Annotated in this window: 110 protein-coding genes, 5 tRNA genes, 1 pseudogene and 1 riboswitch (2 of these 117 cut by a window edge); of the genes and pseudogenes, 77 read left to right on the top strand and 39 right to left on the bottom strand. The window is 70.6% G+C overall.

All coding sequences use genetic code 11. The annotated features are described in order from the left end of the window. Window positions 1-218: the final stretch of an AAA family ATPase gene (locus AAEP80_RS16040; protein ID WP_420365105.1), read on the top strand. The gene continues 1285 nt to the left of window position 1, outside the view; 218 of the gene's 1503 nt are visible here — the last part of the coding sequence; its start codon lies off the left edge, out of view; it ends in the stop codon at window positions 216-218. 104 nt (window positions 219-322) lie between these two features. After that, the gene (locus AAEP80_RS16035; protein ID WP_420365104.1) at window positions 323-1033 is read left to right on the top strand and encodes a hypothetical protein; all 711 of its coding nucleotides are present in this window, start codon (window positions 323-325) and stop codon (window positions 1031-1033) included. A 22-nt stretch (window positions 1034-1055) separates the two neighbouring features. Here AAEP80_RS16035 and AAEP80_RS16030 read toward each other — a convergent pair whose 3' ends face one another. Together AAEP80_RS16030 and AAEP80_RS16025 are read right to left on the bottom strand one after the other, a co-directional pair. Further along, window positions 1056-1526 (bottom strand): GNAT family N-acetyltransferase, encoded by a 471-nt coding sequence (locus tag AAEP80_RS16030; protein ID WP_420365103.1) that lies wholly within the window; start codon window positions 1524-1526, stop codon window positions 1056-1058. After that, a complete protein-coding gene (locus tag AAEP80_RS16025) occupies window positions 1523-2299 on the bottom strand; it encodes a LysR family transcriptional regulator substrate-binding protein (protein WP_420365102.1) in 777 nt (258 codons plus the stop codon). Before AAEP80_RS16025 ends, AAEP80_RS16030 begins: the two co-directional genes overlap by 4 nt. Before the next feature lie 33 nt (window positions 2300-2332). On the opposite strand from AAEP80_RS16025, the gene AAEP80_RS16020 reads away from it, so the two are divergent. From AAEP80_RS16020 to AAEP80_RS16010, 3 genes are all read left to right on the top strand, one after another. After that, on the top strand, window positions 2333-2719 hold the full coding sequence (locus tag AAEP80_RS16020) for a DUF5997 family protein (protein WP_281265193.1): 387 nt from the start codon (window positions 2333-2335) through the stop codon (window positions 2717-2719). Between the two features lie 19 nt (window positions 2720-2738). Next, a complete protein-coding gene (locus AAEP80_RS16015) occupies window positions 2739-3245 on the top strand; it encodes a hypothetical protein (RefSeq protein ID WP_281265192.1) in 507 nt (168 codons plus the stop codon). 67 nt (window positions 3246-3312) lie between these two features. Continuing rightward, complete coding sequence (locus AAEP80_RS16010) at window positions 3313-3840, top strand: Lrp/AsnC family transcriptional regulator (RefSeq protein WP_281265191.1); 528 nt, start codon at window positions 3313-3315, stop codon at window positions 3838-3840. A 29-nt stretch (window positions 3841-3869) separates the two neighbouring features. On the opposite strand, the gene AAEP80_RS16005 is transcribed toward AAEP80_RS16010, so the two are convergent. Next, a complete protein-coding gene (locus tag AAEP80_RS16005; protein ID WP_281265190.1) occupies window positions 3870-4301 on the bottom strand; it encodes a GNAT family N-acetyltransferase in 432 nt (143 codons plus the stop codon). Between the two features lie 110 nt (window positions 4302-4411). Here AAEP80_RS16005 and AAEP80_RS16000 point away from each other — a divergent pair, with 110 nt between their 5' ends. The 7 genes and pseudogenes from AAEP80_RS16000 to ribH all read left to right on the top strand — a co-directional run bounded on the left by AAEP80_RS16000 (window position 4412) and on the right by ribH (window position 13823). Continuing rightward, window positions 4412-5740 (top strand): hypothetical protein, encoded by a 1329-nt coding sequence (locus AAEP80_RS16000; protein WP_420365101.1) that lies wholly within the window; start codon window positions 4412-4414, stop codon window positions 5738-5740. An 83-nt stretch (window positions 5741-5823) separates the two neighbouring features. Beyond that, window positions 5824-7695 (top strand): beta strand repeat-containing protein, encoded by a 1872-nt coding sequence (locus AAEP80_RS15995; RefSeq protein ID WP_420365100.1) that lies wholly within the window; start codon window positions 5824-5826, stop codon window positions 7693-7695. Between the two features lie 175 nt (window positions 7696-7870). Next, window positions 7871-9214 (top strand): alpha/beta hydrolase, encoded by a 1344-nt coding sequence (locus AAEP80_RS15990; protein WP_420365099.1) that lies wholly within the window; start codon window positions 7871-7873, stop codon window positions 9212-9214. Further along, window positions 9211-11679, top strand: a complete 2469-nt coding sequence (locus tag AAEP80_RS15985; protein ID WP_420365098.1) for a bifunctional lysylphosphatidylglycerol flippase/synthetase MprF — start codon at window positions 9211-9213, stop codon at window positions 11677-11679. Before AAEP80_RS15990 ends, AAEP80_RS15985 begins: the two co-directional genes overlap by 4 nt. 85 nt (window positions 11680-11764) lie before the next feature. Beyond that, a riboswitch (FMN riboswitch) is annotated at window positions 11765-11899 on the top strand. A 90-nt stretch (window positions 11900-11989) separates the two neighbouring features. Further along, on the top strand, window positions 11990-12634 hold the full coding sequence (locus AAEP80_RS15980) for a riboflavin synthase (RefSeq protein ID WP_413601441.1): 645 nt from the start codon (window positions 11990-11992) through the stop codon (window positions 12632-12634). Continuing rightward, window positions 12634-13317, top strand: a pseudogene (gene ribB / locus AAEP80_RS15975) (3,4-dihydroxy-2-butanone-4-phosphate synthase); the annotation flags it as partial. The gene AAEP80_RS15980 and the pseudogene ribB, both read left to right, overlap by 1 nt. A gap of 17 nt (window positions 13318-13334) precedes the next feature. Continuing rightward, window positions 13335-13823 (top strand): 6,7-dimethyl-8-ribityllumazine synthase, encoded by a 489-nt coding sequence (ribH, locus tag AAEP80_RS15970; protein ID WP_413601442.1) that lies wholly within the window; start codon window positions 13335-13337, stop codon window positions 13821-13823. A gap of 85 nt (window positions 13824-13908) precedes the next feature. On the opposite strand, the gene AAEP80_RS15965 is transcribed toward ribH, so the two are convergent. The 5 genes from AAEP80_RS15965 to AAEP80_RS15945 all read right to left on the bottom strand — a co-directional run bounded on the left by AAEP80_RS15965 (window position 13909) and on the right by AAEP80_RS15945 (window position 18060). Next, window positions 13909-14079, bottom strand: a complete 171-nt coding sequence (locus AAEP80_RS15965; protein ID WP_281265183.1) for a hypothetical protein — start codon at window positions 14077-14079, stop codon at window positions 13909-13911. A 66-nt stretch (window positions 14080-14145) separates the two neighbouring features. After that, complete coding sequence (locus tag AAEP80_RS15960) at window positions 14146-14694, bottom strand: TetR/AcrR family transcriptional regulator (RefSeq protein WP_281265182.1); 549 nt, start codon at window positions 14692-14694, stop codon at window positions 14146-14148. Between the two features lie 119 nt (window positions 14695-14813). Then, complete coding sequence (locus AAEP80_RS15955) at window positions 14814-15725, bottom strand: carbohydrate ABC transporter permease (protein WP_420365097.1); 912 nt, start codon at window positions 15723-15725, stop codon at window positions 14814-14816. After that, the gene (locus AAEP80_RS15950; protein WP_420365096.1) at window positions 15722-16762 is read right to left on the bottom strand and encodes a carbohydrate ABC transporter permease; all 1041 of its coding nucleotides are present in this window, start codon (window positions 16760-16762) and stop codon (window positions 15722-15724) included. The genes AAEP80_RS15955 and AAEP80_RS15950 overlap by 4 nt, the downstream gene beginning before the upstream one ends. After that, window positions 16759-18060: an extracellular solute-binding protein gene (locus tag AAEP80_RS15945; protein WP_420365095.1), complete on the bottom strand. Its 1302-nt coding sequence runs from the start codon at window positions 18058-18060 to the stop codon at window positions 16759-16761. The genes AAEP80_RS15950 and AAEP80_RS15945 overlap by 4 nt, the downstream gene beginning before the upstream one ends. A gap of 185 nt (window positions 18061-18245) precedes the next feature. On the opposite strand from AAEP80_RS15945, the gene AAEP80_RS15940 reads away from it, so the two are divergent. The 5 genes from AAEP80_RS15940 (at window position 18246) to AAEP80_RS15920 (ending at window position 24369) form a co-directional block, all read left to right on the top strand. Next, a complete protein-coding gene (locus AAEP80_RS15940) occupies window positions 18246-20288 on the top strand; it encodes an aldo/keto reductase (protein WP_420365094.1) in 2043 nt (680 codons plus the stop codon). Beyond that, complete coding sequence (locus AAEP80_RS15935; protein ID WP_420365093.1) at window positions 20267-21298, top strand: LacI family DNA-binding transcriptional regulator; 1032 nt, start codon at window positions 20267-20269, stop codon at window positions 21296-21298. Before AAEP80_RS15940 ends, AAEP80_RS15935 begins: the two co-directional genes overlap by 22 nt. A 179-nt stretch (window positions 21299-21477) precedes the next feature. Beyond that, window positions 21478-23001: an MFS transporter gene (locus AAEP80_RS15930; RefSeq protein WP_413601447.1), complete on the top strand. Its 1524-nt coding sequence runs from the start codon at window positions 21478-21480 to the stop codon at window positions 22999-23001. A gap of 183 nt (window positions 23002-23184) precedes the next feature. Continuing rightward, complete coding sequence (locus AAEP80_RS15925; protein ID WP_281265175.1) at window positions 23185-23709, top strand: flavin reductase family protein; 525 nt, start codon at window positions 23185-23187, stop codon at window positions 23707-23709. 45 nt (window positions 23710-23754) lie between these two features. Next, entirely contained in the window at window positions 23755-24369 is a 615-nt protein-coding gene (locus tag AAEP80_RS15920) for a superoxide dismutase (RefSeq protein WP_281265174.1), read from the top strand. 69 nt (window positions 24370-24438) lie between these two features. Here the strand turns inward: AAEP80_RS15920 and AAEP80_RS15915 are convergent, their stop codons facing one another. Then, window positions 24439-25014 (bottom strand): hypothetical protein, encoded by a 576-nt coding sequence (locus AAEP80_RS15915; protein WP_420365092.1) that lies wholly within the window; start codon window positions 25012-25014, stop codon window positions 24439-24441. A gap of 154 nt (window positions 25015-25168) precedes the next feature. On the opposite strand from AAEP80_RS15915, the gene AAEP80_RS15910 reads away from it, so the two are divergent. Further along, complete coding sequence (locus tag AAEP80_RS15910; protein WP_420365091.1) at window positions 25169-26143, top strand: carbohydrate kinase family protein; 975 nt, start codon at window positions 25169-25171, stop codon at window positions 26141-26143. 70 nt (window positions 26144-26213) lie between these two features. Here the strand turns inward: AAEP80_RS15910 and AAEP80_RS15905 are convergent, their stop codons facing one another. The 5 genes from AAEP80_RS15905 to upp all read right to left on the bottom strand — a co-directional run bounded on the left by AAEP80_RS15905 (window position 26214) and on the right by upp (window position 31668). Then, window positions 26214-27671, bottom strand: a complete 1458-nt coding sequence (locus AAEP80_RS15905; RefSeq protein ID WP_420365090.1) for a serine hydrolase domain-containing protein — start codon at window positions 27669-27671, stop codon at window positions 26214-26216. Continuing rightward, window positions 27668-29017 carry a cryptochrome/photolyase family protein gene (locus AAEP80_RS15900; RefSeq protein WP_420365089.1) on the bottom strand — a complete coding sequence of 450 codons (1350 nt, stop codon included), beginning with the start codon at window positions 29015-29017 and terminating at the stop codon, window positions 27668-27670. The genes AAEP80_RS15905 and AAEP80_RS15900 overlap by 4 nt, the downstream gene beginning before the upstream one ends. Next, window positions 29014-29529 carry a MarR family winged helix-turn-helix transcriptional regulator gene (locus tag AAEP80_RS15895; protein ID WP_420365088.1) on the bottom strand — a complete coding sequence of 172 codons (516 nt, stop codon included), beginning with the start codon at window positions 29527-29529 and terminating at the stop codon, window positions 29014-29016. The genes AAEP80_RS15900 and AAEP80_RS15895 overlap by 4 nt, the downstream gene beginning before the upstream one ends. A gap of 318 nt (window positions 29530-29847) precedes the next feature. Further along, window positions 29848-30615, bottom strand: coding sequence for a winged helix-turn-helix domain-containing protein (locus tag AAEP80_RS15890; RefSeq protein ID WP_281265168.1), 768 nt, complete (start codon window positions 30613-30615; stop codon window positions 29848-29850). A gap of 417 nt (window positions 30616-31032) precedes the next feature. Next, the gene (gene upp / locus AAEP80_RS15885) at window positions 31033-31668 is read right to left on the bottom strand and encodes a uracil phosphoribosyltransferase (protein ID WP_402729541.1); all 636 of its coding nucleotides are present in this window, start codon (window positions 31666-31668) and stop codon (window positions 31033-31035) included. Between the two features lie 76 nt (window positions 31669-31744). Here upp and AAEP80_RS15880 point away from each other — a divergent pair, with 76 nt between their 5' ends. Then, window positions 31745-32176, top strand: a complete 432-nt coding sequence (locus AAEP80_RS15880) for a nucleoside deaminase (protein ID WP_402729715.1) — start codon at window positions 31745-31747, stop codon at window positions 32174-32176. A 4-nt stretch (window positions 32177-32180) separates the two neighbouring features. Here AAEP80_RS15880 and AAEP80_RS15875 read toward each other — a convergent pair whose 3' ends face one another. After that, window positions 32181-32558, bottom strand: a complete 378-nt coding sequence (locus AAEP80_RS15875; protein WP_420365087.1) for a hypothetical protein — start codon at window positions 32556-32558, stop codon at window positions 32181-32183. Window positions 32559-32606: 48 nt separating this feature from the next. Next, the gene (locus AAEP80_RS15870) at window positions 32607-33563 is read right to left on the bottom strand and encodes a cation diffusion facilitator family transporter (protein ID WP_402729543.1); all 957 of its coding nucleotides are present in this window, start codon (window positions 33561-33563) and stop codon (window positions 32607-32609) included. A 65-nt stretch (window positions 33564-33628) separates the two neighbouring features. Here AAEP80_RS15870 and proC point away from each other — a divergent pair, with 65 nt between their 5' ends. Continuing rightward, window positions 33629-34459, top strand: a complete 831-nt coding sequence (gene proC / locus AAEP80_RS15865; protein ID WP_420365086.1) for a pyrroline-5-carboxylate reductase — start codon at window positions 33629-33631, stop codon at window positions 34457-34459. Window positions 34460-34525: 66 nt separating this feature from the next. On the opposite strand, the gene AAEP80_RS15860 is transcribed toward proC, so the two are convergent. Both AAEP80_RS15860 and AAEP80_RS15855 read right to left on the bottom strand, forming a co-directional pair. Continuing rightward, entirely contained in the window at window positions 34526-35221 is a 696-nt protein-coding gene (locus AAEP80_RS15860) for a potassium channel family protein (protein WP_413601457.1), read from the bottom strand. Beyond that, window positions 35214-36647, bottom strand: coding sequence for a TrkH family potassium uptake protein (locus AAEP80_RS15855; RefSeq protein WP_420365085.1), 1434 nt, complete (start codon window positions 36645-36647; stop codon window positions 35214-35216). Before AAEP80_RS15855 ends, AAEP80_RS15860 begins: the two co-directional genes overlap by 8 nt. A 71-nt stretch (window positions 36648-36718) precedes the next feature. On the opposite strand from AAEP80_RS15855, the gene AAEP80_RS15850 reads away from it, so the two are divergent. The 5 genes from AAEP80_RS15850 (at window position 36719) to AAEP80_RS15830 (ending at window position 38481) form a co-directional block, all read left to right on the top strand. Next, window positions 36719-37234 carry an ArsR/SmtB family transcription factor gene (locus AAEP80_RS15850; RefSeq protein ID WP_402729546.1) on the top strand — a complete coding sequence of 172 codons (516 nt, stop codon included), beginning with the start codon at window positions 36719-36721 and terminating at the stop codon, window positions 37232-37234. 180 nt (window positions 37235-37414) lie between these two features. Beyond that, window positions 37415-37609 (top strand): helix-turn-helix domain-containing protein, encoded by a 195-nt coding sequence (locus AAEP80_RS15845; protein ID WP_281265160.1) that lies wholly within the window; start codon window positions 37415-37417, stop codon window positions 37607-37609. Window positions 37610-37739: 130 nt separating this feature from the next. Further along, window positions 37740-37838, top strand: a complete 99-nt coding sequence (locus tag AAEP80_RS15840; protein WP_003792170.1) for a 30S ribosomal protein bS22 — start codon at window positions 37740-37742, stop codon at window positions 37836-37838. Between the two features lie 98 nt (window positions 37839-37936). Beyond that, window positions 37937-38191 carry a glutaredoxin family protein gene (locus AAEP80_RS15835; protein WP_281265159.1) on the top strand — a complete coding sequence of 85 codons (255 nt, stop codon included), beginning with the start codon at window positions 37937-37939 and terminating at the stop codon, window positions 38189-38191. Beyond that, a complete protein-coding gene (locus tag AAEP80_RS15830; protein WP_281265158.1) occupies window positions 38188-38481 on the top strand; it encodes a Dabb family protein in 294 nt (97 codons plus the stop codon). Before AAEP80_RS15835 ends, AAEP80_RS15830 begins: the two co-directional genes overlap by 4 nt. A gap of 144 nt (window positions 38482-38625) precedes the next feature. On the opposite strand, the gene aspS is transcribed toward AAEP80_RS15830, so the two are convergent. Beyond that, the gene (gene aspS / locus AAEP80_RS15825) at window positions 38626-39966 is read right to left on the bottom strand and encodes an aspartate--tRNA(Asn) ligase (protein WP_420365084.1); all 1341 of its coding nucleotides are present in this window, start codon (window positions 39964-39966) and stop codon (window positions 38626-38628) included. 147 nt (window positions 39967-40113) lie between these two features. Here aspS and AAEP80_RS15820 point away from each other — a divergent pair, with 147 nt between their 5' ends. Then, complete coding sequence (locus tag AAEP80_RS15820; RefSeq protein ID WP_420365083.1) at window positions 40114-40584, top strand: hypothetical protein; 471 nt, start codon at window positions 40114-40116, stop codon at window positions 40582-40584. 68 nt (window positions 40585-40652) lie between these two features. On the opposite strand, the gene AAEP80_RS15815 is transcribed toward AAEP80_RS15820, so the two are convergent. Continuing rightward, window positions 40653-41063: a MerR family transcriptional regulator gene (locus tag AAEP80_RS15815; protein ID WP_413601461.1), complete on the bottom strand. Its 411-nt coding sequence runs from the start codon at window positions 41061-41063 to the stop codon at window positions 40653-40655. 42 nt (window positions 41064-41105) lie between these two features. Here AAEP80_RS15815 and AAEP80_RS15810 point away from each other — a divergent pair, with 42 nt between their 5' ends. The 6 genes from AAEP80_RS15810 to ccsB all read left to right on the top strand — a co-directional run bounded on the left by AAEP80_RS15810 (window position 41106) and on the right by ccsB (window position 47408). Beyond that, complete coding sequence (locus AAEP80_RS15810; protein ID WP_420365082.1) at window positions 41106-42596, top strand: SulP family inorganic anion transporter; 1491 nt, start codon at window positions 41106-41108, stop codon at window positions 42594-42596. Between the two features lie 67 nt (window positions 42597-42663). Further along, window positions 42664-43320 carry a histidine phosphatase family protein gene (locus tag AAEP80_RS15805; RefSeq protein WP_281265153.1) on the top strand — a complete coding sequence of 219 codons (657 nt, stop codon included), beginning with the start codon at window positions 42664-42666 and terminating at the stop codon, window positions 43318-43320. Then, on the top strand, window positions 43317-43940 hold the full coding sequence (locus AAEP80_RS15800) for a TlpA family protein disulfide reductase (RefSeq protein ID WP_420365081.1): 624 nt from the start codon (window positions 43317-43319) through the stop codon (window positions 43938-43940). Before AAEP80_RS15805 ends, AAEP80_RS15800 begins: the two co-directional genes overlap by 4 nt. A 45-nt stretch (window positions 43941-43985) precedes the next feature. Further along, window positions 43986-44684 (top strand): cytochrome c biogenesis CcdA family protein, encoded by a 699-nt coding sequence (locus AAEP80_RS15795; protein ID WP_281267612.1) that lies wholly within the window; start codon window positions 43986-43988, stop codon window positions 44682-44684. Further along, window positions 44668-46407 (top strand): cytochrome c biogenesis protein ResB, encoded by a 1740-nt coding sequence (gene resB, locus AAEP80_RS15790; RefSeq protein WP_420365080.1) that lies wholly within the window; start codon window positions 44668-44670, stop codon window positions 46405-46407. The genes AAEP80_RS15795 and resB overlap by 17 nt, the downstream gene beginning before the upstream one ends. 2 nt (window positions 46408-46409) lie before the next feature. After that, on the top strand, window positions 46410-47408 hold the full coding sequence (gene ccsB / locus AAEP80_RS15785; RefSeq protein WP_281267611.1) for a c-type cytochrome biogenesis protein CcsB: 999 nt from the start codon (window positions 46410-46412) through the stop codon (window positions 47406-47408). A 369-nt stretch (window positions 47409-47777) separates the two neighbouring features. Here the strand turns inward: ccsB and AAEP80_RS15780 are convergent, their stop codons facing one another. Further along, window positions 47778-48770: an o-succinylbenzoate synthase gene (locus AAEP80_RS15780; protein WP_420365079.1), complete on the bottom strand. Its 993-nt coding sequence runs from the start codon at window positions 48768-48770 to the stop codon at window positions 47778-47780. Between the two features lie 119 nt (window positions 48771-48889). On the opposite strand from AAEP80_RS15780, the gene AAEP80_RS15775 reads away from it, so the two are divergent. The 4 genes from AAEP80_RS15775 to AAEP80_RS15760 are packed head-to-tail and all read left to right on the top strand — an operon-like array spanning window position 48890 to window position 52456. Further along, entirely contained in the window at window positions 48890-49309 is a 420-nt protein-coding gene (locus AAEP80_RS15775) for a hypothetical protein (protein WP_281265149.1), read from the top strand. Between the two features lie 50 nt (window positions 49310-49359). Further along, the gene (locus AAEP80_RS15770; protein ID WP_420365078.1) at window positions 49360-50289 is read left to right on the top strand and encodes a 1,4-dihydroxy-2-naphthoyl-CoA synthase; all 930 of its coding nucleotides are present in this window, start codon (window positions 49360-49362) and stop codon (window positions 50287-50289) included. A gap of 13 nt (window positions 50290-50302) precedes the next feature. Further along, complete coding sequence (locus tag AAEP80_RS15765) at window positions 50303-51436, top strand: AMP-binding protein (protein ID WP_420365077.1); 1134 nt, start codon at window positions 50303-50305, stop codon at window positions 51434-51436. A 24-nt stretch (window positions 51437-51460) separates the two neighbouring features. Beyond that, window positions 51461-52456 (top strand): 1,4-dihydroxy-2-naphthoate polyprenyltransferase, encoded by a 996-nt coding sequence (locus AAEP80_RS15760; protein WP_420365076.1) that lies wholly within the window; start codon window positions 51461-51463, stop codon window positions 52454-52456. Between the two features lie 22 nt (window positions 52457-52478). On the opposite strand, the gene AAEP80_RS15755 is transcribed toward AAEP80_RS15760, so the two are convergent. Further along, window positions 52479-52796, bottom strand: a complete 318-nt coding sequence (locus AAEP80_RS15755) for a DUF4229 domain-containing protein (protein ID WP_281265145.1) — start codon at window positions 52794-52796, stop codon at window positions 52479-52481. A gap of 65 nt (window positions 52797-52861) precedes the next feature. Here AAEP80_RS15755 and AAEP80_RS15750 point away from each other — a divergent pair, with 65 nt between their 5' ends. After that, a complete protein-coding gene (locus AAEP80_RS15750) occupies window positions 52862-53215 on the top strand; it encodes a PLD nuclease N-terminal domain-containing protein (RefSeq protein WP_420365075.1) in 354 nt (117 codons plus the stop codon). 4 nt (window positions 53216-53219) lie between these two features. After that, window positions 53220-54935, top strand: coding sequence for a 2-succinyl-5-enolpyruvyl-6-hydroxy-3-cyclohexene-1-carboxylic-acid synthase (gene menD / locus AAEP80_RS15745; protein WP_420365074.1), 1716 nt, complete (start codon window positions 53220-53222; stop codon window positions 54933-54935). 181 nt (window positions 54936-55116) lie between these two features. Here menD and AAEP80_RS15740 read toward each other — a convergent pair whose 3' ends face one another. Further along, window positions 55117-56376 carry an isochorismate synthase gene (locus AAEP80_RS15740; protein WP_420365073.1) on the bottom strand — a complete coding sequence of 420 codons (1260 nt, stop codon included), beginning with the start codon at window positions 56374-56376 and terminating at the stop codon, window positions 55117-55119. An 86-nt stretch (window positions 56377-56462) separates the two neighbouring features. Between AAEP80_RS15740 and AAEP80_RS15735 the strand changes: the two genes are divergently transcribed. The 4 genes from AAEP80_RS15735 to AAEP80_RS15720 are packed head-to-tail and all read left to right on the top strand — an operon-like array spanning window position 56463 to window position 60917. Further along, window positions 56463-57254 (top strand): demethylmenaquinone methyltransferase, encoded by a 792-nt coding sequence (locus tag AAEP80_RS15735; protein WP_281265142.1) that lies wholly within the window; start codon window positions 56463-56465, stop codon window positions 57252-57254. Window positions 57255-57298: 44 nt separating this feature from the next. After that, window positions 57299-58375 (top strand): polyprenyl synthetase family protein, encoded by a 1077-nt coding sequence (locus tag AAEP80_RS15730; protein ID WP_413601471.1) that lies wholly within the window; start codon window positions 57299-57301, stop codon window positions 58373-58375. 57 nt (window positions 58376-58432) lie between these two features. After that, a complete protein-coding gene (locus AAEP80_RS15725) occupies window positions 58433-59815 on the top strand; it encodes an FAD-dependent oxidoreductase (protein WP_420365072.1) in 1383 nt (460 codons plus the stop codon). A 4-nt stretch (window positions 59816-59819) separates the two neighbouring features. Further along, window positions 59820-60917: a heparan-alpha-glucosaminide N-acetyltransferase domain-containing protein gene (locus AAEP80_RS15720; RefSeq protein ID WP_420365071.1), complete on the top strand. Its 1098-nt coding sequence runs from the start codon at window positions 59820-59822 to the stop codon at window positions 60915-60917. Between the two features lie 85 nt (window positions 60918-61002). Here the strand turns inward: AAEP80_RS15720 and cls are convergent, their stop codons facing one another. Both cls and AAEP80_RS15710 read right to left on the bottom strand, forming a co-directional pair. Continuing rightward, window positions 61003-62463 carry a cardiolipin synthase gene (gene cls, locus AAEP80_RS15715; RefSeq protein WP_420365070.1) on the bottom strand — a complete coding sequence of 487 codons (1461 nt, stop codon included), beginning with the start codon at window positions 62461-62463 and terminating at the stop codon, window positions 61003-61005. 37 nt (window positions 62464-62500) lie between these two features. Then, entirely contained in the window at window positions 62501-62989 is a 489-nt protein-coding gene (locus tag AAEP80_RS15710) for a YajQ family cyclic di-GMP-binding protein (RefSeq protein ID WP_281265137.1), read from the bottom strand. Window positions 62990-63113: 124 nt separating this feature from the next. On the opposite strand from AAEP80_RS15710, the gene AAEP80_RS15705 reads away from it, so the two are divergent. From AAEP80_RS15705 to AAEP80_RS15685, 5 genes are all read left to right on the top strand, one after another. Then, window positions 63114-63195 (top strand) — tRNA-Tyr (locus tag AAEP80_RS15705). Between the two features lie 120 nt (window positions 63196-63315). Further along, window positions 63316-64137 carry an inositol monophosphatase family protein gene (locus tag AAEP80_RS15700; protein ID WP_413601476.1) on the top strand — a complete coding sequence of 274 codons (822 nt, stop codon included), beginning with the start codon at window positions 63316-63318 and terminating at the stop codon, window positions 64135-64137. A 226-nt stretch (window positions 64138-64363) separates the two neighbouring features. Next, window positions 64364-65470, top strand: a complete 1107-nt coding sequence (locus AAEP80_RS15695) for a peptidoglycan DD-metalloendopeptidase family protein (protein ID WP_420365069.1) — start codon at window positions 64364-64366, stop codon at window positions 65468-65470. Window positions 65471-65560: 90 nt separating this feature from the next. After that, a tRNA-Thr gene (locus AAEP80_RS15690) sits at window positions 65561-65632 on the top strand. A gap of 32 nt (window positions 65633-65664) precedes the next feature. After that, window positions 65665-65738 (top strand) — tRNA-Met (locus tag AAEP80_RS15685). A gap of 176 nt (window positions 65739-65914) precedes the next feature. Here the strand turns inward: AAEP80_RS15685 and AAEP80_RS15680 are convergent. Then, window positions 65915-66304 (bottom strand): hypothetical protein, encoded by a 390-nt coding sequence (locus AAEP80_RS15680; RefSeq protein WP_420365068.1) that lies wholly within the window; start codon window positions 66302-66304, stop codon window positions 65915-65917. 108 nt (window positions 66305-66412) lie between these two features. Between AAEP80_RS15680 and AAEP80_RS15675 the strand changes: the two genes are divergently transcribed. Genes AAEP80_RS15675 through AAEP80_RS15665 form a run of 3 tightly spaced genes read left to right on the top strand, consistent with a single transcriptional unit; the run spans window position 66413 to window position 68312 of the window. Further along, a complete protein-coding gene (locus tag AAEP80_RS15675) occupies window positions 66413-66862 on the top strand; it encodes an FAS1-like dehydratase domain-containing protein (RefSeq protein WP_420365067.1) in 450 nt (149 codons plus the stop codon). Continuing rightward, entirely contained in the window at window positions 66859-67281 is a 423-nt protein-coding gene (locus tag AAEP80_RS15670; RefSeq protein ID WP_413601480.1) for a MaoC/PaaZ C-terminal domain-containing protein, read from the top strand. The genes AAEP80_RS15675 and AAEP80_RS15670 overlap by 4 nt, the downstream gene beginning before the upstream one ends. Next, the gene (locus tag AAEP80_RS15665; protein WP_420366882.1) at window positions 67278-68312 is read left to right on the top strand and encodes a UDP-N-acetylmuramate dehydrogenase; all 1035 of its coding nucleotides are present in this window, start codon (window positions 67278-67280) and stop codon (window positions 68310-68312) included. The genes AAEP80_RS15670 and AAEP80_RS15665 overlap by 4 nt, the downstream gene beginning before the upstream one ends. A 99-nt stretch (window positions 68313-68411) precedes the next feature. On the opposite strand, the gene AAEP80_RS15660 is transcribed toward AAEP80_RS15665, so the two are convergent. Continuing rightward, entirely contained in the window at window positions 68412-69644 is a 1233-nt protein-coding gene (locus AAEP80_RS15660; protein ID WP_420365066.1) for a pyridoxal phosphate-dependent aminotransferase, read from the bottom strand. Between the two features lie 138 nt (window positions 69645-69782). Here AAEP80_RS15660 and AAEP80_RS15655 point away from each other — a divergent pair. The 6 genes from AAEP80_RS15655 (at window position 69783) to AAEP80_RS15630 (ending at window position 73363) form a co-directional block, all read left to right on the top strand. After that, window positions 69783-69855: transfer RNA gene (locus AAEP80_RS15655), tRNA-Trp, on the top strand. Between the two features lie 35 nt (window positions 69856-69890). Continuing rightward, on the top strand, window positions 69891-70154 hold the full coding sequence (gene secE, locus AAEP80_RS15650) for a preprotein translocase subunit SecE (RefSeq protein ID WP_402729718.1): 264 nt from the start codon (window positions 69891-69893) through the stop codon (window positions 70152-70154). Between the two features lie 173 nt (window positions 70155-70327). Beyond that, window positions 70328-71335 (top strand): transcription termination/antitermination protein NusG, encoded by a 1008-nt coding sequence (gene nusG / locus AAEP80_RS15645; protein WP_420365065.1) that lies wholly within the window; start codon window positions 70328-70330, stop codon window positions 71333-71335. 128 nt (window positions 71336-71463) lie between these two features. Then, entirely contained in the window at window positions 71464-71895 is a 432-nt protein-coding gene (rplK, locus tag AAEP80_RS15640) for a 50S ribosomal protein L11 (protein ID WP_281265127.1), read from the top strand. Window positions 71896-71984: 89 nt separating this feature from the next. Beyond that, window positions 71985-72674, top strand: coding sequence for a 50S ribosomal protein L1 (gene rplA / locus AAEP80_RS15635; RefSeq protein ID WP_281265126.1), 690 nt, complete (start codon window positions 71985-71987; stop codon window positions 72672-72674). Window positions 72675-72748: 74 nt separating this feature from the next. Beyond that, window positions 72749-73363 (top strand): Pr6Pr family membrane protein, encoded by a 615-nt coding sequence (locus AAEP80_RS15630; protein WP_402729573.1) that lies wholly within the window; start codon window positions 72749-72751, stop codon window positions 73361-73363. A gap of 8 nt (window positions 73364-73371) precedes the next feature. On the opposite strand, the gene AAEP80_RS15625 is transcribed toward AAEP80_RS15630, so the two are convergent. Together AAEP80_RS15625 and AAEP80_RS15620 are read right to left on the bottom strand one after the other, a co-directional pair. Then, window positions 73372-74040 carry a YqaJ viral recombinase family protein gene (locus AAEP80_RS15625; protein WP_402729574.1) on the bottom strand — a complete coding sequence of 223 codons (669 nt, stop codon included), beginning with the start codon at window positions 74038-74040 and terminating at the stop codon, window positions 73372-73374. A 66-nt stretch (window positions 74041-74106) separates the two neighbouring features. Then, entirely contained in the window at window positions 74107-75318 is a 1212-nt protein-coding gene (locus AAEP80_RS15620) for an ROK family protein (RefSeq protein WP_420365064.1), read from the bottom strand. A gap of 141 nt (window positions 75319-75459) precedes the next feature. On the opposite strand from AAEP80_RS15620, the gene AAEP80_RS15615 reads away from it, so the two are divergent. The 6 genes from AAEP80_RS15615 (at window position 75460) to AAEP80_RS15590 (ending at window position 81835) form a co-directional block, all read left to right on the top strand. Continuing rightward, window positions 75460-76206: a sugar phosphate isomerase/epimerase family protein gene (locus AAEP80_RS15615; RefSeq protein ID WP_402729576.1), complete on the top strand. Its 747-nt coding sequence runs from the start codon at window positions 75460-75462 to the stop codon at window positions 76204-76206. Beyond that, window positions 76203-77348 (top strand): Gfo/Idh/MocA family protein, encoded by a 1146-nt coding sequence (locus AAEP80_RS15610; protein ID WP_420365063.1) that lies wholly within the window; start codon window positions 76203-76205, stop codon window positions 77346-77348. The genes AAEP80_RS15615 and AAEP80_RS15610 overlap by 4 nt, the downstream gene beginning before the upstream one ends. A gap of 134 nt (window positions 77349-77482) precedes the next feature. Beyond that, window positions 77483-78784 (top strand): ABC transporter substrate-binding protein, encoded by a 1302-nt coding sequence (locus AAEP80_RS15605; protein ID WP_420365062.1) that lies wholly within the window; start codon window positions 77483-77485, stop codon window positions 78782-78784. Between the two features lie 121 nt (window positions 78785-78905). Beyond that, window positions 78906-79904 (top strand): carbohydrate ABC transporter permease, encoded by a 999-nt coding sequence (locus AAEP80_RS15600; RefSeq protein ID WP_413601484.1) that lies wholly within the window; start codon window positions 78906-78908, stop codon window positions 79902-79904. Beyond that, window positions 79897-80736, top strand: coding sequence for a carbohydrate ABC transporter permease (locus AAEP80_RS15595; RefSeq protein ID WP_281265119.1), 840 nt, complete (start codon window positions 79897-79899; stop codon window positions 80734-80736). Before AAEP80_RS15600 ends, AAEP80_RS15595 begins: the two co-directional genes overlap by 8 nt. 154 nt (window positions 80737-80890) lie before the next feature. Next, window positions 80891-81835 carry a TolB family protein gene (locus tag AAEP80_RS15590; RefSeq protein ID WP_420365061.1) on the top strand — a complete coding sequence of 315 codons (945 nt, stop codon included), beginning with the start codon at window positions 80891-80893 and terminating at the stop codon, window positions 81833-81835. 96 nt (window positions 81836-81931) lie between these two features. Here AAEP80_RS15590 and AAEP80_RS15585 read toward each other — a convergent pair whose 3' ends face one another. The 5 genes from AAEP80_RS15585 to AAEP80_RS15565 all read right to left on the bottom strand — a co-directional run bounded on the left by AAEP80_RS15585 (window position 81932) and on the right by AAEP80_RS15565 (window position 87433). Next, a complete protein-coding gene (locus AAEP80_RS15585; RefSeq protein ID WP_420366881.1) occupies window positions 81932-82606 on the bottom strand; it encodes an ABC transporter ATP-binding protein in 675 nt (224 codons plus the stop codon). Window positions 82607-82731: 125 nt separating this feature from the next. Then, a complete protein-coding gene (locus AAEP80_RS15580; RefSeq protein ID WP_420365060.1) occupies window positions 82732-84261 on the bottom strand; it encodes an ABC transporter permease in 1530 nt (509 codons plus the stop codon). 108 nt (window positions 84262-84369) lie between these two features. Continuing rightward, window positions 84370-85068: a glycosyltransferase gene (locus AAEP80_RS15575; protein WP_420365059.1), complete on the bottom strand. Its 699-nt coding sequence runs from the start codon at window positions 85066-85068 to the stop codon at window positions 84370-84372. After that, window positions 85065-86429 (bottom strand): PIG-L family deacetylase, encoded by a 1365-nt coding sequence (locus AAEP80_RS15570; protein ID WP_420365058.1) that lies wholly within the window; start codon window positions 86427-86429, stop codon window positions 85065-85067. Before AAEP80_RS15570 ends, AAEP80_RS15575 begins: the two co-directional genes overlap by 4 nt. After that, complete coding sequence (locus tag AAEP80_RS15565) at window positions 86423-87433, bottom strand: acyl-CoA dehydrogenase (protein WP_420365057.1); 1011 nt, start codon at window positions 87431-87433, stop codon at window positions 86423-86425. Before AAEP80_RS15565 ends, AAEP80_RS15570 begins: the two co-directional genes overlap by 7 nt. A gap of 105 nt (window positions 87434-87538) precedes the next feature. Here AAEP80_RS15565 and AAEP80_RS15560 point away from each other — a divergent pair, with 105 nt between their 5' ends. The 4 genes from AAEP80_RS15560 to rplL all read left to right on the top strand — a co-directional run bounded on the left by AAEP80_RS15560 (window position 87539) and on the right by rplL (window position 91124). Continuing rightward, on the top strand, window positions 87539-88279 hold the full coding sequence (locus AAEP80_RS15560) for a response regulator transcription factor (RefSeq protein ID WP_281265113.1): 741 nt from the start codon (window positions 87539-87541) through the stop codon (window positions 88277-88279). Between the two features lie 7 nt (window positions 88280-88286). Continuing rightward, window positions 88287-89768 carry a sensor histidine kinase gene (locus AAEP80_RS15555; protein WP_420365056.1) on the top strand — a complete coding sequence of 494 codons (1482 nt, stop codon included), beginning with the start codon at window positions 88287-88289 and terminating at the stop codon, window positions 89766-89768. 402 nt (window positions 89769-90170) lie between these two features. After that, window positions 90171-90686: a 50S ribosomal protein L10 gene (gene rplJ, locus AAEP80_RS15550; RefSeq protein WP_123655473.1), complete on the top strand. Its 516-nt coding sequence runs from the start codon at window positions 90171-90173 to the stop codon at window positions 90684-90686. Between the two features lie 54 nt (window positions 90687-90740). Further along, entirely contained in the window at window positions 90741-91124 is a 384-nt protein-coding gene (rplL, locus tag AAEP80_RS15545) for a 50S ribosomal protein L7/L12 (RefSeq protein WP_413601492.1), read from the top strand. A gap of 178 nt (window positions 91125-91302) precedes the next feature. Here the strand turns inward: rplL and AAEP80_RS15540 are convergent, their stop codons facing one another. Beyond that, window positions 91303-92223: a hypothetical protein gene (locus AAEP80_RS15540; RefSeq protein WP_420365055.1), complete on the bottom strand. Its 921-nt coding sequence runs from the start codon at window positions 92221-92223 to the stop codon at window positions 91303-91305. Between the two features lie 241 nt (window positions 92224-92464). After that, window positions 92465-93892, bottom strand: coding sequence for an amino acid permease (locus AAEP80_RS15535; RefSeq protein ID WP_420365054.1), 1428 nt, complete (start codon window positions 93890-93892; stop codon window positions 92465-92467). A 169-nt stretch (window positions 93893-94061) separates the two neighbouring features. Between AAEP80_RS15535 and AAEP80_RS15530 the strand changes: the two genes are divergently transcribed. The 7 genes from AAEP80_RS15530 (at window position 94062) to AAEP80_RS15500 (ending at window position 104555) form a co-directional block, all read left to right on the top strand. Next, window positions 94062-95948: an ABC transporter ATP-binding protein gene (locus AAEP80_RS15530; protein ID WP_420366880.1), complete on the top strand. Its 1887-nt coding sequence runs from the start codon at window positions 94062-94064 to the stop codon at window positions 95946-95948. 142 nt (window positions 95949-96090) lie between these two features. After that, the gene (locus AAEP80_RS15525) at window positions 96091-98322 is read left to right on the top strand and encodes an adenylate/guanylate cyclase domain-containing protein (protein ID WP_420365053.1); all 2232 of its coding nucleotides are present in this window, start codon (window positions 96091-96093) and stop codon (window positions 98320-98322) included. Next, window positions 98319-99746 carry a mechanosensitive ion channel domain-containing protein gene (locus AAEP80_RS15520; RefSeq protein WP_413601496.1) on the top strand — a complete coding sequence of 476 codons (1428 nt, stop codon included), beginning with the start codon at window positions 98319-98321 and terminating at the stop codon, window positions 99744-99746. Before AAEP80_RS15525 ends, AAEP80_RS15520 begins: the two co-directional genes overlap by 4 nt. A 186-nt stretch (window positions 99747-99932) precedes the next feature. Beyond that, window positions 99933-101297, top strand: coding sequence for a cystathionine beta-synthase (locus AAEP80_RS15515; RefSeq protein ID WP_420365052.1), 1365 nt, complete (start codon window positions 99933-99935; stop codon window positions 101295-101297). Between the two features lie 74 nt (window positions 101298-101371). After that, window positions 101372-102517: a cystathionine gamma-synthase gene (locus tag AAEP80_RS15510; protein WP_402729590.1), complete on the top strand. Its 1146-nt coding sequence runs from the start codon at window positions 101372-101374 to the stop codon at window positions 102515-102517. A 57-nt stretch (window positions 102518-102574) separates the two neighbouring features. Beyond that, on the top strand, window positions 102575-103963 hold the full coding sequence (locus AAEP80_RS15505; protein ID WP_420365051.1) for an MFS transporter: 1389 nt from the start codon (window positions 102575-102577) through the stop codon (window positions 103961-103963). 28 nt (window positions 103964-103991) lie between these two features. After that, window positions 103992-104555 carry a substrate-binding domain-containing protein gene (locus tag AAEP80_RS15500; RefSeq protein ID WP_420365050.1) on the top strand — a complete coding sequence of 188 codons (564 nt, stop codon included), beginning with the start codon at window positions 103992-103994 and terminating at the stop codon, window positions 104553-104555. Between the two features lie 223 nt (window positions 104556-104778). Here the strand turns inward: AAEP80_RS15500 and AAEP80_RS15495 are convergent, their stop codons facing one another. Next, complete coding sequence (locus AAEP80_RS15495) at window positions 104779-105360, bottom strand: TetR/AcrR family transcriptional regulator (RefSeq protein ID WP_420365049.1); 582 nt, start codon at window positions 105358-105360, stop codon at window positions 104779-104781. A 229-nt stretch (window positions 105361-105589) separates the two neighbouring features. On the opposite strand from AAEP80_RS15495, the gene AAEP80_RS15490 reads away from it, so the two are divergent. Further along, window positions 105590-106846, top strand: coding sequence for a multidrug effflux MFS transporter (locus AAEP80_RS15490; RefSeq protein WP_281265101.1), 1257 nt, complete (start codon window positions 105590-105592; stop codon window positions 106844-106846). Window positions 106847-106905: 59 nt separating this feature from the next. Beyond that, window positions 106906-108933 carry a helicase HerA-like domain-containing protein gene (locus tag AAEP80_RS15485; RefSeq protein ID WP_420365048.1) on the top strand — a complete coding sequence of 676 codons (2028 nt, stop codon included), beginning with the start codon at window positions 106906-106908 and terminating at the stop codon, window positions 108931-108933. A 50-nt stretch (window positions 108934-108983) separates the two neighbouring features. Here AAEP80_RS15485 and AAEP80_RS15480 read toward each other — a convergent pair whose 3' ends face one another. Both AAEP80_RS15480 and AAEP80_RS15475 read right to left on the bottom strand, forming a co-directional pair. Further along, on the bottom strand, window positions 108984-109538 hold the full coding sequence (locus AAEP80_RS15480; RefSeq protein ID WP_413601502.1) for a hypothetical protein: 555 nt from the start codon (window positions 109536-109538) through the stop codon (window positions 108984-108986). Between the two features lie 232 nt (window positions 109539-109770). Next, window positions 109771-109858: transfer RNA gene (locus AAEP80_RS15475), tRNA-Ser, on the bottom strand. A gap of 123 nt (window positions 109859-109981) precedes the next feature. Here AAEP80_RS15475 and pta point away from each other — a divergent pair. After that, window positions 109982-112108, top strand: a complete 2127-nt coding sequence (gene pta, locus AAEP80_RS15470) for a phosphate acetyltransferase (protein ID WP_420365047.1) — start codon at window positions 109982-109984, stop codon at window positions 112106-112108. A gap of 64 nt (window positions 112109-112172) precedes the next feature. Further along, a protein-coding gene (locus AAEP80_RS15465) for an acetate/propionate family kinase (protein ID WP_420365046.1) crosses the window boundary here: on the top strand, window positions 112173-113222 show its 5' portion. The gene runs 147 nt beyond the window's last position; 1050 of the gene's 1197 nt are visible here — the first part of the coding sequence; it begins with the start codon at window positions 112173-112175; its stop codon lies beyond the right edge, outside the window.

The following is a 113222-nucleotide window of genomic DNA, read 5'->3' as shown; positions in this document are numbered from 1 at the left end:
GGAACCCCTCTGTCCAAACGTTGGGAGAGAATGTGGGCTTGCTGACTCGAGAAGTATTCGGCCTCGAAATTGCACAGTCGGGATATCACAAAAAGATATCTGAAATCGCGGCGCGCGCCGAAAGTTACGAAGAGGCTGTGGGCAAGTATGGAGGGTTCTTGGGGGACGAGGCGAAGCTTATTCTTCGTTCGATCATGTTGGGTGCAAAAGGCCGTTGAGAAGAATTTCGCCCCCTTCTCTTACCGGCGCTGATGTCCGCTCGGCTATTGTTCCAGGGGTTGAAGATTTGGAGCGGCGGCGTCGTATCGATGAAGATGAAAAGGTGATAGCGACCGAGGAAAATTCTTTCCGAGCCGCAATTGCTGCCGGACGACGCCACGCCGCAATTGGTTTCACGCAAGAAGTTCGTGATGATATGACATGGCTCTATGAAAAGCGGCTTAACGATAGCGTGGCAGGCAAGACAATACGTGGCCGTCTTTTGGCGCAAGCGGAAAGCAGGTGCCCGCTTTGTAACATCGGTATCGTTAAAACTCTCGAGCACTCTTTCCCCAAGTCTGAGTTTCCGAGACTCGCGGTTGATCCGATGAATCTGATTCCAAGTTGCAGAGATTGCAACTTCGAGCGTGGTGTGGGAGCTAAAGACGGCGGGATGAATCCGTATGCCGACATCTGGGCGTTCGATCACAACTGGCTGGGCGCAGAAATCATATCGCCGGATGCTCCGTTCCTGCTCAAATTCAGTCCGATTTGGCATCCGGACATCTCACCCGCTCAGCTCGAAAGACTGCGGCAACACTTCGATGACTGTGGTTTGGCTGAACGGTATGCGCTACGAAGCGTTGATGAATTTGAACTCTTTCGAAATCAACTTGTTCGGCACTTATCGGGCCGGCCGGGTGTGTCGGTATTCGAAATACTGTACGAGCGGTTGCGGACATTAGTCGAGGTGAGAGGGGTCAACTACTGGCAAACGGCCGCCTACGCAGAATGGTTAGTGTGCTGTGATGCCATCGACTGGTTGGGGTCGTGAGTGAGCCCTGTTCTGCAAGGAATCAGGTGAGCGGTAGCTTCATCTGCATCGCGGTGACGCCGTACCCGAGCCGCTCGTACAGCTCCTTGGCGCCCGCGTTGTAGCCGAACACGTTCAGCCCGATGCTCGTCGCACCCTCGTCCTTCGCGACGACGTGCCCGAGTTCGAGCGCCCGGCGGGCATGGCCCTTCCGTCGGTGTGCCTCGTCGATCTCCACGTTGAACACCCACCAGTCGGCACTGCCCGGCTCGAACGGCCCGATCCACAGGTACCCGACGACGGTGTCGTCGCCGTCGAGCACGTCCCACACGTGGTGCCCGGCGAGCGGCTGGCCCCCGGGGAACCACTGGTCGAGCGACTTCTGCTTGTTGGCCTCGGCCTGCTCGCGGGTCTCGCCGGCCTGCATGCGCGATTCGACGTACTCCGCCATCGTCGCGTCCAGCCAGGCCGGGAGGCTCATGGCCGGCATCGTCTGCAGGCGCGTGTCCGTCATCGGTTGCCCTTCGAGCCTCGGCTGGGTTTGCCCCGCATCCGCCCACGACCGGGCTTCGGGGCCTTGCCGCTGTTCGAGCCCTTGCCGCTGCCGGACTTGGCGCCGCCTGGTGACTTCGCCTTGGCCTTGCCGCCGGCGGCGTCCTTGCCACCCGCGGTGGCCCTGGAGCCGCCACGGGACGGACGTGCGTCGGCGTCGCCGGCGCGATCCGGGCCTCCCGGCTGGTCCGGCTGGCTCCGGGAACTGTTGGCGGTCCGCCCGCGGACCACGCCGATGAACTCCTCGGTGAGCTCCGAGGCGTCCTCGTCCCGCCACACGAGCGCGATCCGCGTGCCGGGAGAGTCGACGAGTGCGCGCGCGACGAGGTCCTTGCGGCTGGCCTTGCGGAAGAGGGACTGTGGGAGGACGACGACGCCGACGTTCGCCTCGACGAGGTCGAGCGCGCCGTCGACGTCGGCCGGCACCGGACCGGCGTCGATGACGTGCAGGGCGTCGAGGTCGGCCTGGGTGATCTCGGACGAGTCCGCGAGCGTGGAGTCCTTCGGTGTCGCGACGACCGCGGTCTCGGTCCAGAGCGGGATCGCGTTGTGGACGTCCGAGACGGGCATCCTGGCGAAGACCATGTCGACGTCGTCGGCCAGGGCCGCGTCGACGTCGGACGAGCCGATCGGACGGAGCCGGAGCTCCACGGACGGGAAGCGATCACGCCACACGCGTGCCCACTTGGCCGGGGACACCCCTGGCACGAAGGCGATGGTGAGTGCCGCGGTCATGCAACCGAGCATAGGGGCCGTACCCTTGACACCATGGCGCAGGAACAGACGATGAAGCCCGAGACGGCTGCGAAGAAGCTCGGCATCCTGCTGTCGGCCGCTCCGGAGTCCTTCCGCGACGCGCCCGTCACGCGGACCGCCTTCGAGGAACTCCGGACCGAGCCGCCGACCTGGCTCGAGGAACTCCGTCGCGACGGCCCGCACCCGCGTCCCGTCGTCGCGCAGAAGCTCGGCGTGTCGATCTCCGGTCTCGGCCGCTCCGGCATCGACGAGCCGCTGACGACCGCGCAGATCAAGGACCTCCTCGTCGAGAAGCCCGAGTGGCTCGTGCAGGAGCGTGCGACGCAGGCCGCCGTGCACGCCGAGAACGCCCGGGTGAAGCAGGACCGCGCCGCGCGCGCAGCTGCGAAGCAGGACTGACCTCCAGCGGGGACCACCAGTGCACGAGACCGTCGCCGACGCCATGCTCGTCGTGCCGCAGTTCGCCTCGGTGTGCTGCATCGTCGGGGACCGGTACCGTCCGCGGCCCGGCGTGATCGTGCCCGCCGCGGTCATGCTCGTCGCGATGGTGATGCCCGTCGTGCACGCCGGTGCGGTGTGGACGCTGCTCGCGGCGACGCTGCTGCTGCTCCTCGCGCCGCTGCCCGTGATGCGTCGTCGCCGGGCGGACGGGCGCCGGGCGGAGCCGATGGACGTGCACCGGGCACTGTCGTCGGTCGTGATGGCGGGGATGCTCCTGATGGGTCACGCGACCGGGATCGCGGACGCGCACGCCGGACACGGGATCGCGCTGTCGGCGGTCCTCGGCGGCGGCGTGATCGGGTACTGCGCGTTCAGCGGCTGGCTCCTGCGGTACGAGTGGGCGCGCGACGACCGTCGGGCGGTGCGCAGCGGCGAGGTGTTCGCGATGACGGTCGCCGTGATCGGCATGACGCTGGCGATGTAGCGCGCCGCGCGCCGTATCCCCCGCGCCTCTTCCCTCGATCGCTGCGAGCCCGCGTTACGGTGGTCCCGTGTCCGATCGCCCAGTCCGCCGACCCGACCCGGCCCCGCGCCTCGACGAGGTCGACGAGCGCATCCTCTGGACCCTCGCCGCCGATGCGCGGATCCCGAACAACCGGCTCGCCGCCGCGGTGGGCATCGCGCCGTCGACGTGTCTCGCGCGGGTCCGCGCCCTCGAGGACGCCGGGGTCATCCGCGGCTACCGGGCGGACGTCGACGTGGCGCGGCTCGGGTTCTCGATCGAGGCGATGGTCTCGGTCCGGGTGCACGCGGCAGCACGGCACGAGCTCCGGGACTTCGCGAAGCGCCTGCTCCGGGTGCCCGTCGTGCTCGACGTGTCGTTCCTCGCCGGGGACAAGGACTTCCTCGTGCACATCGCGTGCACGTCGACCGAACAGCTGCGGGACTTCGTCGCGGACGAGCTGAGCGGGGACCCGTCCGTCGCGACGACGCAGACGAACATCGTGTTCGAGCGTCTGGTCGCGGACCGGGAGCGCCAGGGACGTTCGTACGACGAGCTCCGTCGCTGGCACGCCTGAGCCGGGGAGCGCGAACCTCGCGGCACGAGCTACCGCGTGCGGGTCATCGGGATGTGCGGGATGCCGTCCTCGTGGAACCGGTCCCCGGAGCGGACGAACCCGAACCGGCCGTACCACTGTTCGAGGTGCTCCTGCGCGTCGATCGACACGACGGGGGAGCGTGTCTCGGCGATCGCCGCCTCCATGAGCTCCGCGCCGAGGCCCTTGCCCCGAGCGGCCGCCGCGGTCGCCACACGACCGATGCGCTCGGTTCCGTCGGGCTCGCGCAGCAGGCGCAGCGTGGCGTCGACCGAGCCCTCGCCCGCCCAGAACTGGATCGTGCCCGGCTCGAGGTCGCGGCCGTCGATGTCCGGGTAGGCAGCGGCCTGCTCGACGACGAAGACGTCCTGCCGCAGCCGGAGGATCTCGTGCAGCGTGACGATGTCGAGGTTACGGGTGGGGGCGCTGAAGATCGAGGTCATGCCGAGCTGTTCCTGACGGTTCCTTGGGAAAGGGGGTGCGCGATCGCCCGATCAGGCGTACCGTGCCGGTCAACCACTCTACGTGCGCAGCCAGACCAGGAGGTGAGCGCATGGACAAGCCGTTGCGTGCACCCTGGCACGCTGCGATCCGGTACGCCCTCGTGGGCACCGGCGTGAGCGCCGCCGCCGTGCTGCTCTCGCTGACGTTCGGCGCGCACTCCGCCTCTGCCTCCACGGCGCCGCCCGCCCAGACGCAGTCGCAGTCGGGTCTCGTCGGCGGCCTCGTGCAGGGCCTCGGCGACACCGTGCACGGCGTCGCTGGTGGCGTCGGGCAGGTCCTCGGTGACGTCGTGGAACCCGTGCACCAGGCCGTCGCCCCCGCAGCCCCGGCTGCGCCGGCCTCCGCAGCCCCGGTCCCGGCCGCGCCAGCCCCCGCAGCACCGGCACCCGCGCCAGCCCCGGCCGCTGCGCCAGCACCGGCCGCAGCACCCGCTCCGGCAGCACCGCCGTCGAGCACCCCCGTGCAGCCGTCCGCGCCGCAGCCAGCCGCCACACCGACGGCTCCCGGACCGGCGACTCCGGTCCAGCCGACCGCACCGCAGCCGGCCGAGCCGGCCACCACGACGGCGCCGGCCACGTCGACTCCGCCGGCCGACCCTGCGGAGGCGACCGGCGCCTCCCGTCCGCTCACCGGCACCGTCGCCACCGTGCTCCGTCCCGTCACCGGGACCGTGCAGACACTCACCGATGCACGCCCGGTCACGACGGTGGTCAGCACCCTCGACCACGTCGTCGGCGCCGTCCCGATCATCGGCACGCTGCTCGGCGACGACACGCTCGGCACGGTGACCGCACCGGTCAGCGGGCTGGTCGATGACACCCTCGGCGGCGTCGGGACCGCCGTGGGAACGGTCCCGGACGTGCTTCCGGGCACGCCCGGGACCGGTGGGGGCACCCTGCCTGGAGGCTCGGTGCCTGAACCACAGACCCCCTCGCCTCCGGCAGGTGATGGTGTCCCCGCCGTGGGCGGCTCCGCGACGTCGGTGGCCGACCTGTCGGAGGAGGCACCTGCTCGGGCCGCTGCGGCATCCGAGGTCGTCGCCGCGCAGGCCATCCCGGTCGCGGACGACGTCACCGTGCTCGCGCCCGTCGCCACCTCCGCGTCTGCCGGCGCGCAGGACGCTCCCTCGTCCGCGTCGATCGGCGGTGGCGCGCTGTTCGTCCCCGACGGACACGGCCACCAGGACTCGCCGCTCGGCGGTTCCGGATCAGGACTCGCCGGCAGCACCACGACCGTCGGCTCGGCCGGCGCCGGTGTCGTCGGCACGGTCGGCGCCGACGCCGACCAGGACCCCCTCGCCGCGGGGACACGCGGCACCATCGCCGACGACGCCGTTCCCGCGTCGCTCACCGGCGACCACGACGTCGCCCCTGATTGAGATCGGCGCACCTGCCCGTCAGGCAGGACGCGCCACCGACCGCGACCGCGGTCGGGAACACATCTCGATCAGGAGTGATGACCATGAACAAGTACGTCTCGAGAGGGCTGTGGTTCGCCCTCTTCGTCGGCGGGCTGACGGTCGGAGGGGCCACCGCGGCGAACGCGGCGACGACCTCCGGCACGGACGGCACCGTCTCAGGAACACAGGTGGCGCCGTCGATCGACGCGCCCGTCTCCGCCGTCGGCAACGCCCTCGGGGTGCTCGGCGACGCGGTGTCCTCGGCCGTCCCGGTTCCGGCCGCTCCGGCCGCTCCGGCTGCTCCCGCCGCACCGGCCGTCGACCCTGCGTCGGCGGCGGTGCCGGACCCGGCTCCCGCGGCGCCGTCGACCTCCGGGTCGGACGGCGTCGGCTCGGGGACGCAGGTCGTACCGGACGTGAGCGCGCCCGTCGACGTGACGGGCAACGCGATCTCGGTCGGCGGCGACGCAGCGTCGACCGCCGTGCCGACCGCCCCTGCCCCCGCCCCTGCCCCCGCTGCAGCGGCACCCGCGCCGGCGACTCCCGCGGCACCGTCGACCTCCGGGTCGGACGGGATCGCGTCGGGGACGCAGGTCGCGGGTGACGTGACCGCGCCGGTCGACGTGACCGGCAACGCGATCTCGGTCGGTGGCGACGCCGCGTCGACCTCGGCGACGGCGACACCCGCGGCTCCGGTTCCGGCTCCGGCCCCCGCTCCGGCTGCGGCGACCACGTCGGGCTCGGACGGCATCGCCTCGGGGACGCAGGTCGCCCCCGCGGTGGAGCTGCCGATCACGGTGTCCGGGAACGGCATCGGTCTGCTCGGTGACGGGACCTCCACCGGCTCGACGACGGGCACGGCGGCTCCGGCCGGCGCGACCTCCGGCGGATCGACCGGGGGCTCGACCTCCGGCGCCGACGGGACCGTCTCCGGGACCCAGGTGGCACCGTTGATCTCGATCCCGGTGACGGTCTCCGGCAACGGGATCGCCGTCGTGGGAGACGGAACCTCCGCCGGATCGGGGACCACCCCGGCCTCGGGGACTCCGGCTGCCGGGACTCCGGCTGCCGGTACTCCGGCTTCCGGCTCGATCGGCACGACGGGCGCCCCGACGACCTCCGGGTCCGACGGCATCGCGTCGGGGACGCAGGTGACACCGGCCGTTTCCCTGCCGGTGACCATCGCGGGCAACGGCATCGGTCTCCTCGGTGACGGCACCAGCACGGCCGGCACCACGACCGGCACCGCGCCGACCAGCGGAACGGGCACGGCTGACGGCAGCGCCACGGCCGGTCCGGTCACCGACGGCACGGACGGCACCGCCTCGGGTACGCAGGTCACCCCGGTGGTCTCGCTCCCGATCACCATCGGCGGGAACGGCATCGGTCTCGTCGGCGACGGCACCAGCACCGGAGCCACGACGACCGTGCCGGCTGGCGGCACCGCGACCGGCACGACCGGTGGCACAGCCGGATCCACGTCGGGTTCGGACGGCGTCCTGTCCGGGACGCAGATCGCACCGGTGATCTCGCTCCCGATCACCATCGGCGGGAACGGCATCGGTCTCGTCGGCGACGGCACCAGCACCGGGACCACGACGGTCCCCGGTGACGGCGGCACGACGCCCGGCGACGGCACGGATCCTGGTGACGGCGGCTCGACGCCCGGCGGCGTCACGACCCCGATCGGCGATGACGGCTCGGGCACCACGGCCGATGCCGTGACCACCGTGTCGCCGAGCGGTTCGGGCGCCGCGGTCTCCACCGCCGGTGTCGCGACGGTCGCCACCACGGCAGCCCGCGCAGCGACCTCCTGGGCGACCCAGTCCGGGCTCGCGTACACGGGAGCGTCCTCGCAGCTCGTGCCAGCGGGGATCGCGCTGATGCTGCTCCTCGGGGGCGCCGGGACACTCGTCCTCCGACGCCGCCACTGATCACCATCCGCGTTGCGGGGTACCGGTTCGCCGGTACCCCGCACCACCACGCCGACCTCAAGGAGATGTCCTGGGAACGAGCCGGGTGCTTCCTGCAAGCGCATGATGCCGATGCTGTGAGGAGCGGAAGCGGTTCGGCAGCATCGGGTGAGTCACCGAGCGGGACGATGAACGCGTGTTCAACGAACTGCTGCGCGTGCCGATCGTCCGGCCCGACGTCCTCATCCCGGTCGACGTCGCGGCAGCGCTGCTGACGATCTGGGCGCTGCTCGGCCCGTTCCGTCGCAGCTCGCGCGCGGGCGGTCGAGGACGTCGGCTGCTCGTCCGTGCCGCGGCGCTCGTGGTGGGTGCTGCGGTCGGGCTCGTCCTCGTGTGGTGGCTCGGTGACGTGCAGGACGAGTTCGGCGTCGCGTTCACGCCGGTCACCCGGATGTGGATCGCGTTCGCGTGCGCTGCCGTCGTGATGTGCCTCGTCGTCCTGGTGCAGGGCGGCTGGGGGCGTCGCACCGTCGCGGTCGCCGCAGCTGCCGCCGTCCTCCTGGCGTCCGGGCTCGGCGTGAACGTCGACTTCGGCGCCTACCGGACGATCCAGCAGGCGATCACCACCAACCCCTACCCGTCGGGTTCGCTCGGCCACCAGCACGCGGTGGCTGCCGGGACCCCGGTCGTCGACGCAGCACGGTGGACCGCCCCCACGAACATGCCGAAGTCCGGACGGACGCTGTCGGTGCGGATCCCCGCGACGGTCTCGCACTTCCGGGCACGGAAGGCGGTCGTCTGGCTCCCGCCAGCTGCGCAGACGGCGGACCCGCCGACCCTGCCGGTCCTGATCGCGCTGTCCGGGCAACCGGGTCAGCCGTCCGACATGTTCCAGACCGGGAACCTCGGTGGGTACCTCGACCGCTACGCGGCGGCGCACCACGGTCTGGCACCGATCGTCGTGTCGCCGGACCAGCTCGGGGCGCCGAACCGGAACCCGATGTGCGTCGACTCGCGCCGCCTCGGGCGGAGCGCGACGTACGTGATGACCGACACGGTCCGCTGGATCACGGACCACCTGGACGTGGCGTCGACACCCGACGCGTGGGGCATCACCGGTTTCTCCCAGGGCGCGACCTGCGCGATGCAGTTCTCCACCGAACACCCCGGGGTGTTCGGCACGGCGCTGGCCATCTCGAGCGAGCTCACCGTGAAGAACGGGTCGCTCGCGAACACGGTCCGCGTCGGCTTCGGGGGTTCCCGGGCGGCCTACGAGGCGGCAGCGCCGATCGCCACCATGCGTCGGGATGCTCCGTACCACGACCACCTCACCGTCTTCGGGTTCGGGCAGGACGACGCTCCGTACCGTGCGTCGACCACCGCGCTCCGCGACGCCGCGGTGCAGGCGGGCATGCAGACGTCGGTCATCGTCTCGCCCGGATCGGCGCACGACTGGAACACCGTGCGGTACGTCCTCGCGAACGGGCTGCCGGCAGTGGTCGCCCACCTCGGGCTGCCGTCGATGCGAGGGGCGCTGTGACCGGCGGGGGGCGCGTCCTCGACGAGGAGCGTGTCGCGCCCGTGCGCGCCCGGCTGACCCGCGCGGGGCGCGCCGTCGTCGGCCGTGTCCGGCGGTACCCGGTCACGAGTGTCGTCGTGCTGCTCGTCGTGCTGACCTCCGCCATCGGCGTCGCGATGCGCGTCCACCACGCAGCGTCGGGCGCCGCTGCGCTCGGGCCGCTCCGCGTGTTCGCCGCGTCGACCGGGTTCGTCGCCCTGGTCCTGACCATCGCCGGCGTGGTCGTCCTCGTCGGCGCCTCGGAGCGGCTGATGGGCTCGTGGCGGACCGCCGTCGCGTTCGTCGTGACGACGGTGGTCGGAACCGGGGTCGGCGCACTCAGCGCCTTCGTCGACCTCGACGGCCGTGGGGCCGGTCCGCTCCTCCTCGGGCGCGCGACCGCGTTCGACCCGTGGACCGCCGTCGTCGGCACGATCGTCACCGCGAGCGCGTTCGCCGGTCCGCTGTGGCGCCGACGGATCCGCGTCAACGCCCTCGCGGTCGTCGCGGCCCTGTTCCTCTACGCCGGGCATGCCTCCGACCTGTACGCGGTGCTGGCAGCTGCAGCCGGTTGGATGCTCGGCGAGCTGCTCCGGAACACGCCGAAGCGCACCGGGTGGGTGCGGAGTTCGCACCGGGAGACGCGCGTCCTGCTCGGGACCGTCGTCCTCGTGTCCGCGGTGGGGCCGGTCATCGCGCTCGTCTCGCGCGCCCGGGTCGGGATCCTCGCGCCGATCGCCGCCGTCGTCGGGGCCGGCCCGGTCACACCGGTGTCCGGGTGCCGAACGGACGGCGTCGCGGGGGAGTGCCTCCGGCGGCTCCTGGCGTACCACGCGGCTGATCCGTGGACGGTGCTGCTCGCGGTGCCGCCGCTCCTCGTCCTGGTCGTCGGCGGCCTCGGGCTGTTCCGCGGCAGCCGCTTCGCGGTGTGGCTCGTGGTGGCGGTCGACGTGGTGACCGCGCTCGCTGCGGCCGTGACGTACGGCGCGGTCCCCGGTCGGGTGGAGCGCCTGCACGGCACGGAGGACCAGTTCGTCGTGACGCTCTCGATCCTCGCCTCCATCGCGGTCCCGCTGGCGACAGCGGTCGTGCTCGTCGTGCTCCGCCGGTCGTTCACCGTGCTGCCGTCTCGTCGCCGCACCGTCGGGTTCGCCGCGGCCGTGCTCGTCGCCGCGGCGGTGATCGTCACGGTGCTGCTGGTCGTCACCGACGCGTCGCCGAACCGGGTCCCCGACCCCCTGCGCGTGGTCGTGGCGGCGCTCGGTCCGATCGCCCCGACCACGTTCTGGGACCACCTGCCGGCCCTCGACCCGGCGCTCCGCCTGTCGCTCGGCCTCGCCGGACCGACGCTCTGGCTCGTCGTCGCCATCGCGGCGATCGGCCCGACCGGTGCCGCACGACCCGACGCGGACTCCGACGAGGTCCACCGCGACCGGGAGCGCGCCCGCGCGCTGCTCGTCGCGGGCGGCGGCGACACGTTCGGGTGGATGACGACCTGGCGCGGCAACGCGTACTGGTTCGCGGCGGACGGCCGGGCCGGTGTCGCGTTCCGGCGCAACGGCGGCGTCGCGGTCACCGTCGGCGGACCGTTCGGATACCCGGACGCCCGGCCGGCCGCGCTGACCGACTTCGCCCGGTACTGCGACGACAACGGGTGGACGCCGGTGTTCTACGGCGTGGACGTGGAGGTCGCCGGGGCGCTGACCGCCGTCGGCTGGGCGACGCTGCCCGTCGCCGAGGACGCCGACTTCGACCCGCGGACCTGGACGACGAGCGGCAAGCGGAAGCAGGACGTCAGGACCTCGGTGAACAAGGCCGCCCGCGAGGGCGTGACGGCCACGTGGGCGAGCTGGGACGAGCTCCCCACGACCACGACCCGCCAGATCGAGGCGATCTCGGAAGAGTGGGTCGCGGAGCGCGAGCTCCCGGAGATGGGCTTCACGCTCGGAGGGATCGACGAGATGCGCGACCCCGCCGTCCGCACGCTCGTCGCGCAGGACGCCGAGGGGACGGTCCTCGCCGTCACCAGCTGGCTGCCGTCGTTCCGCGAAGGGCGCGTCGTGGGATGGACCCTCGACGTGATGCGCCGCACCGCAGCCGCCCCGAACGGCGTGATGGAGTTCCTGGTCGCGAGCGCGGCCGAACGGATGCGCGAGGACGGCGCCGAACGGCTCAGCCTCTCCGCCGCGCCGCTCGCCAGCGCCGGCAGCCCTGCCCCCGAGGGCGGACAGAACCTGCTCGAACTCGTCGGCGGTGTCCTGGAACCCGTCTACGGCTTCCGGTCGCTCCTGCGGTTCAAGCAGAAGTTCGGCCCGGACCTGCACCCGCTCGCGCTCGCGTACCCGGACCCGGTGGCACTGCCGGCCATCGGGGTCGCGGTGGTCCGCGCGTACCTGCCCGACCTCTCGCTCCGACAGGCCGTCGCACTCGCGCGCGGCCGCGGCTGACGAGCCACGAGCCCCATGACGACGTGACGGCGTGTGACCGGTGTCGATGCGACGCCCACACGGCTGGGGTATCGTTCGGGGTACGCAAGCGCTCCGGGGTCGGTGTAATTCCGAACCGGTGGTGACAGTCCACGAACTGACGACGGGTGTGAACCCGCCTGATGTTGACTCGGTGAAACTCCGGGACCGACGGTGAGAGTCCGGATGGGAGGCGCGCTGGCGGACACGACGCGACCACCTGCGTGGGCGCACGGGTCCGTCGTTGCCGACGATCGTCGAACGCCCCCGGAGTCCCGTTGAGAGGACACCAGTGTTCACCGGCATCATCGAGGAACTCGGCACCGTCACCGCCGTCGACCCCCAGGGCGACTCCGTCGCGCTCACGATCCGTGGCCCGCTCGTGGTCACGGATGCGAAGCACGGCGACTCCATCGCGACGAGCGGCGTCTGCCTGACCGTCGTCGAGCAGACCCCGGAGACGTTCACCGCCTTCGTCATGAAGCAGACGCTCGACATGAGCGCACACGGGTCGCTGCGGGTGGGTGACCCGGTGAACCTCGAGCGCGCGGCCTCCGTCGGCGACCGGCTCGGCGGCCACATCGTGCAGGGCCACGTCGACGGCACCGCGACGGTGCTCGAGACCGCGGACGGCGACGGATGGCGCCGCGTCCGGTTCGCCCTGACGCCGGAGCTCAGCCCGCTCGTCGTCGACAAGGGCTCGATCGCGCTCGACGGCGTCTCACTCACCGTCAGCGCCGTCTCCCCGGAGACGACCGACCCGGCTGATGCCTGGTTCGAGGTCAGCCTGATCCCCGAGACCCTCACCGCCACGACGCTCGGTGACCGGGTCCCCGGCGACCGGGTCAACGTCGAGACCGACGTCCTCGCCCGGCACGTCCGGCGCATGCTGCGGCTCGACGCCGCCGCGCAGGTCCTCGAACTGGAGGCGCAGTGATGGTCGCCGACGCCCCGCACGTCGTCGACGTGGCAGCACCAGGGCACGTGGCCGGGTTGTCGACGATCGAGGACGCCGTCGCCGCCATCGCGGCCGGCCGGCCGGTGATCGTCGCGGACGACGAGTCCCGCGAGAACGAGGGCGACGTCATCCTGGCCGCCGAGCTCGCGTCGCCGGAGTGGATCGCCTGGACCGTGGCGCACTCGTCCGGGTTCATCTGCGCGCCGGTCAGCGCCGCGATCGCGGACACGCTCGACCTGCCGCCGATGGTGGCCCACAATGAGGACGTCCGCGGGACCGCGTACACCGTGACGGTCGACGCTGCCGTCGGGGTCACGACCGGGATCAGCGCCCACGACCGTGCCCGGACACTCCGGGTGCTCGCCGACCCGGCATCGGTCCGCGGCGACCTGCACCGTCCAGGGCACGTCGTTCCGTTGCGTGCGCGACCCGGCGGGGTGCGGGAGCGCGCCGGGCACACCGAGGCAGCGATCGACCTGGTCACCGCGGCGGGCTTGCGGCCCGCGGCGGCGATCTGCGAGATCGTCGACGAGGACGGCAGCATGATGCGGCTGCCGCGCCTCGTCGAACTGGGGGCGCGCGAGGGCGTGCCCGTCATCACCATCGCCGCACTCGCCGAGTGGCTGGACGCGGCAGACCGGGCAGCGGCGGACGCCGCGCCCACGGAAGGAACGACACGATGAGCGGAGCAGGCGCGGCGGACCGCGACCAGGTCGACGGCAGCGGCATCCGGGTGGCGATCGTCGCCGGGCAGTGGCACGACACGATCGCGGCGGGACTCCTCGCCGGGGCCCAGCGCGAGGTCGAGCGCCTCGGCGCCGACGCCACTGTGCTGCCCGTCCCCGGGAGCTTCGAGCTGCCCGTCGTCGCGAAGGCGGCACTCGAGAACGGGTTCGACGCGGCGGTCGCCCTCGGCGTGATCATCCGCGGGGGCACGCCGCACTTCGAGTACGTGTCCGACGCGGCGACGAGCGGCCTCACCCGGGTCGCGATCGAGACCGGCAAGCCCGTCGGCTTCGGCGTGCTCACCCTTGACGACGAGCAGCAGGGCATCGACCGAGCCGGGCTGCCCGGCTCGAAGGAGGACAAGGGTGCCGAGGCGGCGCACGCCGCGATCGCGACGGCCGTGGTGCTGCGGAGCCTGCGCGCCGCGACCGTCTCCGCCTGACCCGCACCGAGCCTCCGGTCCGGACCGGACGCGAAACGGGCCCCGCACCGATGTGGTGCGGGGCCCGTTGCCGTGCGGTGTGTGACTACCGCTTGCCGAACACGTGGATCGGCAGGAAGAAGGAGATGCACATGAGCAGGATGCCGCCCATGAACACGAATGCCTGACCCGAGCTCACCTGGAACGCGACGCCGAACAGGTACATCGACACCAGCAGGAGCAGGATCGAGAAAACAGCGGCGATGACGCGGCCCACAGTGGTACCTCCGGAATCAGGCGGGTGGATCGGCCCCAGTCTATCCCCAGGTCGGGGTGTGCTGGTTCACGCCACGGGCTTTGTGGACACCAGACGGTCGACGACGACGAGCAGCGGCTCCATCTCGACCGAGGCACGGTCGGGGCGACCGTCGCTCGCGGCACCGAGGGACGCAGCGTGGTACAGCCCGTCGCCCATGAGCTTGATCGCCTGCGCGGTCGGGACGTCCCCGAGCGCGTCCACGAGCGTCGCGAGCCAGGCGTTCTCGGTCTCGTCGAGGGTGCGGCCGGCCTCTTCGTAGCCGGCCTGCTGCAGTCGGCTCGCGGCGAGCAGGGCGAGGTCGAGCTCGCTGCCGACGTACTGGCAGTTGCGGACGAAGTAGCGCGCAGGGCCGTCCTCGGCCTCGCGCATGCGGTCGACGTCGACGGCGGAGAGGTCGGCGAGCCGGTCGCAGAGGCCCTCGACCAGCGCGGCCTTCGAGCCGAAGTGGTACAGCAGTCCGCCCTTCGAGACGCCGGCGCGGGCGGCGACGGCGTCGAGGGTCGCAGTGCGCTCGCCTTCCTCGCACACGATGGCGACGAAGCTGTCGAGGACACGGTCGCGAGCACTTGCCATACGGGTGAGTCTAGGAGGCCTCGAGGACACGGTGCAGCGCGCATCGGGGTGCACTTGCCATAGGGGTGAGTCTAGGAGTGTGCGGACGGCGACGCGGAACCCGCGCCGCCGTCCGCGTCTCAGCCCTTCAACGCACCGGCCGCGATGTTCGCGATGAAGTGCCGCGACCCGATGATGAACACGCCGATCAGCGGGAACACGCTGATCACCGCGCCGGCCATCACGGCGCCGAGGTCGGTCGCGTTCACCGAGCTCAGGCCGGCGAGGGCGACCTGCAGGGTCTGCCCCTTCGGGTCGATCAGCACGATGAGCGGCCAGACGTAGTCGTTCCAGGCGGTGATGAACGTGAAGATCCCGAGGAACGCCAGCCCGCCGCGGAGCATCGGCACACCGACCGACCACCACGTCCGGAAGAACCCGGCACCGTCGACGCGGGCCGAGTCGATGAGCTCGTTCGGGATCGACGTCGTCGCGAACTGCCGCAGCAGGAAGATGCCGAACGCGTTCGCGGCGCCCGGGATGATGAGCGCCTGCAGTCCACCGATCCACCCGAGCTTCGCCATGAGCACGAAGCTCGGGACGAGGGACAGGCTCCCGGGCACCAGGAAGGTGGCGAGCATCACCGTGAACAGCGCGCGCTTGAACGGGAACTCGTACTTCGCGAACGCGAACGCCGCCAGCGAGTCGAACAGCATGACGAGGACCGCCGTGCCGCCGGCCACGATCACCGTGTTGAGCAGTGCCCGGAGCATGTCGACGCTGCCGAACACGCTCGCGATGTTCGCGAACGCGTTGTCGCCGAACCACAGCGACGGCGGGTACCCGAAGATCTCCGCGTTCGTCGACGTCGACATCACGAGCAGCCAGTAGAACGGGAAGATCGACAGCAGGACCCCGACGACCAGGCACACGTGCGTGACGAGCGTCCCGATCCAGCCTCGGCGGAACCCGTGGCGGTAGTCGGACTCGGCGGCACCGGGACGACCGAGCGCAGCGGCGGTGTTCGTGGTCGTGGTCTCGGTGGCGGTCATGCGTCGACGCCCTTCTTCGCGGTGCTGACGGTGACGGTGCGCGCCGTGCGCAGCCGCCTGGGTGTCTTGAGGCCGTCGCGTTCACTGAGCAGGCGCCAGTTGATGATCGCGAACACCACGGAGAAGATGAACAGCACCCAGGCGATCGCCGAGCCGTACCCGAAGTCGAACTGGTTGAACGCCTGCTCGTACTGGTAGAGCACGATCGTCATGCCTGCCTCGTCCGGACCACCGACCGCGCCGCCGTTGAACAGGATCTGCGGCTCCGTGAAGAGCCCGAGCCCGCCGATGGTCGACGTGATCAGGGTGAAGAGGATGACCGGCCGGAGCATCGGGACCGTGATCCTCGAAAAGATCTGCCACGTGTTCGCACCGTCGACCTTGGCGGCGTCGTACAGCTCGGTGGGGATCGACTGCAACCCGGCGAGGTAGATGATCGCGTTGTACCCGGTCCAGCGCCAGATCACCATGACGGAGATCGTGACCTTGATGCCCCAGTACGACGACAACCACCCGACCGGGTCGGCGCCGAGTGCCCGCATCGCGGCGTTCACGAGTCCGAACCCGTCCGAGAAGACGGAGCCGAACACGATCGCCATCGCGACCATGCTCGTGACGTTCGGGATGAAGAACGCCACCCGGTAGAAGCCCTTGGCCCGGATGTTGCCGTGCAGCAGGAACGCGAGCACGAGCGCGAGGAAGAGCATCGGGAGCGTCGACATGATCCAGATGAGGAACGTGTTCCCGACGGCGTTCCAGAACCGCGGGTCGCCGAGCAAGTACTGGTACTGCGCGAAGCCGACCCACGTCGGGCTGCCGATGCCGTCCCAGTCGGTGAAGGACAGCACGATCGAGAACACGATCGGGAACAGCCCGAACACCAGGAACAGAACGTAGAAGGGCGCGATCGCGACGTACTGCGGCCAGAACCGACGGAGGCCGAAGCGCTTGCCGGTGGCCGCGGTCGTGATCGACGCGGTGGGCGTCCCGACGACGGCGGGGATGCTCGTCGTGGGCGGTGCCTGCTTGGTGCTCATGCCGTGACCCCGCGCTTCTCGAGGACCCGGTTCGTCTGGTCGACAGCGTCCTGCCAGGCCCGGTCCGGGTCCTTGCCCGCTGCCTCGACGTTGGTGATCTCGGTCGCGAAGGCGCCGATGAAGCGCTCGTTGTTCGAGATGTAGGTGACCGGGACGTCCATCGCGGTGTCGCTGAAGAACGACAGCGGGTCCTGGTCGCCGAAGAAGTCACCCGGCTTCCGCATCAGGCCGTTGTCGAACGAACCGGGCGTGGACGGGAAGAGCTGGATGTCGTTGTAGGTGTGCGACTGCACCTCGGGGGAGGTGATCCACTGCGCGAAGGCCACCGCGGCCGCCGGGTCCTTCGACGTCTTCGGGACGGCGAGGAACGAGCCGCCGCTGTTGCCGGGGCGTTCGGGCTGCCTGGCCATCCGCCACTGCCCGGAGGAGTCCGGTGCGGTGTCGTGGATCACCTGGGTCCACCACGCGCCCTCGATCTGCCCCGCCACGCGGCCGGACACCCATCCGGCGTTCTGGTCGGTGCCGGACTGCAGGTTCCCGGTCACGCCGGACTTCGCGCACGCGACGGCGTTCTCCCACGCCTTCCGGATGCTGCTGTCGTCCTGCTCGAAGACGGGCCGGTCGTCACGGTCGAAGTACCGCGTGGGGCTGGCGGAGATGTACTGGTTGAAGAGCTGGTTCGCGGTGATGACCGTCGCGGCATCGGCCTTCTTCCGGAGGGTCGACCCGAACGTCCGGAAGTCGTCCCAGGTGCTGATCGACGCCGACACCTCGTCCGGGTCGGTCGGCAGCCCGGCCTTCGCGAGGACGTCCTGCCGGTAGAAGAACGCCGTCGGTCCGGTGTCGACGGGCCAGAAGCACTGCCGTCCACTCGGGGTGGTGCCGAGTGCGCGCTTCCAGTCGTAGTACTCGGACTTCTTCGCCTCGCCGCCGTGGTCGTCGAAGTCCGTGAAGAGGTCCTCGTCGGGGAAGTACAACCAGCAGTTCGAGTTCACCATGAGGACGTCGGGGATGAACGCGTTGCCCGCCAGCGCCGTCCGGAACTTCGTGTCGTAGGACGCACCGCCGATGAGGTCGGGGCGGAGGCGCATCGGGCGGTGCCCGTCGATACCAGCGGCCGCCTGCTTCAGGAACTTCGGGTCGAGCGACCGGTTCCAGTACCAGAGGACGAGTTCGTCGGGGTCCTTCGAGATGGAGGTGCCGGTGGAGCACCCGGCAAGGAGCGCTGCGGCGCCGAGCGCGCCGGCGCCGGCGAGGAATCCCCGCCGGCTGAGACTGATCGATGGTGCTGCTGTCACGGGGATGCCTGCTCTCGTCGTTGAGATCGGGGAGTCCGTGAGCGATCGACCGTGAACGCTCACGAATTGGCTCAGAGCATGCTCTGCCCGACACGCCGTGTCAAGCATCATCTGCATTGCGGCGACGGGCTGAGCGCGTTAGCGTCGACGCGACCGTGAAGGTTCACGAGACGAACAGGATCCGCATGTCAGCGCAGACCGCGACCACCACCGGCACCCCGACCGCAGCGACGAACGACACCCCCGGCTGGGCGGTCCTCGGCCCTGGTGGCATCGCCCGCCGATTCCTCTCCCAGCTGTCGGCGAGCGCAGCGGGCGGCACACTCGTCGCGGCCGGCAGCTCCGCTGTCGAGCGGGCGCAGGCGTTCGCGGACGAGGCCGTCGAGCACGGCTTCGCGGACGTCACCGCGGCGACGTACGACGAGGTCCTCGCCGACCCGCGCGTGGACGCCGTCTACGTCTCCACCGTGCACACCGGGCACGCAAGGCTCGTCCTCGCGGCGCTCGCCGCGGGCAAGGCCGTCCTCTGCGAGAAGCCTCTCGCGCCGAACCACGGCACCGCGATGGCACTCGCCGACGCCGCCCGTCAGGCCGGGTTGCCGCTGGTGGAGGCGTACATGTACCGCTTCCACCCGCAGACCGCTGCACTCCTCGAGCTGGTTCGTCAGAAGGCGATCGGCGACGTCACGCACATCGACGCGTCGTTCGCGTTCCGTGCGGGGTCCCGCAGCGGCCGGCTGTTCGACGTCGACACCGCCGGTGGCGGCATCCTCGACGTCGGCGGCTACCCGGTGACGATGGCCGCCGCGATCGTGCAGGCCGCGACCGGTGTGGCCGTCGCCGAGCCGACCGAGCTCACCGCGACGGGGACGCTCGGCCCGACCGGGGTCGACGAGTGGACCACCGCGCAGCTCACCTACCGCGGCGGCATCACCGCCGACGTCCGCACCGGCGTCCGCGTGCAGGACGACAACGCGGTGACGATCCACGGCACGAGCGGGAAGATCACGCTGACCGACCCGTGGACCCTCGGCGAGGACCCGACGATCGAGATCCGCACCGTCGACGAGGACCCCAGGACCCTGTCGTTCGGCGGCGCGAAGCCGTACGCGCTCGAGGCCGACGCGACCACCGCTGCCCTGGCCGCCGGACGCGTCGATGCCCCCGAGTACACGCTCGACGAGTCCCTCGCCACCGCCAGGACCCTGGACAAGTGGCGCGCGGCGATCGGCCTGCGCTACCCGTTCGAGGCCGAGACCGCCGACATCCCCACCGTGAGCGGCCGCCCGCTGACCGTGCAGGCGGACAACCCGATGCAGTACGGCGAGATCCCCGGCGTCGGCAAGCGCCTGTCGCGCCTGGTGATGGGCGTCGACAACCAGCCGGACCTGGCACACGCCAGCGCGATCTTCGACCTCTTCGTCGAGCAGGGCGGCAACGTCTTCGACACCGGGTACATCTACGGCGGGGGCGTGCTCGAGGGCCGACTCGGCAAGTGGATCCAGAACCGGGGGATCCGCGAGGACGTGGTCGTCATCACGAAGGGCGCGCACACGCCGTACTGCGACCCCGAGTCCCTCAGCCGACAGCTGCTCGAGAGCCTCGAGCGCCAGGGCACCGACTACGCCGACATCTACATGATGCACCGCGACAACGAGGACATCCCCGTCGGGGAGTTCGTGGACGTCCTCGACGAGCACCGTCGCGCCGGCCGCATCCGCGTGTACGGCGGCTCGAACTGGAGCCTCGCCCGCTTCGACGAGGCGAACGCCTACGCCCGCGCGAACGGCAAGCACGAGTTCGAGGTGCTCAGCAACCACTTCGGGCTCGCCGAGGCGTACGACGTGCCGTGGGCCGGCTGCCGCCACGCGACCGATGCCGCGTCGAAGGAGTGGCTGGCGGAGCGCCAGGTGCCCCTGCTGCCGTGGTCGTCCCAGGCCCGTGGGTTCTTCACCGGACGCGCGACGCCCGAGGACACCAGTGATGCCGAGCTCGTGCGCTGCTACTACTCGGACGAGAACTTCGAGCGACTGCGTCGCGCCCGCGAGCTCGGCGAGCAGTTCGGGGTACCCGCGACCGCGATCGCGCTCGCGTACGTCCTGAACCAGCCGTTCCCGACGTTCCCGCTCTTCGGACCGCGTACGATCGCGGAAGCCCGGTCGTCCATGACCGGCCTCTCCGTCGACCTCACTCCTGAACAGGTGGCATGGCTGGACCTCCGCGACTGACCGACGCCACCGAACCGGTCCCAGCACCCGGCGGCCGCGCGACGATCATCGACGTCGCCGCGGCCGCCGGGGTGTCCCGGCAGACGGTCACGCGGGCGATGAACGGCATGTCCGGGATCAGCGCGGCGACGAAGGAGCGGGTGCTCGCCGTCGCCGAGCAGCTCCACTACCGGCCGTCCCGCTTCGGCCGCGGGCTCGTCACGGGTGGGGACCACCAGCTCGGCCTCGTGGTGAACGACCTCAGGAACCCGTACACGCCGCAGCTCGCCGCGTCGGTGTTCCAGCTCGCCGCCGAGCAGGGGTGGAACGTCATGCTCGCCGACGTCGACCTGGCGAGCGACCCCGACCGCATGGTGACGGCGCTCGGCGCGCAGACGGACGTGGTCATCGGGTACTTCGGCTCCCGTCGCGAGCGCTGGAACGACCTGCTCGGATCGGTCCCGATGGTCGAGCTGGACCCCTCGTCCGACCCGCCGACCGCCGCGGTGTGGATCGACCCCGCCGACGGGATCGAGGTGCTCGCCGACCACCTCGTCGCCACCGGGGTGCGGCATCCCGTGGTGCTCGACAACTCCTCGCCGGACGACACGAGCGTCCGAGGCGTGCTCATGCTGGACGCCCTGCGTCGACGCGGCTACCTGCCGGAGGTGGTCCACGCACGGCACGGCACGGCCGAGTGCGGGGCGGAGGAGACCGTGCGGATCCTCGGTCGGAAGCGCCGGCTCGACGCGATCATCGCCTTCAACGACGTGATGGCCCTCGGCGTGCTGCAGGCGTGCCGCCGTGCGGGCGTCGACGTCCCCGGCGACGTCCGCGTGGTCGGTGTGGACGGGCTCCCGCTCGGCGGGCTCGTGTCACCGACGCTCACGACGCTCGCGGTCGACCTCGACGCGGTCGCGCGCGAGGCGCTCGACCTCGCCCTCGGCATGCTCGCGGGGGACCTGCCGCGCTCCGGTGCCGCGGTGCAGCGCAGCGTGCGCCACCGGTTGCTGCTCCGCGAGTCGGCGTAGGTCCGGAGGGACCTCCAGGCGGACTGGAGGCTCGTGGCGGGCCCGCCATAAGCCTCCAGTCCGCCCTTTAGTTGTATTTGCAACATACCCGTCCAGACGGTACAGTAGAGGGGTCTTGCCGGGCTGCGTGACGACTTCCGCGCCCGGGGCACCACCCTCGAAGTCCGTGGAGCACCACCATGTCCGCACTCCTCACCAGTCCCATCGCCACGCGGGTCACCACCAGCCGCCCGCGACGGTTCCTGGCGCTCGCCGTGCTCATGCTGCCGGTCCTGCTGATCTCGGTCGACAACACCATCCTGAGCTTCGCCCTGCCGTCGATCTCGCGCGCGCTGGACCCGGACGCCACCACGCAGCTCTGGATCGTCGACGCCTACCCGCTCGTCCTCGCCGGCCTCCTCGTCGTGATGGGCAGTGTCGGCGACCGCATCGGCCGCCGACGCATCCTGGTCATCGGCGCCTCCGGCTTCGCGGCGATGTCCGTCGCTGCCGCGTTCGCCACCGACGCCTGGATGCTCGTCGCCGCGCGCGTCGCGATGGGCGTGTTCGGTGCCATGCTCATGCCGGCCACGCTGTCGATCATCCGCAACGTGTTCACCGACGGGACCGAGCGACGGATGGCCCTCGCCGTGTGGTCGACGATGTTCGCCGCGGGCAACGCGCTCGGTCCGCTCGTCGGTGGGGCGCTGCTCGCGCACTTCCACTGGGGGAGCGTGTTCCTCGTCGCGGTGCCGATCCTCGTGCTGATGCTCGTCGGCGTGGCGTTCTGGGTGCCGGAGTCGAAGGATCGCAACCCCGGTCCCGTCGACGTCCTCAGCATGCTGCTGTCGCTCGGCACGCTCGCGCCGATCGCCTGGGCCATCAAGTCCGTCGTGCACGTCGAGGAACGCGGGCTCGCGATCGCGATGCTCGGCGTCGGGGTGCTGTGCGGCATCGCGTTCGTCCGCCGGCAGCTGCGTTCCCGGACGCCGATGCTCGACCTCCGGCTGTTCCGCAGCACGGCGTTCACCGGCAGCGTGCTGATGAACATGGCCGCGATGTTCTCGCTGACCGGATTCCTGTTCTTCATCGCCCAGCACCTGCAGCTCGTCGCCGGGCTCGACCCCTTCACGTCCGGTGTCGTGCTCATCCCGGGCTCCGTGCTCACGATCGTCGCAGGGCTCGTCGTCGTGCCGATCGTCGGACGGGTGGCCCCGCGGTGGGTCGTCGCCGTCGCGCTGCTGTTCTCGGCGGCCGCGTACGCGATGGTCGCCGTGCTCGGGCACCACGCGTCGATCGTCGCGCTGGCCTTCGCGTTCGTGCTGCTGGGCATCGGGATCGGCGCATCGGAGACGGTCACGAACGACCTCATCATCTCCACGGCGCCCGCGGACAAGGCCGGTGCCGCGTCGGCGCTCTCCGAGACCGCGTACGAGATCGGTGCGGTGCTCGGGACGGCGGTGCTCGGGACGATCCTCGCGACGACCTACCGGGCACACGTCGTCGTCCCCGACGGGCTGTCCTCGTCGGCGCACGTCGCGGCGCAGGAGACCCTCGGCGGAGCGGTGTCGGCGGCTGCGGACCTCGGCGGGTCGGCGGGGCAGGTGCTCCTCGAGTCGGCGCGGGCGGCGTTCGACTCCGGCGTCACGATCACGGCCGGCGTCGCCGCGGTGCTGATGGTCGTCGCCGCTGCCGGTGCCGTCGTGATGCTCCGCCGCCGCTGACGGCGTCGCCCTGCGTCGCCCCCTCGATGCGGCTCCGAGCGTGGACGACGGCGTGACGGCGCGCCCGGGATACGTGGAACCTGGGAATCGTTGACCTCAACCTTGGTTGAGGTCATACGTTGGGACATGGCCGCCGAGGGGTGAGCCACGCCGATCCGAACGAGGAACGAACCAACGACTCCCATGCCCGAAGCAACACCGGCGAACGCCGTGCCGTCGAACATCGCGGACGCCTACAAGTCGGCCTTCCGTGGCCATCCCGCCGGTGTCGCCGTCATCACCGCCGAGGGGCCGGACGGACCGACCGGCCTCACCGCGTCCAGCGTCGCGAGCGTGGCGATCGACCCGCCCGTCCTGGTGTTCTCGCTCTCGACGAACTCGGGCTCGGCCGGCGCCGTCCTCGGGGCTCCGGTGTTCGTGGTCCACCTCATGGACTCGCACGGCGTCGCCCTCGCGAGGCGCTTCGCGTCCACCGGCAGCCCTGCGGCCGACGACCCGATCTGGGGGACACTCCCGTCGGGTGACCGGTACCTGCCCTCCGCCGCCTCCGCACTGCGGTGCCGACCGCTGTCCACGACGCCGATCGGCAGTTCGACCGTCGTCGTCGCCGAGGTGCTCGACATCGTCATCGGGGACGAACGGGGCGAGCCGCTCGTCTACCACAACCGGGAATTCCACTCCCTCACCGATCGTTCCCGGCTCTCGTGAGCCGCGGAGCACCATCCGCCCATCCACTGATCGAAAGGAACTCACATGGCTGAGTACACCCTGCCGGAGCTGCCGTACGACTACGCCGCACTCGAGCCGCACATCAGCGGCAAGATCATGCAGCTGCACCACGACAAGCACCACCAGACCTACGTCACGGGTGCGAACACCGCGCTCGAGCAGATCGCGGAAGCGCGCGAGTCGGGCAACCTCGGGGCGATCAACAAGCTCGAGAAGGACCTCGCCTTCAACCTCGGCGGTCACGTCAACCACTCGATCTTCTGGACCAACCTCGGCCCGGACACGAAGGTCCCGGAGGGCGAGCTCGCCGCGGCCATCGACGAGTTCTTCGGCTCCTTCGAGAAGTTCCAGGCCCAGTTCACCGCCGTCGCGACCGGCATCCAGGGCTCCGGCTGGTCCGTGCTGGCCTGGGACACCGTCGGCCAGAAGCTGACGACGTTCCAGCTGTTCGACCAGCAGGCGAACGTGCCCCTCGGTCTCGTCCCGATCTTCATGCTCGACATGTGGGAGCACGCCTTCTACCTCGACTACCTCAACGTCAAGGCCGACTACGTCAAGGCCGTGTGGAACATCGTCGACTGGGAGAACGTCGCGGCTCGCTTCGCGAACGCGAAGTCGCAGCGCTTCGTCACGCTCTGATCTGACGGCAGAACGGACGGGAGGCACGGTGCCAGCTGGCACCGTGCCTCCCGTCCGTCATGGGTCGCGTCAGGCCGAGGTGAGGGTCGCGCCGGCGACGAGCTTGTGCGCGAGGTCGCGGAGGGCGTTGTCGGGATCGGCGTGTTCGCGGTCCACGATCGCACCCCACTGGATGCCGCGCGCGAGGAGCACTGCCGCCTGGGCCGCACGGTCGGCATCGTGTTCCCCGTAGCCGTGCGCACGGCACCAGTCGGCGATCGACACGATCTGCGCGCGGTGCACCGTTCGCTCGCGGTCGCGGCCGTCGAGCGACTCGACGGCGCCGAGCTCGAAGGTGAGCCGCGCGGCCAGGGACCGCTCCGGGTCGTCGAGGCCGCCGAACACCTGCACCAGGTAGGACGTGAGTGCGAGATCGTCGGCGTCCGGGTCGAGCGCGATGTCGGCCGTCGCTGCCGCGAGGTGCTCCACCACCGCGCCGATCAGGGCCTCGCGCGTCCCGAAGTGGTAGACGATCGGGTACGCGCTGGTGCCGAGCACGCGCCCGAGGCTGCGCACGGACACGTCTTCGATCTTGGTGTCCTGCAGGTGCTGCGCGACCTTGCGCACGATGGCGGGCTTCAGGGTCGGGTCTGGCTTGCGCGGCATGTCGTCTCCGGCGATGGTCTCGGCGTGTCGCTGGAATGCGACTCACGGGTATATTAGCGGCAGAGTCCGACATCGGGCTGAGAGATGTGATGACACCCGCAAGGTGAACGCCCTCAAAGTGGAGATTTGCTCGCCTTCACGTACACTGAGGGCGATGTCATCACTGCCCGAGCCCTCCGCGGCCGCTCCGAGCGCCTCCAGGGCCAGCGGTGGAGGCCGGGTCGGTGGGCGCCGTCGTGGCGTCGGGAAGCGGTTCCTGGTGGTGGGGGACCTGCTCGACGGCGTGCTCGTCCAGACCCGGGCAGCGGCGATCGGCGACCACGACCCCGCTGCAGTGATCCGACACCGCCCCGCGGGAGCTGCCGGCACGACCGCGACGTGGCTCGGGTGGCTCGGTGCCGAGGTCGACATGGTGGGTCGGGTCGGCGTCGACGACGTCTACCGACACGAGCGCGCGCTCGAGGACGCCGGCGTCCGACCGCACATCCGGTACGACGCGCGGACGTCGACCGGTGCGCTCGTCTCGGTGCGGGGACAGCGCGGCCGGACGTCGATGACGGACGGAGCCGCGAGCGCGCTGCTGTCCGCCGCCGACGTGCCGATCGAACTCGTCGCACGTGCCGACATCGTCCACCTGACAGGAGAGGCGATGCTCGGGTCCGGCGGGACCGACCGCCTCGTGGACCTCGTCGCCCGGGCGCGGACGGGCGCCGCGCGGGTCTCGCTCGACCCGTCCTCGATCGCGGCCGTGCGCCTGGTCGGCGGTCCCGCGTTCCTCGCGGCGGTGCGCGGCGTGGACCTCATCGTCCCGAATCGAGCCGAGGCGCTCGAACTCACCGGGGCGGACGAGCCGGAAGACGCCGTTCGGGTGCTCACCCGCCACGTCCCGCTGGTCGTCGTGACGCTCGGAGTCGACGGCGTGCTGGTCGGGCGTCCCGGGCGCACCCCGCAGCGGGTCCCGGCGACTCCGGCCACGGTGGTCGACGGGATCGGGGCCGGTGACGCGTTCGCGGCCGGGTTCATCCGCGCATGGGCGACTGATCCGGTCCGCGTCGGGGCGGCCGCACGGGAGGGCACCCGCGTCGCCGCTCGCGCCGTCGGGTTCGTCGGGGGCCGCCCGCCGGTGTGACCGAGTGGCCCGTCGGCCGCGGCCTGGGCGGTCCGGGCGCGGCTGGCCGACGTTCGGCGGTTGCTGCCCGTCAGCGTTCGGCGGGCTCAGCCGTGCAGATCAGGGTCTGGACGAGTCCTGCGGCGAGCGGCGCCAGCCGGATCTCCACACGGAGTCGGCCGTTCGTCGCCGGCAACCACCAGCGGAGGTGCGTCAGCGCGGACGACTGCTCCGCCACCGCCGCCGCCGACAGGTCGGCGCCGACGGTGCGGACGGCCTCGGCGATCGCCGAGCGCCGGCGATCGTACGGCACGTCCAGCGCGACGTTCGGGGTGCAGATCGCGTCTGCCAGGTCGTCGCTCCAGTCGGACAGGAGGCGCGACACGGCACCCTGCGCGGCTCGCGTCTCCGGGAGCACCGTCACGGGTGACCGGTGGGTGGTACCCGCCGTGGCGGCCCCCGCCGCGAGCAGCAGATCGTGCGCGGTCTCGGTCGGGACGGAGACCTTCGCCTGGGTCGCGTTCTCGAAGGCGACGACACCGAGGCCGGTCTGCGCGGACCACCGCATGTGCGCCGAGAAGCCCGGGTAGCCGCCGGAGTGGGAGACGATCGAGCCGTGGTCGTCGTCGTGCTCGACGAACAGTCCGAAGCCGTAGCCGATCGGACGCTTCGCACCCGGGAACGCGCTTCGGGGGATCTGCCGCATCGCCTGCTGCATGAGTCGGCGATCGGCGGGGGAGACCGGCCCGGCCTCGGCGGCGTCACCGGTGCGGATCGGGGTGAACGCCGACGACAGGTGCCGCGCCCACCGCGACAAGTCGGTGACGGTCGAGAAGAGCCCACCGATCGGTGAGAAGGCACCAGGGCCGGAGAGGGGGAGGGGTTCCCACGACCCGTCGTGTGGCCGAGCCCCGACCACGACGAACCGGCGGGCGTCGGCAGCGGCGAAGACGGTGTCGTCCAGACCGAGCGGGCGGAGGACGGCGTCCGAGGCGACCTGGGTGAACGGGCGACCGGCCACGACGGCGATCGCGCGGCCGAGCAGGGCGTAGCCGAGGTTCGAGTACGCGAAGCCGGTGCCGGGGACGGAGTCGAACAACAGGCCCGCGCGGAGCACCGCGTCGAGCTCGTCGTCGGAGATGGGCTCTTGCCGGTCGCCCCACGGATCGTCGGTGGGGAACCCGGCCGACATGGTCAGCAGCATCCGGAGCGTGGGGACGGGGGAGTCCGGTGTCGGGAGCCGCACGTCGGCGAACGCCGGGACGAAGTCGGTGATCGGTGCGTCGAGGGAGACCAGGCCGTCAGCGACCAGGCCGAGGAGCGTGGCGGCCGTGACGCTCTTCGTGCAGGACGCGATCCGGTAGACCGTGTCGGCGTCCGGCGCGGCACCGTCCCCGCGGTCACCGTGTCCACCGGAGGCCACGAGTCCGTCCGCGTCGAACACGCCCCACACGGAGCTCGGCGCGACGCCGCGCTCGACCCGGTCGCGGAACAGCGCGTCGATCTGCTCGATCGTGGCGGAGTCGATCGTGGCGGAGTCGATCGTCATGCGTGCCGCATCCTGTCGTAGGCGTCGAGCGCCCGCTTCCTGGTCTCCTTGAGGTCGACCATCGGCTCGGGACGGTCTTCGTCCGACGGGACCCACCGCCGCACGTACTCCCGGTGCGGGTCGAACCGTTCGAGCTGGCGCTCGGGGTTGAAGACGCGGAAGTACGGTGCGGCGTCGAACCCGGAGCCGGCGACCCACTGCCAGTTGCCGGGGTTGTTCGCGGCGTCGGCGTCCACCAGGGTGTCCCAGAACCACTGCTCGCCGACACGCCAGTCGACCAGGAGGTTCTTCACGAGGAAGCTCGCGGTCACCAGGCGCATCCGGTTGTGCATCGCACCGGTGTGCCAGAGCTCGCGCATCCCGGCGTCGACGAGGTCGATCCCGGTCCTGCCCTGCTGCCAGCGTTCGAGTTCCGATGCGGATGCACGTCGCCACGGGAACGCGTCGAACTCGCGTCGGACGTTGACCGTCGCGATGTCGTCGCAGTGGAAGTACTCGTTCCAGTTGAACTCGCGCCACGCGAGCTGCCGGAGGAACCCGGGTGCCTGCTTGCGCTGGTCTGGCTCGAGTCGCTCGTGCAGTCGGTGCCACACCTGGTACGGGCTGATCTCGCCCCAGCGCAGGTGCGGGGACAGTCCGCTCGTGGCGTCCATCGAGGGCTCGTCGCGCTGGTCGTAGTCCTCGAGCGCGTGGTCGACGAAGTGCTCCAGCCGGCGTGCGGCACCCTGCTCGCCGGGCTCCCACGTGTCGCGGAGCCCGCCTGCCCAGTCAGGCGTGGTCGGCAGGAGGTCCCAGTCGCCGAGGGAGTCGCCCGTCGCACGTGCCGGCGACGGGAGGTCGCGTGGCTTCGGCAGCGGGTGCCGCGGCTCCGGCATCGCCTGCGCTGCGTTCCAGAACGGCGTGAAGACCTTGAACGGCTCGCCCTGCCCGGTGAGCACGGTCCACGGTTCCCAGAGCAGGTTCGCCGCGAAGCTGTGCGCCTCGATCCCGCGGTCGGTCAGCGACGACTTGATGCCGGCGTCGATCTCTCGCTCGGCAGCCCCGTAGCGGCGGTTCCAGTAGACCGCCTCTGCTCCGGTGTCCGCGACGAGCTCGTCGATCGTGTCAGCGGCCGCTCCTCGGCGGAGCACCAGCCGTGAGCCGCGGTCGTGCAACTCGGCGTCGAGCGCGGCGAGCGAGTGGTGCAGCCACCACCGAGCGGCGGCACCGATCGCGCGGACGCCGGGGCTCTCGGCGTCGAGGACGTAGACCACCGTGACGTGTCCGCCGTGGTCGATCCCGGCGCGCAGGGCGGGGTTGTCCGCGAGACGCAGGTCGTCGCGGAGCCAGACGATCGCGCCCGTCACACCGTGGCCGGATCGGTCTGGGGCAGGGCCCGGTCGATGCGTCGGGCAGGTGGGGCGTCCGCCGAGGCGACGCGCAACTTGGTGCAGAGGTCTGTCAGCGTCCGCTGCTCCGACTCCGTGAGCCCGGCGCCGACCTGGGCGGCGATGCTCGCTGCGTGCTGGACGGCCACGGCACGGTAGACGTCGAACCCGAGCGGCGTGAGGGCCACGATGACACCGCGTGCATCGGTCGGGTCCGGCTGCTTCTCGACGATGCCGCGTGCGGTGAGCCGGTCGACGAGACGGCTGACGCTCGGCTGCGTCAGGAGCAGGTGCCCGGTGAGGTCGCGCATCCGGCAGCGGCGTCCGGGCTGCGTGGAGAGGTTGAAGCAGACGTCGTACTCGTTGAAGGAGATCTCCCCGCCGGGGAACTCGGAGTTGAGGTTCCGCATCACCGTGACCTGGGCGCGGAACAGCGCTTCCCATGCGGCCACGGCGGTCGCCTTGTCGCTGACGCGCGCCTTGTCGTTCACGCTGTCACTCCCTCTGTCCGGTGGTCCTCCAGCCTACCGACGGCATCCGACACCGGGAGCCGGACATGCGCTTCCGACATGCGCTCCCGACGTGCGCTTCCGACAGATGCACGAGGGCCGGTCGCTCATCGAGCGACCGGCCCTCTCCCTTGCACCAAGAGTGTCCTGCAATCACATTCCGCAGACGCTGCCACAGCAAACACCGTCTGCACGAACGACTGTATAACGAAGCGGTAACGGGCGCCAGCCGGAAGAGCCGTCGTTCGCTGCGAGTTCACCAAGAGGGGCACAAGCGTCGGGTGTGCGCGCCCCGATGGCTCAGAAGAGGTCGGGCGACGGGGTCGACGCGTAGCGCACGGCGACGTCCGCGTGGCGGTCGAACCGGTAGCCGACGCCACGGACCGTGCGGACGATCTCCTCGAACGCGCCGAGCTTCGACCGGAGGCGCCGCACGTGCACGTCGATCGTGCGCTCGTTCGGGGTCTCGTCCTCGCCGTCCGACCAGAGCCCCTCGATGATCGCCGAGCGGTCGACGGTGCGTCCCTCGCGGAGGACGAGGAACTGCAGCAGCTCGAACTCCTTGTACGTCAGGGGAGCGGCTTCACCGTCGAGCACGACGCGCTTCCGGGAGATGTCGATGACGACGCCGGTCTCCTCGGGCTCGGGCTTCTCGGCCTGCTTGCGGGCGGCGACGGCCGAACGGTCCTGCAGCGCCAGGCGGACGACGTCGACGTCGCGTCCGCCGGAGTTCTCGGCGGCGACGGCGACTGCGGCGTAGGTCTCGGCGGTGGGGACCAGCTGCGCGGTCAGCGCCTTGAGCTGTTCCACGACTGCAGCCAGCGTGGTCCCGGCGGCTGCGGCCTTCTCCTCGTCGATGCCGACGTAGAGCGCGAAGCCGCGGGCCTCGGTGCCCTCTGGAAGGGCGCGGTTGCGCTGCGGGGCGACAACGGGGCTCGTCGGGATGGTCGTGGCCTCCGGCTGGACGGCGCCACGGCGGGGGCGGATCGGCGTGACCGTGCCGAGGTCGACCGGCGCCGGGGCGGCGGTGCGGAGCGAGGTGCGAGGCTGGGCGATGGTGAGCGACATGGTGGTTCTCCGGGCGATGAAGGTGTCGAATGCGTCGGCCCGGGTACGGCTGTGCCGATCGACGGAGCGTCGATGCGCCCTGCGGTCCTGCTGCGGACCGGGGCGGACCCGGGGGGAGTGGTGATCGACCTCGCGACGAACGTGCGCGTCGTCGGTGGTCGTCACCTGGGGATCACTCGCTCGCGACCGGGGTGGTGTCGCGGGGGATCCGGCTGGAACGAGTACCGATCAGGCACACATTCGACAACGCATGACGGCCATCGCCGGCATCATCGTGCCGGCGGTCCCCACTGCCCCTGCGGAGGAGCACGCCTTGGAGAAGACGCGGGTGGACACGGTTGCAGTCATGTCCATGAGTATCGGCGGTATACCAACCCGCTGTCAACCGTCCGAGTGGACGGTCCGCCCTGCCTGGCGCTACTCGGCCAGGCCGTAGAGACGGTCGCCGGCGTCGCCGAGTCCCGGGATGATGTAGCCGTTCTCGTCGAGCCGCTCGTCGAGCGCGCCCAGCACGATGGTGACGTCGCGGTCGGCGACGGCGTCCTCGACGGCCTTCAGACCCTCCGGGGCGCCGAGGATGCACACGCAGGTGACGGATTCGGCCCCGCGGGCGAAGAGGAAGTCGATCGCCGCGGCGAGGGTGCCACCGGTCGCGAGCATCGGGTCGAGCACGAAGCACTGCCGGCCCGTGAGGTCGTCGGGCAGGCGCTCGGCGTAGGTCTGCGGCTCGAGGGTCTCCTCGTTGCGCGCCATGCCGAGGAAGCCGACCTCTGCGGTGGGGACGAGCTTGACCATGCCCTCGAGCATGCCGAGCCCGGCACGCAGGATCGGGACGACCAACGGGCGGGGCTTGGCGATGGAGACGCCCATCGTCTGTGCCACCGGGGTCGAGATCGGGGTCGCCGTGACCCGGACGTTGCGCGTGGCTTCGTACGCGAGGAGCGTCACGAGCTCCTCGGTCAGCGCCCGGAACGTCGGGGAGGGTGTGGTCCGGTCGCGGAGCACCGAGAGCTTGTGGGTGATGAGCGGGTGGTCGGCGACGTGGACTCGCATAGGGTCGAGCCTACCGTGCCGCCAACCGCCAGGAGGTCCCGTGGAAGAGCCGGCAGCCCGCCCGTACCTCGCCGCGATGGAACGCGCGCTCGAGGAGGCCAGGGCGTGTCTGGCGACGGCGGACGTCCCCGTCGGCGCCGTGGTGCTCGACGAGCACGGCGCGGTGGTCGCGACCGGGCGCAACGAGCGCGAGGCCACGCAGGACCCGACGGCGCACGCCGAGGTGCTCGCGCTCCGGGCAGCCGCACGCGCGACGGGGGACTGGCACCTGGAACGGCACACCCTGGTCGTGACGCTCGAGCCGTGTCCGATGTGCGCCGGTGCGATCCTCGCCGCGCGCGTGCCGCGGATCGTCTTCGGCGCGTGGGACCCGAAGGCGGGGGCGTCCGGCAGCGTCTACGACATCGCCAGGGACCGTCGTCTGCCGCACCGGTCCGAGGTCGTCGCCGGTGTCCTCGAGGCGGAGTGCGCGGCGCTGCTCGACGACTTCTTCCAGCAGCGCCGCTGACGCGCTACTTCCAGAGCACCGCGATGAGCACGTTGACGATCGCGAGCGCACCGGCCGAGTGGAAGAACGGCAGCGCCGCCTTCGCCTTCGCTGTCCCGGCGTCAGCCCGCCTCTGGCGTGCACGAGCGACGAACGCAAGGACGAGCGCCACGGCGGCGATGACGAGCTTGACGCCGAGCTTGGCGTGGTTCGCCCCGCCGTCACTCGTCGCGTCGATGATGCCCATCATCCCGAGGCCGGTCACGAGCTGCGTGACGAGACCGGTGATCACCCAGAACGTCTGGAAGCCGCCCTTGCGGCGCATCTGCACCAGGAACGCGCCGATCACGGCCGCGAGGCCGATGAAGTGCAGGACGAGCAGGACGTTGAAGAGCACCGACATGGCTCCATCGTGGCGGACCGCCCGACGGCTCCGCCACGAAGGGGAACCTCAGTCGGCTGCCCTGATGACGATCGCCTCGGTGGGCGGACGCGGACCGGTGCGGAGCACGTCCGGCTCGACGTAGATGACCCGCGCGATCGGCACGGCCGCGCGGACCCGCTGTTCGACCGTGTCGATGCCGGCGGCGACGTCACCGAGCCGGCGGTCCCCGTCGACGGCGACCTTCACGCCGACCATCAGCTCGTCCGGACCGAGGTACAGGGTCTTGATGTGGATGATCGACTCGACCTCGGGGCCGTCGAGCACCGCGGCCTTGATGCGCTGGACGTCGGCGGCCGTCGCACCCTCGCCGACGAGCAGGCTCTTCGTCTCCACGCCGAGCACGAGCGCGACCGCGATGAGCAGCACCGCGATGAGGATCGTGCCGATGGCGTCGAACACCCCGTTGCCGGTGAGCACCGTCAGCCCGACGCCGAAGAACGCGAACACGAGGCCGCAGAGCGCCGCGGTGTCCTCCAGCATGACGACGGGCAGCTCAGGAGCCTTGGCCCGGCGGACGTACTGGACCCACGACAGCGCGCCCTTGTGCGGCTTCGCCTCCTTGAGCGCGGTCCGGAGCGAGAAGCCCTCGAGCCCGATCGCGATGACGAGCACCACCAGCGGCAGCCACCAGTTCTCGAGTGGGTGCGGGTGCTGCAGCTTCTCGATGCCCTCGTACAGGGAGAACACGCCACCGACGGAGAAGAGCACGATGGAGACGACGAACGCGTACACGTAGCGCTCGCGTCCGTACCCGAAGGGGTGTTCCTCGTCCGCAGCACGCCGGGCGCGTCGTCCGCCGAGGAGCAGCAGGAGCTGGTTCGCCGAGTCGGCGAGCGAGTGCACGCCCTCCGCGAGCATCGATGCCGACCCGCTGATCGCCGCGGCGACGAACTTCACGATCGCGATGCCGACGTTCGCGCCGAGTGCGGCGAAGATGGCCCGGTTGCCTCCGGAAGCGCTCACTGTGACCCCTGTCTCCTGATCTGCTGCACGATCCTACGCAGCCGGTCGATCGGTAGGGTCTGGGCATGACGATCGAACTCCCTCGCACCGCCCTCGTCGGCGTCGGATCCATGTCCGGCGCGGTCCTCGACGGGCTCCTCGCCGCCGGACTGTCCCCGGACACCGTGGTCGTGACGACGAAGTCCGAGTCGTCCGCCGCCGCCCACCGGGAGCGCGGACTCGACGCCCACGCGAGCGACACCGACGCCGACGCGAACCGCGCGGCCGTCCGCGGCGCGGCACTCGTCGTGCTCGGCGTGAAGCCGTTCGCGATCGGCGACGTCCTCGACGAGATCGCCGGCGACCTCGAGCCGGGTGCCGTGGTCGTGAGCGTCGCCGTCGGTGTGACGACGAGCGCGATGGAGGCGAGGGTCCCCGACACCGTGCGGGTCGTCCGTGCCCTCCCGAACACCCCCATCGGCGTCGGTCACGGCGTCACCGGGATCAGCGCTGGTGCGTCGGCCGACGCGGAGGCCGTCGCGCTCGCCTCGAGCCTCTTCGACGTGTCCGGCTCGGTCATCGAGGTGCCGGAGGACGAGCTCGACGCCCTGTCGGCGGTGTCCGGCTCCGGTCCCGCGTACGTGTTCCTGTTCATCGAGGAGTGGCAGCGCGCCGCCGAGTCGCTCGGCTTCACGCCCCAGCAGGCGGAGACGATGGTGCAGGGGACCGTCCGCGGCGCGGTCGAGCTGCTCGAGCGGTCCGCCAAGGCGCCGTCGGAGCTCCGGCGCGCGGTGACGAGCCCGAAGGGCACCACCGAGCGCGCTGTCGCGGTGCTGCAGGAGGCGGATCTGGCGGACACGCTCCGCCGTGCCGCGGACGCGGCGATCGCGCGCGCCGAGGAACTGTCGAAGCTCTAGACGGAACCAGGAGACGGACGGGAGGCTCGGTGCGGGCCCGCACCGAGCCTCCCGTCCGTCTCCGCCCTATTCCAGGGCTGCGAAGCGTTCCAAGGCCGTCGTCGACCCAGACACGATGATCACGTCGTGCTCGCCGATGACGCTGTCCGGCGTCGCCGGCACGAAGGCCTCACCAGGCGGCTTGATGCCGAGCACCGTCAGTCCGAACCGCGTCCGGATCGCGGTGGTGCCGAGGTCCTTCCCCCGGACCGCGCGCGGCGGGAACATCTTGACGACCGCGAAGTCGTCGTCGAACTCGATGAAGTCGAGCATCCGACCGGAGACGAGGTGCGCCGTGCGCTCGCCGGCCTCGCGTTCCGGGTAGACGACGTGGTTCGCGCCGATGCGGGACAGGATCGTGCCGTGCGAGCGGCTGATCGCCTTCGCCCAGATCTGGGGGATGCCGAGGTCCACGAGGTTCGCGGTGATGAGGACGCTCGACTCCAGGTCGCTGCCGGTCCCGACGACCGCGATCGGGAAGTCCTGCGCGCCGATCTGCCGGAGCGCGTCGATGTCCGTCGCGTCGGCCTGGACCGCGTGCGTGACGCGGTCCGACCACTTCTGGACGAGCCCGGCGTCCGTGTCCACGACGAGGACCTCGCGGTCCTGCCGTTCGAGCTGCCCGGCGGTGGCGGCGCCGAAGCGGCCGAGACCGATGACGAGCACCGGGGCGTCGTGGCTGACGGCACCGAGCGGGTGCTGCTGGTGGGTTCGGTCAGCCAACGATCGGCCTCTCCTCTGGGCGGCGGAACAGTTGCCGGCTCTGGCTGGCGGCCAGTGCTGCGGCGATGGTCACTGTACCGACACGACCGAGGAACATCGTGGCCGCGAGGACGTACTTGCCGGACTCCGGCAGGTCGGCGGAGACCCCTGATGACAGGCCGCACGTGGCGAAGGCCGAGATCACCTCGAACAGCACCCGGTCCAGGGACTCGTGCGTGATCTGCAGCAGCACGACCGTGGCGACGGCGACGATCGTGGCGCCCCACAGCACGACGGCCACGGCGACGCGGAGCACGTCGCTCGGGATCCGTCGGCCGAACGCCTCCATGCTCTGCCGGCCACGCGCCTCGGCGACCGCCGCGAGGAACAGGACCGCGAGCGTCGTGACCTTGATGCCACCAGCGGTCGATGCCGAGCCGCCGCCGATGAACATGAGCATGTCGGTGACGAGCAGGCTCGAACCGTTGAGCTGGTCGAAGTCGACGAGCGAGAAGCCGCCTGACCGGGTCATCGTCGACAGGAAGAGCGCCTGGAACGCGGTGCGGCCGGCACCCTCCTCACCGAACGTGGTCGGGTTCGAGGCCTCCAGCGCGATGTAGACGATCGCCCCGCCGACGAGCAGCACGGCGCTGGTGGCCAGGGTGAGCTTGACGTGGATCGGCCACCTCCGCGGCGTGCGGAGCTGCTTCGTGAGTGCGCGGATCACCGGGAAGCCGATCGAGCCGGCGACGACGCCGACCATCAGCAGCGAGAGGAACCAGTAGTCGTGCGCGAACGGGTCGAGGCCGCTGGCGTTCGGCGAGAACCCGGTGTTCGTGAACGCCATGGCCGCGTAGTAGAAGGAGTCGCCGACGGCCGTCCAGAAGGGGATGCCGGCGATGAGCACCGACGGCAGGAGCAGGAGCCCCAGCGCGATCTCGATCGACAGGGTGCTCACCGCGACCGTCGCGAGCAGCGTGCCGACCTCACCGAGCCGGACGGCCTGCCCCTCCGGGACGGCACCGTGGTGCGTCCGCAGCGGGTTCGAGTCGCCTGCCGCCATGAGCTTCGCGCGGAGCCCGAGCTTCCTGGTCACGAACAGCCCGAGGATCGACGCGAACGTCAGCACCCCGACCGCACCGATCTGCGTCCCGATCACCACGAGCGTCTTGCCGAACACCGACCAGTGCGTGGCCATGTCGACGGTGGACAGCCCGGTCACGCAGACGACCGACGCCGCGGTGAAGAGCGCGTCCGCGAAGTGCGTCGACTGGCGATCGGCGGCGGCGATCGGCGTCATGAACAGGAACGTGAACACGAGGATGAGCGCGACGAACACCATGATCGCGAGGCGCGACGGCGAGGAACGGAGCACGGTCCCGATCCGGGAGGCGCGTCGCCGGGCAGGGCTCGCTGAGACGGACGGCGGCTCCGTGCGGTCGAGCATCGTATGCCTCCGGGGACATGGGCGGGACGCATCGCATGGTACATCTGCGCCGGGCCGGTTAGCCTTTCCCCATGGCCGACATCTTCAGCGTGGTCGCGGACCCGACGCGGCGGGAACTCCTCGGGGCGCTCCTCTCGGCCTACGGCGCCGACGCGACCGGCGGAGAGCTCAGCGTCGGTCAGCTCGTCGAGAAGCTCGGGGTCAGCCAGCCCACCGTCTCGAAGCACCTGCGTGTCCTCCGCGACATCGGGCTCGTCACGAGTCGTGAAGAAGGGCAGCACCGGTACTACCGGCTCGACCCCGAACCGCTCCTGCACATCGAGGAGTGGGTCGTGCCGTTCACCGGAGCGGTCGACGCCGACGGCACCCCCGCGACCACGGCGTGGACCCTCGACGGACAGCCCGTCTCGGTCCGTCGGAACGGCGCGGCCGGCAAGGCGACGGTCGAGGTCGGCACCGAGCTCGGGCGCGTCATGGCCGAGGCGTCGTACCGCGCCACCGCGGCGTTCTCGGGCGCGCAGCAGGGCTGGGAGCGGGTCGTCGAGAGCTCGCGACGGCGGTTCACGAAGCGCGGCGAGGACGACTGACCTCACCCGTTCCGGGTGGTCTGGCACGGCGTGCTGTGCGGTGTTCCGCACCGTCCGTCCAGCGACCTCGACGATGCTGGACACGGGGGCTCACGCGCCCCTACAGTTACCAGTGACCACTCAGGTCACACATGAACTCCCGCGCTCGGGACCGAGCGCGAGCCCACCCGAAGGCGGACCATGACCGGCAGTTTCGACGACGTGCGCTTCCTCACCGTCGCTGAGGTCGCCGAGATGATGCGCGTGTCGAAGATGACCGTCTACCGCATGGTGCACGCCGGCGAGCTCCCCGCCATCCGGTTCGGCCGGTCGTTCCGGGTGCCGGAGTCCGCGGTCGCAGCGGTGCTGCGCGGCGGGATCGCGGACGTCGGCTGACCCGATCGGGTCCTGCCGAACTCGTCCGTTCGACATCACAGCGGCCCTCCGGTAGGATCGGGCAGGTTGATTTTCCGCGGCTTCATCGGCCCGGTGTCCGTACATCAGCATCAGTCCGAGCGAGGTCCACATGGGTTCTGTCATCAAGAAGCGTCGCAAGCGCATGGCGAAGAAGAAGCACCGCAAGCTCCTTCGCAAGACGCGTCACCAGCGTCGCAACAAGAAGTAAGTCGCGAGACTTGCCGCAGAAGCCCCGGTTCGCCGGGGCTTTCGTGTTCCCGGGGGACACTGCCGAGACGACGCTCCGAGCGGCGCTACGCTGATCCCATGCCAGCCGTGACGCTCCTCACCAAGCCCGGATGCCATCTCTGCGACGACGCCCGACCCGTCGTCGAACGGGTCGTCGCAGCGCATCCGGGGGTGACGCTCACCGAGACGTCGATCCTCGACGACGACGCGCTCCGACTCGAGTACGCGGAGGACATCCCCGTCGTGCTCATCGACGGTCGTGTCCACAGCAACTGGCGCGTCGACGAGGACCGCCTCGTCCGCGCACTCGAGCAGGCAGGAGCCTCCGCATGATCCAGCACGTCGTCTCGTGGACACTCCGGGAGGACCTCGACCGGGCGTCCTCCATCGACCGGATCCGGACGCTCCTGCACGGACTGATCGGCGTCGTGCCGTCGATCCGCACGCTGCAGGTCGTCGAGAACGTCGCCTACCCCGGGAAGAACCAGGACGTCGCCGTGGTCGCGACGTTCGACGACCTCGCCGGGCTCGACGAGTACCAGGTGCACCCGGACCACCAGGCGGCCGCGGCCGAGATCCGTGGACTCGTCACGGGGCGGGCCGCCATCGACTGGCAGAGCTGAGCCGAGCCTCCCGTCCGCCGCGCGCGCCGGTGTGATCCGCCCTCGCACAACCGAAAGCGGCTCGCGCCACGGGAATCCGTGGTGCGAGCCGCTTTCGGTTGTGCGGACGGACACGGGGCCGACGGAGCCGACCCGCGGGCGGACCTACGGGGTCAGGCGGGTCGGGCCGCGGAACAGGTACGTGACCTCGCGGATGGACGGCTCACCCAGCATGAGCATCAGCACGCGCGCGAGGCCCATGCCGAAGCCACCGTGCGGCGGGACGCCGTAGCGGAAGAAGTCGAGGTACCAGCCGAGCTCGGTGGCGTCGAGCCCCTTCTCCTCGGCCTGTGCCGTGAGGACGTCGACGCGGTGCTCGCGCTGCGCGCCCGTGGAGATCTCGGCGCCGTTGAACAGCAGGTCGTAGCTGTTCGTGAGCGTCGGGTCGTCGGCGTGACGCATGTGGTAGTACGGCCGGATCGAGGCCTCGTAGTCGGTGACGAACACGAACTGGGAGCCGTGGTGCTCCTTGGCCCATGCGGACACGCGGCGCTCGCCCTCCGGGTCGAGGTCGCCGTCGGCGCGGACGACGTCGTGGCCGCTGTCGGCCACGATCTTGCGGGCCTCGGCGAGGGTGACGCGGGGGAACGGCGCGGTCGGGACCTGCAGCTCGAAGCCGAAGACCTCCTCGATGTCCTTGCCGTACTTCTCCTTGACCGCGCTGATGCCGGCGACGAGGACCTCCTCGTGCATCGCCATGACGTCCTCGTGCGACTCGATCCACGAGAACTCCGCGTCGACGGAGGTGAACTCGGTGGCGTGACGGCTGGTGAACGAGGGGTCGGCGCGGAACGCGTCGGCGATCTCGAACACAGCGCCGAAGCCGGCCGGCTGCGCCATCTGCTTGAAGTTCTGCGGCGACTGCGCGAGGTACGCCGTCGTCTCGAAGTACTCGAGCTGGAAGAGCTCGGCGCGGGACTCCGACGCCGAGGCCATCAGCTTCGGGGTGTGGATCTCGATGTAGTCGCGCTCGACCCAGTACGAGCGGAACGCGTGCTCCATCGTCGTCTGGATGCGGAAGATGAGGTTCTGCTTGCGGTTGCGCAGGTCGAGGAAGCGCCAGTCGAGTCGCTTGTCGAGCGAGGAGTCGTCGGCGATCGGGGTCTCCGGGATCGCCGCGCTGACGAGGGTCAGTTCGCCGACCTTGACCTCGAGGCCGCCGAGCTTGACGCGCTCGTCGTGCTTCAGGGTGCCGGTGACGTGGATGAAGGAGCCGTGCGCCAGACCCGAGATCGCCTCGGTCGTGGCGAGTGCCGCCGCCGACACGTCGTCGCCCTCGGTCGCCTCGCGCGTCGCGGGGTTGACGAGCTGGACGGCGCCGGTCTCGTCGCGCAGCACGACGAACTGCACCTTCTTCTGATCGCGGACGGTCTCGACCCATCCGGCCACGGAGACGGGACCGTCGGGGAGGGCGGCGAGGTCGCTGATGCGGGTGCGTTCGATCACGGTCGTCGAGTCTACCGGGCCGCCGGTTCTCCACAGCCCGGTTGCGTCCGGTGGTCGTCCACAGATGCGGCCTGGAGGCTCGGATCGCCTCCGCCGCGCTCGTAGCGTTCTCGATGTGGCCGGGTCGCGAGCGGGGAGGAGGTCCTCATGACGGAGGGGATCGAAGCACTCGCGGCCTGGCCACCTGCGGCGGTCGCGACGGTGGTGGCGGCGCTGAGCGCTGCTGCGCTGACGCTCCTCGGCGCGGTGGTCGGCGGGTGCTGGGCCGTCCTCCGGTGGCGCCGCGACGTCCACCGTGAAGAGCGCGACCGGGCGTGGACGCGGATCGTGTGGGCCGTGGACCTCCTGTGCGCCGATGACGTCGGGCGGAACGACATCGGTCGCGACGCGTTCCGAGCGGTGTACGACATGCAGATTGCTCGCGATGAGGACGTCGAGTTCGTGAGCATCGTGTCCGAGATCACCGGCTTCGAGAAAGGGGACGCCACATGGGCATTGCAATGGACGAGTGGAACGCGTACCGGGCGGAACAACGGCGGAAGGCGATCCGAAAGCGGCATCGGTTCCGCCCGTGGAAGGTCGAGAAGGTCCTCGCCGAGCAGGAACGGATCCAACTGATGATCCGCGCGATGATCCGCGAGCGCAGGGAGCTCGCGGAACGAGCGGAACTCGAGGATTCGGCCAGGTCAGGGGAGCGCGGCGCGGAGGGTGCCGAGGGTGCCGATGAACTCCTCGGCCATGCCCGCTCGCTCGACGAGCTTCGCGTGGCGGGCCCTCGCGTCCTCCAGGAAGGCATCGAGGCGCGCTGCGCGTGCGGCCGTGTCCTCCGCATCACCGCCGGGGAGCCCGTCGACGATGCCGAGCAGGTCGCCCATCTCCTCGAGTGAGAACCCGAGCGGCTTCATCCGGCGGATGACGAGCAGACGCTCCAGGTCGCGCGGGGTGTAGACGCGGAAGCCGCCGGTGGTCCTGCCGCTCGGGACGAGCAGACCGACCTCGTCGTAGTGCCGGATCGTCCGGAGCGACATCCCTGCGCGGTCGGCGAGTTCGCCGATGTGCATCGTGCCGGCCTCGTGCGCGTCGTCCTGGTCGCTCATCGCGGACAACTCTACCCTCACGTAACGGTAGAGTCGTCGGCGATGACGACCCTCACCTCAGCGCCGGCGACCCCGAGCGTCCTGTCCGCACTCCGTTCGCCGAGGCTCCTGACGCGCGAGGTGCTCGCCGGGATCGTCACCGCGCTCGCCCTCATCCCCGAAGCGATCTCCTTCTCGGTCGTCGCGGGCGTCGACCCGGCGGTCGGGCTCTTCTCGAGCGTGGTCATCGCCGTGGTGATCGCGATCGTCGGCGGCCGCCCGGCGATGGTGTCCGCAGCAGCCGGCTCCGTCGCGCTCGTGATCGCCCCGCTGGTGCGCGAGCACGGGATCGACTACCTGGTCCCGACGATCGTGCTCGGCGGCGTGATCCAGCTCGTACTCGGGTTCCTCGGCGTCGCACGGCTGATGCGGTTCATCCCGCGCAGCGTCAACGTGGCGTTCGTGAACGCCCTCGCGATCCTCATCTTCACGGCGCAGCTGCCGAACCTGTTCGGCCGCGACGTGCCGCTCGTGGTCTGGCCGTTGACGGCACTCGGCGTCGCGATCATCGTCGCGTTCCCGTTCCTGACGAAGGCGGTCCCCGCGCCGCTCGTCGCCGTGGTCGTCATCACCGCGGTCACCATCGTCTTCAGCGTCGCCGTCCCGACGGTCGGGGACGAGGGTGCACTGCCGACCGCGCTGCCCGGGTTCAGCGGGATCACGGTGCCGTTCTCGTTCGAGACCCTCTCGATCATCGCGCCGTACGCCTTCGGCATGGCGATCGTCGGCCTCATCGAGACGCTGCTCACGGCGCAGCTCGTCGACGCCATCACCGAGACCGGCTCGAGCAAGTGGCGCGAGTCCTGGGGTCAGGGCATCGCGAACGTCGTGTCGGCGTTCTTCGGCGGCACGGGTGGCTGCGCGATGATCGGGCAGACCGTCATCAACGTGAAGACGGCAGGCGCCAGGACCAGGATCTCGACCTTCGTCGCGGGGGCGTCCGTCCTCGTGCTCACGATCGTGCTGCACGACGTGGTGGCCGAGATCCCGATGGCGGCACTGACGGCTGTGATGCTGATGGTCTGCGTCGCCACCTTCGACTGGCACAGCATCCGCCCGAGGACCCTCGGCCGCATGCCCCTCGGCGAGACGGCCGTCATGGTCATCACCGTGGTCGTCGTCGTGCTGACGAACAACCTCGCCACCGGGGTGATCGTGGGTGTCGTCGTCGCGGCGCTGGTGTTCGCGCGGCGCGTGGCGCACGTCGTCACCGTGGTGCGGGAGCCCGTCGACGAGCACACCGTCCGCTACCGGGTCCGCGGCGCGCTGTTCTTCGCGTCCTCGAACGACCTCGTCACCCGGTTCTCCTACGCCGAGGACCCCGAGCACGTCGTCATCGACATGTCCGAGGCGCACGTGTTCGACGCGAGCACCGTGGCGGCACTCGACGGCGTGGAGCAGCGGTTCGCCAAGCACGGCTCGACCGTCGAGGTCGTCAACCTGAACACCGGGTCGGTCGCGCTGCACGGCAGGCTCTCCGGTCACCTCGACTGAGTGCTCCCGAAGCCGTGGATCGTCTGTGCGGGCGGTGGGAACAGCTGAGCGACCTAGACTGGAACCCATGCCCGCGACCCGAATCCACCTCGTGCGGCACGGCGAGGTACACAACCCGGACCGTGTGCTCTACGGCCGACTCCCGGGCTTCGGACTGAGCGAGCTCGGCACGGCCATGGCCGCCGCGTCCGCCGCCGCGTGGAAGGAGTCCGGCGTCGACGTGCGCCGGATCATCGCCTCGCCGCTGCAGCGCACGCAGGAGTCCGCCGCACCGTGGGCCGAGGCGTACGGCCTCGACGTCACGCTCGACGAACGCCTGATCGAGCCGACGAACCGCTACGAGGGACAGCCCCCCGGGTTCACGAAGCGCTCGCTCCGTCGTCCGGCCGAGTGGCCCTGGATCGCGAACCCGCTCCGCCCGAGCTGGGGGGAGGCGTACGAGTCGATCGCGAACCGCATGCTCGCCGCCGTCGCCACCGCGTGGGAGAGCACCGACGAGGGCGACGTCGTCCTGGTCAGTCACCAGCTGCCGATCTGGATGGTGCACCGGCGTCTCGCGGGGGAGCCCCTGTGGCACGACCCGCGCAAGCGTCGCTGCGACCTCTCGAGCATCACCACCCTCGAGCGTGTCCCCGCCACGCCGAGCGGTCGGTTCACCGAGGTCGGGTACGCCGACCCGGCCGAGGAACTCCGCGGGACGGCGATCGACGAAGGAGCAGTGTGACCGAGCGCAGCACGAAGGGGCGGCTCCTCGCCGTCGGAGCGACCATGCTGGTCGCCGCGATCGCCCTCACCGGCTGCTCCTCCGGCAGCAGCGACAAGCTCTCGCAGCAGTACGGCAGCGGGACGACGCAGAACTACATCTCCGGCGACGGTGCGGTGACCGAGGTCGCCCAGGACAAGCGCACGGACGCGGTCGACTTCGACGCGACGACCACCGACGGCGACGAGCTGACGGCGAAGGCGCTCCGCGGCAAGGTCGTCGTCCTGAACTTCTGGTACGCCGGCTGCCCGCCGTGCCGTGCCGAGGCGAAGTACCTGAACGAGGTGCACCAGAAGTACACCGACGACCAGGTCCAGTTCATCGGCGTGAACGTGCGCGACCAGAAGGCCACCGCCGCCGCGTTCGAGCGCACCTTCAAGGTCGACTACCCGACCGTGCTCGACGCCGACAAGGGCGAGATGCAGCTCGCGCTCTCCGGGCAGATCGCCCCGAACGCGGTCCCGGCGACGATCGTCCTCGACAAGCAGGGCCGGGTCGCGGCCCGCGTGCTCGGTGCCGTGGACAGTACGAGCATCCTGGACACCCTGGTGTCGGACGAGCTCAGCGGCAAGGCCTCCTGAGCTGTGAGCAGCAATCCCTTCGCCGACGCGATCCTCAGCGGGCAGATGCTCGTCGCCCTCCCGGTGGCGCTGCTCGCCGGGCTCGTCTCGTTCCTGTCGCCGTGCGTGCTGCCCCTCGTCCCCGGGTACCTCGGGTACGTCGGCGGTGTCGCCGAGGGCGGACGGGGACGCGGCCGCGTCGTGCTCGGGGTGCTGCTCTTCGTCCTCGGCTTCACGGCGGTGTTCGTCGCCTACACGACGGTGTTCGGTGCGCTCGGGTTCTGGCTCGTCCGCTGGCGCGACCTCATCACGCAGGTCCTCGGTGTCGTGGTGATCGTGATGGGCCTGGTGTTCGTCGGCCGTTTCACGTTCCTCCAGCGCACCCTGAAGCCGTCGTGGACCCCGGCGACCGGGCTCGTCGGCGCACCGCTGCTCGGCATCGTGTTCGGTCTCGGCTGGACCCCGTGCCTCGGCCCGACGCTCGCCGCGATCAACCTGCTCAGCGTGCAGTCCGGCAGTGCCTGGCAGGGGATGTGGCTCGGCGTCGCGTACTGCCTGGGCCTCGGCATCCCGTTCCTGCTCGTCGCGCTCGGCGCCGGCTGGGCCTCCGGAGCGATCCGCGTCGTCAAGCGCCACATGCGCATCGTCAACATCATCGGAGGAGCGATCCTGATCGTCATCGGTCTGCTCATGGTCACCGGTATCTGGTCGGCCGTCATGTCGAGCGTGGGGGCGGTGATCCAGAGCTATGTCCCGGCAGTCTGAGTCCGAGAACGACCTCACCGGCACCGACCAGGCGACGAACGAGGGCGCCGACACCGCATCCGACCCGCAGCGGCCGTCCGACCACGTCGACGGCACCGCGGCGGCGACGACCGACGCCGGCGTGAACCAGCCGAAGCTCGGCTTCGTCGGGTACGTGCGTTTCTTCTGGCGCCAGCTGACCAGCATGCGGACCGCGCTGTTCCTGCTGATGATGCTCGCCCTCGCGGCGATCCCTGGGTCCCTCGTGCCGCAGCGCACGGCGGACCCGAACGGCGTCGTACAGTACAAGGCCGACCACGCGACGCTCTACCCGATCCTCGACAAGCTCCAGGTCTTCGACACCTACACCTCGGTGTGGTTCTCCGCGATCTACCTGCTGCTCTTCGTGTCGCTCATCGGCTGCATCGTGCCCCGCACCCGGCACCACTGGCAGGCGCTCCGCACCCGCCCGCCGAAGACGCCGGTCCGCCTGACGCGACTCGCGGGGTTCCGCACCGTGGCGGTCGAACCGGACACGATGGCGGACGGCGCGACCGAGACGGACGCGGCCACGGGCCTCCCGTCCGTCGACCGCGCGGTCACGCGTGCCATGGCGCTCCTGAAGCGCTCCGGGTACCGCGTCGAGCGCTTCGGCGACTCGGTGAGCGCGGAGCGCGGCTACCTGCGCGAGACGGGCAACCTCGTCTTCCACGCGGCGCTCGTCGGCGTGCTGATCGCCGTCGGCATCGGCGGCGGCTTCGGGTACACCGGCCAGCGGCTCCTCGTGGAAGGCCAGACGTTCTCGAACGTGCTCGGCTCGTACGACTCGTTCAACCCTGGTCGCTGGTTCAACCAGGAGCAGCTCAAGGGCTACAACCTGACCCTCGACAAGTTCGTCACGAAGTACGAGGAGCGGAACCTCAACGCCCTCGGCCAGGCGACGGACTACTCCGCCACGGTGACGAGCAAGGAGAAGGGCGGTGAGTCGAAGACCAGCCGCCTCGGCGTCAACGAACCGCTCTCCATCGGCGGCACGAACGTCTACCTGCTCGGCAACGGGTACGCGATGAACGTGACCGTGCGCGACGGCGACGGGAACGTGGCGTTCCAGGACGTCGTGCCGTTCCTCCCCGCTGACGCGAACTACACCTCCACCGGCGTCATCAAGGTCCCGGACGCGTCGCCGGACCAGCTCGGCATGGTCGGGTTCTTCTACCCGACGGCGGTGAAGCAGACGACCGGCGCGTACGCCTCGACCTACCCGGACATCGAGAACCCGCTGCTCTCGCTGCAGGTCTACACGGGCGACCTCGGGCTCGACGACGGTGTGCCGCGGAGCGTCTACCAGCTCGACACCAAGGGGCTGAAGCAGATCGCCGGCACCAAGGCGGACACCGCGAGCATCCAGCTGAAGCCCGGGCAGACCAAGAAACTGCCGGGGGACGCCGGGTCGATCACGTTCGACGGCGTCAAGCGGTACGTGTCGCTCGACGTGCACCACGACCCGTCGCAGCTCTTCGTCGGTGGCTTCGCGGTGCTCGCCGTGCTCGGCCTCCTCACCTCGCTCTTCGTCCCGCGTCGTCGCGTCTGGGTGAAGGTCGTGCCCAGGACGGGCGCGGCGAACGGCGAGTACGACCTCGAGTACGCGGGCCTCGCCCGCGGCGAGGACCCCAATCTCGAGCGTGCCGTCGGCGAGATCGCCACGCGGCACACGTCGGACCTCGGAGTTAGGATGCCCCAGTGAACATGACGGAGAACCTCGCGACCTACTCGGTCGTGCTCACGTACTCGGCGATGGCCGTCTACGTGATCGCGTTCATCTCGTTCGCGCTGGACATGGCCAAGCGTGCGGGCGAGGTGTCCGTCGCGACCGACACGCAGTCCGTGACGGCGCAGCAGCAGGGCGCCGCGAAGACGGTCGCCACCGTCCAGGGCGGTACCGTCGTGCTCGAGCGGGTGGAGGCACCGGCGAAGACCGGCTCCGGCCGTCGTGGCACCCGGTTCGAACGGGTCGGCATGGCGATGACGATCCTCGCGCTCATCCTGCACGTCGGGTCGATCGTGCTCCGTGGCATCGCGGCCGACCGTGTGCCGTGGGGCAACATGTTCGAGTTCTCCCTGACCGGCACCGGGCTGATCGTGCTGATCTTCCTGCTGGTGCAGCTCTGGCAGAACCTGAAGTTCCTCGGCGTCTTCATCACGGGCCTCACACTCATCCTGCTCGGCATCGCGACGGTCAACTACTACGTGCCCGTCGTGCCGCTCCAGCCGGCGCTGCAGTCGTACTGGCTCGTCATCCACGTGTTCGTGGCGATCGCCGGCACCGGGTTCTTCGCGCTCGGCGCGGGGCTCGCGGTGGCGCAGCTCGTGCAGACCTACCGGCTCGGGCACCCGGCGGTGTCCAAGAAGATCCGCTTCATGGAGACGCTGCCGGACGCCGACCGGCTCGAGGTCCTGACCTACCGCGTGCTCCTCGTCGGCTTCGTCCTCTGGACCTTCACGCTCATCGCCGGTGCGATCTGGGCCGAGCGTGCCTGGGGACGCTACTGGGGCTGGGACACGAAGGAAGTCTGGACGTTCATCATCTGGGTCGTCTACGCCGGGTACATCCACGCTCGTGCGACCCGTGGGTGGCGCGGCGCTCGGTCGTCGTGGCTCGCGCTCATCGGGTTCGCGGCCGTCATGTTCAACTTCTCCGTCGTGAACGTGTTCTTCAAGGGCCTGCACAGCTACTCCGGTCTGTGAGCGTCGTCCGCCGCTGACGCGGCACGCCGGCCTGGAGGCTCGGTGCAGGTCCGCCCCCGGGCCCGGCTCGGGCCTGCCCGAGTGGTCGTTCGGGCCTGCCCGAGTGGTCGCAACACCCCGTCGGTTTGTCGCCGAGTGGTCGCAACACCCCGTCGGTTTGTCGCCGAGTGGTCGCAACACCCCGTCGGTTCGTCGCCGAGTGGTCGCAACACCCCGTCGGTTCGTCGCCGAGTGGTCAGGGCCCGTCGTTCTGCGGACCAGCGACCGACAGATGGTGACCGCCCAGGGGATGTGAGCGGGGGGTCGTGACCGGTCAGGGGCGGGAGGTCAGGGGCGGGACGTCAGGGGCGGGACGTCAGGGGCGAGACGTCAGGGGCGGGTCGGAGCGGCAGCGAGCAGGGCGTGCACCCGCTCGAGCCGGGAACGCCACCACGCGGTGCGCGCGGGCGGCGCGGCGAACCGGGCCACCAGGGAAGGTGCGGCGTCCACGCGACGCACCCCGATCCTCCCGTCCGCCGGCAGGAGCGGATCGGGCGTGACGTCCCCCTCGAACATCGCCGCGGTCCCGAGCCCCGCGGCGTAGCCGGGTGACATCGCGGCCGCGGCGAGGAACGCCCCCATCCCGAGCCCGACCGACGTGTCGAGTGCGCTGGACACGACGCAGGGGAGCCCGGCCGACTCGATCACCGACAGCGCCGCGGTGATCCCGCCGAGCGGCTGCGCCTTCACGACGAGCACGTCGGCGGCCCCTGCCCGCGCGACGGCCAGCGGGTCAGAGGCCTTGCGGACGCTCTCGTCCGCAGCGATCGGCACGCCGAGGCCGGCGATCCGCGATCGGAGTGCTGCGAGTTCCGGGACCGTGCGGCAGGGCTGCTCGGCGTACTGCAGGTCGTACGGGGCGAGCCGCTCGAGCGCCTCCGCTGCCTGGTCCACGGTCCACAGGCCGTTCGCGTCGACCCGCACGGACGCGGCCCGGCCCATCACCCGACGGACCTCGGCGACCCGCGCCACGTCGTCGTCGATCGTCGTCCCGGGCTCAGCCACCTTGACCTTCGCGGTCGTGCACCCGGGGTAGCGTGCCAGGAGCCCGGCGACGGCACCCGGCTCGATCGCGGGAACGGTGGCGTTGACGGGGACGGATGCCGCGGCGGGGACGTGCTCCGTCCAGCCGAAGTCGATCGCTCCGCGCAGCCAGGCAGCCGCTTCGGCGTCGTCGTACTCCACGAACGGGGAGAACTCGGTCCACCCGGCCGGACCGCGGAGGACCATCGCCTCGCGCGTGGTGATCCCGCGGAAGCGGACCCGCATCGGGAGGGCGACGACGTGGGCGTCGGCGAGGAGTTCGGAAAGGGCGGGGGGCACACGGACATCTTCGTCCAGCGGACCTCACAGTTCCTCGGAGGGGACCGCCAGGGCAGAGCATTAGCATGCATCGGTCGGCCTCGGTCGGCTCCGATCCGCCGCGACCAGAGGGAGGCTCCGTGACGTCCAACCCGCACCAGCGGTCGTCACGCAGCACGCCCGGCGGGGGCAGCGACGAGTTCGCCCGCCTCATGCGCAGCAACACCGTCGACGTCCGGGCGAAGACCGCCACACGGCGCCGCAAGAACCCCCTCGTCGGCAAGATCGCCTTCGGCCTCGCCATCGTCTCGGCCGCCGTCGACGCCAGCGCGTTCGCGGTGTTCATGGGCGGCGACACGACCTTCGCGTTCGGCATCTGCTTCGTCGTCGTGTTCCTGACGCTCGTCGCCGCCGTCCTCGGGTTCATCGCCGCGGTCGGCGGGTTCGGCCGGTGGTACGGCTCCATCGGCGTCGTCGTGGCGTTCTTCGCGAACCCGGTGATCCTCATCGTGCTCGTCGTCATGGTCGCCCCGGAGCTCCTCACCGACATGGGGGCATAGGCCCCTCGGAGACAGGGCGGGGCGGAGGCCTCCGGCGATAGGTTGGGTGCATGCCCGACACCGTGTCCGACCTGTTCGACCCCGACGTCTGGACGACCGCCCCCGCAGCGGCGTCGTTCACCGACATCACGTACCACAAGCACGTCTCGCACGGGATCGTCCGCATCGCGTTCGACCGTCCAGAGGTCCGGAACGCCTTCCGCCCCCGCACGGTGGACGAGCTCTACCGCGCCCTCGACGACGCCCGCCAGGACCCCCGCGTCGGCGTCGTCCTGCTCACCGGCAACGGCCCGAGCCCGAAGGACGGCGGCTGGGCGTTCTGCTCCGGCGGTGACCAGCGCATCCGCGGTCGCAGCGGCTACCAGTACGTCGGTGACGAGGGCGCCCCGCCGGAGGGCGTGGACCCGGCAGCAGCCCGGGCGTCGATGGGTCGGCTGCACATCCTCGAGGTCCAGCGACTGATCCGCATGATGCCGAAGGTCGTCATCGCCGTGGTCCCCGGGTGGGCGGCCGGCGGCGGTCACTCGTTGCACGCCATCTGCGACCTCACGATCGCGAGCGCCGAGCACGGGAAGTTCAAGCAGACCGATGCCGACGTCGGGTCGTTCGACGGCGGGTACGGCAGCGCCTACTACGCCAAGCAGATCGGCCAGAAGTTCGCGCGAGAGGTGTTCTTCCTGGCGCAGGAGTACTCGGCACAGCGCGCGTACGAGATGGGCGCCGTGAACGCCGTCGTGCCGCACGAGGACCTCGAACGCGAGGCGATCCGCTGGGGCGAGATCATCCTCGGCAAGTCCCCGACGGCGATCCGGATGCTCAAGTACGCCTTCAACGCGGTCGACGACGGCATGGTCGGCCAGCAGGTCTTCGCCGGCGAGGCCACCCGCCTCGCCTACGGCACCGACGAGGCCGTCGAGGGCCGCGACTCGTTCCTCGAGAAGCGCGCGCCCGAGTGGACGTCCTTCCCCTGGCACTACTGATGCGGCGTCCCTGATGCCCCGCCCCCTGGTCCGGCTCGGCGCGTCGGACCCGCTGGCCGTGCTGCGCGGCCTGGAGGCTGCCCTCGCCGGCGGTCCCGCACTGCTCCCCGTCGCCGAGGGCGTTCCCGCCCTGCCGACCCCGGCTCCGGCTGACGTCGAGCAGCGGGTCGCCCTCGTCGTCGAGACGAGCGGTTCCACCGGCACCGGCAAACGTGTGGCGCTGTCCTCCGAGGCGCTCCTCGCCGGCGCGGCGGCAGCCGACGCCGCCCTCGGTGGACCCGGCGGGTGGGTGCTCGCGCTGCCGACCCACTACATCGCCGGCCTCAACGTGCTCACGCGGTCGATCGCGGCGGGCACGACCCCGTCGGTCGTCGCCCCCGGGCACTTCGAGGCCGAGGCGTTCGCGGACGCCGCCGATCGGCTCGCGACCGGTCCGGCTGCACCGCGTCGGTACACGTCGCTCGTCCCGGTCCAGCTCGCCCGCGTGCTCGACGACCCTCGTGCGACGGCAGCGCTGGCGGGGTTCGACGCGGTCCTCGTCGGCGGTCAGTCGACCCCGGGACCGCTGCGGGAACGCGCGGTGGCGGCCGGTGTGCACGTCGTCACGACGTACGGCGCGAGCGAGACGAGTGGCGGCTGCGTCTACGACGGACGGCCGTTCGGCACCGTCCGCACGGAACTCGTCGACGGTGAGCTCCTGCTGCACGGCCCCATGCTCGCGGAGGGCTACCTCGGCGACGCGGACCGGACCGCGGCGACGTTCGTCGAGCGTGACGGGCTCCGGTGGTACCGCACGGGCGACGCGGCGACGCTCGACGACGGCCGGGTCCGGGTGCTCGGCCGGCTCGACGACGTGATCATCTCGGGCGGCGAGAAGGTCCCGCTCGGACTGGTCGAGCGTCACGTCCGGGAGCTCCCCGGGCAGGACGCCGCGGTGGTCACCCGTCGGGACTCCGGGGAGTGGGGCGAGGTCCCCGTCGTCGTGACGGCGACACCGCTCGACCTCGACACGGTCCGTGCCCACGTCGGTGCGGCACTCGGACGCGCGGCGAGGCCCGCCGAGGTCGTGGTCGTCGACCGCGTGCCGATGCTCGCGTCCGGCAAGCCCGACCGGCGGGCGATCCGAGCACTCGTCGCTGATCGATAGCTCCCACGAATAGGATTGACGGTCGTGGCACGAGCGAAGAACGAGACGCACAAGCAGGGCAGGTCGGGCAACCCGGCCAAGGCGGCATCCCCGGCACGGACCCGCGGTCGCGCGACCGCACGCGACTGGATCGGCGGGGCACGACTCCGCACCCTGACGCTCGGTGTCGTCCCGGTCGTGCTCGGCACCACGGTGGGCTTCGTCGACAGCGGCATCGCCGGTGACTTCGGCGCCTTCTTCGCGAAGGACGGCCACCTCACCATCGCCGTGCTCGCGCTCCTCGTCGCCCTGTTCCTGCAGATCGGCGTGAACTACAGCAACGACTACTCGGACGGTGTCCGCGGGACCGACGAGTTCCGCGTGGGCCCCGCCCGGCTCACGGGCGCCGGCCTCGCCAAGCCCCGCACGGTGCTCACGGTCGCCCTGACGTTCTTCGGGCTCGCCGCCGTCGCCGGCATCGTCATCGTGGTCCTCACTCAGCTCTGGTGGCTGCTGATCGTCGGCGCCGCAGCGATCGTCGCCGCGTGGTTCTACACGGGCGGCAAGAAGCCGTACGGGTACAACGCGCTCGGCGAGGTCTTCGTCTTCGTCTTCTTCGGTCTCGTCGCCGTGCTCGGGACCGAGTACGTGCTCATCGGCCGGGTCACCGCGAGTGGCTGGGCAGCGGCCGTCGCCGCCGGGTTCTTCGCCTGCGCCGTCCTGATGGTCAACAACATCCGTGACATCGACGAGGACCGGCTCGCCGGCAAGCGGACCCTGGCGGTCACCGTCGGACTGCCGATCGCCCGCGTGCTCTACGGCCTGTTCCTGCTGCTGCCGTACGTGCTGCTCATCTGGTTCGTGCTGCTGTACTTCCGGACCGGCTTCACGTACTTCTCGCTGCTGCTGGTGCTGCCGGCACTCGCGATCGGGGTGTCGTCCCGCAAGCCGCGCGAGCTCATCACCGCGCTGCAGCTGTCGTCGTTCGGGTCGTTGGCCTACGGCGTCGTGCTCGGCGTCACGCTCGCGCTGCAGCCGTAGCCGCAGGCCTGGGCGGGACGGGTCAGTCGGTGGGGTGCTCGCGGCGCTCCGCGTGACGGTCGGCGTCCGACACCGGGGCGTCCACGTCGGTGTCGGACGCCGAGACGAAGTCGTCCTCGAAGTCGGAGTCGGCGTCCCGCTCCGGGCGGCCGCGTCGGTTCGCCATGCTCGTGGTGACCTCAGAGCGGAGCTTCGGCAGCGCGATGTACGAGACGAGCAGGCCGATGAGCGCCGCGCCGATCGTCGCCCAGTACCACGGGAGGCCGATCACGAACAGGACGACGAGCGCCGCCGCGAAGATCCCGAGACGGGCGAGGGTGTAGACGAGCCACGCTTTCACCCGGCAAGTCTACGGACTCGCGAACCGTGAGGTCGGTCACAGCCTGGGCACCTACACTCCTCGGCATGGTCCGCTTGTGGCTCGTCGTCGTCGTCGCCGCCGTGGCGTTCACGGTCTACACGCTCATCGACTGCGCCACGATGCCGAAGCACCGCATCCGGTCGCTCGGGCGCGGAATCTGGATCCTGCTGATCGTCATCCTGCCGGTCCTGGGTGGCGTCCTCTGGTTCCTGCTCGGCAGGGCCCCGGCGGCTCCGGAGCGTGTCGCCCGGTACCGTGGTCCCGAAGACGACCCGGACTTCCTCGGTGAGCAGACTCCCGAGCGGCCCCGCACGGACAAGGACCAGGACGACGCGACCCTCCGCAACCTCGAAGAGCAGTTCCACGACACCGACGACGACGGCCGCACCGATCGCTGACGGCGTGCGGCAGGGCTCCGGCAGTCCGGCGTCCGACTTCGCCCTCGCCCTCCTGCAGGAGTTCGCCCGCGCCGGCGTCACCGACGTCGTCGTGAGCCCCGGGTCCCGATCCCAGGCGCTCGCCCTCGCGGCGGTCGCCCTCGAACGTGCCGGCGGCATCACCGTGCACGTGCGACTCGACGAGCGGACGGCCGGGTTCGTCGCGCTGGGGCTCGCCGTCGAGACCGGTCGTCCCGCGCTCGTGGTCACCACGTCCGGTACCGCCGTCGCCAACCTGCACCCCGCCGTGCTCGAAGCGCACCACTCCGGCGTGCCGATGATCATCGTGTCCGCCGACCGTCCGGCCGAACTCCGCGGGATCGGCAGCAACCAGACCACCGTCCAGCCCGGCATCTTCGCGCAGGCGGTCTCGTTCGTCCGCGAGGTCGAGGCACCGACGCAGCACGGCGTCGACGACAGCACCCGCGACACCATCCGGAGCACCGTCCGCGAGACCGTCGCCGCGGCGTCGGGACACACCGGACAGCCGGGGCCCGTGCAGCTGGACGTCGCCTTCCGCGAACCGCTCTCCGCGACGCTCACCGACGTCGAGGGTGTCCCGGAGGACGAGATCGACCTCGGGTTCGCCACCCGCCGCGTCCACACCGGGCTCGGCGCCGTGGAGCTCACGCCGGACGACGAGCCCGCGACCGTCGTGATCGCCGGGCACGACGCCGGCGAGGACGCCGAACGCGTGGCGTGGGAGCTCGGTGCGCCGTTGCTGGCCGAGGTGTCGAGCGGAGCGCGCTTCGGGCGGAACCTCGCCGTGACCTACCGCGAACTGCTGCGCGACCCGGAGTTCGGCGGCCGGGTCCGCCGTGCCGTCGTGCTCGGCCACCCGACGCTCAGCCGCGAGGTCCCGGCGCTCCTGCAGCGCGACGACGTCGAGGTGGTGACCGTCCGCGGGGCCGGAGCCGACGCGTACGACCCGAGCCGAGCCTCCCGGCTGGTGTCCGACGTCACCGTGACGGGCCGGACCCGTCCGGAACACCGCGCGTGGGTGGGCCGCTGGGCGGCCGCGAGCCGTGCAGCGCTCGGCGACGGCGACGCCGGGCCGGACCTGGACGCGAAGCGGTCGGAGGACCGCGCAGAACGCAACCGGTTCCTCCGCGACGAGGTCGCGCTGCGCCGCCGCCCGGTCGACCGGGCGATGCTCGCCGACGCCGTCTGGGGCGTGACCTGGCCGCACGACCGGCTGGTCCTCGGCGCGTCCCAGATCATCCGCGTGGCCGACGGCCGCGTCCCCGGCAAGAAGATCCGCGTGCACGCCAACCGCGGGCTCGCCGGCATCGACGGCACGGTGTCCACCGCGCTCGGGATCGCCGCTGCGCTCGAGCAGACGCAGGCAGCCGGCGGGACGACTCGCGTGCTCCTCGGGGACCTGACGTTCCTGCACGACCTCGGGGCGTTCGTCACCGGGACCGAGGAACGCACCAGCCGCGTGCAGGTCGTCGTCGGCAACGACTCCGGCGGGGCGATCTTCCGCGGGCTCGAGGTCGCCGAGACCACCCCGGCGGCGGACATGCGCCGGATGATGACGACCCCGCAGCACGTCGACGTCGAGCAGGTCGTCAGGGGGCTCGGGTGGGAGTACCGCCGTGCCGCGACGTGGGGGGATCTCGAGCAGGTGCTCACCGACCCCGCCGAGCGAGTGGTCATCGAGGTGCCCCTGGCCGACTGAGCCTCGAATCGCTCCCCGCTGGCGGGCGCGTCCCGACCACCGGACTGGAGGCTCGGCGCGCGTCCGGCACCGAGCCTCCAGTCCGGCGCTGGTCGCGACCAGGGCCGGCGGCCGCACCGCGCGTTCGTTGCGTCCGCAACCAGCGACGGAGTCGCTGTCGTTCCGAGTCGGGGAGAGGCCCCTACGCCAGCGCGTCGCGGATCGGGCGGAACTTCAGCGCGGTCTCGGCGACCTCGCGCGCCGGGTCCGACTCACCGACGATGCCCGCGCCGGCCCATGCCCGCACGGCGCCGTCGTGGTCGATCTCCGCGCTCCGGAGCGCCAGCATCCACTCGCCGTCGCCCGATGCGCCGAGCCAGCCGACGGGCCCGGCGTAGCGGCCGCGGTCGACCCCTTCGAGCTCGGCCACGAGCCGGACGGCCACATCGGTCGGGGTCCCGGCGACAGCGGCGGTCGGGTGCAGTGCGTCGGCGATGTCGAGCGACGTCGTCCCGACGGGCAGCGTCGCCTGGACGTCGCTCGCGAGGTGCCACAGGTTCGGCAGCTGCAGACGGAACGGCTCCGGGTCGACCCGCAGGTCCGTGGCGAGCGGGCGGAGCGCGTCGACGAGGCTCCTGATCGCGAACGCGTGCTCGGAGACGTCCTTCGCGCTCGATGCCAGGGCCTCGGCGGCGGCGCGGTCCGACACGGCGTCGGTGCCGCGTGCCGCGCTGCCGGCGAGCACCCGGGCGGTGAGCCGCGTGCCGTCCGTGCGGGCGAGGGTCTCCGGCGTGGCCCCCACGAGTCCGTCCACGGCGAACGTGACGCACTGCGGGTAGGTGTCGGCGAGGTCGAGGAGGAGGGCACGACGGTCGGCACCGGGGGGCAGCGAGCCGACGAGGTCCCGAGCGAGGACGACCTTCTGCGCATCGCCGGCGGTGATCCGACGGACGGCCTCGGCGACCGATGCGGCATAGGCGTCCTCGTCGATGCGTCCGGGGGAGAAGGTGACGGACAGGTGCGGTCCCACGTGCGGGACGGGCACCGAGGTCCGGGTGAACGCCAGCGGAGCGGGGTCTGCCGTGGTGTCGATCGCGGTCAGCCAGGCCTTGCCCCGGCGGCGTCCGACGACGACGCGCGGCACGATCAGCACGCTGGTCGCGGCCGAGTCGTCGGCGAACGCGAACGCGCCGAACGCGACGAGACCGGACCCGCGGAGCTGCACCGGGTCGTCGACCACCGCGCGCTCGGCGATGGTCTTCCATGCCTCCGCCGCGTCCCGCATCCTGGACGGCCCGGTGAACTCGAACCGGAGCGCCTCGCCGATGCCGACGATGCCGTCACCGTTGCGCACGAAGGCGAGCGGGGTGTCGGGGAGCGTGTGGCGGAGCACGGCGCCCGGGTCGTCGAGGATCCGGGTCGAGACCGTGAGCGGCAGGGCCGCCGTGGCGGTTCGGGTCACGGGACGATCGTACGCGCGCCGCATCAAGGAGAACGCCGCGCCGCGTGTCCCGGGAACGCACGGGACGGACCTCTAGGATTGGTCGGGTGAGTAGAGCGGACATGCACAAGCGGCCGGACGAGGTGGCGGCCATGTTCGACGACGTCGCGGAGAAGTACGACCTCACCAACGACATCCTCTCCGCCGGCAACGCCCCGCTCTGGCGGGTGGCGACCGTGCGCGCCGTCGACCCCCAGCCAGGTGAGCGCGTGCTCGACATCGCCGCGGGGACGGGCACGAGCGCTGCGGCGTTCGCCAAGAAGGGTGCAGACGTCACGGCGCTCGACCTCTCCGCCGGCATGATCGCCGTCGGTCGTGAGCGCCACCCCGAGATCACCTTCGTCGAGGGCGATGCGGAGCACCTGCCCTTCGAGGACGACACGTTCGACGCCGTCACGATCTCGTTCGGCCTGCGCAACGTCAACGACCCGATGCAGGCGCTCACCGAGATGCTCCGGGTCCTGAAGCCCGGCGGCCGTGTCGTCATCTGCGAGTTCTCCACGCCGCCGCTCGCCGCGCTGCGCTTCGGGTACGGCACCTACCTCAAGCGTGTCCTGCCCGGTATCGCGAAGCTCTCGAGCAGCAACCCGGCGGCGTACAAGTACCTCGCCGAGTCGATCGAGGCGTGGCCGGACCAGCAGGTCCTCAGCCAGTGGCTCCGTGGTGTCGGCTTCACGATGGTGGCCTACCGCAACCTCACGGCCGGTATCGTCGCACTGCACCGCGGACGCAAGCCCGTCGCGGGGACGGTCCGAGAATCCGTCGCGCGGCGCGCGAAGGCCCGTCGTGAGCACCAGGCGACCGGCGAGCAGCCGAGCGTCGAGCCGACCGACAGCTGACCGGCCCCCACCCAGACGGACTTCCCCGAAACACGGAGCAGCACTTGAACCCGAGCGTCCCGGTCGCACGCCGAGCACCGAGTCTCCGAGCGTCGCTCGGCATCGGCGAGCGGATGTTCGCCAGTCCGGCGGAGCGTCGGTTCATCACCGCGGTCGACGACGGGCTCGAGCTCGTCGAGCAGGGGCTCGAGGACGCGATGCGCTCCGCCGACACCCTCGCGGACACGACCAGCCGCTACCTGCTCTCGGCCGGGGGCAAGCGGATCCGGCCGACGCTGACGCTGCTCATCGCGCAGCTCGGCAACGGGGTGACCGACCACGTCGTGAAGGCGGCGGTGAGCGTCGAGACGACGCACCTCGCCTCGCTGTACCACGACGACGTCATGGACGAGGCCCCGGTGCGCCGCGGTGTCCCGGCAGCCCACGTCACCTACGGCAACAACGTCGCGATCCTCACCGGCGACCTGCTCTTCGCCCGGGCCAGCCTCATCACGGCGGACCTCGGGCCGGAGGGCATCCGGATGCAGGCGGAGACGTTCCAGCGCCTCTGCATGGGCCAGCTCCACGAGACCACCGGCCCCGAGCCGGACGACGACCCGCTCGAGCACTACATCCAGGTCCTCAGCGACAAGACCGGCTCCCTCATCGCGACCGCCGCCCGCGCCGGCGTGCTGTTCTCCGGCGCGGACCGCGCCTACCTCGACGCCGTCGGGACGTTCGGCGAGAAGGTCGGCGTCGCGTTCCAGCTCGTGGACGACGTCATCGACCTCGCCCCGGCGAAGGACAAGACCGGCAAGATCGCCGGCAACGACCTCCGCGCGGGCGTCGACACCCTGCCGTTGCTGCAGCTCCGCCGCCGTGCCGCGACCGATCGGGGCGCTGCCGAGCTGGTCGAGCGGATCGAGCGCGACGTCACCGGTGCTCCGGACGACGCGGTCACCACCGACGCGTACCTGTCGGCCGTCGCGGCACTCCGCGACCACGAGGCGACCGCGGCGACCCGCGCGCTCGCCGGCCAGTGGGCGGACGAAGCCGTGGTGGCCCTCGCACCGCTGCCGGACGGCGTCGTGAAGCGCGCCCTCACCCGGTTCGCCGAGTCGGTCGTGGACCGCACGCACTAGCCGAGCCGACCACACGCCCACGGGAGCACCCCACCCGAACGAAACTGGAGACGATCAGTGCCCACCCTCCGCCTCGCCATCGTCGGCGCCGGCCCCGCCGGCATCTACGCCGCGGACATCCTCCTGCGGGAAGCGCACGCGTACGACGTGTCGATCGACCTCTTCGAGCAGCTGCCGGCGCCGTACGGCCTGGTCCGCTACGGCGTCGCACCGGACCACCCCCGCATCAAGGGGATCGTGAACGCACTCCGCGACGTGCTCGACCGCGGTGACATCCGCATCTTCGGCAACGTCCGCTTCGGCGAGGACATCACCCTCGACGACCTCAAGAAGCACTACAACGCGGTCGTGTTCTCGACCGGTGCCATCAAGGACGCCGACCTCGACATCCCCGGCGTCGACCTCGAGGGCTCGTACGGTGCCGCCGACTTCGTCAGCTGGTTCGACGGGCACCCCGACGTGCCGCGCACCTGGCCGCTCACCGCGGAGAGCGTCGCGGTCATCGGCAACGGCAACGTCGCCCTCGACGTGTCGCGCATCCTCGCCAAGCACGCCGACGACCTGCTGCCGACCGAGATCCCGGACAACGTCTACGAGGGACTCAAGGCATCGCCGGTCACCGACGTGCACGTCTTCGGCCGCCGCGGCCCCGCGCAGGTGAAGTTCACCCCGCTCGAACTCCGCGAGCTCGGCGAGGTCCCCGACGTCGACATGGTCGTGTACGACGAGGACTTCGACCACGACGAGGCATCGCTCACGGCGATCCAGACGAACAAGCAGGTCATGGTCATCAACCGTGTCCTCGAGCAGTGGCGGAAGCGCGAGCCCGGCACCGCCAGCCGTCGGCTGCACCTGCACTTCTACGCGAAGCCGCTCGAGTTCGTGGGCGAGGACGGCAAGCTGACCGCGATCCGGTACGAGCGCACCCGGCCGAACGGGCAGGGCGGCGTCGAGGGCACCGGCGAGATCCGGGAGATCCCGATCCAGGCGGCCTACCGCGCGGTCGGGTACTTCGGTTCCGAGCTCCCTGGTGTGCCGTTCGACGAGCGGCACGGCGTCATCCCGAACCACGAGGGCAAGGTCCTCGACGACGACAACCGCCAGATCCCCGGCGTCTACGCGACCGGATGGATCAAGCGCGGACCCGTCGGGCTCATCGGCCACACCAAGTCGGACGCGATGGAGACCGTGCAGCACATCGTGGGGGACCAGGCGAGCTGGTGGACCCCGGAGGACCCGTCCCCGGAGGCGATCCCGGCGCTGCTGCGCGAGCGTGGCGTGGAGTTCACGGACCTCGAGGGGTGGCACCGGCTGGACGCGCACGAGATCGCGCTCGGCGAGCCGCACGGTCGCGCGCGCGTCAAGGTCGTCCCGCGCGACGAGATGATCGACGCGTCGCTCGGTCGCACGGCAGCCGGGCAGACCGCCGACCGGAGCTGATCCGATGACCGCCGTGCGCCCCGCCCTCGTCACCGAGGCGCGGGGCGCACGCCTGTACGGCGTGGACGTCGCCCGTGCCGTCGCACTCCTCGGCATGGTGGCGGCGCACGTCGGGGGTGTCGCCGAGCAGCTCGACTGGTCGGACCCCGCCACCTGGTCCGCCGTGGTGAACGGGCGGTCGTCGACGCTGTTCGCCGTGCTCGCCGGAGTCTCGGTGGGCCTGGTGAGCGGCCGGACCGACCCGCCGGGCCCTCCCGAGATCGGGCGGGTGCGTGCACGGCTGGCGATCCGGGCCGTCGTCATCGTCGTGATCGGCCTGTTGCTGATGGCGCTGAACACGCCCGTCTACGTCATCCTGCCGACCTACGGGGCGCTGTTCCTGCTGGTGCTCCCGGCACTGCGCTGGCCCCGGTGGGCGCTCCTCACCGCCGCCGGCGTCTGTGCGCTGCTGTCTGCGCCCGTCGCGATCGCGATCGTCCCGGCCTACGCGGACGCGAGCACCTTCGCCCTGCAGCTCGGCCTCGTCTACCCCGTGGTCACGTTCCTGACGTACGTGCTGGTCGGGCTCGCGGTCGCCAGATCCGATCTGGAGGCTCGGAGCACGCAGGTCGCGCTCCTCGCGTCCGGCGCAGTGGTCGCCACCACCGCCTCCATCACCGGGGCAGTGACGGCACCGGTGCCGTGGGACGCAGGGGACGCGTTCCCCGGGGTCCCGTTCGTGCCGCAGGGCGCGTCCGCGGGGCAGGCCTTCGCGCAGGTGTTCCTGTCCCCGCGGGACCACTCGTCGTCGATCGTCGACGTCGTCGGGACGGCCGGCGTCGCCGTCGCCGTGATCGGGCTCTGCACGCTGCTGTTCGACGGCCGCGGCGTCGTCGCGCGCCGGATCGCCTTCCCGCTCGCCGCGATCGGGTCGATGCCGCTGACGATCTACGCGCTCCACCTCGTCGTCATCGCGGTGCTGCCGCCGCTCCCGCAGGAGCCGGCCACATGGTGGTGGTTCGCCGTCGGCGCCGCCCTGTTCGCCGCGCTGTGGAGCCGGTTCCTGGGACGTGGGCCGGCCGAGCGTCTGGTCGCACGGATCGCGTCGGTGGTCCCGCGCTGACCGAGCCCGCGCTGACCGAGCCCGCGCTGACCGGGCCGGCGCTGACCGGGCCGGCGCGCCGGACGCGCACCGGGCCTCCCGGCCGCTACTGCAGGGCTGCCGTGAGCCGCGCGATGTTGTCGAGCACCTGCGAAGGGCGCGTGCGGCCGAGCCACGCATCGAGCTCGAGCGGGATGCTGTCCTGCCGGTAGGCGTCCTGCACGCCGCGGAGCGCGTCGACGAACCGTTCCCCGCGGACCATCACCGAGATCTCGAGGTTCAGGCTGAACGACCGCATGTCCATGTTGCTCGACCCGATCACGGCGACGTCGTCGTCGATCGTGAAGTGCTTCGCGTGCAGGATCGTCGGCGAGCGGTACAGCCAGATCTTCACGCCGGCGCGGAGGAGCCCCTCGTAGTAGGAGCGCTGAGCGTGCCAGGTCATCGCGTGGTCGCCGATCTCCCCGACGAACAGCTCGACCTCGACCCCGCGCTGCGCCGTCGTCGTGATGGCGTAGAGCATCGAGTCGTCGGGGACGAAGTACGGCGAGGTGATCGACACCTTCTTCTGCGCCGAGTACAGCAGCGCGTTGAAGAGGCGCAGGTTGTTCTCGCCGTCGAACCCGGGGCCGGACGGCACGACCTGGCAATCGAGCGCGTCGCCGCGGTCGGCTCGCTGCACCGGGTCGCTCTCGCGGAGCAGGAGTTCGTCGGTCTCGCTGTACCAGTCGGTCACGAACAGGGCGTTGATGCCGGCGACGACCGGACCCTCGAAGCGGGCGAACAGGTCCTTGTACGCGAGCCCCTTCTCGATGTGCGCCTTGAGGTCGTAGGACTTGTCGATGAGGTTCTGCGACCCCGTGAACGCCACCGACCCGTCGATGACCATGATCTTCCGGTGGTTCCTGAGGTCAGGGCGCTGGAACTTCCCCTTGAACGGCTGCAGCGGGAGCATCAGGTGCCACTCGATGCCCGCGCGGTCCAGGAAGGCCAGCGTGTCCTTGTACCCGGGGTAGCCGCGGCTCGCCCAGTGGTCCATGAGGAAGCGGACGGTCACGCCGCGCGCCTGCGCCCGGGCGAGTGCCTCGAAGAAGCCGCGCGTGGTGTCGTCGAGCGTCGCGATGTAGAACTCGACGTGCACGAACCGCCGTGCGTCGTCGATGGCGCGGGCCATCTCGGCGATCGACTCGTCGTAGTCCGGGTAGAGCTCCGCCGAGTTGCCCCCCACCAGTGGCATCGCGCCGAGCTTGCGGTTCAGCTCGGTGATGCTCTCGAACCACGGCGGCCACGGGTGGTCCCGACGGACGCGTTCGATGCCCTCGGTCTGCTCGAGGATGTAGGCGTTGATCTCGGTCTGCTTCTCACGCCTGGCCTTCGGCAGCTTCGTCGACCCGATGACCAGGAAGACGATGAAGCCGATGTAGGGGATGAGGAAGATCGCGAGCAACCACCCGGTCGCGGTCTGCGGCTTCCGGTTGATCGGGACGTAGATGAGCGAGAACGCACGGATCGCCAGGTCCAGCAGGACCAGGAGAACGGTCAGGGTGACGGAGAGCCAGTGCTCCACGGGGGCGTCGAGTCGTCTTTCGCGGGCGCGCGGGGCGTCAGCGGAAGTTGATGAACTGCAGCGGCACGTCGAACTCTTCACCCTTGAGGAGCTGGATCGTGTTCTGCAGGTCGTCGCGGCTCTTCGAGGAGACCCGGAGCTCGTCGCCCTGGATCTGGCTCTTCACGCTCTTCGCGGCGTTCGCCCGGAGGAACGCGCCGATCTTCTTCGCGACGTCCTGCTCGATGCCGTTCTTGAACTTCACCTCGATGCGGAACTCCTTGCCCGACGGGTACGGCTCGCCGGCGTCGAGGCTCTTGAGGCTGATGCCGCGCTTGATCGCCTTGGACTCGAACACGTCGAGGACCGCGGTCGCCCGCTCGGAGGTGTTCGCCTTGATGAGGACGTCCTCACCGCTGAACGCGATCGATGCGCCGACGCCCTTGAAGTCGTAGCGCTGTTCGATCTCCTTGGCGGCCTGGTTGAGGGCGTTGTCCGCCTCCATCTTGTCGACCTTGCTGACCACGTCGAAGGAGCTGTCTGCCATGTCCGACAGCCTAACGGGGAGCGCCGACCTCGGTCCGCGCCACGGTGGTCACGACCATCGTCGGCCATCCGGTATGCTGTTCTGGCGCCTCCGGTTGGTGACTACACGGGCTGGGTGCGCACATGGCGAGTTACCCAAGCGGCCAAAGGGATCTGACTGTAAATCAGCCGGCGTAGCCTTCGGGGGTTCGAATCCCTCACTCGCCACGTGTTCATGTGCTGAAGAACTCTCTGCGCATGGTGACGGAACAACGCAGGGCCCCGTTTTGACGGGGCCCTGCTTCGTTCCTGACGGGGTCGCTCCGTGTTGCTGCAAGGATCGAGTGCATGAGCGCAGACCCGACCCCGACCGAGCTCGCCGACCTGGCCGAGTCCATCGCGACCGAAGCTGCCGAGCTCGCCGCTCGCCGTCGTGCAGAAGGAGTCGAGGTCGCCGACCGGAAGTCGAGCATCGTCGACGTCGTCACGGCCGCCGACCGAGAGGTCGAGGCCCTGGTGCACGACCGCATCCGTGCCGCCCGCCCGGACGACGGGTTCTTCGGCGAGGAGACCGGCGGGGCCGACGGTACCTCCGGCATCACGTGGGTGGTGGATCCGATCGACGGCACCGTCAACTACCTCTACGGCAGCCCGCAGTACGCCGTCAGCATCGGTGTCGTCCGCGGCGACCCGGACCCTGCGGTCTGGGAACCGATCGCCGGCGTCGTCATCGCCCCGGCGACGGGTGACGTGTTCCGCGCGGTCGCCGGCGAGCCCGCCACCCGCAACGGCACCGTGCTCACCGTGGGGGAGCCCGCCTCCCTCGGCGAGACGCTCGTCGCGACCGGCTTCGGGTACACCGCCGACCGTCGTCGGGAGCAGGTCGCCGTGCTCACCGGACTGCTCGGCGAGGTCCGCGACATCCGTCGTGGCGGGTCGGCCGCCCTCGACTGCTGCTCGGTCGCCGCCGGGGTCGTCGACGCGTACTACGAGCGCGGGATCAACCCGTGGGACATGGCCGGCGGATCGATCGTCGCCGCCTCCGCCGGTGCCGTCGTCACGTCGTGGGAAGCCGGTGGGACGCGCTCGTTCCTCTTCGCCGCACCGTCGATCGCCGCCGAGCTCGAAACCCTCGTGCGTCGGGTCGAAGCCGGGGTCCTCGGGTCCTGACCCCCACCTCTGGGGCCCCTGTGTGGTCATGACCACGACTGGCGGCACGCTACGACCCCTGGTACCGTCGCTGCAGTCCCGTTATCGGCTCGTTATCAACGAGCGCCGACAGCCCTGATCAGGATCCCCACCGAAACGCATGCTCGAAGCCACGCTGCAGCCCGCCGTCTCCGGACGAACCGCCCCCGACGGAAGGACCACTGACGGCGCCTCGCCCGTGGTCCACATGACCCGCCGGGCCCGCATCGAAGCGGAGCGCGCAGCAGCGAAGCACGGCGTCCAGCACTCCCAGGACATCGCATCGGCCGGGCCGGTCGACGCCGTGTCGATCGACGCCGCCCCGGTCGACGCCGCGTCGATCGACGCCGCCCCGGTGTCGCCGTCCGACCAGGCCGAGCCCGTCACGCCGCCGGCACCCTCCTCGCCCGTCCTGCCGGCGTCCGTGATCGAGCCGGCGACCCCGCCCGCGCCGTCGTCGCCGGTCGTCGCACCCGCAGCGACCCGCCGGGTGAGCGGCCAGGTGCCTCCCGCTCGTCGCCGGACCACCGCTCCGGCTCCCCGCGTCGACCGGGCCACGCGCCACCTCGGTGCCGGGCGCCCGTCCGTGGCTGCCGCGTCGGCGCCGACGAAGCGCACGGGTGCGTCGTTCCGCAAGAACGCCTCGCGCGCGACCGCCGTCGGCGCGCTGCTGTTCGTCGCCGGGCTGGTCGTGTCGACCTCGCTGCCCGCGCAGGCCCTCTACACGCCGGAGCCCGGCTCGACGACCGTGCGGGCCGCCGCCGACGGCGACACGCAGTCGCTCCGCGTCGGTGACGCGACCGAGGGCTCGACGAACCGCGACGCCTACACCGTGTCCGACGCCACGCAGTACAAGCACGTCGACTCGTCGAGCTTCACGAACGACCCGAACGGCACGATCCAGTGGCCGTTCCTGACCGGCGTGCCGATCACCTCCGGATTCGGTGGGCGCCAGGTCGAGGGCTGCTCGTTCTGCTCGACCAATCACCAGGGCGTCGACTTCGCCCCCGGGGCGGGAACCCCCATCCGGGTCATCGCTGCCGGGACCGTCATCAAGGTGCAGCCGAACGACGGCGGCTTCGGCAACGACGTGTGGGTCGAGCACGACGTCGACGGCAAGCAGTTCACGAGTGTCTACGGCCACATGATGGACAACTCGTTCAAGGTCGTGAAGGGCCAGCAGGTCGCGGTCGGGGACGAGCTCGGGCTCGTGGGCTCGACGGGCAACTCGACCGGCCCGCACCTGCACCTCGAGGTGCACGTCGACGGCGTCCCGGTGGACCCGCTGGCGTGGCTCCAGGCCAACGCGAACTAGCTCCACGAGGCGGCGCGCCCGGGCGTCACGGCCGGTTCCAGACCACCGTCCGGGTTCTGCTATCCTCGTGTGGTGCCGCTCGCGGTACACGCCCCGATAGCTCAGTGGTAGAGCACTTCCATGGTAAGGAAGGGGTCGTCAGTTCAATCCTGACTCGGGGCTCCGACCCGGCGAGAAACCAGCGCCGGATCTGTGGCGGGGTAGCTCAGTTGGTTAGAGCACACGACTCATAATCGTGGGGTCGCGGGTTCAAGTCCCGCCCTCGCTACCGCAAGCCCGGCGTCCGCGCCGGGCTTTCGTCGTTCCCGGGCCCGGGCCCGGGACGGTGCCGATCGCCTTCGCACAACCAAATGCCATCCGAACCACGGCGATGCGCGGCGCGCTTCGCTTTCGCTTGTGCGAACGACGCCCGAACGGCTCGGCGGGCGCGACAGCGGAGCGTCGCTACCGGCTGGCGCGATCGTGGTCGGCGACGAGCAGTCCGGCGGACCGGAGCGTCCGCTCGAGGACCCGGACGACGTCGTGCCAGCGCTCCCGGCGTCGAGCGGCCCCGATCGACCCGCCAGCGACGGCAGGCCCGTGTCCGGCGTGCCGGAGCGTCAGCAGCGACCTGCCTCCCGCCGTGGACACGATGACCTCGTACCGGCGGTACTGCTTCGCCGGATGCACGAGCGCCCCGAGCAGCACCGTCAGGAACCGGTTGCCGGACGTCGCGGTGATCGACCCGGGTGCGGCCACGACGTCGTGGCCCTCGGATCGCAGCGCCGCGGCCGCGAGCTCCATCGCCGTGCGCCGATCGCCGGTGTGCACGGCGAACTCGATCATCGACTCCACGTGCATCCCCCTCGAACGAACCGACGCCCCCCGGCGCCGCCAGGACCAGCATAGCCGATGCATACTCATGAATCGCAAGCCCCGACCGGCCTCGGTAGACTCCCGGTCGTGTCAGTGAACCCCGAGCTCGTCGGCAGGACGTTCCCGCCGGCCCCGAAGTACCTGGTCGGTCGAGAGAAGGTGCGCGAGTTCGCCCGTGCCACGTTCGCGACGAACCCGATCCACCACGACCCGGACGCCGCACGTGCAGCCGGCTACGACGACGTCGTCGCCCCGGCGACCTTCGCGGTCGTCGTGCAGGAAGCCACACTCGCGCAGCTCCTGGCCGAGCCCGACGCCGGCATCGACTTCTCGCGCGTGGTGCACGGCGAGCAGAAGTTCACCCACGACCGACCGATCGTCGCCGGCGACGAACTCACCGCGACCCTGACGGTCACGAGCGTGAAGACGCTCGGCGGCAACGCGATGGTCACGGCCGAGAGCACGATGAGCGATGCCGCGGGGGAGCACGTCGTCACGGCGACCTCCACCCTCGTGGTCCGGGGGGACGACGCATGACCGACGCAGCAACCGAGACCGCCGTGGGCACCGTCGTCGCCGAACGACAGGTGCACATCACGCGTGACTCCCTCGTCCGGTACGCCGGCGCCTCCGGTGACTTCAACCCGATCCACTACCGCGACGACGTCGCCGCGTCCGTCGGGCTCCCCGGCGTGCTCGCGCACGGCATGCTCACGATGGGCATCGCCGTCCAGCCCGTGTCCGAGTGGCTCGGCGACCGCGGCTGGGTCGTGTCGTACGGGGTCCGCTTCACCCGGCCCGTCGTGGTCGACCCGGAGACCGGCGCGGACATCGGCATCGTCGCCAAGGTCGGCACCGTCGACGACGAGGGCCGTCCGCAGCGCATCGACCTCACCGTGACCGCCGCCGAGCAGACCGTGCTCGGCAAGGCGCAGGTCACGGTGGCGTTCCGCTGACCGTGTCGCAGCAGGCGTTCGCGGAGCTGACCACCCTCCGTGTCGGTGGTCCCGCCGGGCGGCTCCTGGTCGCGGAGACGACCGACGAGCTGGTCGCGCACACCCGGGACGCCTGGGCGGACGAGGAGTGGCTCGTGGTCGGCGGGGGCAGCAACCTGCTCGTCGCCGACGCCGGGTTCGACGGCACCGTGGTGCTCGTCCGGACGCGCGGCGTCGAGCACGAGCCCACGGCGGACGGCGTCGCCGTCCGCGTCGCGGCAGGTGAGCCGTGGGACGCGTTCGTCGCGTCGACCGTCGACAACGGCTGGACCGGACTGGAGGCCCTGAGCGGCATCCCGGGCACCGTCGGTGCGTCCCCCGTGCAGAACATCGGGGCGTACGGGGTCGAGCTCTCCGACGTGCTCACCCGGGTCGAGTTCCTCGATGCGGCAACGGGGGAGCGCGCGTGGGTGCCTGCTGCCGAGCTGGCGCTCGGGTACCGCACGTCCACGCTGAAGCACGGCCGTCGCGGTGTCGTCCTCACCGTGGAGTTCGCACTCGGCACCGACACCGAGGGCGGCGTGCCCGTCCGGTACGCGCAGCTCGCCGAATCCCTCGGGGTGGCCCTCGGCGATCGTGTCGACCCCGCCGTGGTGCGCTCGACCGTCCTCGGTCTGCGTGCCGCGAAGGGCATGGTCCTGGACGCCGAGGACCCGGACACCCGGAGCGCCGGCTCGTTCTTCACGAACCCGATCGTCTCGGCCGGGTTCGCGGAGTCGCTGCCCGCCGACGCACCGCGCTGGCCGGCCGGTGACGACGTCAAGCTCAGCGCCGCCTGGCTCATCGAGCACTCCGGGGTGCACCGCGGGTACGCGCTCGCCGGGTCACACGCGGCGATCTCGTCGAAGCACACCCTCGCGCTGACGAACCGCGGCGACGCGACGGCCGCGCAGGTCGCGGAGCTGGCGCGCTACGTCCAGCTGACGGTGCTCAACCGGTTCGGTGTGTCGCTCGTACCGGAACCCGTCGTGGTCGGCGACCTGCTCGCCTGACGCACCACGAGCCTCCCGGCTCTGCACCAACCCGCACCGCGAAAGCGACAGTGTCCGCCCGGAATCCGGGCGGACACTGTCGCTTTGGCGAGAGGACGGTCAGCTGAAGAGTTCGGCCAGTCGGGCGACGCCCTCGGCGATGTCGTCGTCGCCGAGGGCGTACGACAGCCGGAGGTAGCCGGAGGGACCGAACGCCTCGCCGGGGACGACCGCGACCTCGGCGTGCTCGAGGATCAGGTCGGCGAGCTCGAGCGACGTCGTCGGGGTGCTGCCTGCCCACTCGCGACCGAGGAGTGCCGTGACGTCGGGGTAGACGTAGAAGGCGCCCTTCGGGGTCGGCGTGACGAACCCGGGGATCGCGTTGAGCCCGGCGACGATGGCCTTGCGGCGGCGGTCGAACGCCTCGCGCATCTCGGCGACGGGCTCCTGCGGGCCGTTCAGGGCGGCGATCGCGGCGCGCTGCGACACGTTCGACACGTTGGACGACAGGTGCGACTGCAGGTTCGAGGCGGCCTTCACCGCGTCGGCCGGGCCGATGAACCATCCGACGCGCCAGCCGGTCATCGCGTAGGTCTTCGCGACGCCGTTCACCAGGATCGTGGTGTCGGCGAGGGCGGGGACCTGCTGCAGGATGCCGGCGAACTCGGTGCCGTCGTAGACGAGGTCCTGGTAGATCTCGTCGCTGATCACCCAGATGCCGTGCTCCAGCGCCCACTCGCCGATCGCGCGGGTCTGCTCGGCCGAGTACACGGCGCCCGTGGGGTTCGAGGGGGAGCAGAACAGCAGCGCCTTCGTCTTCGGGGTGCGCGCTGCCTCGAGCTGCTCGACGGTGACGAGGTAGTCCTGGTCGCTGCCGGCGAAGACCTCGACGGGCGCACCGCCGGCGAGACGGATCGCCTCGGGGTAGGTGGTCCAGTACGGAGCGGGGAGCAGGACCTCGTCGCCGTCGTCGACGATCGTGGCGAACGCCTCGTAGACCGCCTGCTTGCCACCGTTCGTGACGATGACCTGCGCGGCGTCGACGGCCGCGCCGGAGACGCGGGCGGTCTTCTCGGCGATGGCCTGCTTGAGCTCCGGGAGGCCCGTCGCTGGCGTGTAGCGGTGGTTCTTCGGGTCCTGCGCTGCGGCGACCGCGGCGTCGACGACGTGCGCCGGCGTGGCGAAGTCGGGCTCGCCGGCCGCGAAGGAGATCACCGGGCGACCGGCGGCCTTCAGCGCCTTGGCCTTGGCATCGACCTTCAGCGTGGCGGACTCGGCGATCGCGGCGATGCGGGACGCGATGCGCGGGCGCTGGTTGGCGGTGGACTCGGGGCCGTTGGCTGCGGTGCTCACCGGTCCAGCCTATCGGCGCGGCACGCCGGAGCGGCCCTCAAGTGGACACCGTGTGACGCACTCCCGTACACTCATCTGCGGTGGTCACGGCCTGCCTGATGGCGGACGTGTTCACCCAGGGGCCGGATCGGCCCCTGAAGGGCGGTGGCTCAATTGGTAGAGCAGCGGTCTCCAAAACCGCAGGTTGCAGGTTCGAGTCCTGTCCGCCCTGCAACTCTGGAAGGGTAGAAGTTGGCGAGCAAAGACGTGGAAGCGACGGCGGACGACGTCGTCGCCAAGGCGAAGCAGGACCGGGCCGGGCGCCGCGGGCCGTTCGCCGCGATCGCCCTGTTCATCCGCCAGGTCATCGGCGAACTCCGCAAGGTCGTCACGCCGACCCGCAAGGAGCTCTTCAGCTACACCGGTGTCGTCCTGGTCTTCGTCGTCGTGATGATGATCCTCGTGTCGGTCCTCGACTTCGTGTTCGGACTCGGTGTCGGCTACGTCTTCGGCAACGGTCCGACCGCCTGATCAGGCCGTCCACGTAGGCTCGTCCACACGGGCCGACGCCCGGGTCACCCGGTTCCCCGCCCGCGCAGATCAACACGGTGCTGATCGAACATCGCGCGGGCGGAGCCGAAACCAGGCACACCCAGAGACCGAACGCCAACCCGATCCGCACCACCGAACGGAAAGAACCGACAGTGTCTGACAACTCCCGCGACGACATCGACCTCGCGACCGCTGCAGAGCAGTCCTCCGAGGTGGAGGAGAACCAGGAAGGCGACGTCGAGACCGGTGAGGAGCGCTCGGCGGAGTCCGCCGAGGAGCGCGCGATCTCGGTCGAGGACGAGGACGACGAGTCGCTCGGCATCGACGAGAGCCTGACCGCCCTCGCGGAGTCGCAGGACCCCGAGGCCGACGCGATCGTCGACGACGCGCTCGAGATCGACACCGCCGACGAGGCGGAAGCCGCCGTCGAGGCCGTCGAGGACGAGGAAGAGTCCGAGATCGAGGAGGAGTCCGCCGACGAGGCGAACGCCACGATCGCCGCGGACGAAGCCGCCGACGCGCTCGAGGACGAGGAGCCCGCCGAGGTCGACCCGTACGAGGCCTTCAAGGCCGAGCTGCGGATGAAGCCGGGCAAGTGGTACGTCATCCACTCCTACGCGGGCTTCGAGCGCCGCGTGAAGTCGAACATCGAGAACCGCATGGTCTCGATGTCGATGGAGGACTACATCTACCAGGTCGAGGTCCCGATGGAGGACGTCGTCGAGATCAAGAACGGTCAGCGCAAGCTCGTCACGCGCGTCCGGATCCCCGGCTACGTGCTCGTGCGTCTCGACCTCAACGAGGACTCGTGGTCCGTCGTCCGGCACACCCCCGGTGTCACCGGCTTCGTCGGCAACGCGCACAACCCCACGCCGCTCCGCTTCGACGAGGCGTTCGGCATGCTGAAGTCCCTGGTCCAGGTCGCCGAGCCGGCACCGACCAAGGGCGGCAAGGGCAGCGGCCAGACGCAGGCCTCCCCGGCCGCAGAGGTCGACTTCGAGGTCGGCGAGACGATCACGATCAAGGAAGGCTCGTTCGCGGGGCTCCCCGGATCGATCTCCGAGATCAAGCCGGAGAGCGGCAAGCTGACCGTCCTCGTCTCGCTGTTCGAGCGCGAGACCCCGGTCGAGCTCAGCTTCGACCAGGTCACCAAGCTCTAGTCGAGTACACTTATCGAGTTTGGGCCCGGACGCTTCGTGCGTCGGGCTCGTGACCGCGAGCCGGAACCGCCGGCCACGCGGGAGAGTGCACGGATCCCCGTGCGTTCGATTCCAGGAGGAAGCACAACATGGCACCGAAGAAGAAGGTCACGGGCCTGATCAAGCTGCAGATCAACGCGGGGGCCGCCAACCCGGCCCCGCCGATCGGTCCGGCGCTCGGTCAGCACGGCGTGAACATCATGGAGTTCTGCAAGGCGTACAACGCCGCGACCGAGTCGCAGCGTGGCAACGTCGTGCCGGTCGAGATCACCGTCTACGAGGACCGTTCGTTCACGTTCATCCTCAAGACCCCGCCGGCCGCTGAGCTCATCAAGAAGGCTGCGGGTGTGCAGAAGGGGTCCGCGACCCCGCACACGGTCAAGGTCGCGAAGATCTCGATGGACCAGGTCCGTCAGATCGCCGAGACCAAGCAGGCCGACCTGAACGCCAACGACATCGACCAGGCCGCGAAGATCATCGCCGGCACTGCTCGTTCGATGGGCATCACGGTCGAGGCGTAGGCCTCACCCCACTCAGGTCCACACCCCCAAACCCTTCCGTGGGAGAGCCTCGCCGGCTCGTCAACCACGTATCTCGCAAGGAGACCACCATGGCGAAGAAGTCCAAGGCCTACCAGGCCGCGGCCGCGAAGATCGAGGCCGACAAGTTCTACACCCCGACCGAGGCCGTCGCCCTGGCCAAGGAGACCGGCTCTGCGAAGACCGACTCCACGGTCGAGGTCGCGCTGAAGCTCGGCGTCGACCCCCGCAAGGCGGACCAGATGGTGCGTGGCACCGTCATCCTGCCGCACGGCACCGGCAAGACCTCCCGCGTCATCGTCTTCGCGACGGGTGCCGCTGCTGAGGCCGCCATCGCCGCCGGCGCCGACGAGGTCGGTGGCGACGAGCTCATCGCGAAGGTCGCCGAGGGCTACACCGCCTTCGACTCGGCCGTCTCGACCCCGGAGCTCATGGGCAAGGTCGGTCGTCTCGGTAAGGTGCTCGGCCCGCGTGGCCTCATGCCGAACCCGAAGACCGGCACCGTGACCCCGAACGTCGCGCAGGCCGTCAACGACATCAAGGGCGGCAAGATCGAGTTCCGCGTCGACAAGCACGCCAACGTGCACTTCGTCGTCGGCAAGGCCTCGTTCACCGCCGAGCAGCTCGACGAGAACATCTCGACCGCGCTCGAGGAGATCAACCGCCTCAAGCCGAGCGCCTCGAAGGGCCGCTACGTCATGAAGGGCGCCGTCTCGACGACCTTCGGCCCCGGCATCCCGCTGGACGTCAACAGCATCTGAGTCCGACTCGCAGGAAGGCCCCGCACCGACATCGGTGCGGGGCCTTCCTGCGTGTCACCCGATAGCGTGGCCCTGTGCGCACGCTCGTCAACTCCCTCCGGCTCATCGCCGTGATCGCGGTGGTCGCCGCGATCGTCGCCCAGTTCATCCGGACGTCCCAGGGTCCCGGAGTCGTGTTCTGGAACTTCTTCGGCTACTTCACGATCCAGTCGAACATCATCATCGCCGTCGCGTTCGCCGTCGCCCTGGTCGCCGCGGCCCGCCGGCAGCGCGAGGGGGTCGGTGCGTCGGTGTTCCGCGGCGCCGCGACCGTCTACATCGCCACGACCGGCATCGTCTACAACACGCTGCTCGTCGAGGCGGCGCTCGGCAACTCGTTCACCGTGCCGTGGTCGAACGACCTGCTGCACAAGGTCATCCCCGTGTACGCCGTGCTCGACTGGCTGCTGTTCTCCGACCGTGCCCGACTGCGCACCCGCCACGTGTGGTGGTTCCTGCTCTACCCGGCGGTCTGGCTCGTCGTGGTGCTGGTCCGCGGGGCGACCGACGGCTGGGTGCCGTACCCGTTCCTGAACCCGAGCCTCGGGTACGGGGTCGTAGCGCTGTACTGCCTCGGGGTGGCGGTGTTCATCGCCCTGATGGGGTTGCTCGTGATCGGAATGAGCCGACTGCGCCTGATCCGGGTGTAGCCGGGACGTCAGCGGGCGTCGCGCAGCCGGTCGAGCACCATGTCCGCCAGCTGCACGAGTCCGCGGATCTGGTCGTCGTCGCGATCGATCCACCGGCACTCGGGCTCGTCCGCGATCGGCACGAACCCGTCGTGCTTCTCCCACACGAACAACGTGCGCTCGGCGCCGAGCACGTACTGCTGCCACCAGACCTGCCGCAGGTAGTGCCGCGGGACACGCTTCCAGCCGGACGACGTCGTCTTGATCTCGGCGAGGAGCAGCCGGCCGTCCCGGTCCTGCCCGACGCCGTCCGGGGTCGCGAGGTGGGCACGGTTGGCGCTCGCGTGGAACAGGTGCGCCGACGGCTGGATGCCGTGCGTGGCGGCCACCCACGCGGCGATCACGGGCTCCCGTTCCTTGCCGTGCTCGGTGTAGGCGTTGCCGGAGAACCGGGAACCGTAGCGCTTGTCCGCGATGACGGCCTCGACCGCGCGGAGCGAGGCGAGCCGCGCGACGTCCGTGGCGGTGATGCCCGCGGCGCGGGCGCGGAGCCACGCGACGCGGTCCGAGGAGTGCGCGACGATCCGCTCGGTGTGGCCCCGGAGGCTCGTGAACGCGTCGTGCGCACCGGTGACGGACGCGCCGGGGCCGGGCTCGGCCTCCAGGCTGTCCCACAGGGTGGGCTGCACGATCGTCACCCGACGATTCTCTCCCCGAGCACCGACGGACGGAAACCGGCGCACCGCGCCGACCGGAACGCGCGGTCAGGAGACCAGCTCGCGCCCCTCCGCGTACGCGACCAACTCGTCGACGCCTGCGGGGGAGAGGGCGTAGCCGATCGCGAGCGCGGCTGCTCCCTGGAGCGCCGCGATGCCCCCGGCACGGGACGGCGCGATGACGAGGTGCTCGGTGGCGAGCGGCATCGAGCGGGAGTACACGACCTCCCGGACGCCGGCCAGGAGGTGCTCGCCCGCCTGCGTGATCGATCCGCCGAGCACGATGACCGAGGGGTTCATGAGGGACACGCACGTCGCCAGGACCTCGCCGATGTCCCGACCGGCCTGCCGGACCGCTCCGATGGCGTCCAGGTCCGAGCGGGTGACGAGGTCGATCACGTCCGCGCTGGTGTGCACGTCGTGGCCCTTCGCCCGGAGCGACCGGGCGATCGCGGGCCCGGAGGCGACGGCCTCGAGACAGCCGGTGTTCCCGCAGTGGCACGGCACGTCGCCGGCGCGGGAGACGCGCACGTGCCCGATGTCACCGGCGGTGCCCTGCGCGCCTCGCTGGAGCCGCCCCTCGGACACGATGCCGGAACCGATGCCGGTGGCGACCTTGACGAACAGCAGGTGGTCCACGTTCGGCCAGCCGTGCTCCCGCTCGCCGAGCGCCGCGATGTTGACGTCGTTGTCGAGCAGCACGTGCGCGGAGACGTGCTGCCGGAGCCAGCCGGGGACGTCGAAGCCGTCCCACCCCGGCATGATCGGCGGGTTCGCCGGCCGACCGGTGGAGAACTCGACGGGCCCGGGGACGCCGATGCCGATGGCGATGACGTCGTCGCGGGCGCGACCGATCTCGGTCAGGAGTTCGTCGATCGCCTCGACCAACCAGGTCAGCGTCGGGACGGGGCCGGCGGCGATGTCGATGCGGGCCTCGCGCGTGGCGAGGGGTGCTGCGACGAGATCGGTCACGGCGACGCGGCCGTGCGACGCCCCGAGGTCGGCGGCGACCACGAGGCGCGAGGTGGAGCGGAGCGCGATCTGCGCCGGTGGGCGGCCACCGGTGGATGCCGCGGTCTCGACGGGCCCGATGAGCCCGATGTCCGCGAGCGCGTCCAGGCGCACGCCGATGGTGGAGCGTGCTGCTCCCGTCAGTGCGGCGAGCTCGGCCCGGGTCCGCGGCACACCGTCGCGGAGGATCTGGAAGAGCTCGCTCGTCCCGACCGGAGGCGACGCTGCCGTCCGTGTCAAGTCGACCATGGGGGGAGTGAACCACACATCGAACAGGGCACGCAATGAAGTCCGCCGAAGATTTGCGGACTTCTGCTTGACCGCCGACAGAAGTGCTCGTAGTGTGACGCTCGGTCAGTGACGACCACCGTCTCGATGAGGAGAACACTGGTGACACAACCGCTTTCGGTTCAGCTCTACACGGTCCGCGACGCACTCGGAGCCGATCTTCCCGGCACCCTGCAGCGCATCGCCGGCATCGGCTTCACGAAGGTCGAACTCTTCGGCTACGTGGACCGCGCCGACGAGTACGCGGCCGCGTTGAAGGAAGCAGGACTCGAGGCCCCGAGCGGCCACGCACGTCTGCTGGACGCGGGTGAGCAGGACCTCGAGCGCATCTTCCACGCCACGGCGACGATCGGCACCGAGACGCTGATCGACCCGCACATCGACGAGGCCCGCTGGACCACTCGCGAGGACGTCGAGGCCATCGCCCGCGAACTCAGCGCACTGGCCCCGCGTGCCGCTGACCACGGCCTGACCCTCGGGTACCACAACCACGCGTTCGAGTTCTCGAACCGCATCGACGGCGTCAGCGCCTACGAGGTCTTCGCCGGTGCCCTCTCCGACGACGTCGTGCTCGAGCTCGACACCTACTGGGCGAAGGTCGGTGGCGACGACCCGGTGGCCGTCATCGAGAAGCTCGGCGACAAGGTGCAGTTCCTGCACGTCAAGGACGGCGACGGGTCGCACGACGACAAGCAGCAGGTCGCGGTCGGCAACGGCATCATGCCCATCCGCGAGATCGTCGCGGCTGCGCCGAACGCCCTGCACGTCATCGAGCTCGACGACCACGACGGCGACGTCTTCCAGGCAGTCGCCGACTCGTACACGTTCCTGCAGGGAGTGGACGCATGACCGACACCGCGACGGGCGAACAGGCCCAGACCACCACGAAGACCGGCCCGGTCGGCGTCGGCGTCATCGGCGCCGGGGTCATCTCGGACCAGTACCTCTCGAACCTCACCGTCTTCCCCGACGTGAAGGTCCACTTCATCGCCGACATCGACCTGCCCCGCGCTGCTGCGCAGGCGGAGAAGTGGGGCGTCGCGGGCTCCGGCACCGTCGAGGAGCTCCTGGCGATCGACGACATCGAGATCGTCGTCAACCTGACGATCCCCGCCGCCCACGTCGAGGTCGCGCTGCAGGTCCTCGCCGCCGGCAAGCACGTGTGGGGCGAGAAGCCGTACGCGCTCGACCGATCGAGTGCCGCACAGCTGCGCGACGCCGCGGCTGCTGCGGGCAAGACGGTCAGCGTCGCGCCGGACACCTTCCTCGGTGCCGGCCTGCAGACCGCGCTCCGCACCATCCGCGACGGTCGGATCGGGACGCCGCTGAACGGCCTGACGCTGTTCCAGAGCCCCGGCCCGGAGTCGTGGCACCCGAGCCCCGAGTTCCTCTTCGCCCACGGCGCGGGTCCGCTGTTCGACATCGGCCCGTACTACATCACGACGCTCGTGCAGGCGTTCGGCCCGGTCGCGAAGGTGACGGCGACGTCGTCGAAGTCCCGCGCGACGCGCACGATCGGTTCCGGTCCGAAGGCCGGCACCGAGTTCCCGGTCGAGGTGCCGACGAACCACTCGGCGCTCATCGAGTTCGAGAACGGCGGGAGCGCGCAGAGCGTGTTCTCGTTCGAGTCGGACCGCGGCCGCACCGGCTTCGTGGAGATCGCGGGGGAGACCGGGACGGTCGTCTTCCCGGACCCGAACAACTTCGACGGCGACACCGAGCTGTACGCGCTCGGTTCCGAGGAGCCGGAGACCATCCCGGCCGTCGGCTCCACCTACTCGCGCGGCACCGGCGTGGTCGACCTGGCCCGCTCCCTCCGTGCAGGCGAGGAGAACCGGGTCCCCGGCGCCCTCGCGTTCCACGTCCTCGACGTGATGGTCTCCATCGCCGAGAGTGCCGAACGTGGTGAGGCGGTGCTCGTGGAGAGCACCGTCGCACCCTCCCCGACCCTCCCCGAGGGCTGGGACCCCGCGGAGCAGACCCTGGCCTGACGGCCGGGTCCGCCCCGCACCACGTCGTCGGACGACGCAGCCCGCCGACACCACACAGCAGCACCCGAAACCGCTCCACCCGGAGCACCCGCAGATCCCACTGCACCATCTCAACGACGAGAAAGTAGAGAGTCATGCGCACTGCCATCCGCGCACTGGCCATCACCGCGGCCGCGGCACTCACCGTGACCGGCCTCGCAGCCTGCTCCTCCGGAGGCTCCGGTTCGTCCGGCGACTCCAAGACGCTCACCTACTGGGCGTCCAACCAGGGCACGTCCCTGCAGAACGACAAGGAGGTGCTGACCCCCGTCCTCGAGAAGTTCACCAAGGAGACCGGGATCAAGGTCAACCTCCAGGTCATCGGTTGGAACGACCTGCAGACGAAGATCCAGACCGCCGTCACCTCTGGGCAGGGCCCTGACGTGGTCAACATCGGCAACACCTGGGCGACGTCGCTCCAGGCGACCGGTGCGTTCCAGGAGTTCGGTTCATCCGAGATGAAGGCGATCGGCGGTGCCGACAAGTTCGGCAAGGTCGCGCTCTCCACCGGTGGCGCCCCCGGCAAGACGGTCACGAGCGTCCCGCTCTACGGCCTCGCCTACGGTCTGTACTACAACAAGCAGATGTTCAAGGACGCCGGCATCGAAGCCCCCACCACCTGGGAGGACCTGACCGCCGACGCCAAGAAGCTCACCACCGACGGCAAGTACGGCTTCACCATCGCGGGTGGTTCGTACACCGAGAACGCGCACTTCGCGTTCATCAACTCGGCGCAGAACGGCGGCGAGTGGTTCGACAAGAGCGGCAAGCCGACCTTCACGTCGAGCGCCAACGTCGACGGCATCAAGCGCTACCTCGACCTGATGCAGAGCGACAAGGTGGTCAACACCTCGAACGCGCAGTACGACAACGGGACCCAGGCGGTCTCGGACTTCGCGAACAAGAAGGCCGCGATGATGCTGACGCAGAACAACGCGAACGCGACGATCACGTCGAACGGCATGTCCGCCGACGACTTCGGCGTGGTCCCCTTCCCGGCCCCCAAGGGCGGCAAGGACATCGCGAGCTTCCCGGCCGGCATCAACCTGTCGATCTTCAAGAACACGAAGAACAAGGACGGCGCGCTCAAGTTCGTCAAGTACATGACGAGCGAGGCCACGCAGACCACGCTCGACAAGCCGTACTCGGCACTGCCGGTGCTCGCCTCCGCTGCCGACTCGGTCACCGACGAGCAGACGAAGACGTTCCTCGACATCTACAACAACAAGGCGAAGCCGCTCCCGCTGGTGCCCGCCGAGGACCAGTTCGAGTCCACGGTCGGCAAGGCGATGAACGACATGTTCGCCAAGATCGCGACCGGCGGCACGGTGTCCGACAGTGACATCAAGTCCGCGCTGCAGACCGCCCAGGACCAGGTGTCCCAGGCGAACGGCTGATCCACCCTGGAGGCTCGGGGCGCGTCCGCAAGGCCGCCCCGGGCCTCCACCCCTCACCTCCACCGGCCGCTGCCACGGCCGGCGCAGCACCCGAACCCTCCTCAGCCGAAAGGCCCTGCCCATGTCCACGACGGTCCTGCCCGACTCCGAGGCCATCGACCTGACGCACACGAAGGCGCCGACCCTGTCGCGTCCTCCGCACAAGGGGAAGAAGAGCCGCCTCCAGTGGCTGCCCTACGCGCTCGTCGGTCCCGCGATCCTCTTCGAGCTCCTGATCCACATCGTGCCGATGCTCACCGGCATCTGGATCAGCTTCGTCCAGCTCACCAAGTACTTCATCGCGAACTGGGGCGCCGCGCCGTGGGCCGGCCTGCACAACTACCAGGTGGCCGTCGACTTCAACCAGGCGATCGGCAAGGGACTGCTCAACTCGTTCCTGATCACCGTGGCGTTCACGATCCTCGTCGTCGGCCTCTCGTGGGGCTTCGGCATGATGGCGGCGGTCGCGCTGCAGAAGCCGTTCAAGGGTCGCGGGCTGTTCCGCACGCTGTTCCTCGTGCCGTACGCGCTGCCGATGTACGCCGGCGTGATCACGTGGAAGTTCATGTTCCAGCGCGACTCGGGTGCGATCAACCACATCCTGGTCGACCAGCTGCACCTGGTCAGCGGAAGCGGGCCGTTCTGGCTCATCGGCAACAACGCCTTCGTGGCCGTCGTGGTCGTGGCGATCTGGAAGACCTGGCCGTTCGCGTTCCTGATGCTGATGGCCGGTCTGCAGTCCGTCCCCGCCGACGTGTACGAAGCAGCCTCGGTCGACGGTGCGAAGCCCTTCCGGCAGTGGCGCTCGATCACGCTCCCGATGGTCCGCCCGGTCAACGTGACGCTCGTGCTCGTGATGTTCCTCTGGACCTTCAACGACTTCAACACGCCGTACGTGCTCTTCGGCTCGACGGCACAGCCGCCGGCGGCCGACCTGCTCAGCTTCCACATCTACAACGCCTCGTTCATCACCTGGAACTTCGGTTCCGGTGCTGCGATGAGCGTCCTGCTCCTCCTCTTCCTGCTCGTCGTCACCGGCATCTACCTCGCCGTGACCAACCGGAGGTCCGTCCGTGCGTGAAACAGTGGGCGCAAAGTCCTTCAAGATCATCGTCCTGGCACTCCTGACCGTCTTCACGGTCGTGCCGCTCTACGTGATGATCACCACGGCCATCAAGCCGCTCGGTGACGTGCAGAACGACTTCACGTGGATCCCGACCAACATCACCTTCCAGCCGTTCATCGACATGTGGTCGACGGTGCCGCTGGGGCAGTACTTCATCAACTCGCTCGTGGTCTGCACGGTCGCGACGGTGTTCTCGCTCATCATCGCCACGTTCGCCGCCTACGCGGTGTCGCGGTGGAACTTCAAGGGCAAGAGCACCTTCACGACCGCGGTGCTCTCCACCCAGATGTTCCCCGGTGTGCTGTTCCTGCTCCCGCTGTTCCTCATCTTCACGAACCTCGGGAACTCGCTCGGGATCCAGCTCGTCGGCAGCTGGACCGGTCTGATCATCACCTACCTGACGTTCACGCTCCCGTTCTCGATCTGGATGCTCGCCGGGTACTTCGAGACCATCCCGCGTGAACTCGACGAGGCCGCGATGGTCGACGGTTCCGGCCCGATGGGTGCGCTGTTCCGGATCATCCTGCCGTCGGCCCGCCCGGGTCTCGTCGCGGTCGGCATCTACTCGTTCATGACGGCATGGGGCGAGGTCCTCTTCGCCTCCGTCATGACGAACGGCAACGGGCAGACGCTCGCGGTCGGTCTGCAGCAGTACTCGACGCAGACCAACGTGTACTGGAACCAGATCATGGCGGCGAGCCTCGTCGTGAGCATCCCGGTCGTCATCGCGTTCCTCATCGTCCAGCGCCAGTTCGTCGCCGGCCTGACCGCGGGCGCGGTGAAGTAGGCGGGGACTCGTTCCGACCCGAGACTCGGGCTGGGCGACCGAACTCGCAGCGCGGCGCGCGAGGAACGTCGCTCAGCCCGAGTCTCGTTGTGCGATGCCCGAGTCTCGTCCCAAGGCTCGGGACGAGCGGCGCGCAGCGCGGCAGGATGGACGCATGACAGACGCACGCGGGCGGCAGCTGCTGCCCGGACAGACCAGCCGGGTGCACGTGTACGACGTCGACCGGCGCGAACCGAGACTCGTGTTCGAGAGCTCCACCGTCCTCGTCGAGGCACCGAACGTCCTCGACGACCGGACCCTGGTGCTGAACGGCAACGGGGACCTCTGGCTGCTGCGGATCCCGGACGCCGACACCGTCCTCGACGAGAGCGCCCTCGAACGATGCCCGATGCCCGGTGTCCCCGAGATCAACAACGACCACGTCCTCGACCCCTCGGGGAAGTCCGTCGTGGTGAGCAGTCGCGACGGGGACCTCTACCGCATCCCGCTGCCGGCCGGGGGAGCCTCGGCGCCGCTCACCCACGCGGCCGACGCCCTGCCCGTCGTCCGGAAGTACTACCTGCACGGCATCGCACCCGATGGTGGGGCGCTCGCGGCGATCGTGGGGGAGCGCAGCGAGGACGGCGTCTGGACGACCGACGTCGCGCTCGTCGACGTCGCGTCGGGAGAGCCGACGTTCCTGACCCGGGACGAGCACCCGGACGACGGCGTCTCCTACGCGGGGGAGATGCTCGTCTGGAACTCGGAGCGCTTCAGCCCGGGGACGGCCCAGCTCGTCGCCCTGTGGCCCGGCGCGACGGAGCCCGTGCGGATCACGAACGACGACCGGGTGAACTGGTTCCCGCACGTGTCACCGGACGGCGCGCACCTGCTGTACCTGTCGTACGAGCCCGGCGTGCAGGGACACCCGGCCGACCACCGCGTGGAGCTCCGGCTCCTGCCAGGTGCCCTCGTGCGTGGTGCCCGCATGATGCCGGTGCCCGAGACCCTGGTGACGCTCGACGGCGGGCAGGGAACGGTCAACGTGCCGCCGTGGTCGCCGGACTCGACCTGGTTCGCGTACTGCGACTACCCCGTGGACCACCCCGGCAGCGAGTAGCCGGACGCGCCGCGCACGACCGAGAGCACGCAGCACCACGGGATCCCGCGGTGCTGCGTGCTCTCGGTCGTGCGGCGAGCCGTCAGCGCCCGGGCGCTACGCCTCGCGGACCTGACCCTGCTTGATGTGCAGGCGGCGCTCCGCTCGCTTGGCGACCCACGAGTCGTGCGTGACGATCACGACCGTCAGGCCGCGGTCCTTCCACTGCCGCTCGATGAGCCCCATGATCTCGTCCCGGGTGCCCTCGTCGAGCGCGCCCGTCGGTTCGTCGGCGAGCAGGACGCTCGGGTTCTTCACCAGCGCGCGGGCGATCGCCACGCGCTGCTGCTGCCCACCGGACAGCTCGGCCGGAAGATGGTCGAGGCGCTCACCGAGACCGACCTCCCGGAGCGCGGCCGTCGCACGCGTCCGGATCTCCGATCGTGCCCGGTTCGCGAGCGACCCCGCGAACGCGGTCTCCACGTTCTCGAGCGCCGTCAGCGTCGGGATGAGGTTGAAGCTCTGGAACACGAACCCGATCTCCGTCGCACGGACGTTCGTCAGTGCGCCGTCCCCGAGCTTCGCGACGTCGCGCTCGCCGAGGAGCACCGATCCGGCACTCGGCCGGTCGAGCGCGCCGAGCATCTGCAGCAGCGTCGACTTGCCACCGCCCGTCGGCCCCTGGATCGCGACGAGCTGCCCCTGTGGGATGGTCAGGTCGACGTTCGTCAAGGCGGTGACGGTGCGGTTCTTCTGCTTGTAGGTCTTGCTCACGTTGCTGAGCCGGTACATCGGACTGGAGGCACGGGTCGCGTCCGCCGTGGGCGCTGCGGTCTCGGTGGTGGTCACGGTTGCTCCTGTCGTCGGTTCGGTCGTGTCGGTCGCGCCGGTCTCGGTCGCGGCGGTGTCGTCGGTCATCAGGCCACGCTCCGCAGGGCCTCGGCCGGACGGAGCCGGCTCGCACGCCAGCCACCGAGGGCACCGGCGATGAGGCCACCGAGGATCGCCAGGCCGATCGCGAGCAGGATCACCTCGACCGTCACGGGGGCGTGCAGGACGACGTCGGTCGTCGCGGCGGTGCTCGCTCCACCGCCGCCGAACCCGCCGGCAGGGGCTCCGCCGGTGGTGCCGCTGCCCGCTGCCGCGGTCGCCGCGCCGCCGGGCATCCCGCCGCCTCCGCCTGCACCGCGGGTGCTCGTCGAGGCGCTCGCCGAGATCGTCGGCGCGATGACGTTGACCACGAGGATCCCGATCAGACCGGCCGCCGCACCGATGACGCCGCCGATGAGGCCCTGCACGAGGGACTCGCCGGCGACCTGCCGGGTGATGCGTCCGTTCGACCAGCCGATGGCCTTCAGGGTGCCGAACTCACGGGTGCGTCGGGTGACGCCGGAGATCGTGAAGAGGATGGCGATGAGGAACGCCGCCGCGAGCACCAGGATCGACAGCCACGTGCCGAGGTTCGAGACGAGGCTCGACGCGGTGGCGAGCGAACCGGAGACACTCGACGCGAGGTCGGACTCCGTGGACACCGTGGCGCTCGTGAGCTGCTTCTGCAGCGCCGCCTTGATGGTGCTGACGTCGGAGGACGACTCCGCGGAGACGTAGATCGAGGTGACCTTGCCGTCGAGGTCGGCGAGGGCCTGCGCGGTGTCGAGCGGGATGTAGGTGTTCGACCCGGTCGTGCTCGAGGAGCCCGTGGAGGAGACGATGCCGATCACGGTGAAGTCGGTCCCGCCGATGGAGACGGTGTCGCCCACCGCCTTCGACTCGCTCTTCGCGTAGCTCGCGTCGAGCACCACGACGTCCTTGCCGGCGTCCTTCGCGGCGAAGGTGCGGCCCTTCGTGATCTCGGTGCTCGTGAGCGGGCCGACCGCGTCGCCGGACACGGGGATGCCGGTCACGCTGAAGGAGTCGACGTCGAACGAGCCGCCGCCGAAGCCACCACCACCGCCACCGCTCGGGGGTCCCTGCTGGGTGCTGGTCCCACTGCTGCTGCTGTCGCTGCTGTCGCTGCTCGAGTCCTGCTGCTGGACGGTCCCGGAGAAGGTGCTGTTCTGCAGCGTGAGGACACCGGTCGCCGCCTTGACGCCGTCGGTCGCGGTCACGGTCTCCAGGTTCGCCGCGGACAGCGTGCTAGTGCCGGGGGAGACGGAGAGCCGCGACTGCGAGAGGTTCGTGCTGCCGCTGGAGCCGGACGAGTCTTGTCCGCCGAAGTCGAAGCTCGGCCGTCCGCCGCTCGACGACGGCGTCGCGGTCTTCGACACGGTGATGTCGGTGCCGACGCCGTACACCGACTGCAGGACGCTCGACTGCGCGGTCTTCACGCCGCTCGAGATCGAGGAGACGATGACCACGAGTGCGATGGCGAGCGCCATGCCGATCGCGATGATGACGGTCTGTTTCTTGCGGTTCGTGAGCTCGCGCCTGAGGTAGGTCAGGAACATGGTTCTCCTCGGGGGTGTGACCGGTGGGGCCGGTGCGGGAATGAGGAGAACGTACGGACGGTGGTTGTGGCCGGGCCATCGCGTCCCTAAGAGGTTTCTAAGTGCCGCTCAGGACGCGTCGCCGTAGGTCTGGCGGAGGTGTTCGGCGTACCCGCCAGGCGTCCGACCGGCGAATCGTCCGCTCGTCACGACCGGCGCCTCGATCGTCGCGTCGACGCGGAGTCCGAGGGCGCGGGCACGCTCGACCAGGCGGACGTCCTCGTGCTCGGGGACCGGGTCGAAGCCGCCGAGCACGCGGTACGCGGCGGCGAGCACCCCGAGGTTGGCGCCGTGCACGTGACCGAGCGCGGCACCGGGCGGGTGTGCCGTGGTCCAGCGTGCGAAGACGACCGGGTCCAGGTCGTCCGGGTCCGGGACGACGGCACCGACGAGCACGTGCGCCCCACGGGCGAGCGCGTCGGCCTGCTGGACGAGCCACGAGGCGTCGACCCGGGAGTCGGCATCGGTGTGGGCGAGCCAGTGCGTGACGGCGTCCGGGTCCCTGGCAGCCCGCACGGCGTGCGCGACGCCGAGGGACCTGGCTCGCCCGACACCGACGTGCGGCGTCTCGATGACCGCGACGTCGTACGACCGTGCGATCGCCGCGCTGCCGTCCGTGCACCCGTCCAGTACGACGGTCACACCGACCGAGACGTCCGGGCGTTCCGCTGCGAGCCGACTCGTCGCGGTGCGGAGCGCGTCGAGGCAGGCGGCGAGCCGGTCCTCCTCGTCGTGGGCGGGCACGACGACGTCGATGCGGCCGGTCACCGGACGAGCCCTTCGTCGCGCGCGACCGAGCGGACGTCGGCACCGGGCATGACCGTCAGCACGAAGTCGTCCTCGACGTGCCGGACGAGCGCTGGACGTGGCCAGCGTGCGCGGAGTCGTTCGTCCACGAGGTCGCCGCTCGAGACCGCTTCGTCGTCCGGGTGTCGCCAGTGGCAGGCGACGAGGACACCGTCATCGGCGAGGGAGTCCAGCACGAGGTCGATCGTCCGGTCGAGGTCAGCCGGGGAGAGGTAGTAGCCGACCTCGGACATGACCACGAGGTCCCACGTCCCCGCCGGCCACTCGTCCGGCAGCGCCGCCTGCAGGAACCGTGCGCGAGGGGCCCGTGCTCGTGCTCGTTCCAGGGGTGCTGCGGCGATGTCGGTGCCGAGGACGTCGTCGGCCCGCTCGGTCAGCGCCGCGGTGAGCACACCGGTCGCGCAGCCGATCTCGAGCGCGGACCGGTAGCGCTCCCGGGGCAGCGCCGCCAGGGTCACGGCCCGCTTGCGTCGCTCGTACCAGGAGCCGTCGAAGTCCCAGCCCTCCGGCTTCCGTTCGTAGTGGGCGTCGAACGACTCGCGCGACCGCGACCGCGACCGCGACCGCGCCACCCCGAACGACCACTCCGTCGATGTCAGGTGGTGCTCCGCGTGCCGGTCGTCCACGATCGCCTCGTCGCCGGGCGCCGGCGAGAGCGGCTCCACCTGCGACCGGTACGCGGCGAGGGCACGGCGCTTCCGGTCGAGCACGGGCGCGGACAACGCGAGCGCCCGGGCCTCGCCCCACGGCGCCGCCGACGCGGTCGGGTCGTCCCAGTGCCACGCCCAGATCGGGTAGGACAGCAGGTCGACGTCATTCCGCTCGTGCACGACGGCCTCGGCGACCTCGCCGGCGACCCGGTGGTCACGATGCCCGTCCCCGCGCCACGGTGCGACGAGGAGCGTCCGTGCCGGAGCGGCGTCGAGTCGGGCGACGAGTGCGTCCCGCAGCGTGTCGGGCTGCTCGCGGAGGCCGACGTCCGGCACCCCGAGGAACTCCGACGTGACGGACGGGTGGAGGGTCCCGAGCGCCTCCCGGAACTCCGACGCACGGGTGTCGGCGAGTTCGGCGGCCGTCGTGGTGGGGGAGTCCGGGTGCGACCCCTCGCCGAGCGACACCAGGACGACGTGCACGGGGACACCGGCGTCAGCTGCGGTCGCGATGAGCCCGCCGGCGCCGAGCGTCTCGTCGTCGGGGTGCGGCGCGACGACCACGACGGACGCGTACGCTGCGACGTCGACCGGACCGGCGGGGACGGAGGCGAGGAACGCGGACCAGGCTGCTGGGTCGGTGCCGGGCTGCCGGTGGTCGAAGCTCACCATGCGACACCGCCACGCTCGACGACCATTCGGCCGATGCGCGCGAGGTCCCGGTCGCCGTGGTCCTGCAGGACGTAGAGTTCGAGGTCGGCCACGCGGGCGGCGATCGCCGGGTCGGACGTCAGCGGCGCGGGACCGAGCGCCCCGACGACCCTTGTGCGCACGTCGTCCACGGCACGACGGACACGCGACCGGACGGTCTGTGCCACGAGCGCCCAGTCCTCGTCCCGCTCGGCATCGATCGCTGCGGCGGCGCCGGCGATGGCGTCCTCCGCGTCGGCGAGGTCCGCCACGACGGCGCCGAGCGCGACCCGCAGCAGCTCGGCGTCCGGGCGCGATACGACGTGTGCGCGGAGCACCCGGGCGAGCCCCACGGCACCACCCCACCAGCAGGCCGCGACGCCGATCCCACCCCAGGCGAACCCCGGCCGGTCGAGGTACCAGCCGGGGGCACCGACCGCCTCGGCCGGAACCCCGTCGAAGTCGACGGGCCCGCTCGGCACGTCGGGCATCCCGCGGGCGACCCAGGCCTCGTCGTGCGTGGTGACGCCCTCGTGTCGCAGGTCGACGGCGAACAACTGCCGCTCGTCGCCGCGGTGTGCCGTGACCAGCGCGTGCGAGAGCACCGAGGCCAGCGAGCACCATGGTTTCGTCCCGGTCAGGACACCGGCGTCGTCGACCTCGAGCCGCAGCCCCGGTGCCTCGGCGGCGAACACGCCCCACGTGGACCCCTCGGGGACGTCGACCCCGGCCTGCGCGAGGATCCCGAGCGCATCGAGGTGCGGCTCGACCGTGCGGGCGAGTGCGACGTCGACGGCCGCGACGGCGGCGAGCGTGGCGAACACCGGACCGGCCGTGCCCGCGGTCAGGGGTGCGGTGGTGGTGGCGACCCACCTGGTGAACGCGAGCCGGTCCGCCGGGGACGAGCCGAGCCTCCCGGCCGCCTCCTCGAGACGCGCGGTGTCGACGCCGGACGCGTCGGTCGGCCATGCCGTGGAACGGATCATGCCTCGACGCTACGGGCGGCACCCGTGGAACCCTGCCGGATCATCCACAGACGGCACTTCGGTCCGTCTCAGACGGTTCATAGGAAACTCTCGATACTCGAAGACGTGACCATCTCCCAGCCCTCCGCAGCCCCGCGCCTCACGCGTGCCGACGGTTCGCCGTTGCGCATCCTCGTCGTCGACGACGAGGCCAGCCTCACCGACCTCCTGTCGATGGCCCTCCGCTACGAGGGTTGGGACGTCACGAGCGCGAACGGCGGCCAGGACGCGCTCGCCAAGGCGCGCGAGTTCAAGCCGGACGCGATGGTGCTCGACGTGATGATGCCGGACCTCGACGGGCTGCAGGTGCTGAGCCGACTCCGGCAGAACAACGACGACACCCCGGTGCTGTTCCTCACCGCGAAGGACTCCGTCGAGGACCGGGTCACCGGCCTGACCGCGGGCGGCGACGACTACGTCACGAAGCCGTTCTCGCTGGAGGAGGTCGTCGCCAGGCTCCGGGGGCTCATCCGCCGCTCCCAGATCTCCGTCTCCGAGGCCGGCGACTCGCGGATCGTCGTCGGTGACCTGGTCCTCGACGAGGAGTCGTACGAGGTCTCCCGCGCCGGTCGGTCCATCGAGCTGACCGCCACCGAGTTCGAGCTCCTCCGCTTCCTCATGCGCAACCCGCGTCGTGTGCTCTCGAAGGCGCAGATCCTCGACCGCGTGTGGTCGTACGACTTCGGCGGCAAGTCCTCCGTCGTCGAGATCTACATCTCCTACCTGCGCAAGAAGATCGACGCCGGCGAGCAGCCGATGATCCACACGGTGCGCGGCGTGGGCTACGTCATCAAGCCCGTCTCCTGAGACTCCCGTGACCCTCCGCCGTCGACTCGTCCTGAGCATCGTCGCCCTGGTCGTCGCGGTCAGCGCGGTGATCGGCGCCGGGAGCATCATCGCGCTCGCCTCGATCCAGACCGGCGCCATCGACCAGCAGCTGCAGACCGCGACGAAGCGTGCCACGAACAAGTTCGGGCAGGGCCAGACCGACCAGCCGCCCGGCGACGACGTCCTGCGCCCGGCCGGGCAGGCGGCGGGGACCCTGACCGCCTACTACTTCACCAGCGGTCGTGCCGGCGGCATCGTCATCCAGGACGACGGGTCGCCCACGTCCCTGTCGACGGACCAGTTGCAGCGACTCGGCCAGGTGAAGGTCGGTGTGGCACCCGCGACGATCGGCCTCGGGAGTACCGGCAGCTACCGGGTCGCCGCCGTCCGCGTCGACAACGGCTACCTCGACGACGCCGTGCTCGTGGTCGGTCTGCCGATGTCGCCCGTCTACCAGAGCGTGTGGTCACTGCTCTGGGTCGTGATCGTCGTCGTCGGTGGCGCGCTGATCGCCGCGTCGATCGTGGCTGCGGTGGTCGTCCGGCGATCGCTGCGTCCGCTCGAACGGGTCGCCGAGACCGCCTCGGCCGTCGCCAGGATGCCCCTGGAGCGGAGCGACGCCCTCGACGGCGTCCGCGTACCGGACACCGATCCCCGCACCGAGGTCGGCCGCGTCGGCAGTGCGTTCAACCGCATGCTCGGGCACATCGGCGGCGCCATGCAGGCCCGCGAGCGCTCGGAGCAGAAGGTGCGGCAGTTCGTCGCGGACGCCTCGCACGAGCTGCGCACCCCGCTGGCGTCGGTCCGGGGGTACGCCGAACTCACCCGTCGGATGGGTGGGGACCTGCCGCCGGACGTCGTCTACGCGATGAGCCGGATCGAGTCCGAGTCGGTGCGGATGACCTCGATGGTCGAGGACCTGCTGCTCCTCGCCCGGCTGGACGAAGGGCGCGAGATCCAGTTCGACGACGTCGACCTGACGGGGCTGGTCCTCGACGCCGTGAACGATGCCCACGCCGCGTCCCCTGAGCACCCGATCGACGTGGACGTGCCGTCGTCGCCCGTCGTGGTGCTCGGCGACGCCGCGAGGCTTCACCAGGTCATCGTGAACCTCGTCACGAACGCCAGGACCCACACGCCGGACGGCACCCGCATCACCGTGGGGATCGCTCCGGTCCAGGGTGGCGTCGACCTGACCGTGCGGGACACCGGCCAGGGGATCGACCCCGAGTTCCTGCCGAAGCTGTTCGAGCGCTTCGCCCGTGCGGACAGTTCACGGTCCCGCACCGCCGGGTCGACGGGCCTCGGCCTCGCGATCGTGGACGCGGTCGTGCAGGCCCACGGTGGATCCGTGGACGTGGCCAGCGAGCCGGGGAACACCGTGTTCACGGTGCACCTGCCCACGGAGCCGGTGCCCGACGCGGCTGGTGCTGCTGGCGCCTGGTCCGAGGTGCCGAATCGCGCGTAGGTGGTCGAATCGCGCGTCGGTGGTCGGTTTTTCCGGGCACCTACGCGCGATTCGGCTTTCCACGGCGGGCGTTGTGGGTCGGAACGTCACCACGCGACGGACGGGAGGATCGGTGCCAGGCCGCACCGAGCCTCCCGTCCGGCGTTTGGTGGCGACCACTGCATCTGGTACAGTTCTCGAAGCCAAAGACCGCCGGTTCTTGCTGCGCTCGCGCAGCAAGCGAAGGTCCTCATCCATGAGGCAACCCGCGCAGGTGTTCAGAACCTCTCCATCCGTTCGCGGGGGAGCAGCTCCGAGCCTCTGCGCCGGAGCTTTTTTCATGTGGTGGCTGTGTTCGTCACAGTTGCTGTGTTCGTCACAGTTCGGGACCCGGGGCTACCGGCAAGAACCCCAAGGAGAACCATGGCGAACAAGGAAGCTGCGGTCGCCGAGCTCACGGAGTCCTTCCGTAGCTCGAACGCCGTTCTGCTCACCGAGTACCGCGGTCTCACGGTCGCGCAGCTCAAGGAGCTCCGCAACTCGATCCGTGAGCACGCCACGTACGCCGTGGTGAAGAACACGCTGACCAAGATCGCGGCGAACAACGCCGGCATCTCGTCGTTCGACGACGAGCTCGCCGGTCCGTCCGCTCTCGCCTTCGTCCACGGTGACACCGTCGCCGTCGCGAAGTCGCTGCGTGCATTCGCCAAGGCGAACCCCGAGCTCGTGGTGAAGGGCGGTTACTTCGACGGTAACCCGCTCACCGCGACCGAGGTGGACAAGCTCGCCGACCTCGAGTCCCGTGAAGTTCTGCTCGGCAAGCTCGCCGGCGCCTTCAAGGCCTCGCTGTTCGGTGCTGCGTACCTGTTCAACGCACCTCTCTCGCAGGCCGTCCGCACGGTGGACGCCCTCCGCGAGAAGCAGGAGTCCGCGGCCTGATCAGGCTCGCGTTCCACAACCACACCACGCATCAGTAAGTAGTAGGAGAAAATCATGGCGAAGCTTTCGCAGGACGAGCTCATCGAGGCCTTCAAGGAGCTCACGCTCATCGAGCTCTCGGACTTCGTGAAGAAGTTCGAAGAGGTCTTCGAGGTCACCGCGGCCGCCCCGGTCGCCGCTGCCGCTCCGGCCGGCGCTGCCGCTCCGGCCGAGGCCGCTGAGGAGAAGACCGAGTTCGACGTCATCCTCAAGTCCGCCGGTGACAAGAAGATCCAGGTCATCAAGGAGGTCCGTGGCCTCACGTCGCTCGGCCTGGGCGAGGCCAAGGCGCTCGTCGAGACCGCCGACGCGAAGATCCTCGAGGGTGCGAACAAGGAGACGGCCGACAAGGCGAAGGAGGCCCTCGAGGCCGCCGGCGCCACGGTCGAGCTCGCGTAAGTACCGATCCGGTCACGAAGGCCGCTGCCCCTCGGGGTGGCGGCCTTCGTCGTGTGCGGGGGCGGCGGGCGGCTCGGCGAGCCCGAGTCTCGGGCTGGGCGACAGTTCTCGCGATCGGCGGCCCGAGAAGTGTCGCTGGGCCCGAGTCTCGGCAATGGGGGCGCGAGTCTCGATGCAGTCAGAAGACGACTCGGTGCTGCCGGAAGAGCGCGCGCAGGCGATCGGGGTCGGAGAGGTGCCACCACGTTGGCCGCACGACGGTGCGGACGACCGGGAGCGAGCGCAGTCGGTCCTCTCTGATCTTCTCGAGCCAGACCGCTTCCCCGGCGGTCCGGCCGCGGAGCACCTCGGTGTCGGTGTACTTCTGCTTCCCGTCGAACTCGACGATCATGCCGAGGTCCTCGAACCAGAAATCGACCCGGTCGACGGTCCCGTCATCGTGGTGGAACTCGTGCTGCGCGACGGGCCGTGGGAGCCCCAGTTCGACCATGCGGATGGAGGCGTACGACTCGCCGGGTGACTCGTGCAGGGGATCGAGAGCGGCGGCGACCGTTCGGCTTCGGACCGAGCCGCGTCGTGGTCCTTCCGGGAGTGCGGCCACGAACTCCTCGATCGTCAGCGTCCCGTTCCGCACAGCATGGTCCACGGCGACCGCGGCCCGAGCTGGTTCGAGTGTCACCGCGAGGTCGGTCGCGGTGCGGAGGATCGACGTGAGCGGAACTCCGGCGAAGGTCCACCGCGGACGTCCGGTGTCGGGGTCACCGGCGTGTCGGACCACGTGGGCGCGGTGCTCGGTTCGCATCGTCGCACTGTCCGTGACGTGGACGCGCTCCGGGAACCCGCCGATCAGCGGCCAACCGAAGGCGAGCGCAGCGGTCAGGTGCGAGAACGCAGCGGTCGCTCGGATCTTCGGCGCGACAGCACGCGCGACGACGAGGTGGCGCTCGACCGCTCCGAGGTCTCGCCAGGTCGTCGCGTCGACGAAGACGCCGTCGACCACGCGCACGAGCTGGCCGCTCCGGTGCCGTCGTTGCAGCGACCGCGCTCCGGATCGGTCGTGGTCCGTCGTGCGCAGCAGTCGGATGTCGTGCGTGCTCATGACCGCAGCGTGTCGCGCCGGTCGCGGGGCACGTGCTCGCCGTCTGAGACCTGTGGACAGTGGGCGGTGTTCTGCAGCCTGTGGGCGAGTCTCGCCGGGCGGGCCGCAAGGCTCGCCCTGGGAATTCCGAGTCTCGTGCTGGACGACCGTACTCGCGCGTCTGGGCACAAGATCGGTCGCTCAGACCGAGTCTCGGTGCGCGGGCCGTACGGCGGCCAGGGCCGCGCGGCCAGCGCCGCGGTCAGGACAAGGTGCTGTGGCGGCGGCCGTAGAGCAGGTAGAGCGCGGCGCCGGCGACCATCCAGATGCCGAAGGCGATCCACGTGCCGATGCCGAGGAACACGGCGAGCAGGACGCAGCACAGCGCACCGAGGATCGGGACGACCGGGAACAGCGGGACCCGGTAGGACCGCTCGAGCTCCGGCTGCGACCGGCGCAGGATGATCACCGAGACGTTCACGAGCGCGAACGCCACGAGCGTCCCGATGCTCGTCGCGTCGGCGAGTTCACCGAGCGGTACCAGGGCGGCGACGATCGTCACGACGATGCCGATGATCAGGGTGTTCGCGATCGGGGTACCCGTGCGCCGCGAGACCCGCCCGAACACCCGCGGGACCAGTCCGTCGCGCGCCATGGTCAGCAGGATGCGGGTCTGTCCGTAGAGCACCGTCAGCACGACGCTCGCGATCGCGATGACGGCACCGATCGAGAAGACGAGGGCGACGAGCGGCTGGCCGGTCACGTCGACGACGATGCGGACCAGGGACGCCTCGGTGGACGAGAACGACGTCCAGGGCCGGGCACCGATCGCGGCGATGGCCACGAGGATGTAGAGCGCGGTGATGAGCGCGATGGACCCGATGATGGCGCGGGGGAGGTCACGGCGGGGGTTCTTCGCCTCGTCGCCCGCGGTGGACGCGGCGTCGAACCCGATGTAGGAGAAGAACAGCCGTGACGCCGCAGCGGTCACACCCGCGGCTCCCATCGGGGCGAGCGGCTCGAAGTTCTGGGTCCGGAACGCCGTGAAGGCCACGGCGACGAAGAACACCAGCAGCGCGATCTTCACGACGACCATCAGCGTGTTCACCCAGGCGCTCTCGCGGGCACCGGGGATCAGGATCGCGGTCGCGATGAGCACGAGCGCCGCCGCCGGGAGGTTGACCAGTCCGCCCTCGCCGGGAGGAGCGGCCAGCGCGGTCGGCAGGTGCAGCCCGAACACCTTGAGGGTCTCGTCGACGTACTCGCTCGCACCGACCGCGACGGCCGCGACCGAGACGGCGTACTCGAGCACCAGACACCAGCCGCAGACCCAGGCGATCCCCTCGCCCATGGTGGCGTAGGTGTACGAGTAGCTCGAGCCGGAGGTCGGGACGGCGCCGGCCATCTCCGCGTAGGACAGCGCCGACAGCAGCGCCGCGACGCCGGCGAGCACGAAGGAGATCCACACCGCGGGGCCGGCGAGCGGCACCGCGGTGCCGAGGACGACGAGGATGCCGGTGCCGAGCGTCGCGCCGACGCTGATCATCGTCAGGTGCCAGACCCCGAGCGTCCGGCGCAGCGGCTCCCCGTTGACGCCCGTCGCGGACTCGGACTGCAGTTGGTCGATCGGCTTCCGTCGCGCGAGCTGGTGACGCAGGGACGTTGCGGGGCGGGACGGCGCGGACGACATGGGACCTCGTGGTGCGGGGAACGGGACGGATCATGCTCGCACGGCCCCGGATGGGGGTCAATTCCACAGATCCGTGCAGGTGGCGTCCCGACGTCGGGGCCCGGGGATACATTTGCTCGAGTGAGCGCACCGTCCGGTGGGCACCGGGCGGAAGGACCTCGCGATGAGCATGCCGGGGATGCGCGGCGGCGGCGGTGGCGGTCGCGGCGGCCGGATCTCGAGCGGCGACTACGACGCACAGAAGGCCGCCAACGCCGAGGCGCCACGGATCCCGCACCTGCTGCGACGCATCGCCGGCCTCTTCGTCCCGCACCGTCGGTCGATCGTCTTCACGGTCGTGCTCGTGCTCATCGGGGCGGCCCTCTCGGTGATCCCGCCGCTCCTGACGCAGAAGGCGTTCGACCTCGGCCTGTTCCCGAAGTCGGGGACACCCGACCTGCCGGTGCTGTTCTGGCTGGTGACCGCGATGGTCGTCCTGTGGATCGCCAGCGCCGGCGTCGGCGTGTGGCAGACGTACCTCACGGCGACGGTGGGCAACAAGGTGATGGGCGCGATGCGCATGCGCCTGTTCGCCCACCTGCAGCGGATGGAGCTCGCCTTCTTCACCCGTACCAAGACCGGGGTGATCCAGTCGCGCCTGCAGAACGACGTCGGCGGCGTCGCGAGCGTGCTGAACAACACGATCTCGTCGGTGCTCGGCAACACGGTCACGGTGATCGCGGCGGTGGTCGCGATGCTCCTGCTGAGCTGGCAGATGACCCTGGTGGCGGTCGTCCTGCTGCCGTTCCTGGTCATCGCCCAGCGCAAGGTCGGTCAGGTCCGCGCGAAGATCGCCGGGCAGACGCAGGAGTCGCTCTCCGACATGACCGCCATCACGCAGGAAGCCCTGAGCGTCTCGGGCATCCTGCTCGCCAAGAGCTTCAACCAGCAGCGCAGCGAGACCCACCGCTACGGCGACGAGAACCGCAACCAGATCGCGTTGCAGGTCCGGCAGCAGATGTCCGGCCAGTGGTTCTTCGCGATCGTGCAGATCTTCCTGTCGATCATCCCGGCGATCATCTACCTCGTCGCCGCCTACCTGATCCTCGGCGGCGTCCCGATCACGGCCGGCACGATCGTCGCGTTCACGACGGTGCAGTCCCGGCTGCTGTTCCCGACCGTGGGGCTGCTGCGCGTCGTCCTCGACCTGCAGACCTCCGGCGCGCTGTTCGCCCGCATCTTCGAGTACCTCGACCTGAAGCCGGCGATCACGGACTCGCCGACGGCCGGCAAGGTCGACGAGACCCGCGTGGGCCACGTCGCCTTCGACGACGTGACGTTCACCTACCCGGACGGCGAAGCCGACAAGCCGACGCTCCGCGGGGTCTCGTTCGAGCTCGAACCCGGGCAGTTCGCCGCGTTCGTCGGGCCGTCCGGCGCCGGCAAGACCACCGTCTCGTACCTCGTCCCGCGGCTCTACGAGGCGACGAAGGGCTCGGTGCGGTTCGCCGGCGCCGACGTCCGTGACCTCGAGCACGAGGACCTCATGCGGCACGTCGGGATCGTCAGCCAGGAGACCTACCTGTTCCACGCCACGATCGGCGACAACCTCCGCTACGCCAAACCCGACGCCACGGACGAGGAACTCGAGCGTGCTGCTCGCGCGGCGAACATCCACGAGACGATCGCGTCGTTCCCCGACGGGTACGACACCGTGGTCGGGGAGCGCGGCTACCGACTGTCCGGCGGCGAGAAGCAGCGCATCGCGATCGCGCGGGTCATGCTCAAGGACCCGCCGGTCCTGGTGCTCGACGAAGCGACGAGTGCGCTCGACTCCATCTCCGAACGCGTCGTGCAGACGGCCCTCGACGCCGCTGCACAGGGGCGCACCACGATCTCGATCGCGCACCGGCTCTCCACCGTGCGCGACGCCGACGTGATCTTCGTGCTCGATCACGGTCGGATCGTGGAGCAGGGCACGCACGACGAACTGCTGGCGCTCGACGGCATCTACGCGATGCTGCACCTCCAGCAGAACACCCCGATCGAAGCGGCAACCGGCGCCATCGACGCGTGACACCGGTGCAACCGGACGCAACCCGGAGCAACTGCTGACACGCGTGTTGCGCACGTGGTACTTGTGATTGGACGCCGATCCCGCGGCGCTGCACCACCGGTTCCTGTGCACGCGATCGCCGTGCCTCCTGATCGGAGTTCCCGTGACAGCAGTCCCTCCAGCAGCCCCCGACGCGGACCCGATCCCGCAAGCAGAGCCCGGGACCCAAACCGGTTCGATCCGGGTGATCGACCAGCCGGCACGCCGCAAGGGGCGCTGGCGCCGGTTCGTCACCACCGGCTCGCTCGACATCCAGTCGAAGCTGCTCGTGATGCTCCTCGGTGTGAGCGTGTTGGCGGCCCTGGTGATCGGCGCCGTCGGGTACGTGAACGGCCGGAACGCCCTGCAGACGGCGGCGCTGAACCAGGTGACGTCGCTGCGGGAGTCGCGCATCACCGAGCTGAAGCGTTCGTTCAACCAGTTCACGCAGACCGTGGTCTCGCAGAGTCGCAACGCGAGCGTGATCGGCGCCACGAAGGCGTTCACGTCCGGATGGGACGACCTGCAGGACACCCCGGTGTCGGCGAGCGACCGGAGCAAGGTCGACGGCTGGTACCAGGACACGTTCGTCCCGCAGCTCGACGCTCGCAGCGGCGGCACGGCGAACCCGGAGCAGTTCGCACCGACCCAGGACCCGCAGGCGTACCTGCAGGCGAGGTACACGGCGCCGTACGACGACTACGACAAGGCGATCCAGCAGGACGACGCCGGTGACGGCAGCTCGTGGTCGGCTGCGCACGCCGAGTACCAGCCCTACTTCCGCCAGGTCGTCGACGCCCAGGGGTACGAGGACGTCGCCCTCCTCGACACGGACGGCGACGTCGTGTACTCCGCGTACGCCGGCGCGGACCTCGGGACGAACCTGGAGGACGGCCCGTACCGCGACTCGAACCTGGCGACCGGGTACAAGGAGGCGCTGCAGCTGACGAGCTCGGACGACATCGTGGTGACGGACTTCGCGCGGTACGTCCCGAGCCTGAACGTGCCGACGCTCTGGGTGATGTCTCCCGTCGCCGAGGACGGCAAGGTGCTCGGCGTGCTGGCCGTGCAGGTGCCCGTCGACCTGATCACCCAGGTGATGACCGGCAACCAGGACTGGGCGCGGGACGGGCTCGGCGACACCGGTGAGTCGTACCTCGTCGGCGACGACCACCTGATGCGCTCCTACCCCAGGCAGCTCATCGAGCACCCGAAGCAGTACGAGCGGGACGTGGTCTCGGCCGGCACCGCTCCGGCGACGGCGAAACGCGAGGTGCAGGTCAAGGGGTCGGTCCTGCTCCAGCAGGTGAACACCACCCCGGTGAGCCGTGCACTGCAGGGCAAGACGGGCACGGTGATCGCGGACGACTACCGCGGCAAGGAGACCCTGGCGGCCTACGCACCGCTCGAGGTGGACGGCCTGCGCTGGGTGGTGGTCGCGCAGATGGACACGTCAGAGGCGTTCGCGCCGATCAACGAGCTCACCAGGAACATCGGGCTCGCGCTCGTCGGGATCATCGTCCTGGTGTCCCTGCTGTCGCTGCTGCTCGCGCAGGTGTTCGTCCGGCCGATCAGACGCCTGCAGACCGCGGTCAACCGCGTGAGCGCGGGCGAGATCGGCGTCGAGGTCCGCGCGAAGCAGGGCGACGAGATCGGCGACCTCGGGCTCGCGTTCAACGACATGAGCCGGAGCCTCAAGGTCAAGCAGGACCTGCTCGACGACCAGCGACGGCAGAACGACGCGCTGCTGCGGACGATGATGCCGGACGAAGTCGCCAAGCGGTACAAGCAGGGCGACCAGACGATCGCAGCTGACCACCAGGACGTCGCGGTGGTCTACGCCGACATCATCGGGTTCGACGACTTCGCGAGGGACCTGTCGGCGGAGGAGTCCCTCGCGCTCGTGAACGACGTCTGGCGGTCCTTCGACGACGCCGCACAGCGCCATGGCGTCGAACGCGTGCGGTCGACGAGGAGCGGGTACCTGGCGAGCTGCGGCCTGTCGGTGCCCCGGGTGGACAACGTCCGCAGGGTCGTCGACTTCACCGCGGACGCGCAGGCCGTCATCGACCGGTTCAACGCGCAGAACGGCGCATCGATCGGCCTCAGGGCCGGCATCGACACCGGTGAGGTGACGAGCGGCCTGGTCGGCAAGTCGAGCCTGATCTACGACATGTGGGGCGACGCCGTCAGCCTGGCCTTCCGGGTGCAGGGCATCGCGCCGACACCAGGGGTCTTCGCGACGCAGCGGGTGGTCGACAAGCTCGGCGACCGGAACGACCTGGAAGAGGCCGGCCTCGTCGAGACGCAGGGCGGCCCGCAGCGGGTGTGGAAGTTCGTCAGGAGTGCGCGATGACCCCGTTCTGGCAGCAGGACTGGTTCTGGCCGGCGATCGTCGTGATCATCGGGCTGCCGGTCGTGCTGCTCGTCCTCACCGAGTGGCAGTCGAACCTGCAGCGGCGCGGCAACGACCTGCACAAGATCATCGGCCTGCTCCGGAACGCGGTCGTCCCGCTCATCGCGATCTTCATCCTGTCGACGCAGGTCACCGAGGCGGTCGACCCGAAGGAGGTGACGGCGAACCGGATCATCGGGACCGTCCTCGGGTTCCTCGTGATCATCTTCGTGCTCAACGGCCTGAACATCATGCTGTTCACGAACGCCAGGAAGGGCACCTGGCGCGAGAAGATCCCGTCGATCTTCGTCGACATCGCCAGGATCGTGCTCATCGCCCTCGGGCTCGCGCTGGTCTTCAAGCTCGTCTGGAACGCGGACGTCGGCGGCATCTTCACGGCGCTCGGCGTCGGGTCGCTCGTCATCGGCCTCGCGCTGCAGTCCGCGGTCGGCCCGGTCATCGCCGGCCTGTTCCTGCTGTTCGAGCAGCCGTTCCGCCTGGGTGACTGGCTCGACACCGGCGGCGCGCGGGGCCGGGTCGTCGAGGTGAACTGGCGGTCGGTGCACATCGACACCGGCAACGGCATCCTGATCATGCCGAACTCGTCGCTCGCGGGCGCGTCGTTCACGAACCTGTCCAGGACGGGCGGCACGTTCCCGGTGTCGACCGAGGTCACCTTCACGACCGACGACCCGCCGGCGGCCGTCGTGGCGCTCCTCCAGCGCATCGCGGCGGAACTCCCGCAGAAGTACCCGGGCACGACGCCGTCAGCGGTGCCGATCGGCGGAGCTGCCTACTCGGTGTCGTTCGAGGTGCGCGGGCCGTCGCAGGAGGGCGACGCGCTCGCCGTGTTCCGGCTGTGGCTCTGGTACGCCGCACGTCGTGCCGGGCTCGGGCTCGACGGCGACACCACGGACGACTTCGTCACCGACGAGCGCCGTGACGCCGCCGTGGACACGATCGCGCCGACGCTCTACCTGGGCGCAGACGACGCGATCGCGCTGCGCCCCGTCGTCCGGCTCGAGCGGTACGCGGCGGGGGAGACGATCATGCGCCCCGGAGTCGTTCCGCGGGCACTGCGGTTCGTCCTGTCCGGCAGCGTCGAGCTCCGCGTCCCGTTCGAGGACGAGCAGCTCCCGGCGTCCAGGGTCGAAGCAGGCGACTACGTCGGGCAGACCGCGCTGACGCGGGAGGTCGTGCAGACCAACCAGGTCGCCCTGACCGAGGTGACGGTGCTCGTGGTCCCGGTCGAGGCGATCGACACCATCGTGCGGTCGTCGCCGCAACTCGCGAAGGACATCGGTGCGGTCATCGACCGGCGGCACCAGGACGTCGCCGACGCGCTCGAGGCGCGGATCGCGCAGCTCCGCGCCGTGGCGAGCTGACCCGGCGGCCTGCGGCAGCGGCTCGGTCGCGTTCCGTGCGGTCTGGAGGCTCGGTGCCAGCTGGCACCGTGCCTCCCCCCATCGGCACGGCCGGCACGCCGCTGGCGCGTCGCGCCGGCACCGGCGGCGTGGGCCCGGTCCGACACATGCTGACTCGCACAGGGAGGCAGTCCGTAGACTCGGTGCGTGCGTTACGCGAACTCCGTCGTCGACCTCGTCGGCGACACCCCCCTCGTCCGCCTGAACCGCGTCACCGAGGGCATCCGCGCCACGGTGCTGGTGAAGGTGGAGTACCTGAACCCCGGTGGGTCGTCGAAGGACCGCATCGCCACGCGGATCCTCGACGCCGCCGAAGCCTCAGGCGACCTGCAGCCGGGCGGCACCATCGTCGAGCCCACGTCGGGCAACACCGGCGTCGGGCTGGCCCTCGTCGCCCAGCAGCGCGGGTACCGGTGCGTGTTCGTGCTGCCGGACAAGGTCGGCGAGGACAAGCGCAACGTGCTCACCGCCTACGGCGCCGAGATCGTCGTCACGCCGACGGCCGTCCCGCCGGAGCACCCGGAGTCGTACTACTCGGTGTCCGACCGGCTGGTGCAGGAGATCCCCGGTGCCTACAAGCCGAACCAGTACGCGAACCCGAACGGGCCGCGCAGCCACTACGAGACCACGGGTCCGGAGATCTGGCGCGACACCGACGAGCGCATCACCCACTTCGTCGCCGGCGTCGGCACCGGCGGCACCATCACGGGCACCGGGCGCTTCCTGAAGGAGGCGTCGGACGGCCGCGTGCGGATCGTCGGCGCCGACCCCGAGGGCTCCGTGTACTCCGGCGGCACCGGCCGTCCGTACCTGGTCGAGGGCGTCGGCGAGGACTTCTGGCCGTCGGCGTACGACCCCGAGGTCCCCGACGAGATCATCGCGGTGTCGGACGCCGAGTCGTTCGCGATGACCCGTCGCCTGGCGCGTGAAGAGGGCCTGCTCGTCGGCGGCTCGAGCGGCATGGCCGTCGTCGCGGCGCTCCGTGCGGCGCAGGACCTGACCGAGGACGACGTCGTCGTGGTGCTCCTGCCGGACGGCGGGCGGGGCTACCTCGGCAAGATCTTCAACGACCGCTGGATGCGCTCCTACGGGTTCGCGGAGACCGACGACGCCCGGACCGTCGGGTCGCTCATCGCCGGCAAGGACGGCCGTCTGCCCGACCTCGTCCACGCACACCCGTCGGACACCGTCCGCGAGGTCGTCGACATCATGACCAAGTACGGCGTCTCGCAGATGCCCGTGCTGAGCGCCGAGCCGCCCGTCGTCATCGGCGAGGTCGTCGGCGCGGTGGAGGAGAAGGCACTCCTCGAGCAGGTCTTCACCGGTGCCGCGAAGATGGCGGACGCGCTCACCGCCTTCGTCGGCGACCCGCTGCCGCTCATCGGCGTCGGCGAGTCCGTGTCGGCGGCCCGGCGGGCGCTGGAGTCCGTCGACGCGCTCCTCGTCGTCGAGGACGGCAAGCCCGTCACCGTGCTCACCCGGCACGACCTGCTCACCTACCTGTCCGAGTGAGCGCGGCAGCGCACCCACCGTGCGCTGCGCGACCGACGCGATCCGAGCCTCCCGTTGCGACCTGGAGAAAGCACATGACCGAGTTCAGCACCCGCGCCATCCACGCCGGCCAGGAGCCCGACGGCCCCACCGGCGCCGTCATCCCGCCGCTCCACCTGACGTCGACCTACGTGCAGGACGGCATCGGGCAGATGCGGAACGGCTACGAGTACTCCCGATCCGGCAACCCGACGCGTGACTCCCTGCAGACCCTGCTCGCCGACCTCGACGGTGGCGTCGCCGCGTACTCGTTCTCGTCCGGCCTGGCCGCCGAGGACGCCCTGCTCCGCGCCACGCTGACGCCGGGTTCGCGCGTCGTCATGGGCAACGACGTCTACGGCGGCACGCACCGGCTCGTGAACCGGCTGCACGTACCGTGGGGTGTCGAACTCGTCGTCGTCGACATGAGCGACCTCGACCGGGTCCGTGCCGCACTGCAGGACGCGCCGGCGTCGACCGTTCTGTGGGTCGAGACCCCGACCAACCCGCTCATGAAGATCGCCGACATCGAGGCACTCGCCGCCGTCGGACACGACGCCGGCGCGCTCGTGGTCGTCGACAACACCTTCGCGTCGCCGTACCTCCAGCAGCCGCTCGCCCTCGGCGCGGACGTCGTCGCGTACTCCACCACGAAGTACCTCGGCGGACACTCCGACGTCGTCGGCGGGGCGATCGTGCTGCGGGATCAGGAGCTCGCCGACAAGGTCCAGTTCCTGCAGTTCGGCGCCGGTGCGATCTCGTCGCCGTTCGACGCATGGCTGACGATCCGCGGCATCAAGACGCTCGCGGTCCGGATGGAGCGGCACTCGCAGAACGCGCAGGCGGTCGCCGAGGCACTCGTCGGCGACCCCGCGGTGGAGCACGTCTACTACCCGGGGCTCACCGACCACCCCGGGCACGACGTCGCCGCCCGGCAGATGCGCGGGTTCGGCGGGATGCTCTCGGTCGCGCTCGCGGGTGGTCCGGAGGCGGCGAAGCGGTTCGCCGAGTCGACGGAGGTGTTCGCGCTCGCCGAGTCGCTCGGCGGGGTGGAGTCGCTCATCGGGTACCCGAGCGAGATGACCCACGCGTCCGTGAAGGGCACCGAGCTCGAGGTCCCGGAGAACATCGTGCGCCTGTCGGTCGGCATCGAGGACGCCGGCGACCTGGTCGCGGACGTCCAGCAGGCGCTCCGCCGCTGACCCGGCGCCGACCCGCCGCGGACCCGCGGTCCGTCCGGTCGCCGCTAGCCTGGGCGGGTGACCGCCACGACGCCGACGAGGACGACCCTGTTCAGCAGGGGGTACGCCCTCCCGACGATCGGGATGGTCGCGATCGTGGCCGTCGCCGCGTTCCAGAACCTGGCGATGACGACGATCATGCCGGAGATCAGCCGGGACCTGCACGGGGAGACGCTGTACTCGCTGAGCTTCGCGGCACCGCTCGCCGCCGGCGTCCCGGGGATGGTGCTCGCCGGCAACTGGACGGACCGGGCGGGCGGCCGCGTGGTGGCGTGGGTGTCCGCGGCGCTCTTCGCCGTCGGGACCGCGATCGTCATGCTCGCGCCGACGATGCCGGTGTTCCTCGCCGGTCGTCTGGTCGAGGGCTTCGGCGCCGGCGCGATCGACGTGGTGCTCTACGTCCTGGTCGCCCGGATCTTCCCCGCGGAGCTCCACGGTCCCGTGTTCGCCGGGTTCGCCGCGGCGTGGGTGGTCCCGGCACTCGTCGGTCCAGCGCTCGCCGGCTTCGTCACGGAGCTCTCCAGCTGGCACTGGGTGTTCGCCGGGGCGCTCGTGATCGCCGTCGTCGCGTTCAGCCTGCTGGTGCCGACCCTCGGACGGCTCCACCCGCCGGCCGCTGCACTCCGCCCACCGTGGCAGCGCGGGCGGATCGCGTGGTCCGTCGCGGCCGCCGTCGCCGTCCTCCTGCTCAACGTCGCTCCGGACCTGCCGGTCGTGCCACGCATCGCCGCGGTGGTCGTCGGGCTCGTCGGCGCCTGGGTCGCCCTGCGTCCGCTGCTGCCGCGTCGCACCCTGACCGCCGCTCCCGGTCTGCCGTCGGTGGTGCTGCTCCGCGGCGTCCTCGCTGCTGGGTTCTTCGGCGCCGAGGCGTACGTGCCGTTCCTCCTGCAGGCGCAGCACGGGCTCTCGCCGTCCGCGGCCGGGCTGGCGTTGACCGTCGCGGCGCTCAGCTGGGCCGGCGCGAGCTGGGTGCACGGGCGGTTGGGGGAGCGTCGGTTCACCGCGACGTGGGCGTTCGGCGTCGGGCTCGGCCTCGTCGTCGTCAGTCTGGTCGCGGCGTTCGCGGTGGCGGCGGGGGACCTGCCGGTCTGGGTGCTCGTGGCCGGTTGGTTCGTCGGTGGTGCCGGGATGGGCGTCGCGTACCCGCGCACCTCGATGCTGACGCTCCGGTTCTCGAGCGAGGGGGACGACGGGTTCGCGAGCTCCGCCCTGACGATCGCGGACGCCGCCGGCAGCGTGGTGGGGCTCGCCGTCGCCGGGTTGCTGTTCACCGCCTCAGGAGGACGGCACGACGCCACGGCGTTCTCCCTCGTGTTCGCCGCGATGACCGTCATCGCGCTCGTCGGGTGGTTCGCCGTCCGCCGACTCGGTCCGGTGCCGCCTCCGTCGTCCGCCGGGAACGGGTAGCGTGGCAGACCCACGTCGAGGAGGAACCGTGCGTCGCATCCTGGCCGCCGCCGCCCTGGTGAGCGCGGTGTTCGTCCTCGCCGGGTGCAGCGGGACGACGTCGGTCGCGCCGACGCCGGTCACGAGCACGGACCTCACCAGCTCGGACGGCGGGTTCGACCAGCACGCCGTCGTCGGGGTCGTGCTGCTCCCGGAAGGAGCCACGCCTGCCGGTGGCGGTGCATCGCTGCCCGACCGGTTCCGCACCTCGCTGACCGAGGCGGGCTTCCGGCCCGACGTGCGGGTCGCCGACGCGGACGACCCGGCCGGATCGCAGCGGACCGCGGTGCGGGACCTCGTGCGTACGGGCGCGAAGGCGCTGCTCGTCCAGGCCGACGACCCCTCGGCGTTGACCGGGGTCCTGCAGACAGCGCACGACGCGGGCGTGGTCGTGGTCGGTCTCGACGGCGCGGTCCCCGCCAGCGGCACCGGTGGCGACGGGGTGTCGTCCGACTACCGCATCACCGGGACGGAGTCCGACGCCGACCTCGTCGAGCAGTCGGTCGCCGCCGTGACGTCGCTCCAGCGGGGCGAGAAGCCGGCCACCGACTGACGCAGGTCGGCCGCTCTGGTCGCGACCGCGGGCCGGACGGGAGGCTCGTGGCGGCCCCGCCACGGGCCTCCCGTCCGGGCGCGTGCACGTTCCGACCCATCACGCGCGGGATGGGATGTGGGATCGAGCGTCGGCGGTCGGAAAAACGGGCCTCCTCCGCGCGAATCAACCCGCTACGCGCGAAGGGGCCACCGACGCGACACCGCGCGGAAGGGCCGGGCGGTCAGCTCCACCACGTCGGGAAGGACGCGGTGATGGTGTCGACGAGGGCCTTGCGGGCACGTCGGGGGCCGGCGAGCCAGGCCTCGATCGCGCCGACGAACCCCTGGGCGACGAAGCCCGCCGCGACGTCGTCGAGGAGTTCCGGGCGCGTGGCCTGGTCGAGCTCCCGGATGTGCAGCGCACTCGACACGGTGAAGTGCTCGACGAGCAGCCGGTGCAGTGAGCCGTCGTCCGGGTCGGGGAGTGCCTTGCCGTAGATGTCCCGGTGCGTGACGACGTGCTCGACGACGGCGTTGATGCCCTTGCGGGTGATCGCGGCCAGTTCCTCGCGGCTCGCACCCCGGTCGGAGGCGACCCGGCGCGCCTCGGCGTCGTCGTCGCGGATGCGGTCGAGCTCCGGGGTGAGCACGTCGGCGAGCAGCGAGCCGGGGGAGACGGCGTGCGAGTAGAACGTGGCACGGTTGATCCCGGCGGCACGCGTGACGTCGGCCACCGTGATCTCGGAGACGGGGCGGTCGGCGGCGAGCCGGAGGATCGCCTCGCGCAGCGCGGCCGTGGTGTGCAGGATCCGAGCGTCCACCATGACGCCCACCCCCTCTTCCGGTACGAGTCCGCCCGGAGGCTCCCGAGCCCTCCGACGGTACCGCAGGTCCGGGAAGGGGCACCGCGTCGACCACGACGACACGCGGCAACGAACGGCGACGGATGCGGCGCGTGCCGACGCGCCCCTAGGATGGTTCCGCGGACGAATCGATTCGATCGATCCCGCGATCACCTCTCCCCACCGCCCCTCATCGTCGAAGGACTCTGCCGTGACCGCGCCCGCGACCACTGGTTCGCTCACCGTCATCCTCCACCCGGGGGACTCGCTCTCCCGCGCACAGCGCCTCGTGTACGTGTTCGTGCTCGGTGCGCTGACCGCGCTCGGGCCGTTCACGATCGACCTGTACCTGCCGGCGTTCCCGTCCCTGAAGGACCAGTTCGGGGTCACCGACGGCGCCGTGCAGCTCACCTTGACCGCGACGACGATCGGCTTCGCGTTCGGCCAGCTGCTCGTCGGCCCGTGGAGCGACAAGGTCGGTCGCCGACTGCCGCTCATCATCGCCACGACCGTGCACATCGCGGCGTCGATCTGCGCGGCGATGGCGCCGAACATCGAGGTGCTCGCCGTCTTCCGGGTGCTGCAGGGCATGGGTGCCGCTGCCGGTGGCGTCGTCGCGATGGCCACCGTCCGGGACCTGTTCGGCGGCAAGCCCCTCGTCCGGATGCTGTCGAGGCTGGCGATGGTGAACGGCCTCGCGCCGATCCTCGCGCCGCTCATCGGGTCCCAGATGCTGCGGTTCGTCAGCTGGCGTGGGATCTTCGTGTTCCTCGCCTGCTACGGCCTGGCCGTCGTGATCGCGTCGATCCTGCTCATCGTGGAGACCCTGCCGCCCGCTCGACGGCACGAGGCCGGCCACTCGACGATGGGGCAGCGCTACCGCGCCCTGTTCTCCGACCGGATCTTCGTCGGGGTCGCACTCATCGGGGCGATGGTCTTCAGCGGGCTGTTCTCCTACCTCAGTGCGTCGCCGTTCCTGTTCCAGGACGTCTTCGGGTTGGACGCCCAGCAGTACGGGCTGCTCTTCGCGGTGAACTCCGTCGGCGTCGTGGTCGGGGTGCAGATCTCGTCGCGGATCGCGCAGCGCGTCGGACCGCAGTGGATCCTGGCGTGCTCGACCGCGACGCTCTTCCTGGCGGCGGTCGCGATCATCGTGCTCGACCTGCTCGGCGCCGGGCTCGTCGGTGTGCTCGTCCCGCTGTGGTTCTTCATCGCGGCCTGCGGGTTCTCGTTCCCGCTCGTGCAGGTGATCGGCCTGGCCGCCCACGGCAAGGAGGCGGGGACCGCTGCCTCCGTGCTCGGCGCCCTGAACTTCGGGGTCGCCGGGCTCATCTCGCCGATCGTCGGGTGGCTCGGTATCTCGCAGGCCGCGCCGATGGCGGCCGTGATGGCGTGCACCTCGGCGGTCGCGATCGTGCTGCTGTGGGCGGTCGTGCGGCCGCGGACGGTGCCGGCGCTCACCCACTGAGCGTCCGCGGTAGACCCAAGACCGTACCGCGGCGGCGCACGCGTCCATAGGCTGTGTCCATGAGCGACGTGGTGGAGCAGGCACGGGCCGCGGCCGAGGCAGCGCGGGCGGCAGCGGACGAGGCGCGACGCCTCGCGGACGAAGCAGCGGCGCGTGCCGAGGAACTCGCGAAGGCGCTCGAGCAGCCGGCGCGGACGTCCGATCCGGAGCCGACGGTGGGGGCCGACCCGGCTCAGGAGCCGGCTGCCGCGACACCGCAGGCCGCACCGGCGACCGGCACCGAGCCTCCCGTCGGGGCGACCGCCGGAACGACCCTCGGGGCGACCGCCGGGACGACCCTCGGGGCGGCCGCCGATGCGGGACCGGGTGGCGGCCCGAGCGGGCCACTCGGCGAAGCGTCCGTCGCGGCGATCCGCGACGGCTACACGGTCGACGGCAGCGCCCTCGAGCTCGGCGCCCTGGTCAACGGCGACCCCCTGCCGGACGTGCAGGTGCGCATCCCGCTCGGCATGCTCAACCGCCACGGCCTGGTGGCCGGCGCGACCGGGACAGGCAAGACCAGGACCCTGCAGGTGCTCGCCGAGCAGATCGCCGCGAACGGCGTCCCGGTGTTCGCCGCCGACATCAAGGGCGACCTGTCCGGGCTCGCGGTGGTCGGGATCGGCAACGAGAAGCTGCTGGCACGGACCGCTGGCATCGGCCAGGACTGGACCCCGGCGGCGAGCCAGGCGGAGTTCTACTCGCTCGGTGGGCAGGGCACCGGCGTGCCGATCCGGGCGACCGTCTCGGGCTTCGGGCCGCTGCTGCTGTCGAAGGTCCTCGGGCTGAACGACACGCAGGAGTCGTCGCTCGGGCTGGTCTTCCACTACGCCGAGCGGGCCGGGCTGCCGCTCGTCGACCTGTCCGACCTCCGGGCCGTCCTGACGTTCCTGGTGAGTGACGAGGGCAAACCGGAACTCGCCGAACTCGGTGGGCTGTCGAAGCAGACGGCAGGCGTGATCCTCCGCGAGCTCATCACCTTCGCGGACCAGGGGGCCGACCAGTTCTTCGGTGAGCCCGAGATCGACACGCAGGTCTTCCTCCGGACCGCCGCGGACGGCCGGGGGATCGTGAGCCTGCTCGAGGTGCCGGGGGTGCAGGACCAGCCGGAGGTCTTCTCGACGTTCCTGATGTGGCTCCTCGCCGACCTGTTCAACGAGCTGCCGGAGGTCGGCGACCAGGACAAGCCGAAACTGGTGTTCTTCTTCGACGAGGCACACCTGCTGTTCAGCGGCGCCTCGAAGGACTTCACCGAACAGATCATCCGCACGGTCCGGCTGATCCGGTCGAAGGGCGTCGGCATCTTCTTCGTCACGCAGACCCCGAAGGACGTCCCCAACGACGTGCTCGCCCAGCTCGGCTCCCGTATCCAGCACCAGCTCCGGGCGCACACCCCCGACGACGCCAAGGCGCTGCGGGCCACCGTGTCGACGTACCCGACGAGCGAGTACGACCTGGGGGAGGTCCTGACGTCGCTGGCCACCGGCGAGGCGATCGTCACCGTGATGAACGAGAAGGGCGCACCGACCCCCGTGGCGTGGACGCGCCTCCGCGCGCCGCAGGGGTCGATGGACCCGATGCCGTCGGCCGAGATGGAGGCTCGGGTCGCCTCGTCCCCGCTCCTCGCCACCTACGGCACCCGCGTCGACCCCGACTCGGCACACGAGATGCTGGCCCGTCGGATGGAGGCTGCTGCTGCGCAGGCTGCTGCCGCGGACGCGCAGGAAGCCGCCGCTGCCGCTGCCGCTGAGGCGGAGAAGGAGGCCGCTCGTGCCGCGGCCGCGGCCGCGAAGGAGGCCGCGGCGCAGGCGAAGCAGGAAGCGCGCGACCGGGCTGCGGCACAGAAGGAGTACGAGCGGACGCAGCGCGAGTTCGAGAAGGCGGAGCGGGCAGCGCAGACCCGACGGTCACGGAGCACGTCGTCGCGGACGTCGACCTCGCGGAAGACGGACGACCCGCTGTCCGAGCTGCTCGGTGGCGGGCTCGGCGGCTCGATCGCGAAAGAGGTGGTGCAGGGGATCTTCTCGACCCTGCGTCGTCGGCGGTAGGGTGTCCGGGCGCTCGGCGCTCGGCGCTTGGTGCGTCGGGTGCTCCTGCGTCAGCGACGGCGGGTTCGGACGGCGGGGTGGCGTCGGCTGAACTCGCGCGTGGACAGCGGACGACCGAGCTCGGTCACCTGCACACCGAGACCGTCGACGATCTGCTCGAGACCGGCGTCGCCCCACACGTCGGCCCGCATCCGGAACAGGCGCGTGCCCTCCGCGTCGAGCGCGACGAGCTCCCGCGAGGTGCGATCGACGGAGCTGCCGAAGGTCGTCGCGAGCACCACGCCCGCAACGGTGTCACGGGCGACGGTCCAACTCGGCGTCAGCACGCCGCGCACGGTGACGCCGTCGGGACCGAGGCCGACGAACGCCGACCGCAGGCGGATGAACAGGAGACCGACCAGGCCACCGAGGACGACGACCACGCTGGCCACGACGGCCCAGATCTGCAACGGGAACGACACCCACACCAGAGCGACGGCCAGGGGCACCGCCGAGAAGACGATGCTCAGCGCGGTGGAGCGGACGAGTGCAGCCCGCGGCCGGACCACGACGTCGTACGTCACCCGGTCCGTCATCGCCGTCGCCGGCGCCGTCGGTTCCCCCACCACTGCTCTCCTCGTCCCCGCGGCCCGTCCGTCCCGGGCGTTCCGCGGGGTCAGCCTAGAGGACTCGCGGGTATCGGCGACAGGTCTGTCCACCCTTCGGTGGCACTCCTTGGCGAACGGGGTGCAACGAGGTCCCCAACCTGGAGGACCGGTGACGTGTCAACCCGTCGGATCCGCTCGGGAACGCCGAAGGCGCACGGTCCGTTGGACACGTGCGCCTTCGATCTGGTGCTGGCGGAGAATGGGGGATTCGAACCCCCGAGGGCTTGCACCCAACACGCTTTCCAAGCGTGCGCCATAGGCCACTAGGCGAATTCTCCTGGCGCCATCTCGCGATGACGACACCCCATGGTACAGGTCTTGCGGGGTGTGGATGACCACCCCGCTCCACAGGTCCTTCGCTCCCAGATGTCGTGACATGTCCGACGGCTACCCTGGGAAGCGTGTCGACCCGCATCTACATCACGTCAGCAGAAGGACACACGGGCAAGAGCACGGTGGCGCTCGGTGTCCTCGAGACCCTCGCCCGCACGGTCGGACGCGTCGGCGTGTTCCGGCCGGTCGCCCGCTCCGTGGACGAACCCGACTACGTGCTCGAGCTCCTGCTCCAGCACAGCGGGGCGAACCAGTCCTACGAAGACGCCGTCGGGGTGACGTACGACGACGTGCACGCGGACCCGGACGCCGCGCTCGGCACGATCGTCAGCCGGTTCGCCCAGGTCGAGCGCCAGTGCGACGCGGTCGTGGTCCTCGGCTCGGACTACACGGACGTGGGGAGCCCGACCGAACTCTCGTTCAACGCGAAGGTCGCCACGAACCTCGGCGCCCCCGTGCTCCTGGTGCTCGGCGGCCGGGACTCCGCCGAACGCGGGACCCGCACCCCGGCGGACATGGCACAGGTCGCGGACGTGACCACGAGCGAACTCCGCGCGGCGCACGCGCAGCTGCTCGGCGTCGTCGTCAACCGCGCGGACCCCGATGCCCTCGCCGCGATCTGCGACAGCGTCGCCGGTGCGGTGCACGACGACCACCCGGACGTCCCGGTGTGGGCCATCCCCGAGGACGCCGTGCTCGTCGCACCGACCGTGCGGGCGCTGCTCGCCGCCACCGGGGCGACGCTCGTCCGCGGTGACGACGCGCTCCTCGACCGTGAAGCACTCGGCACCGTCGTCGCGGGCATGAGCATGGAGAACGTGCTCCCGCGGCTCATCGAGGGCGGCATCGTCGTCGTCCCGGGGGACCGCAGCGACGTCCTCATCGCCACGCTCCTGGCGAACCAGTCCGACACCTTCCCGAGCCTCGCCGGCGTGATCCTCAACGGCGGGTTCGAGACCGCGCCGCAGATCACGCGGCTGCTCGAAGGGCTGTCGAGCTCGCTGCCGATCGCCACGAACGACCTCGGCACGTACGACACCGCGCTCCGCATCACCCAGACGCGCGGTCGGCTCGCCGCGGACTCCCCGCGGAAGGCGGACCTCGCGCTGTCGCTCTTCGAACGGCACGTGCAGGCCGACGAACTGCTCGCCCGGCTGCAGGTCACCCCGTCGGGGGTGGTCACACCGCTGATGTTCGAGCACGGGCTGCTCGACCGTGCCCGGGAGCACCGCAAGCGCATCGTCCTGCCGGAAGGCGACGACGACCGGATCCTCCGTGCCGCCTCGACCCTCCTGCAGCGGCAGGTGTGCGAGCTGACGATCCTCGGCGACCCCACGGCGATCCGGGCACGCGCGACGGAACTCGGCCTGGACCTCGACGCCGCGCAGCTCGTGTCGCCGTTCGACCCGGAGCTCCGGGAACGCTTTGCCGAGGAGTACGCGAAGCTCCGTGCGCACAAGGGCATGAGCGTCGAACTCGCCCGCGACACCGTGACCGACGTCTCCTACTTCGGCACGATGATGGTGCAGCTCGGCCTCGCCGACGGCATGGTCTCCGGTGCGAAGCACACGACCGCGCACACCATCCGACCGTCGTTCGAGATCATCAAGACCCGTCCGGACACGTCGATCGTGTCGAGCGTGTTCCTGATGGCGCTCGCGGACCGGGTGCTCGTCTACGGCGACTGCGCGGTCATCCCCGACCCGTCGAGCGAGCAGCTCGCGGACATCGCGATCTCGTCCGCCGAGACCGCGACGCAGTTCGGCATCGACCCGCGCGTGGCGATGCTCAGCTACTCCACGGGCGACAGCGGCTCGGGCGCGGACGTCGACAAGGTCCGCGCCGGCACGGCCTTCGTGCGTGAGCGCCGACCCGATCTGCTGGTCGAGGGGCCGATCCAGTACGACGCCGCCGCTGACCCGACCGTCGCGAGCACGAAGATGCCGGACTCGCCGGTCGCCGGCCGCGCGACGGTGTTCATCTTCCCGGACCTCAACACCGGCAACAACACCTACAAGGCCGTGCAACGCTCGGCCGGCGCCGTCGCGATCGGACCGGTCCTGCAGGGCCTGCGGAAGCCGATCAACGACCTCTCCCGCGGTGCGCTCGTCAGCGACATCGTGAACACGGTCGCGATCACCGCGATCCAGGCCGGCACCGCGGCGCAGGCCGACCCGGCGCCGACCGTCGCCTGACCACCAGACCCAGCCACAGCCTCCCGTCCGGCCGCACCCGGCCACCCATGAAAGTGAGCCACCAGTGACCGCTGCCCTCGTCGTGAACTCCGGATCGAGTTCGTTCAAGTACCAGCTCATCGAGCTCGACGGCGAGCGCACGCTCGCGTCCGGGCTCGTCGAGCGCATCGGCGAGTCCACCGGTGCGTGGAAGCACACCAACGCGCTGACGGGGGAGTCCTCCTCGAACGACGCCGCTCGCGTGCCGGACCACGCCGCGGGGTTCCAGGCGATGATCGACGCGTTCGCGAAGGTCGGACCGTCGTTCGACGAGCACCCGCCGTCGGTCGTCGGACACCGAGTCGTGCACGGCGGGACGACGTTCGACAGTGCGACGGTCGTCACGGACGACGTCGAGCGCCAGATCGAGGAGCTCTCGAGCCTGGCACCGTTGCACAACCCGGCGAATCTCGAGGGGATCCGCGCGGCGAAGCAGGTCTTCTCGGACGTGCCGCACGTGGCCGTCTTCGACACCGCGTTCCACCAGACGATGCCGCCGCACGCGTACACCTACGCGATCCCGGCCGACCTCGCGGCCGAGTACGGGATCCGCCGATACGGCATGCACGGCACCAGCCACAAGTACGTCTCCGAGCAGGCGGCGGTGTTCCTCGACCGGCCGTTGTCCGAGCTCAAGACGATCGTGCTGCACCTCGGCAACGGGGCCTCTGCCGCCGCGATCGACGGGGGCCGGTCGATCGAGACGTCGATGGGACTGACCCCGCTCGAGGGCCTCGTGATGGGCACCCGCTCCGGCGACCTCGACCCCGCGGTCCTCATCCAGCTGCACCGCCAGGCCGGTCTGTCCTTCGACGAGCTCGACGACATGCTCAACAAGCGCTCCGGGTTGCTCGGCCTCACCGGCAACGGCGACATGCGTGACGTGCAGGCCGCTGCGATCGACGGCGACGAGACCGCAGAGGCGGCGCTCGCCGTCTACCGGCACCGGATCCGTCGGTACGTCGGCGCCTACACCGCCCAGCTCGGCGGGCTCGACGCCGTCGTGTTCACCGCGGGCGTCGGCGAGAACAACGCGCTGCTCCGCCGACGTGTGCTCGCGGGGCTGGAGCACCTC

This window comes from Curtobacterium sp. L3-7 (assembly GCF_048756585.1).
Lineage (GTDB): Bacteria > Actinomycetota > Actinomycetes > Actinomycetales > Microbacteriaceae > Curtobacterium.
The sequence above is the reverse complement of the archived record's forward strand: the minus strand, read 5'-3'. Positions and strand labels throughout refer to the sequence as shown.

What these genes read in the sequence shown, in the direction of transcription:
- AAEP80_RS15570 (WP_420365058.1), bottom strand. Translation starts at nt 86,429, where the DNA reads ATGGTGAGCTTCGACCACCGGCAGCCCGGCACCGACCCAGCAGCCTGG.
- AAEP80_RS15530 (WP_420366880.1), top strand. Translation starts at nt 94,062, where the DNA reads ATGCCGGGGATGCGCGGCGGCGGCGGTGGCGGTCGCGGCGGCCGGATC.
- AAEP80_RS15765 (WP_420365077.1), top strand. Translation starts at nt 50,303, where the DNA reads ATGCCCCGCCCCCTGGTCCGGCTCGGCGCGTCGGACCCGCTGGCCGTG.
- AAEP80_RS15485 (WP_420365048.1), top strand. Translation starts at nt 106,906, where the DNA reads ATGAGCGACGTGGTGGAGCAGGCACGGGCCGCGGCCGAGGCAGCGCGG.
- AAEP80_RS15535 (WP_420365054.1), bottom strand. Translation starts at nt 93,892, where the DNA reads ATGTCGTCCGCGCCGTCCCGCCCCGCAACGTCCCTGCGTCACCAGCTC.
- AAEP80_RS15605 (WP_420365062.1), top strand. Translation starts at nt 77,483, where the DNA reads ATGCGCACTGCCATCCGCGCACTGGCCATCACCGCGGCCGCGGCACTC.
- AAEP80_RS15700 (WP_413601476.1), top strand. Translation starts at nt 63,316, where the DNA reads ATGAGCGCAGACCCGACCCCGACCGAGCTCGCCGACCTGGCCGAGTCC.
- AAEP80_RS16020 (WP_281265193.1), top strand. Translation starts at nt 2,333, where the DNA reads ATGGCGCAGGAACAGACGATGAAGCCCGAGACGGCTGCGAAGAAGCTC.
- rplL (WP_413601492.1), top strand. Translation starts at nt 90,741, where the DNA reads ATGGCGAAGCTTTCGCAGGACGAGCTCATCGAGGCCTTCAAGGAGCTC.
- AAEP80_RS15935 (WP_420365093.1), top strand. Translation starts at nt 20,267, where the DNA reads ATGGCTGGACCTCCGCGACTGACCGACGCCACCGAACCGGTCCCAGCA.
- AAEP80_RS15840 (WP_003792170.1), top strand. Translation starts at nt 37,740, where the DNA reads ATGGGTTCTGTCATCAAGAAGCGTCGCAAGCGCATGGCGAAGAAGAAG.
- AAEP80_RS16030 (WP_420365103.1), bottom strand. Translation starts at nt 1,526, where the DNA reads ATGACGGACACGCGCCTGCAGACGATGCCGGCCATGAGCCTCCCGGCC.
- AAEP80_RS15955 (WP_420365097.1), bottom strand. Translation starts at nt 15,725, where the DNA reads ATGACCGCCACCGAGACCACGACCACGAACACCGCCGCTGCGCTCGGT.
- AAEP80_RS15830 (WP_281265158.1), top strand. Translation starts at nt 38,188, where the DNA reads ATGATCCAGCACGTCGTCTCGTGGACACTCCGGGAGGACCTCGACCGG.
- AAEP80_RS15585 (WP_420366881.1), bottom strand. Translation starts at nt 82,606, where the DNA reads ATGTACCGGCTCAGCAACGTGAGCAAGACCTACAAGCAGAAGAACCGC.
- AAEP80_RS15805 (WP_281265153.1), top strand. Translation starts at nt 42,664, where the DNA reads ATGCCCGCGACCCGAATCCACCTCGTGCGGCACGGCGAGGTACACAAC.
- AAEP80_RS15940 (WP_420365094.1), top strand. Translation starts at nt 18,246, where the DNA reads ATGTCAGCGCAGACCGCGACCACCACCGGCACCCCGACCGCAGCGACG.
- rplJ (WP_123655473.1), top strand. Translation starts at nt 90,171, where the DNA reads ATGGCGAACAAGGAAGCTGCGGTCGCCGAGCTCACGGAGTCCTTCCGT.
- AAEP80_RS15540 (WP_420365055.1), bottom strand. Translation starts at nt 92,223, where the DNA reads ATGAGCACGCACGACATCCGACTGCTGCGCACGACGGACCACGACCGA.
- AAEP80_RS16005 (WP_281265190.1), bottom strand. Translation starts at nt 4,301, where the DNA reads ATGACCTCGATCTTCAGCGCCCCCACCCGTAACCTCGACATCGTCACG.
- AAEP80_RS15910 (WP_420365091.1), top strand. Translation starts at nt 25,169, where the DNA reads ATGTCATCACTGCCCGAGCCCTCCGCGGCCGCTCCGAGCGCCTCCAGG.
- AAEP80_RS15920 (WP_281265174.1), top strand. Translation starts at nt 23,755, where the DNA reads ATGGCTGAGTACACCCTGCCGGAGCTGCCGTACGACTACGCCGCACTC.
- AAEP80_RS15925 (WP_281265175.1), top strand. Translation starts at nt 23,185, where the DNA reads ATGCCCGAAGCAACACCGGCGAACGCCGTGCCGTCGAACATCGCGGAC.
- AAEP80_RS15835 (WP_281265159.1), top strand. Translation starts at nt 37,937, where the DNA reads ATGCCAGCCGTGACGCTCCTCACCAAGCCCGGATGCCATCTCTGCGAC.
- AAEP80_RS15850 (WP_402729546.1), top strand. Translation starts at nt 36,719, where the DNA reads ATGGCCGACATCTTCAGCGTGGTCGCGGACCCGACGCGGCGGGAACTC.
- AAEP80_RS15720 (WP_420365071.1), top strand. Translation starts at nt 59,820, where the DNA reads ATGACCGCCGTGCGCCCCGCCCTCGTCACCGAGGCGCGGGGCGCACGC.
- AAEP80_RS15875 (WP_420365087.1), bottom strand. Translation starts at nt 32,558, where the DNA reads ATGTCGGTGCTCTTCAACGTCCTGCTCGTCCTGCACTTCATCGGCCTC.
- AAEP80_RS15810 (WP_420365082.1), top strand. Translation starts at nt 41,106, where the DNA reads ATGACGACCCTCACCTCAGCGCCGGCGACCCCGAGCGTCCTGTCCGCA.
- AAEP80_RS15795 (WP_281267612.1), top strand. Translation starts at nt 43,986, where the DNA reads ATGCTCGTCGCCCTCCCGGTGGCGCTGCTCGCCGGGCTCGTCTCGTTC.
- AAEP80_RS15820 (WP_420365083.1), top strand. Translation starts at nt 40,114, where the DNA reads ATGACGGAGGGGATCGAAGCACTCGCGGCCTGGCCACCTGCGGCGGTC.
- AAEP80_RS15565 (WP_420365057.1), bottom strand. Translation starts at nt 87,433, where the DNA reads ATGATCCGTTCCACGGCATGGCCGACCGACGCGTCCGGCGTCGACACC.
- AAEP80_RS15770 (WP_420365078.1), top strand. Translation starts at nt 49,360, where the DNA reads ATGCCCGACACCGTGTCCGACCTGTTCGACCCCGACGTCTGGACGACC.
- rplA (WP_281265126.1), top strand. Translation starts at nt 71,985, where the DNA reads ATGGCGAAGAAGTCCAAGGCCTACCAGGCCGCGGCCGCGAAGATCGAG.
- AAEP80_RS15930 (WP_413601447.1), top strand. Translation starts at nt 21,478, where the DNA reads ATGTCCGCACTCCTCACCAGTCCCATCGCCACGCGGGTCACCACCAGC.
- AAEP80_RS16025 (WP_420365102.1), bottom strand. Translation starts at nt 2,299, where the DNA reads ATGACCGCGGCACTCACCATCGCCTTCGTGCCAGGGGTGTCCCCGGCC.
- AAEP80_RS15905 (WP_420365090.1), bottom strand. Translation starts at nt 27,671, where the DNA reads ATGACGATCGACTCCGCCACGATCGACTCCGCCACGATCGAGCAGATC.
- ribH (WP_413601442.1), top strand. Translation starts at nt 13,335, where the DNA reads ATGAGCGGAGCAGGCGCGGCGGACCGCGACCAGGTCGACGGCAGCGGC.
- AAEP80_RS16000 (WP_420365101.1), top strand. Translation starts at nt 4,412, where the DNA reads ATGGACAAGCCGTTGCGTGCACCCTGGCACGCTGCGATCCGGTACGCC.
- AAEP80_RS15915 (WP_420365092.1), bottom strand. Translation starts at nt 25,014, where the DNA reads ATGCCGCGCAAGCCAGACCCGACCCTGAAGCCCGCCATCGTGCGCAAG.
- AAEP80_RS15600 (WP_413601484.1), top strand. Translation starts at nt 78,906, where the DNA reads ATGTCCACGACGGTCCTGCCCGACTCCGAGGCCATCGACCTGACGCAC.
- AAEP80_RS15855 (WP_420365085.1), bottom strand. Translation starts at nt 36,647, where the DNA reads ATGCTCGACCGCACGGAGCCGCCGTCCGTCTCAGCGAGCCCTGCCCGG.
- AAEP80_RS15670 (WP_413601480.1), top strand. Translation starts at nt 66,859, where the DNA reads ATGACCGACGCAGCAACCGAGACCGCCGTGGGCACCGTCGTCGCCGAA.
- AAEP80_RS15710 (WP_281265137.1), bottom strand. Translation starts at nt 62,989, where the DNA reads ATGGCAGACAGCTCCTTCGACGTGGTCAGCAAGGTCGACAAGATGGAG.
- AAEP80_RS15510 (WP_402729590.1), top strand. Translation starts at nt 101,372, where the DNA reads ATGACCGAGTTCAGCACCCGCGCCATCCACGCCGGCCAGGAGCCCGAC.
- AAEP80_RS15995 (WP_420365100.1), top strand. Translation starts at nt 5,824, where the DNA reads ATGAACAAGTACGTCTCGAGAGGGCTGTGGTTCGCCCTCTTCGTCGGC.
- AAEP80_RS15845 (WP_281265160.1), top strand. Translation starts at nt 37,415, where the DNA reads ATGACCGGCAGTTTCGACGACGTGCGCTTCCTCACCGTCGCTGAGGTC.
- AAEP80_RS15610 (WP_420365063.1), top strand. Translation starts at nt 76,203, where the DNA reads ATGACCGACACCGCGACGGGCGAACAGGCCCAGACCACCACGAAGACC.
- AAEP80_RS15495 (WP_420365049.1), bottom strand. Translation starts at nt 105,360, where the DNA reads ATGGTGGACGCTCGGATCCTGCACACCACGGCCGCGCTGCGCGAGGCG.
- AAEP80_RS15815 (WP_413601461.1), bottom strand. Translation starts at nt 41,063, where the DNA reads ATGAGCGACCAGGACGACGCGCACGAGGCCGGCACGATGCACATCGGC.
- proC (WP_420365086.1), top strand. Translation starts at nt 33,629, where the DNA reads ATGACGATCGAACTCCCTCGCACCGCCCTCGTCGGCGTCGGATCCATG.
- AAEP80_RS15620 (WP_420365064.1), bottom strand. Translation starts at nt 75,318, where the DNA reads ATGGTCGACTTGACACGGACGGCAGCGTCGCCTCCGGTCGGGACGAGC.
- AAEP80_RS15880 (WP_402729715.1), top strand. Translation starts at nt 31,745, where the DNA reads ATGGAACGCGCGCTCGAGGAGGCCAGGGCGTGTCTGGCGACGGCGGAC.
- resB (WP_420365080.1), top strand. Translation starts at nt 44,668, where the DNA reads ATGTCCCGGCAGTCTGAGTCCGAGAACGACCTCACCGGCACCGACCAG.
- AAEP80_RS15950 (WP_420365096.1), bottom strand. Translation starts at nt 16,762, where the DNA reads ATGAGCACCAAGCAGGCACCGCCCACGACGAGCATCCCCGCCGTCGTC.
- rplK (WP_281265127.1), top strand. Translation starts at nt 71,464, where the DNA reads ATGGCACCGAAGAAGAAGGTCACGGGCCTGATCAAGCTGCAGATCAAC.
- upp (WP_402729541.1), bottom strand. Translation starts at nt 31,668, where the DNA reads ATGCGAGTCCACGTCGCCGACCACCCGCTCATCACCCACAAGCTCTCG.
- AAEP80_RS15750 (WP_420365075.1), top strand. Translation starts at nt 52,862, where the DNA reads ATGGTCCGCTTGTGGCTCGTCGTCGTCGTCGCCGCCGTGGCGTTCACG.
- ccsB (WP_281267611.1), top strand. Translation starts at nt 46,410, where the DNA reads ATGACGGAGAACCTCGCGACCTACTCGGTCGTGCTCACGTACTCGGCG.
- AAEP80_RS15695 (WP_420365069.1), top strand. Translation starts at nt 64,364, where the DNA reads ATGACCCGCCGGGCCCGCATCGAAGCGGAGCGCGCAGCAGCGAAGCAC.
- AAEP80_RS15520 (WP_413601496.1), top strand. Translation starts at nt 98,319, where the DNA reads ATGACCCCGTTCTGGCAGCAGGACTGGTTCTGGCCGGCGATCGTCGTG.
- AAEP80_RS15890 (WP_281265168.1), bottom strand. Translation starts at nt 30,615, where the DNA reads ATGTCGCTCACCATCGCCCAGCCTCGCACCTCGCTCCGCACCGCCGCC.
- AAEP80_RS15580 (WP_420365060.1), bottom strand. Translation starts at nt 84,261, where the DNA reads ATGTTCCTGACCTACCTCAGGCGCGAGCTCACGAACCGCAAGAAACAG.
- AAEP80_RS15590 (WP_420365061.1), top strand. Translation starts at nt 80,891, where the DNA reads ATGACAGACGCACGCGGGCGGCAGCTGCTGCCCGGACAGACCAGCCGG.
- AAEP80_RS15960 (WP_281265182.1), bottom strand. Translation starts at nt 14,694, where the DNA reads ATGGCAAGTGCTCGCGACCGTGTCCTCGACAGCTTCGTCGCCATCGTG.